Source organism: Neoalteromonas arenosi, assembly GCF_030362855.1.
GTDB classification, from domain to species: Bacteria; Pseudomonadota; Gammaproteobacteria; order Enterobacterales; family Alteromonadaceae; genus Alteromonas_E; species Alteromonas_E arenosi.
Map to the genome: position 1 here is coordinate 461,374 of NZ_JAUCBP010000007.1, position 115,343 is coordinate 576,716.

Below are 115,343 nucleotides of genomic sequence, written 5' to 3' on the forward strand. Positions count from 1 at the left end.
TTGTTCACCTCTACTTGTTGATAACCGACAGTGCCGTGCAATCGCTCTTCATAAAACCGCTCAATCCCGAGTTTACCGATATCGTGTGTGGCATCATAATTGGCTGCTTGTCCAGACGCTTCGAGTTTGTTTAAGTCGTTGCGATTAATCTTCGCAACATAACCCACCACGTGAGTAAGCGCTGAACCAAATGGATAATGCCGTGCCAGTCGAGCATTAATCGTCACGCCTGAAAATCGATGCTGATGCACTGAAAAGCGCGCCACTTCATCCTGACTTAATCGTGTTCGCAGGGCGACCGGTTTAAAGCGGCGTTGGCTCTTTAAGTTACTTTTGAAATCCTCAACTTGCTCATCACTGATGCTGATGTACTGACGCACACCAGCGATCATGGCGTCTATGTCTTCGACGTCTTCAGGGATAACATTAAGGCTAAAAACAGGAATGTTTTCGGCCAATATAACGCCGTTGCGGTCCAAAATTAACCCGCGATTCGGTGCCACCGGTAACAACTTAATACGGTTGCCGTTTGATCGTGTTTGATAGTCTTCGAATTGGTTTACCTGTAGGTTATACAGATTACTCAGTACCACTCCCATCAACACCGCAACAATCACCAGAGCGATAACTGCACGACGAGCAAACAAATTCGCTTCTGCAGTATGATCCCGAATGGTTTGACGTTTAATCGGCACGGCTATTCCCGATGATAGGGATGGTTTTGGGTAACACTCCACGCGCGATACAAGCTTTCGGCTAAAATAACGCGAACCATGGGATGCGGTAAGGTGAGGGCTGACAGTGACCAATTCTGTTCAGATGCGGCAATGCATTCGGGCGCAAGGCCTTCAGGACCGCCGATGAGTAAACTCACATCACGTCCATCGAGCTGCCACTCAGTTAAACGCTGAGCCAGTTGCGGTGTTGTCCATGGTTTACCGGTTACTTCGAGGGTAACTATGCGGTGGCCTTTACCCACAGCTTTTAGCATTAACTCACCTTCTTTTTGTAAAATGCGCGGAATGTCGGCATTTTTACCGCGCTTGCCCGGTGGGATCTCGACAATGCTTACTGTTAGGTCAGACGGAAAGCGGCGTAAATACTCTTTACAGCCTTCTGACACCCAAGATGGCATCTTGTTCCCGACGGCAACGATTTGGATCCGCATCAGCTCCAGAGCTTCTCCAATTGATAGAAATCTCGGGTCTCATCTTGCATGACATGGACAACAATATTACCCAAATCGACAAGTACCCACTCGCCAGAATCCTTGCCCTCAATACTCAGTGGTGGATTGCCAGCTGCTTTGCACGATAAACTGACATTCTCAGCGATTGAAATTACGTGGCGCTTTGAATTACCTGAGCAAATCAGTAATGTATCGGTGATCGATGATTTGCCGGCAACATCTAAGTCGATGAGATCACGGCCTTTCATATCGTCAATTTTTTCAATAACGAATTGTTTTAATTCTTCGTGGTTCAAACTGTCTCCTAAGCTAATGGCTTAATTAATATATAACTGCTGTTGTTGAATGTAGGTGAATACCTCAGGTGCTAGCCATTGCTTTGCTTGCGAGACTAAGTCTGGGTTGGCTAGCCATTCACGTAGTTGGGTAGATGATACATCCCGAAGAGGGGTTTCTGCAAAAAACACTGCACCATTGGTCATTTGATTTACAACACTTTTATCACTTTTATGATGTTTAGCTAGCCAGTCTGACAATGGTGCTGATGCTGTAGCCTGGCAATTAGGGCGCGGCAGGACAGCTATATGACAATAATCCAGCAGTCGCTGCCATTGAAACCAAGTGTCGAGTGCGAGCAAAGAATCTTCACCAATGACAAAAACAATACTGGCCGTAGGGTTGTGTTTGCGCAAATGGGCAAGGGTGTTTACGGTATAACTGGGAGTTGGTAAATCCTGCTCACATAACTCCGGTTGTAAAATTGGGTATGCCTTACAGACCAACTCAACCATTCTGATACGTTGCTCAAAAGTCGCTCCAACCACTGTTTTGTGCGGTGGTATAGGTGCAGGTAACAGGCGCACTTCGGTAAAGGCAAAGTCCTTTGCGGCTTGCAGCAGAGGTTCAATGTGGCCAATGTGCGGAGGATTGAAGGTACCACCAAATAAACCAATCACCGACGTGACTGAACTCATAAGGCAAACTGTTCTAATGGCGCAGGCAAAAACAACAAGCAAAGATGACACAGAGTGACAAAAGGCTTACTCACAAAACTTTGTTTAAATTGTAAGTCAGCGCGACTTAACTTTTGCTGGATATGGCGCAAATCATTCAGTGTGAGCCTAGACAATGCGGATTGATACAGCATTTGCTTGGATTGCCAAATACGCAGTCGTTGCCAATTGATCGACTCCCCCTTTTGCTGCAGCGTGGCCAGCTGGGTTAATAATTGCCACTCGCGTATCAGCGCCCAAATAACAATGTTTGGCTCTACACCTTCACTTTCGAGCCGATAGAGAATTTTAATTGCTCGTTGTGCATCACCACCTAATAACGCATCGACTAATTGGAAGACTGTAAACCGCGACTGATCGACCGTTGCCTTATTCACATCTTCTTTGGTCAGCGAGCGTGCGCCGTAAATCAATGCTAACTTTTCGATTTCTTGCCGAGCAGCCAATAGATTGCCTTCACATTGCTCTGCTAACAGACTGATAGCGTCAGGATCCGCACTGAGCTGATTGCGCTGCAGACACTGACTGATCCATTGTTGTAACTTGCGACCTTCTTGCGGGTAACACAAAGTGAAAAAGCCATGCGCCACGAGGTTTTTAAACCATTTTGCTGATTGCACATCTTTGCCGATTTTGGGGCCGTGAATCAAAAGCAGTAGGTCAGTGAGATCCCCAGCAGCTAATTCATTAAGAATCTTGGCACCTGCGGCACCAGGTTTACCGGTCGGAAGCTCTAACTCGATATACTGGCGGTCGGCAAAGAGCGACATCGATTGACTCGCTTCGAGCAGCTGTGACCATTCAAACTCACTATCGGCAACTAAGGTCTGGCGCTCATTAAAACCTTGGGCTACGGCAACTTCTCTCAGTGCATCTATACATTCGAGCTTTTGCTGAGGCTCATCACCAAATACCAAGACAATACTTGGCATCGCTTTATTTAATTGAGCTTTAAATCGTTCTGGGTAGACTTGCATAGCTAGTTTACGGCAACCGCGGGTACAGAGGCTTGACTAGCCATCAATCGTATAATCCGATCAGCCGCCTCAGCGCGCATTTCGTCAAGGATTAAATCGAGTTCTCGAGACTTTGCTAATACCTGATCGGGATCATCTTGATACTCACGTAAAACCTCAACGACTGCGTTTACCGGCTCTTGCCCCGGAAAAGTTAAGCGATAGTCAACGCGATAAATAAGCTCATATTCGGCGACCTGCCCCGTGCGAAAAACAGATAGCAATCGACGGTCGAGGTTTTCAGGACGCAATTCGATTATAACTGTATTGGCAATATCCGCGGGAGCGGCTGCTCGGGTATAACCAAGTTGATAGACCGGGAGTCGTTCGGCCAAAGCGCGAGCTTGTGGGTCATGCGCAGATAAACTGCGCACTTCGACAAGCTGAATATGCTCCGGAAATTGCTGTGAGCCACGTAATTGAAAGCCACAGCTGCTGATACTGAGCAGCACAACACTCAACACAAGCAACCGAGAAAACGACAACAAAAGTCTATATTTCATCATTAGTTAGCCACAATATTAACTAGCTTACCTGGCACAACAATCACTTTACGTACCGTTTTACCTGCGATGAAGTTCTGTACGTTTTCTTGTTCCATAGCCGCTTGCTTGACCGCATCTTGGTCTGCACTAGCCGCCACTGTGATCTTGGCGCGTACTTTGCCGTTAACTTGCACAATAATGAGCTTCTCATCTTCCACTAATGCTGCTTTATCAGCTTCAGGCCAGCCACTTAATTCGATTGAGCCTGAATGCCCGAGTAAGGTCCACAAGTGCTGTGCAATATGTGGAGTCACTGGATTCAACATGCGAATGGTGGCAATAACGCCCTCGGCTAAAATACTGCAATCAACAGCATCATCCACCGGCGCTTTTTGCAAGTGATTCAAAAGCTCCATTATCGCCGCTATTGCTGTATTAAACGTTTGACGGCGACCTAAGTCATCAGTGACCTTTTCAATTGTACGGTGAACTTCACGGCGCAAGTCTTTTTGCGCTTTGCTAAGACCTTTCAGCTGCTCAGCTGATAAGGCTTCAGCATTACTTAATGAATCAAGATTATCAGTGACCAAACGGAACAGGCGTTTGAGGAAACGATGCGATCCTTCCACACCTGAATCAATCCACTCAAGCGTTTGTTCAGGTGGCGCGGCAAACATCGTAAACAAGCGCACAGTATCTGCACCATAAGTGTCGATAACGTGCTGGGGATCGATGCCGTTGTTTTTTGACTTAGACATTTTTGTCATGCCGCCTGGCACGACAGGTTGGCCATCTGCTTTCAGAGTAGCCGCGGTCACCCGGCCTTTGTCATCACGGGTCAGTTCGACGTCAGCTGGTGCATACCAAGTAATTTTACCTGAGCTGTCTTCACGGTAAAATGATTCCGCTAAAACCATACCTTGGCACAGCAAGCGTTTAAATGGCTCGTCTGAATCAACCAGGCCTTCATCGCGCAACAATTTGTGGAAAAAGCGCGAGTAAAGTAAATGCAATATGGCGTGCTCGATGCCTCCAACGTATTGATCGACAGGTAACCAATAATTACTCTCACGCGGGTCTAGCATTGCATCTGACGGTGCAGAAGCGTACCGTGCATAGTACCAGCTAGATTCCATAAAAGTGTCAAACGTATCAGTCTCACGTTGAGCATTAACGCCATTGACTGTTGTTGCAGCCCAGTTTTTGTCTGCTTTAATCGGGCTGGTAACGCCGTCCATCACCACATCTTCTGGTAATTGCACGGGCAGATCGTCGGCAGCAACGGGCACTTCAGAACCATCAGGTAGATTGATCATAGGAATTGGCGCGCCCCAATAGCGCTGACGAGATACACCCCAATCGCGCAAGCGGTAATTCGTCGTACGTTGGCCTTTTTCGGCAGATTCTAATGCCGAGCAAATCGCATCAAACGCGGCTGTGAAATCCATGCCACTGTATTGCTCTGAATTGATCAATTGACCTTTTTCGGTAATCGCGGCGGAGGAGACATCAGTGATATCTGCACCTTCATTAGCAGCCACCACTTGTTTAATCGGCAAGCCGTATTTGGTCGCAAATTCCCAGTCGCGTTGGTCATGCCCAGGCACTGACATAACTGCGCCAGATCCATACTCCATTAGAACAAAGTTAGCCACCCATACTGGAACGCGTTCACCTGTTAGCGGATGAATCACTTCCAAGCCTGTCGCACAGCCTCTTTTTTCCATCGTGGCAAGTTCAGCTTCTGCTACTTTGGTGTGTTTTGCATCTTCAACAAACGCCGCAACTTCGGCATTCTGTGCAGCGGCATACTGAGCTAATGGGTGTTGAGCTGCTACGGCAACATAGGTTACGCCAAAGAGTGTATCTGGACGTGTGGTATACACCTCAATGGCATCCAGACCCGCGATTGACTCAGGTAACGCAAAACGAATATCTGCACCAACTGATTTACCTATCCAGTTGCGCTGCATCGCGACCACTTGCTCTGGCCAATCCGTTAGGCCATCAAGATCATTCAATAGGGTCTCAGCGTAATCTGTGATTTTAATAAACCACTGCGGGATTTCTTTTTGTTCAACCGTTGCGCCGCTGCGCCAGCCTTTCCCATCGATAACTTGTTCGTTGGCAAGCACTGTTTGATCTACCGGATCCCAATTGACCGTCGCCAATTTTTTATACACTAAACCCTTTTCATACAAACGGGTGAAGAACCATTGTTCCCAGCGATAGTAATCGGGCTTACAGGTGGTTACTTCACGTGACCAATCGTAACCAAAACCCAATGACCGCAGTTGCTGCTTCATGTAATCGATATTGGCGTAAGTCCATTTAGCGGGAGCCGTTTTATTATTGATTGCCGCGTTTTCAGCGGGCAGACCAAAGGCATCCCAACCCATGGGTTGTAAGACATTTTTGCCCTGCATGCGTTGATAACGACTAATTACGTCACCGATCGTGTAATTGCGCACGTGGCCCATGTGTAATTTGCCACTTGGATAGGGGAACATAGATAGGCAATAGAATTTCTCTTTGCTGTCATCGACGTCGACTTTGAAGACATCGCTTTCGTGCCATTGTTGCTGAATCTGTTGTTCTATTTGTTGGTGGTCATATTGCTTATCTGACATGCAGCTTAGGATTCCATTTGGTTTTAAAACGGCGCTCAAACGCCAAACTTCTTCAAACCGTAAAGAATACCTCAGAGTGCGCGCCAACAACAGGGCTGAATAAGGCAATTAAGAAAAAAATTAGGACAATGCACACAAGCGATTTACAGCAGTGTACACTGTATTAAAACGCCAATAAAAAAACACAATAATAAACGCCAATGAAAAAGACCCTAGTCCCAGACGCGATTCCCTACGAGCAACTTAAAGCACAGCCAAGCGAAGCGCTAATTCAACGCTTTATGGAAGATGAAAGTGCGCTACAAGCTACCTTTATTGGGCAAGCAAGGGCGCGTGAAGCCTTGCGCTTCGGGCTTGGCATTGAAGCCACAGGATACAACTTGTATGTCATGGGCGAGCAAGCGACGGGGCGTTATACCTTGGTGCACGATTACGTTGAAAAAGCGGTTAAGCATAAGATCACACCGGACGACTGGGTTTACATTAATAATTTTGATGAAGAGCGCCAGCCGTTAGCACTGCGATTGTCCGCCGGTGACAGCAAACGCTTACTAGACGATTTAGTCGCGTTAATCGACGATGTATTAGACACCTTTCCCGCAGCATTTGAAAACCCGGGTTATCAGCGCAGGAAAGCTGCAATAGCGCGTAATTTTGAGCTTAAGTACGATCACGCAATCGATGCAGTAGAGCAAATTGCCCAGTCACAAAACATTGCCTTATACGAAGATGGCGGCACTATCACTTTTTCTCCAATCGTTAATGGCAAGCCAATCAATGATGCCGAATTCAGTCAATTAGACGATGCAACGCGTGCAGGGTTTTATCAGCTGATTGATACATTGGAAGATAAATTGAGTGAGGCTCTTATTGAGCTGCCATTGTGGAAGCGCGAGCACTCAGAGCAACTGCGCGAACTCAAGCGCGCAACGGCAGAGCAGGGTATACGCCCTTTGTTGAAGAACCTTGAGCACAAATACGCGTCGCAGTTAGGTATTCTGAAACACTTACGGCAAATCAAAGCACCACTGATTGATACTGTACTTGAACTTCTCGCGATGGAAGGTAAAGACGAAAAGCCTGATGAACTGGATCGCAAATCATTTCTTGAAGAGCAGTTCTTACCCAACATTATTGTCTCCCACGATATTACTGCCGGAGCGCCAGTAATCTACGAACCGAATCCAACCCATCAGAATCTATTTGGAAAAATTGAATACAACTCGTCACAAGGCGTTGCGTATACCAATTACTCGATGATCAGACCGGGTGCGTTACACCGCGCGAATGGTGGATATTTATTGCTGGATGCAGATAAGTTGGTGCAGCAGCCTTATGTATGGGAGTCACTCAAACTGGCATTGAAGTTCTCGACATTAAAGATGGACTCGCCTCAACAAGATGTGGGAATGGTGAACTCAATTACCTTGTCGCCACAACCGATAGATCTCAATGTGAAAGTCATACTGATGGGGTCTCGCGATCTGTATTACACGTTGCAAGATTACGATGATGAGTTTGACGAGTTGTTTCGAGTATTGGTTGATTTCGACCATGAAATCAATCTGGATGAAAACAATTTGCGTGATTTTGTCGGTCGCGTACGCCATCAAGTTTTATTACTAGGTCTTGAAGGTATCAGTAGCGCTGCGATGAGTCGTTTGGTGACGTATTCAATGCGCATGGCTGAGCACCAACAAAAGCTATCCGCACGCTTTGCTGACGTAATAGAATTGCTAAAGGAAGCCAACTTTTTCGTTCAGGATAACGAAGGCTCGGTGCTTGATATCAATCATATTGAAGACGCGTTAGCAGCTAAACGGCGCAGAACTGGTCGAGTGCGTGGCGCGTTACTCGATGATATCAAAGAGGGCCATGTACTCATCGCTACGGAGGGTAAGGCAGTAGGTAAGGTCAATGGTCTAACGGTGTTGGAAATAGGCGATACCACCTTTGGCACACCGGCTAGGATCACTTCCACGGTTTATGCCGGCGCTTCCGGCGTGGTTGATATCGAGCGCGAGGTCGAACTAGGACAACCCATTCACAGTAAAGGGGTTATGCTGTTAACGGGATATTTGGGGAATAAATACGCACAGTATTTTCCATTAACACTATCGGCAAATATTGCGCTCGAACAGTCTTACGGTCACATTGACGGTGACAGTGCCTCATTGGGTGAGCTAATTGCCTTGGTTTCGGCGTTAACTGAAATTCCGGCAACACAAGAGTTGGCCATTACTGGTTCGATTAATCAATACGGTGAGGTTCAGGCGGTTGGTGGTGTAAACGAAAAAATTGAAGGGTTCTTCGACTTGTGTATGCACCGTGGTTTAACCGGTAATCAGGGGGTTATCATCCCGGCATCTAACCAAATCAACTTAATGTTAAACGACATTGTTGTGGATGCGATTAAAGCCGGGCAGTTTCATATTTATGCCGTTGAAACTGTTGACCAAGCTGTATGCTTGTTAACGGGCCGTGATGCTGGTGAGCTCAATTCTAAAGACCGTTATCCCAAAGGCAGTGTGAACTACGAAGCGGTCAATCGGCTGTACAATATTGCCAACATCGTCAATGGTGCGCCTGATTAGCCGACAAAGTGTGTTGTTTAAGTTAATAACTTCAATGACGCACTTACCCTTTAACAAGTCCGCTTGAGCGTTTCGCACTTGCATTGATATCTAACTGGGCTTCAATGTGGCAAGTTATTCATTAACTGCGGGCTATTTTATGCGACTAACGAAATTTTTACAGGTCACAAGCCTACGCAACCATTTCATTATCGGCCTTGCACTTATGTCTTTTTCGGCAAATGCAGGCTGGGAGCTCACTTGGGTTGATAGGTTCGACGGTACAGGCGTTAATTGGGATAATTGGACAGCGCAAACTCAAGCCAATTACAACAACGAAGTACAGTGCTATACAGACGATGAGTCTTCGGCACAGCGCAACTACGAAGTATCAGATGGTACGCTAAAAATCACTGCTCGACGTATGGATATTGCGTGTCCGGGGTTGGGCGGTGAACAACGCACTTGGACTTCTGGACGACTAAATAGCAAAGACAAAGCAGAGTTTCTATATGGTCGGGTTGAGGCGAGGTTGCGCTTTCTCAACCTAGAGGGAGGCTCTTGGCCAGCCTTCTGGATGTTGGAAAATCGCATCGCAGAACAGCCCTATAAAGGGGATAATGATTTTGTGAATTGGCCAAACCCGGGGGCTGGGGAGATCGATGTTTGGGAGTGGTATGGCAACTCTGGCGCAAGTTACATCACCAACTTTTTTAACGTAGCTAGCTGCGGCGGGGAGTTTCGTCCGGACTATCCTGGTGGTGTAACCGACGTTACTGAGTTTAATACCTACGCGATGGAATGGACGCCTGACAGCGTTGCTTTTTATATGAATGATACGCTGGTGGTGCAGCACGATATGTCGAACTGTTCTCAGTACGAAGAACCCATGTTTGTGCTAATTAATGTCGCGATGGGCGGCAATCTAGGTGGAAACATTGACCCAGCCTTAAACCAAGCCACTATGGAAGTGGATTACGTTGCTCACTGCACGCGCTCAACGGCTAATAGCGAGACAGGCTGTAATGAAAGCTCACCAGTATTACAAGACGCCGATGGAGATGGTGTTAGTGACAGTGTTGACCAATGTCCAAATACGCCAGCGGGGGCAACGGTTGACTTCAACGGCTGCCAGATCCAAACAGAGCCGCTTGCTGGTGCTAGTGCGCCGGTGGAGCCGGAGGAAAATGTCATTTCGCTGTACAGTGACAGTTACACCAACATCACAGGTATTGATTACAACCCCGATTGGGGGCAAGCAACCGCGGTAAGCGAAGTGGACCTCGCGGGTAACAGCGTTTTAAAGTACGAGGGCTTGAATTATCAGGGCACAGATTTTGACAGCAATCGCCAAGATGTTTCTGAATTAGATTTCTTTCATGTTGATTACTGGACTTACAACGCCGATTCTTTGCGTATTTACTTGATAAGTCCTGGACCCGTTGAAACCCCATATGATTTCGCTGTTCAGAAACAGAGTTGGCAGCGTTATAAAATACCCTTGTCACACTTCGTCAACGTTGATTTAACTAATACGTTTCAGTTGAAGGTAGAAGGCAATGGGGATGTATATCTCGACAATATATACTTTAGCGGTGAGTCGGAGAGCAATCTAGCTCCTGTGGCATCACTGAGCGCCACGCAAAACGGCAGTAGTATAAGTGAAATTGTCCCTGACAATGGCACGGTTAATGTTGCCGTATCAATTTCTGATCCTAATACGACGGATTCTCACACAGTCGCGTGGCAAGTCACAGGAGTATCAAGTTTTTCAGAGCAAGCGCTCAGCATTGCAATCGAGCCTAGTGAAATTACCGGGAGTAACGTCACGGTTACGGTAAACGTAACCGATAATGGCTCGCCAACACTAACTGCTGAAAACAGCCTCAATCTAACGGTACAGACTCAAACACCTACAACACCAGCTCCAACGACACCCGTGACACCTACACCTGATAATGACGCATCGGGTGGAAGCATAGGGGTGCTGCTGGGAGTGCTGCTGCTAGCTGTAAGTCGCAGACGCCTTTGTACTTTACGTTAATTACTTTGGTGGCATCCGCAAAGCACCATCCAAACGAATGGTTTCACCATTTAAATATGCATTTTCAACCATGTGAATGGCTAATTTAGCAAATTCTTCTGGTAGTCCTAAACGGTCAGGAAAAGGTACGTTAGCTTTTAGCGCATCTTGCACATTCTCAGGCATAGCCAGTAACATCGGTGTACCCATGATACCCGGCGCTATGGTATTGACGCGGATCCCAACTTTCGACAAATCTCTCGCCATCGGCAAACTTAAAGCGATAATGCCACCTTTACTCGCGGCATAAGCTGTTTGACCAATTTGGCCTTCATAACCAGCTACCGAAGCAGTATTTATGATTAATCCACGCTCTTGTGCTTCACCGAGTGGCGCTAGTTTAGCCATAGCAGCCGCTGCAGCGCGCGCGACGTTGAACGAGCCAATTAGATTGATATTGATGACATTGGCAAAATCGTCCAATGGCATTGGATTGCCTTCGCGATCTAAGACTCGCTTAGCCGGTGCAATTCCCGCGCAGTTGACGCACAAACGCAAGTCGCCAAAATCTTGCTCAACTTCAGCTACCGCAGCTTCAACTGCAGCGCTATCTCTCACATCGACGCGATAAAAGCGCGTTTGCTCAGTACCGAGTTCAGTCACTCGATCTGCGCCTACGTCTTCGTTCATATCGAATATGGCTACGTTCATTCCCTGCGCGCGCAGAGCAACGGCAGTGGCGTGTCCTAATCCAGAGCAACCGCCAGTAACGATTGCCGTCATTGTTGTTGTAATTTGCATAGTTCTGTCTTTTGGTAGGGTTTAGTTTTTTTAATTAGCGTTTAGGCAGCGCAATTTTATTTTCTTCACTGGGCTTGTATAGCACTAGTGTGTGTCCGATCACCTGAATTTTATGCGCTTTAGTTTCGCGCACTATAGCATCTGCAATGAGCGCCTTTTCGTCGCGATCGTCCGTCGGAATTTTTACTTTAATGAGCTCGTGATGGCTCAACGCGTTCTCAATTTCGGCTAATACGCCTTCGGTTAAGCCGTTATTGCCTAGTTGCACAATCGGTTTTTTGTCGTGTGCTAGGCCTTTTAAAAACTGTTTTTGTTTAGTGGATAAATTCATTGTACCAATTTCTTACAATTAGATGACGTATTGTCACTTGAAAAACGCTATTCTAACGCCATCTCCCATGCAATACGACATAGATTGCGTTGAAAGATTAAAAACACGTACTCCAATTAGCAATATGCGCCGACTTGGAGAACACTTTTGAACAGAATCAACGGAAATTGCGTATAAAGCGGGAAGTGCGTAAGGCTGCTCTCGCTGCTAATAGCGTATGTGTATTTGAGTTTTTTCACGGCGAAGGGATCATGGTGATCTTTCGCTAAGCAAAACGTGCGTTTGCTTTTTTAAACGCAAAAATCTGGTGGTTCAAGAGTATGACCGAAACAGGTGTATTGGGTGGCGGCCAGATATAAGGTGTAGTATTGTAAACTACTTCACATAAGATTATTGCCTTTCGGCTCAGCCTAACGAAACTTATTCAAACATCGTCAGGTCTCAGTGAAGGGAGTAATAGTGGCAACAATAAACGAGGTTTAATCCGTTGAGCGATATGGCAAAAAATTTAATTCTTTGGTTAGTAATAGCCGTAGTGTTGATGTCGGTATTTCAGAGTTTCTCACCCGGTGAATCAAACAGTACTCAGACTGACTACACGACATTCATTAACCAAGTGAATCAAGGCAATGTTCGTGAAGTTAGAATTAATAGTGATGCGCGTGAAATTCGCGGTACTCGCACAAATGGCGATACATTTATCACCTACATACCTTATTTCGACGAGCAACTAATTTCTGATCTGATCAAGCAAGACGTTAAGGTGCTCGGCGAGCCGCCTGAATCGCCGTCGTTGCTGGGTACAATTTTTATCTCGTGGTTCCCAATGTTACTCCTTATTGGCGTATGGATATTTTTTATGCGTCAAATGCAAGGCGGCGGTGGTCGCGGAGCAATGTCGTTTGGCAAGAGTAAGGCGCGCCTACTGGGTGAAGACCAAATCAAGACTACATTCGCTGATGTTGCAGGTTGTGATGAAGCGAAAGAAGATGTCGCAGAGCTAGTGGATTTCTTGCGCGACCCTTCAAAATTTCAGAAGTTGGGCGGAAAGATCCCCAAAGGCGTATTGATGGTAGGCCCTCCAGGTACGGGTAAAACCCTACTCGCAAAAGCGATAGCTGGTGAAGCGAAAGTACCATTCTTTACCATCTCAGGTTCAGACTTTGTCGAAATGTTCGTGGGCGTGGGTGCAAGCCGCGTACGTGACATGTTCGAACAGGCTAAAAAATCTGCTCCGTGCATTATTTTTATCGACGAGATTGATGCCGTTGGGCGTCAGCGTGGCGCTGGCCTCGGTGGTGGTCACGATGAACGTGAGCAAACGCTAAATCAGATGTTGGTTGAAATGGATGGGTTCGAAGGTCACGAAGGCATTATTGTTATTGCTGCGACTAACCGTCCCGATGTACTCGACCCGGCATTGTTACGTCCTGGTCGGTTCGACCGTCAGGTCGTTGTTGGCTTGCCGGACATTCGCGGTCGCGAACAGATCCTTAAAGTGCATATGCGCAAGGTGCCCATTGGCGACAATGTTGAGGCTTCAGTGATTGCCCGCGGTACACCTGGTTTCTCAGGTGCAGACTTGGCCAACTTAGTTAATGAAGCTGCTTTGTTTGCTGCCCGTTCCAACAAGCGCTTAGTGTCGATGGAAGAGTTCGACAAGGCCAAAGACAAAATCATGATGGGCTCTGAGCGTAAGTCGATGGTCATGTCTGAAGAGGAAAAGACCATGACAGCTTACCACGAAGCAGGGCACGCGATTGTTGGACGTTTGGTGCCTGAGCATGATCCGGTTTACAAGGTTTCAATAATTCCGCGCGGCAGAGCGCTGGGCGTAACCATGTACTTGCCAGAACAAGATCGTGTTAGTCATAGCAAGCAACACCTTGAAAGTATGATTTCAAGTTTGTTCGGAGGCCGTATTGCTGAGCAGCTGATTTACGGTGATGACAAAGTTACAACCGGTGCATCGAACGATATCGAGCGCGCCACCGATATTGCTCGTAAGATGGTAACGCAATGGGGGCTCTCGAATAAGATGGGGCCTATGTTGTACGCGGAAGAAGAAGGCGAAGTGTTCTTAGGTCGCAGTATGTCGAAGGCAAAACACATGTCTGATGATACGGCCCGTGCAATTGATGCGGAAATCAAGTCACTGATTGACCGCAACTACGAGCGTGCCGAGAATATCCTCAAAGAAAATATCGACGTATTACACGCAATGAAAGACGCGTTAATGAAATACGAAACTATCGACGCAAAACAAATTGACGACCTAATGGCACGTACTGACGTTCGTCCGCCGGCGGATTGGGATGCATCGAAGCAAAACGATAATGACAAGCCAAGTGGTGGCGCTGAGGTCAAACAGGACGTTAATGGTACTGACGATTCAGACGCTGCAGACGGCAAACCTGGTGATGCAACGCACTAAGTTATAAGTTTTTAATCAAAACGCCAGCCTATTGCTGGCGTTTTTTTATGCAAAAAGTTAGGTAAAACAGATGGGTTTTTCACTTACCACAATCACCTCACCACAGGTTATGGGGATTTTAAATGTCACGCCGGATTCATTTTCAGACGGCGGCGTCAATCTGACTTATGACAATGCGGTTGAATCAGCATTGCGAATGATTGAGCAGGGCGCTCACATCATTGATATTGGTGGTGAGTCTACTCGTCCCGGTGCTCAGGCCGTGAGCGAAAGTGAAGAGTTAGATCGCGTTATTCCTGTGATTGAAGCGATACGTGCACGTTCAGATGTGCCCATCTCTTTAGATACCAGTAAGACACAGGTTATGCGCGAGGGGCTTGTTGCAGGTGCGAGCATGATCAATGACGTTAATGCACTGCGCGCCGACGGCGCAATAGCCGTAGTTGCCGAGTATCAAGTACCGGTTTGTTTAATGCACATGCAAGGGCAACCTCGCACAATGCAGCAAAACCCGACGTATGTTGATGTTGTTGCTGACGTAAAGGCGTTTTTGCAAGAACGCTTACAGGCTTGTGTGAACGGTGGGATCAATAGTGCCGAGGTTGCATTAGATCCTGGGTTTGGCTTCGGCAAATCAGTGGCGCATAACTACACCTTACTGAATGCTACGCCTGAGCTCTTAGCATTAGGGCAACCGGTGCTTATCGGGATCTCTCGCAAATCTATGCTTGGCGCGGTTACCGATAAACCTGTTGAACAGCGCTTGGCGTCTAGCGTTGCAGCAGCTACAATAGCTGCCAACTTTGGTGCGCACTTGATCCGCGTTCACGATGTTGATGAGACCGTGGATGCGTTAAAAGTGGTAGCAGCAACGAAAAACTACCAATAACAAGAGAGGACACATGGGCCAACGTCAGTTTTTTGGAACCGATGGAATTCGCGGTAAGGTCGGTGAAAGTGCAATTAACCCTGAGTTTGTAACCAAACTAGGGTGGGCTGCAGGTAAAGTACTAGCCGGACAGGGAACAAATAAAGTATTAATCGGCAAGGACACCCGAATATCAGGCTACATGTTGGAATCTGCGCTTGAGGCAGGCTTGTCGGCTGCGGGCATAAATATCGGTCTATTAGGTCCAATGCCAACGCCAGCCATTGCGTATTTAACAAAAACGTTCCGCTCTGAAGCCGGTATTGTGATAAGTGCTTCGCATAACCCTTACTATGATAACGGGATTAAATTTTTCTCTGCCAATGGCTTCAAACTAGACGATTCGATTGAGCTGGCGATTGAAGAGCAAATGCAGCAGCCAATGACGTGTGTAGCGTCAGATAAGCTTGGTAAAGCCATACGGGTAAACGACGCTGCAGGTCGTTACATTGAATTCTGTAAAGGTACTTTCCCTACGGAGCTTTCACTGAAAGGCCTGAAAATCGTAGTCGATTGTGCTCATGGTGCTACTTACCATATCGCTCCCAACGTACTCAGCGAGTTGGGCGCTGACGTAATTGAAATTGGTACTGAGCCGAATGGCACGAACATCAATCACAAAGTTGGCGCTACGAGTATGAAAGCCATTGTCGATGAGGTGAAAAAGAGCAAGGCAGACTTAGGTCTTGCGCTTGACGGTGACGGCGATCGGATCATGATGGTTGACCACTTGGGCAATGTTATTGATGGCGACCAAATTATTTATATCATTGCGCGTGATGCGTTGCGTGCGGGCCGTTTATCGGGTGGCGTTGTGGGTACTCTAATGAGTAATTTAGGCCTAGAAGTCGCGTTATCGGTATTGGGTGTTCCATTCGCGCGCAGTAATGTCGGTGACCGTTATGTTATGGAGCTTTTGCATGAGAAAGGCTGGCATATTGGCGGGGAAAATTCTGGACACGTGCTTAACTTGGCGACTTCATCCACCGGTGACGGTATTATTGCTGGCCTTCAGGTGTTAACAGCTATGTTGCGCTCGCAAATGACGTTAAATGAGTTGTCGAAAGGCTTTGAAAAATATCCGCAGGTTCTACAAAACGTTCGATTTGAAAAAACCGATATTGACCCAATTACTCATAAAGATGTACTGGCAGCGGTGAAAGAAGCTGAAGTGGGCTTGGGCAAAAACGGTCGCGTATTGTTGCGCAAGAGCGGTACAGAGCCCCTGATCAGAGTCATGGTTGAATCAAATGATGACAATCTTTCAACGCAGTGGGCTAGCCATATTTCTGAGGTTGTGCAACGCGTTGCTGGTTAATATATGAACGATTGATGCGCTATTCGCTTTGCGTCGAGTGGTCACATCGATTTTTGTCGGTAAACCACTTGTATATTGTAAGTGGAATCGTTAATATCTCGCCCGCTTTTTATAGCGGCTAAAGGACTGTTAAATGACTGATGTACGTAAGCCGCTGGTAGCTGGTAATTGGAAAATGAACGGTAGCATAGCGTTACTTAATGAGTTTTCTGGTTACTTTGCTGATAAGCGAGAGTTCGATTGTGAACGTGTAATTTGTCCACCGTCTGTATTTATTAGTACAGCCAATACGCTGATGAAGCCATTGGGCTTTGCAGTTGCGGGACAAGACGTAAGTGCTCTAGATGAAGGTGCCCATACGGGCGATTTGTCAGCCACTATGATGGCAGAAGCGGGTTGCCAGTATACGATTGTTGGTCATTCTGAGCGTCGCACCGACCACAACGAGTCCAATCAGTTGATTGCTGATAAGGCAAAAGCGTTGTTGGCGGCAGGTGTTATCCCGATTTCTTGTGTTGGTGAGCCTTTAGAGGTTCGCGAGCAAGGTCAAGAGCAAGCGTTTGTTGCTGACCAGTTAAGTGCGTTATTTAGCACGGTAGATTTAAACGAGTTGGCTCAGGTGGTAATCGCTTATGAGCCAATTTGGGCGATAGGTACAGGTGTTACTGCTTCACCCGAACAGGCGCAAGATATGCATGCATTTATTCGCAGTGCAATTGCTGCCATAAGTGCCGATGCGGCTGCGCGTATACGGTTGTTGTATGGCGGTAGTGTGAAGCCAAGTAATGCGGAAGAATTGTTTTCGCAAACGGATATTGATGGTGGTTTGATTGGCGGTGCCAGTTTGAAGCCAGAGGATTTTGCAGCGATTTGTCAGGCAGCAAAGAGCTAAACTGGCAAACGCAAGAGGTTTATTAAATGTTATATCAAGTTTTAATTGTCGCATATTTACTCGTAGCATTAATGCTCATCGGATTTGTATTAATCCAACAAGGTAAAGGTGCTGATATGGGCGCTTCATTTGGTGGTGGCGGCTCTAACACTGTATTCGGTTCCAGCGGTTCTGGTAACTTTATGACGCGAACCACAGCCATTTTAGCGACGCTATTCTTTGTTATCAGCTTAACGTTAGGTGGCATGACAGCAAAAGAAGATAAGGCCGAAGACGAGTGGCAAAATCTAGAAGTACCAGTCTCTGAAGTCCCTGTCTCAGATGTCACTCCAGCTGACGATAGCGATGTGCCTGTTCAGGACACGCAGCCAGCTGAAGATGATTCAGACGTACCCAACTAGAATTAGGAAATTTGCGGAAGTGGTGGAATTGGTAGACACGCTATCTTGAGGGGGTAGTGAGCTATGCTCGTGCGGGTTCAAGTCCCGCTTTCCGCACCAAATATAAAAACCCAGCGAAAGCTGGGTTTTTTATTAATTCGACCAAGTAATGAACAAATTGGCATTGATGCCAAAGCTCCTGTATCCTTGCCGGCCTTTTTTTAATTAGCAAGTCTAATTTTCATAACAGTAGACCCAACATTTGCCAACATTTGAATCACTCGGTCTTAGCGCTCAATTAGTTGAAGCGCTCGCCAAAAATAACTACCAAACTCCGACGCCCATTCAGCATCAAGCTATACCCGGTGTATTACAAGGGCGCGATATAATGGCTGCGGCTCAAACGGGGACTGGCAAAACCGCAGCGTTTATCCTGCCCATTTTGCATCAATTACAGCAAAGCCCAGCAAAGGTTGCTCACAATCAAGCTCGCGTATTAGTTATCACACCCACACGTGAACTCGCCGCACAAATTTACGACAACACGGTTAAGTATGGTGCGAGCCTGGGTTTAAACTACAACGTCGTTTTTGGTGGCGTGAAAATCAATCCACAAATGCAAAAGCTTAGGCGTGGAACTGATATTTTAATCGCGACGCCAGGCCGTTTATTAGATTTGTACCAACAAAATGCGGTCAAATTTAATCAATTGCAGACATTAGTGTTAGATGAAGCCGATCGAATGCTCGACATGGGCTTTATTCACGATATTAAGCGCGTGTTAGCGCTGCTACCGGAAAAGCGTCAAAACTTATTGTTTTCAGCGACTTTTTCAGAAGATATACGCGAGCTTGCACAAAGTATTGTGCGCGATCCTTTACAGTTGACGGTTACTCCTCCTAACTCTGTGGTCGACAGGATTGATCAATGCTTATATCAGGTTGCAAAATCTGATAAGAATCGTTTATTAGTCAATATTATTAAGCAGCAAAAAGCTGAACAAATATTGGTGTTTTCGCGCACTAAACACGGTGCAAACCGTTTAGTGAAAATACTCGAAAGAAACGGAATTTCCGCCGCCGCAATACACGGCAACAAAAGTCAAGGCGCGCGCACCCGCGCATTGTCAGAATTTAAAGACAATACCATTAATGTGCTAGTCGCGACCGATATAGCGGCACGCGGTATTGATATTTCACAGTTACCCTGCGTTATAAATTTTGATTTACCCAACGTCGCAGAAGACTATGTGCATCGCATTGGTCGAACAGGGCGTGCGGGTAAGTCAGGTATTGCGATTTCATTGGTATGCGCTGAGGAAGAAAAGCAACTGGCAGATATCGAACGTTTAATTGGCGAGCATATCCCTCGTGAACAGATGAGCGGTTTTTCTATCGTCGATACGCTACCGATGACAAATCTTGCAAAAAAAGCCAAAAAACCGAAAAAGCCTAAAGTTAAGAAGGCGCTTGATAGTGGTAAACCAAACACTCATGCAAGAGCTCTTGGCGATCGCGCCAAAGAGGAAGGTGATAAGTTAAGGCCTAAGAAAAAACGAGTTAAACGCAGAAATAGTGGTATGAAGCAACACTAAACCCCTAATGTAAAGTTGTGTCGGCAGAGTGTAAAGTTTGAGTAAACACAGCCTTCATAGCTTGAATCACAGTGTTTCGCATCACTAAACTGCCTTCATCGACTGTATCCGATTACCTCAAGGTACACCATTATGTTGAAGGCATTGAATGTGACATCGTTGCGCTTAATTACCGCTTTATTCGCTTGCTTATTATTGTCAGCTTGCGGTGGCGGTGGCGATAGTACTAATGATAATCCACCACCAACACCGCAGCCCGTGCCTACAACACCGACACCTTCTCCAGCTCCTACTGAGGTTGGAAAGTTTGCTACACCTCAAACGACGTCGCGATTTCTGACTATGGCAACTTTCGGTCCCACGCCTAGCGATGTGGAATTGCTGACCGGTACGAGTGCCTCTGAATGGATACTTGAACAGTTCAGTCAACCCGTGACACCATTTTTATCTAGCGTACAAGACTATTACGAGATGGGAGAACCCCCAAGCGGTATGCTCGCTGACGCGTTTGATCAAGCTGCAACCACTTATACGTTTTGGCGAAATGCGGTTCACGGTGATGACCAACTGCGTCAGCGGATGGCATTTGCGTTATCGCAGATAACCGTCGTCTCTAATGGTGGCGGTGGGTTGCTAGGGATATTTCCGCAAACGTTGGGCTACTATCAGGACATATTAGCTGAGCATGCACTGGGAAATTATCGCGATTTGCTTGAAGCCATTACCTACTCACCGGCAATGGCTGAATACCTAACCTACCTTGGCAATCAAAAAGGTGATCCAACAACAGGACGAGTACCTGACGAAAATTACGCCCGTGAATTACTACAGTTATTTACGATTGGCTTGGTGGCACTTAATCCGGATGGTACCCCGATGGTAGATGCAACCGGTAATTCGATTGAGGTTTACGATAACGAAGATATTACAGAACTGGCCAAAGTCTTTACGGGGCTTGATAGTCCTAGATTAGACATGCAGCAGAATTTGGCCGCTCGTATTGCCCAAATTACCGAGGCAGTAACCCAACCATTATCCATAGACCCAGATAAGCATTCTACTGACGCCAAATCGTTTCTAAATTTTACCATTGCTGCCAATACTTCTGGTGCAGAATCAATCTCGCTCGCGCTCGATCACATCATGGCTCACCCCAACGTTGGACCTTTCATTGGGCGTCAACTGATCCAACGATTTGTCACCAGTAATCCGCGGCCGGAATACGTAGAGCGGGTAGCCAACGCATTTGACCAAGGACTTTATAAATTGCCAAATGGTATAGAGGTTGGTGACGGACGAAAAGGCGACCTTAAGGCCACAATTGCGGCAATATTGTTTGATCCAGACATAGACGAGACGATTGCATTCACCACAGATGAATTCGGTAAGGTACGCGAGCCAATATTGCGTTTGACACACTTTATGCGTGCCTTCGAAACCGATATGTCGCGACCTGAATATATCGGTCAACTCTATGATACCTCGCCATTGAGTGTGCTTGGGCAACATCCTTATCGCTCGCCATCTGTGTTTAATTTTTATCGACCCGGTTATGTTGCTTCAGGCACTTTATCAGCACAAGCGGGCCTCGTTGCACCTGAATTGCAAATTGTTAATGCATCGAGCATCCCAGGCTACATCAATTTGTTGTCTTTCGGCAGCTTTCAGGCTCAGCGTGATAGTTATGGGCAGTTGCGTCAGATATTCGCGCGCTACAATGTTGAGTTTGACGACTCTCAAGCCCAGCAAACATTCGTTGCTGACTACAGTTCAGTGTTAGAGCTTGCTGATGATTCAACTGCGCTGATTGACTACTTAGACAACTTGTTGTTGTACGGAAGTCTTAGCGATAGCACTCGACTTCAATTGATTGCGACTTTGGATGAATTCCCTCAGGACTCATTACAAGATAACGACGCTAGATTAACCCTCATTGGGTATGCCGTTTTGATGATTATGTCGTCACCTGATTACCTTGTACAACGCTAAGGAGCAACTGATGCCTTTAACTCGACGCGATTTTCTACGCTATGCTGTTTCTTCATCACTTGCTGGTGCAACGTTGCTAGGCATGCCAAGCTCGTTTACCGCACATGCTGCTCAGGCTCAAGGCTACAAAGCCTTGGTGTGTGTATTCCTATTTGGTGGCGTCGATGGTTACGACATATTGCTCCCTTATGATCACGAGTCATACAACAGTTTTGCCAATATTAGACAATCACTTTTGAATCAATACCAAGGCGCGCGCTCCAGAGAGAACCTACAGCCATTAACACCTGACAATGCGGCCCAATTTGGCAGTCGAGAATTTGCACTGCCACCGGAAATGCCAATGTTGAAGTCATTGTTCGATCAACGTCGTGCGGCAATTGTCAGCAATGTTGGGCCGCTAATCGAGCCAGTATCTGCACAGTCGTTTGCCAATCGCTCAGCTAAATTGCCACCGCGGCTGTTTTCGCACAATGATCAGCAATCAATATGGCAAGCCAGCGCCCCAGAAGGTGCTCAGTTTGGCTGGGGCGGGTTGTTTGCTGATGCAATTTTGGCCGCTGGCGCAAATACTGGCATGGGGGAATTCACGACGTTGTCGACAGCCGGTGTGGGACCCTTTCTTACCGGAAATAGTGTATCTCCGTATCAGATCTCTTTAACGGGGTCTGCTGATATCGCAGCATTACAGGGGGCTAGTGCTCAGAACGAATTCAGTGGTTTCCTTCAAGCTGCTCGGGATCGTTTTCGTGCAGAGGGTTTCAGTGCTAGCAACATACTTGCGCAGGACATTGCCACTAAATTCAGACAGGGAATAGATGCCAATACCGTGTTCGACTTAGCGAGACTGTCAGCACCTGCGTTAACGACGCCATTCCCTGCAACTTTGCTCGGTGGTCAGCTTAAAGCCGTTGCCGACACTATATCGATCCGCGATAGCCTGTCGGCTAATCGACAAATCTTTTTTGTTGGTATCGGTGGTTTTGATACGCACTCGAATCAAGCTGAGGATCTGTCAGGACTATTGTCACAACTCGATAACGGTTTAGCTGCATTTGACTCGGCAATGATTGAGCTTGGTTTATCCGAGAGCGTGACGACCTTTACCGCGTCTGATTTTGGTCGAACATTAACTGTTAATGGTGATGGCACTGATCACGGTTGGGGTGGCAATCAGATTGTAATGGGGGGGGCGGTACGTGGGGGTAACATCTTCGGCGATGTTCCGCCACTAATGCTCGGGCATGACCTAGACGCAGGCAATGGAAGATTAATCCCATCGCTTGCCGTAGAGCAGTTAGCCGCACCGCTCGGACAGTGGTGGGGATTGTCCAATAGCGACGTATTACATGCATTACCAGGCTTGAGTAACTTTGATCCAGCGGATCTTGCGTTGTTTTAAACGTAGCATTGCAAATAGTTGTCGCTTAATTTCCTTAAGTCTGTTACAGTGAGCGCGCTTTCGTAGCGTTCTATTTATTTCGATTTTTGCTTCTGCACGATGACTTCAATAAATTGCCTTGCAATCCATGTTCGACGTTTTTTTCATTAGCCATTCAAAGTAAGTAATACCCGTAAGGCAACGTCGACACACATGTGTCATATAAAAAATTTTTTGAGGATTTAGTTATGTCAAATACAACAGGCATCGTAAAGTGGTTTAATGAAGACAAAGGTTTTGGTTTTATCACGCCAACTGACGGCGGCAAAGACGTTTTCGTACACTTCCGTTCAATTCAAAGTGAAGGTTACAAAACGCTTGTAGAAGGCCAACAGGTAAACTTTACCATTGAGCAAGGTCAAAAAGGCCCACAAGCGGCCAATGTCACAGTTTAATCGTTACAGTTTTTAAAAAAACACCCGCTCATAGGCGGGTGTTTTTGTTTGTGTAGCGCCTTAAATTTGCGCATGCGAAGGGCGCCGCGATTGCGAGCGTGCGCGATTAAAATGCCTTTCAATACGACGCTTAGCGCGCTGGCAACACGCAGTAATGGACTCATATGCATCTTCGCTGGTGTCTTCAACAACCAGTGTTTTAAATTGATTGAGTTTCATTTTAATTGTGCACTGTTTGTCTATCCCACCCCGAGGTCCGTTTATATCCTTCAACGTCAGCTCTGCAACGCGAATACGCTGGCTGTATCGACTTAGCGCGAACTTCATTTTTTCATCAATAAACTTGCCTAGGGCCGGGGTTACTGAAAAATCGCGCGAATTAATTTTAATATGCATGGTTCGCTCCTGAGTTGGCGAAGTCCAAAAATCGCGTCTTTTGGTATCGCGGAGTACTTTTTTATCTATTTATTGAAAATTTATCAGCCGAAACTGAACAAAAAAATTCGTTTGTTTGTATTGATTAACATCGGAAAAAATTGAAAGCACTTAGTTAAGGGCATTGTCGGCATGGCAGAAAATATAAATTATAAGCACTTACACTACTTTTGGGTTGTCGCCAAAGAAGGGTCAATTGCCAAAGCAGCGACAAAATTACACATCACACCGCAAACTATCAGTGGCCAACTGAGCATGCTTGAAGACCGCTTGAATCAACCGCTGTTTGATCGCATTGGCCGAGGTCTGCAATTAACTGAAACCGGTCGTCTGGTATTGCGTTATGCGGATGAGATCTTTGAACTCGGTCGTGAACTCAGTGATGTTTTGCGTGGCGCCCCACAATTTGGTGCATCAGAATTTATTGTCAGTGCTGCCAGCGCAATCCCGAAAACCATTGTTTATAAAATCGTGAAGCCCGCATTGAACCTCAGCGAAGAAATTAACTTAGTGTGCAAAGAGGGGCCAATTGATGCCATTCTCGCGGATTTGGCTGTGCATGAAGTCGATATGGTGTTGACCGACACGCCTTTGTCGTCTGCGTTTAGTATTAAAGCTTACAACCATTTCTTGGGCGAGTCTGGTCTGTCTTTTTTTGCCGCGCCAGATTTGGCAAAACGATTGTCTGGCGGGTTTCCGGAATGCCTTAACCGCACACCGATGTTATTGCCGACAAAACAATATGCTATTCGACAGTTGTTTGATCGATGGATCAACGATATCGATTTGTTTCCCATGGTCAAAGGTCAATATGATGACAGCGCACTTATGAAGTCATTCGGCCAAGCGGGATTTGGCGTGTTCTTTATGCCAACTGTTATCGAACATGAAGTATGTGAGCAGTTTCAAGTAGAAGTGATAGGGCGAACAGACGAGATTAAGCAGCGATTCTATGCCGTTTCGTCCGAACGTAAAGTTACGCATCCAGCTGTTGCGGCAATTTGTGACAAAGCGCGCGATATAATCTTTAAATAGTGCGTTTGAGCATAGCCTTTGCTGTCTTTGGTCGTTATACTATGCGCCGCATTTAAAAGCGATAATAGATAAGACAAAGGAATAATAGTGAATCCTATTACTAAATCATTTGAGTATGGTCAGCATACAGTGACCATTGAAACGGGCGTAATCGCTCGTCAAGCAACAGCTGCAGTACTAGCAAGTATGGACGACACATCTGTATTAGTATCAGTTGTTGGTAAAAAAGACGCGAAAGAAGGTCAAGACTTCTTCCCGCTAACAGTTAACTATCAAGAAAAAACGTACGCAGCAGGCAAAATTCCTGGCGGTTTCTTCAAGCGTGAAGGTCGCCCTTCTGAAAACGAAACCCTTATTGCTCGTTTGATCGATCGTCCAATTCGTCCGTTGTTCCCAGAAGGGTTCAAAAACGAAGTACAAATCATCATCACTGTGGTGTCAGCTAACCCTGATATCCCAACTGATATCGTATCAATGATCGGCACGTCTGCTGCACTTGCTATCTCTGGTATCCCGTTTAACGGTCCAATTGGTGCGGCCCGCGTCGGTTATACCGATGGTCAATACGTGCTCAACACACGCGCTTCAGAGCAAGAACAGAGCGAGCTTGACCTTGTAGTTGCCGGTACACAAAGTGCGGTACTAATGGTTGAGTCAGAAGCTAACATGCTGAGTGAAGACGTAATGCTCGGCGCAGTTATGTTCGGTCACGAACAAATGCAAACTGTGATTAATGCAGTGACTGAATTTGCCGCTGAAGTTGGTACTCCAGCATGGGACTGGCAGCCAGAAGCAGAAAACACTGAACTTAAAGAAAAAGTTGCAGCGTTGGCGAAAGAGGGTATGACTGCCGCTTATCAGATCTCCGACAAAATGGAGCGCAAAGACGCCGTTACTGCAGTCACTGAGAAAGCGCTAGCAGAAATCGTTGCCGCTGACGAAGAACAAGACAGCGCTGAAGTACTTGAGTTGCTTCACGACTTAGAGAGTGAAGTTGTACGCTCACGTATTTTAGCGGGAGAGCCACGTATCGATGGCCGTAGCCCAGAGATGATTCGTGCCCTTGACGTAGCCACGGGCTTATTACCACGTACGCACGGCTCTGCTTTGTTTACACGTGGTGAAACACAGGCTCTGGTCGTAGCGACATTGGGTACAGAACGCGATGCACAGATGATTGACGAGCTAGCAGGTAAGAGCGATAGCCGCTTTATGCTGCACTACAACTTCCCACCGTTCTGTGTAGGTGAAACTGGCTTTATTGGCTCTCCCAAGCGTCGTGAAATCGGTCACGGTCGCCTTGCTAAGCGTGGTATCCAAGCGGTTATGCCAAGCGAAGAAGAATTCCCGTATGTTGTACGTGTGGTGTCTGAAATTACTGAATCTAACGGTTCATCTTCAATGGCATCAGTATGCGGTACTTCACTGGCATTGATGGATGCAGGTGTACCGATCAAGTCTTCTGTTGCGGGTATCGCAATGGGCCTAGTTAAGTCTGACGACAACTTCGTGGTATTGTCAGATATCCTCGGTGATGAAGATCACCTTGGCGATATGGACTTCAAAGTAGCGGGTACAACAAACGGTATCACTGCATTGCAAATGGACATCAAGATTGAAGGCATCACGCAAGAAATCATGCAGCAAGCTCTTAAGCAAGCGAAGGAAGCGCGCTTACACATTCTTGGTGTTATGGATGAAGCGATTTCTGGTCACCGCGAAGAAATGTCTGAGTTTGCACCGCGTATCTATACCTTGAAAATCGATCAAGACAAAATCCGCGATGTCATCGGTAAAGGCGGTGCAATGATCCGTTCTATTACCGAAGAATCTGATACTAATATCGAAATCGAAGATGACGGTACGATCAAGATCTTTGCAACTGAGCGCGCTAAAGCTGAAATCGCGATCGGTAAGATTGAGCAAGTCACTGCAGAAATCGAAGTCGGTAAGACTTACAACGGTAAAGTTACTCGTATCGTCGATTTTGGTGCATTTGTTGAAGTGCTGCCGGGTAAAGAAGGTTTGGTACACATTTCACAAATCGCACACGAGCGTGTCGCTAAAGTGGCTGATTACCTTGAAGAGGGCCAAATGGTCGACGTTAAGGTTATGGAAATCGACCGTCAAAACCGCGTGCGCTTAAGCATCAAAGAGTTGCTTGAGAAGCCGGTTAAAGAAGAAGCCGCTCCAGAAGCCGGTGCTGACGACAGCGAATAATTGAAAGCCTGACTTTCGTATATAAAGCCAGTACTTAGGTACTGGCTTTTTTGTGTCTAATCATTAAGCTTGCACTATATCTATTAGAAATCGAGGTACCTATGCAACCTGAAACTGCCACTCAAATCGAAGCCGCGGTATTTAATCGTTTATTGCGTCATCTAGATGAGAACAAAGATGTGCAAAACATCGACCTGATGATCCTCGCTGACTTCTGCCGCAATTGCTTAGCAAAGTGGTATGTAGCGGCCGCACGTGAGCATGGAGAAGAGGTCGATTATGAGCAAGCACGCGAACGCGTTTATGGAATGACCTATCCAGAATGGAAAGAAAACTATCAAGCACCTGCTACTGCTGAACAATTAGCTGCTCTTGAGAATCGACAAGCGGGTAAAGGCTGTTAGGCGGAAAAAGCCAAGCCTGGTGGTTGCTGACCAGACAGAGCTGTCGAAGACAGTAATACTTTGTTAATATTCGTTTACCGTTTCTGGTTGTCTTATAAGCTACCAACACTCATTATTAAACGTGAACATGCGTTCACATTGCCAATTCATTTAAACTAGGTAAAAGTTGGGGATATGCTACAAAATATAAAAATCTTGATCCCATTGAGCTTTCTATTGCTCAGTGGTTGTGCACAACTGCCTCAGCAACCTGCTGCGCAAATGGGCAATCTTTTATTGGTTGAACCTATTCCGGCAAATCCTCGTGCACAACTCGCGGTAGCGAGATTTAATTATATTTTAGGTCAAGCAAACATCGAAGATGGCGAACGCGCAGAGCTACTCTATCAACGCGGCATGCTTTACGACAGCTTAGGCTTATCGAGTTTAGCTCAGTTTGATTATAGTCAGGTATTGAAATTACGCCCCGACATGGCTGAGGCCTATAATTCAATCGGTATACACTACGTACAGCAACAAGACTTTAGTCAAGCCTATGATGCGTTTGACTCTTCGATCGACATTAATCCAGACTATGATTTCGCCTACCTCAATCGCGGTATTGCGCTTTACTACGGCGGTAAGCCAGAATTGGCAGTTGAAGATTTGGCAGTGTTTCAGCAACGAAAGCCAACGGACCCTTATCGAGCCATCTGGCACTTTATAGCTGCACGTGAAGTCGATGAAATCGCGGCACTGGAGCAACTTCGTGCAGCTCGTCCGGGGCTCGACCCCACATTTTGGGCCAATAATATTGTCGATTTTTACTTAGGCGATATCGATGAGAATACTTTACTGAACTCGTTGATAGTTGATATTGAAAATCGTACTGAATTGAATAACCGCGTGTGTGAAGCGTATTTTTATATTGGCAAGCACCACAGCCGTGTTGGTCAGCGAGGCAAAGCCAGTAACTACTTCAAACTTGCATTAAGCACCAATGTGTATGAGTTTGTTGAACATCGTTTTGCTCGATTAGAACTCGAACGGCTAGCTGATAGTCAAACGGGCTCGTAATTTCTGCTTATGTTATGACGGTTTCAATCTGGGCGCGTGCCGCCATTATACTGCTGTTGTGCAGTGGTATTTTCGCATCAACTTCAATGTTGATGCACAACCAAATGCCCAACGACGACATATCTCAGTATCATGCACAATTGTTTAAGCGATTTTGGCACGGTGATTTAGAAGCCCTCGCTCAATTGCGCGCATCGACACTGGCAAGTGCGGACGTTTACTGGCTGCAACAGCTGGCAGATTTAGACGACATTGATTCACTTCTAAAACTCGCGGAGCTTAGCAGTGATGAAAACGAGCGCATAGCGCTGTTAAAACGTGCTGCCAACTTGGGATCTTCACAAGGACAGTTTCTATGGGCATTGGAGCAGCGAAACCCTGAGCAGCGAATTGCATTATTTCGCCAAAGTGCAGAGCAGGGCTATTTACGAGCACAGCATGCCTTAGCAAACTGGTATTTGCTTAAAGGGAGTAAAGATAAAGCCGAACAGTGGCTTAAACTCACGGCGTCGAGTTACGCCGATGATGCTTTTGCTTTAGCAGATTACTACTGGGTTCGAGGCGATGAGAGACTAGCGGTTGAATACTTCCAACAAGCACTGTCATTGGGACATCCCCGAGCGGAAAAATTCTTGCGCGTCGCCGAGCAGGGGGCAATGCGACTATCTGAGATGAGCGACACCGTCCTCGCGTTTGAGCCTTTAGTTACCAATTCACCGGCTATCGATTGCGTCATGAATATACTGCCTATCGCACGGAGTTTGGCAAACAAAGTACAGGCTGAGCAATTTGTCGATCAGTTAAGAGCCGACCGTCGTTTAGCTCAATTGCCAATGTGTGTAAGCGATGCAGTGTGGCTTAATAGTGAAGACTTTAGTTGCAATATGGTTCGTAGCAGTGGTACTCGACGTATGCGTTGTGATGTGCATCAGCTCGCTGATTTAGTGACCGAGCAAGACGTGACCCACGTTGTTGTGTTTAACCCCGAGAATCGAGCCTACGTTGATGCAGGTGTGATGTATTTGGATTTATTAGATACGTATTCGGTGTTTGTCCATGAACTCGCGCATTTTGCGGGCTTTATAGATGAATACCCGATGTCAAAAACATTGGCCCAAGCTCACTGCGCACAGCGTACAGCACCCAATTTATTGTTTAGTGGTGATATGTTTTATGAGCCTTTGGATCGGTTAGATTATTGGTTGGGGTTGATGAGTCAAACCACGACTAACGATGCGGGAATTTATCCAGCGCGCACCTGTAATAATGTACAGCAGAAAGCCTATAAGTTAGTCAACAGCCGTACTTTTATGGAATTTCACGACACTAACAATATACCGGATATTTACCGGCGCATATGGCGTGACCAAATTGTCAAGCGCGCGCACTGGTATCCAATTGCGGTAAACATCGCGCGCTGGCATGAACGCGCCGATGACCTGCAAACTGCACAGTATTGGTACAGTTTTGCAGAAGCTCAGGCTAAGGCCGCGCCGGCACAGACGATTGATGCAGGTATTGTGGACGAAACTTATCAACCCACATCGCCGTAGCGCCGCAGATAGCAACAGGCATAACCAAAAAGTTTAAAATTGGCACCATTGAGGTCACACTCACCATCATACCAAAACCCATACTCGTCGTGCGGCGCTGTTGCAGCGCTTGTTTCATGTCAGCAAAACCGATTTTGTGATTGTCAAACGCGTAATCGCAATATTGTATCGCCATCATCCAAGCAGAAAATAAAAACCAAATAACTTGCCCTATAACGGGGAGTAGCAGAAATAAGATGAAAAAGCCGATCGCGCGAGGCAGGTAGTAACCCAACTTGGCAAATTCACGCCCTAAAGTGCGTGGAATATCCTTTACGATCGACAATAAACCCTCGTCACCGAGTGATTGTCCGGTCAAATGACGCTCTACTTTTTCTGCCAGTAAACCATTAAATGGTGCTGCGATCCAATTTGCCAAAGTGCCAAAGATAAGGGCGAAAACCAGTAGGACACTGATCACCGCTAGTGGCCACAAGATAAAGGCCAAAGCCTCTTTGAGCCAACCCAACCAATCTGGGATTAGATTAATTAACCAAGTAATACTTTCTCCAATTTGGCCAAATAAAAAATAAAATGCGGTAATAAATAGAATCAAATTGATCGCCAAGGGCACCAATACGAAGCGCTTAATCCCTTTGGTTTGGATTAAACTAAAGCCACTCATAAAGTAACTCATACCACTTTTGTTCGGGACATCTGAATGCATATTTTCTCGCTAAACTGCTAGTTCCATCACAAAGTCTACCGATAAACGTCACTGGATTAAAAGCGTAATTGTTACAAGCCGTTAGTTTTGTTACATTCGCTAGAGTTAAGCAATATACGCCACTGCGCTAAACCACGTAATTTGGCCCCTGATAACGACAATAATGCGCCTAAAACGAATTAAACTCGCTGGTTTCAAGTCATTTGTTGATGCAACATCAATCCCATTTCCCGGGGAGATGACGGCGATCGTGGGTCCTAATGGTTGCGGTAAATCCAACGTTATCGATGCTGTTCGTTGGGTGTTGGGTGAAAGTTCAGCTAAGAACTTACGCGGTGATGCCATGACTGATGTTATCTTTAACGGCTCGTCAGCGCGCAAACCAGTTTCTCAATGCAGTGTAGAACTGGTGTTCGACAATACCAGCAATCGCCTCCAAGGTGAGTTTGCCAAGTACAATGAATTAGCCGTTAAGCGCATAGTTACTCGAGACGCGCAATCAACCTACCTGTTAAATGGCACCAAATGTCGCCGGCGTGACGTCACAGATATCTTTTTGGGCACAGGGTTAGGTCCGCGCAGCTACGCCATTATTGAGCAGGGGATGATTTCCCGTCTAATCGAGTCAAAACCACAAGAACTACGTGTATTTATTGAAGAAGCCGCCGGTATTTCTAAATACAAGGAACGCCGTCGTGAAACCGAGAACCGCATCCGGCACACGCGTGAAAACCTCGAACGCTTGGCTGATGTGCGCAGTGAGTTGGGGACACAGCTCGATAAACTCCAGCGCCAAGCAGCAGCGGCGCGGCGTTACAAAGAATTAAAGGCCAAAGAGCGACGTTTAAAGGCTGAACTGGCCGCAATTCGCTGGCTTGCGCACAGTGAAAAAGTAACCGCTTTACAGCACCAAATTGATGAGGGTGAAGTACAAGTTGAAGCCTTAGTTTCACAACAGCGCGGTGATGAACGTAAATTGATCGAGCAGCGTCAACAGCAGTTTGAAAGTAAGCAGCGCTTAGACGAGTTACAACAGCAACTCTTCGATGTGAGTACTGAAATTGCACGACTCGAACAGAATCAAAAATATGTGACTGAGCGCACCGCGCAAGTAGAGCAGGAAAGCAAAGCCTTAGCGACACAGCGTGAACACGTTGAACAGCAAGTGCAAGACGCAAGTGCGGCACTAGAGGAAGCGTTGGCTGCACGCGAGGCTTTAGCGCCAGAATTAGCGATCTGCCAAGAGCAATTGCTCGAAGCAAGTCAACAGCGCGAGGATGCCGAATTAGCACTGACTGATTTTGCCCGACAGTTTAGGCAACAAGAACAAGACTATATGCAGCTCAAAAGCCAATCACAGTCTTGTCATAGCCAAATTCAATCAACGATGAGTATGCAACTGCGCACGCAGCAGCGACTGTCAGAAATTGAGATGGAACTCACTCAAGAAGGCAGTGATCAGTTGCACGAGCAATTAGCTACACTGCAGGAACAATTACTGATTGCGGAACAGCAATTAGATGAGGCGAAGGATAGTTACCAACAACGCCAAGATGAGCTTGTACAACAAAATGCGATCCGTCAGCAGTATCAACAAGCGGTAAATGAAGCGCTGCAAAATGTACAACGATTATCGGCTGAACATGCCGCACTTGAGGCGCTACAGCACTCAGAAACTGCAACTGAAGACGAATCGCTACTCAAATTGTCACAATTGTGGCAGGTACTCGATATTGAGCAAGGTTATGAAGGACTTTTTGACCTGGCTATTGCGCAATTACAAAATGCTTATGTCGTTTCTAACGAAGAATCTATCCAACCGCAATGGTCAGAACAACAGGGCCTGCAGCTGTTATTGCGCGATCAATGGAGCACTAACAAAGTGCCGGGCACACTTGCGAGTCTTTGTGTCAACGCGAGTGTCCCTAACATTTTAAATACTATCTACTTCGCCGAGAATGAAGCTCAATTAAAAAAATTGCGCTCTGAGCTACAACCTGGTGCGAGTTTAGTCACTTTCAATGGTGTCGAGTATATGCTGGACTCGATGAAATTTGGGGTGGCTAAGCAGCAAGGAAAGGCTGTCCGCGCCGCAAGAGCTGTCGAACTCACTGAACAAATTGCACTGGGCGAAGAAGGTTTTGAACAAGCCCAACAGGCTTTGGCGGAGGTTGATGAAACAATCGCGCGGCTACAACAACAACTCAATGATGCCGATCAGCAAAAACAGCACACGCAACAAGCGCATTATCAGCTGCAAAACAAAGTCGGCATGTTAGAGCTGCAAATGGAACAATCCGAAGCGCGCCGGCATAAACTGCTCAATGATCAGCAAGAGCAACAGACATTACTGAGTAAAGAGCAAACCCAGCTTGAAGAATTGTCTGCGCGCGTTGAAGCCATTGAGGAGCAATTACTCGAATTTGAATCGCAACAGCTGCACTACGAGGAGAGGCGAGAAGCGTTCGAGCGCACATTGGCAACGAGCAGAGCCAGCGTTGAAGCCTTGACTCAGCAAAAGCATCAACACGATTTAAATATGCAACAGTTGCAGGGGCAGGTGGGTACTCTGCAACAACGTCGAGAAAGTCATAAAAGTTTATTTACGGACCTCAATCAGCGCCTTGCAAAACTACATAACGAACTAAATGAATTGCGCTCACCACAATCTGATTCCGCCGAGCGTGTCGCTGAGTTATTGGCTAAACGGGAAGAAATCAGCCTATTACGTGACCAACAAGCTGACCAACTGGCAGACGTAGAGCGCGTGATCAACGATGCGCAAAAAGATTCGCAAGGGCTGACCGAGCGACTACAACAGCGCCGGTCACAGCTCGAGAGCCTAAAGCTCGAAGCTCAAGGCTATCAAGTGCGTGCAACAGCGGTGTTAGAACAGCTAGAAGAGGCTGACCAAAACCTTAAAACGACACTTGAAGGTTTACCAGATGACACCGAAGACCAAGCCTGGCAACAAGAGTTAGAGAAAACTACCAACTCCATAAGCCGTTTAGGTGCGGTCAATCTTGCAGCGGTTGATGAGTTTGAAGTGCAATCTGAACGCAAACAACATTTAGATGCCCAGTACGATGATTTAAATGCGGCTTTGGAAACCTTAGAAGAAGCGATTCGAAAAATTGATAAAGAGACCAAAACGCGCTTTAGACACACATTCGACCAAGTGAATGGTGACCTAAAACAATTGTTTCCGAAAGTTTTCGGCGGCGGTAGTGCCTATCTCGATCTGACAGATGACGACTTGCTCGAGACTGGGGTTACTATTATGGCCCGGCCACCGGGCAAGAAAAATAGTACGATTCATCTCTTGAGTGGTGGAGAAAAAGCCCTAACCGCATTATCATTAGTGTTTGCAATATTTAGATTGAATCCTGCGCCGTTTTGTTTGCTAGATGAAGTTGACGCGCCATTGGACGATGCCAACGTAGAGCGCTTTTGCCGGTTGGTATCTGAGATGTCGCAAACGGTACAGTTTATTTATATCACCCATAATAAAATTGCGATGGAAATGGCTGAACACCTTACTGGTGTGACCATGGCAGAACCCGGTGTGTCACGTATGGTCGCTGTCGATGTAGAAGAAGCTGTAGCTATCGCAAATTCATAATAAAGGGCGAGATCTGATGGAAGACTTACGCTTTGCGCTATTAGTTATTGGAGGCTGTGCGATTGTAGCTATTCTCGCGCATGGTCTTTGGAGTTTGCGGAAGAATAACGCCACTCCTAAACCGCGGGTTGAACCGCAACAAGACTTTACACCCACTCGCGAGACGGAAGGTTTCGACGAATACGGTATTGGTGAGGTACGCGTAGTAAGCCGGCAGCCATCGGGAGATGACGATACGAACCAAGTATCGAGCGATGAGTGTGTAGTGGTTGATACGCTGGAAGCGCAGTTTGATGTCGACGAGGGCTTAAAGACCTCGCCAGAATCTGTAGCGACCGTATATCCAGACAACTCAGAAGAACCCTCAGAAGACACCATTCAAGGTGAGCCCAAAGTTAGCCTGAATGATATTCCTAGTACCGGTGAAATCGGCAGTGAAAGCACCGTTACTGCGGGTACGGATAGTACTCCTACCCAAGTCGAAGTTGAATCAGAACCTGAGCCAGCCCCGCCGAAACTCTATGCCTCAGTCGTGAGTAACCCAAAGCCCAAAATGTATCAGGCTCGCGAAGACACTAAACCGACTGTTGAAAGCAAAAGTGAAAGTATCCCTGAACCCCCGCCGTTTTTGCTCAACCCTGATCAGGTGACAAGCAGCGATACATCATCTCCAGTTGACACTGAGACAACTACGCCAAATGAAGTCGACGATTTCAGCCTTGACCAAGCGCCAATCGACGCAGAGCTTCAAACAACGCCGGTAAAAGCAGAGGTTGCTGCAGATGTTAAAGTGACAGAAAGCAAAAAAGCGCCGACGAAAAAGCGTTCGCGTTCAATTTTACGCAAGCGTATAGAGCCGACTCTGGGTGAAGATCAGATGCGTATGTCATTCGATGAGGAAACACCCGTTGAAAGCACACAAGCTGCGCCTGAATCGCCTGCTGCGCAAGATGCACCAGAGCAAGAAGTGCTAGTGTTAAACGTGCGAGCACCGCAGGATCAAGAGATCCAAGGAGCCGCATTACTACCCATGCTGCTTACCCTTGGTTTTAAGTTCGGTGACCAAGACATTTTCCATCGTCACGTTAATAGCAATGGTAAAGGGCCGGTGTTGTTTAGCTTGGCAAATATGTTCAAGCCGGGCGTTTTTGATATTGATAATCTAGAAAACTTTACCACGCAGGGTGTGTCGTTATTCATGATATTGCCGATAGAGGGTGATCCTCATCAGGTGTTTAACATGATGCACAATGCTGCGCGTAAACTAGCCGAAGAGTTTTCTGGTCAGATCCTTGATGGACGTCGCAGTGTGTTGACTAAACAGGGCCTGCAGCAATACGTTGAAAAGATCCGTGAGTTTGAGCGACGTCGCATGATCGCTCGTCATTAAAAAGTATCCAATGAGCCAAATAGATCCCCAAGTCATCGCTCGCAAAGAGCAGCTTCACAACATTTTAAATGAACACAACTATCAGTATTACGTACTCGACGATCCAACCATACCGGATAGCGAGTACGATCGCTTGTTACGGGAGCTACAGGCATTAGAACAGCAGTTCCCAGCATTAATTAGCCCAGACTCGCCAACGCAGCGCGTCGGGGCTGCGCCGTTGAGTGCTTTTACTCAGATAACTCATGAGTTGCCAATGTTATCGCTGGATAATGCCTTTGACGATGATGAGTTAAGCGCATTTGTCAAACGCGTTAAAGACCGATTGGGTTATACGCAGCCATTAACCTTTTCATGCGAGCCGAAACTCGATGGCCTTGCTGTGAGCATCTTGTATGAAGACGGGCGTCTTGTCCGCGCTGCGACCCGCGGTGATGGCATGGTGGGTGAAGATATAACCAGTAATGTGCGTACCATTAATAACGTACCATTGAAATTACGTGGAAATAATTATCCGGCGCGACTCGAAGTCAGGGGCGAAGTATTTATGCCTAAAGCTGGTTTCAATGCGCTAAATGAAGCGCAAAAAGCCGCCGGATCTAAAGCATTTGCCAATCCTCGAAATGCCGCTGCGGGAAGTTTGAGACAACTTGACCCGCGCATTACCGCCAAGCGCCCACTGAAATTTTTTGCCTACTCTCTAGGTGTATTTGATGATAGTACGGGAGTTATGGCCAACACCCATCGCCAGCGTTTATTGCAGTTGGCTGACTGGGGCCTACCCATCAATGTGTTATTGGATCTCGGTGAAGATGCTCAAGGGTGTATTGACTACTACACCAAGCTCAGTGAAATGCGAGATGACCTTGACTATGAAATCGACGGAATTGTTTACAAGGTTGACGATATCGAACTACAGCAGCGCTTGGGGTTTGTGTCTCGGGCACCGCGCTGGGCGATCGCACGGAAGTTTCCCGCTCAAGAAGAAAGTACACGATTACTGGATGTGGAGTTTCAAGTTGGGCGAACAGGGGCGATAACACCTGTCGCAAGACTTGAGCCCGTGTATGTCGGCGGTGTGACAGTTTCAAATGCTACTCTGCACAACGGCGATGAAATTACTCGACTCGGCGTTATGATCGGTGATCGCGTGGTTATACGACGCGCTGGTGATGTGATTCCGCAAGTGGTCTCGGTGATCGTGGACCAACGGCCTGATGACGCCCGTAAAATTGAGTTTCCCAACCAATGTCCTGTGTGTGATTCTCAGGTTGAGAAGCTCGAAACAGAGGCTGTAGCTCGCTGCACGGCAGGTTTATTCTGCGCTGCTCAGCGCAAAGAGGCTCTAAAGCACTTTGCATCACGCAAGGCTTTTAATATCGATGGATTGGGCGATAAATTAGTTGAGCAGTTGGTTGATGCGGGTTTAGTAAAAACTCCGGCGGACTTCTTTAAACTCACGGTTGCTGATCTTATCAGCCTAGAGCGCATGGCTGAGAAATCAGCCAGTAATTTAGTGTCTGCCTTGGAAAATGCGACGTCAACAACACTAGCCAAGTTCCTTTATGCGCTCGGGATCCGTGAAGTAGGCGAGGCGACCGCAGCCAACTTGGCCAGTCACTTTGGTGAGTTGGACAAAATTCTTACCGCCACTGCAGAGCAGCTTATAGAAGTCGAGGATATTGGCGGGGTAGTCGCCGAACACATTGTTAACTTTTGTCGTGAGCCACACAACATTGAGGTAATAAAGGATTTGTTGGCGCAGGGGGTTAACTGGCCAAAAATCGAGGTTCAAGATCGCGATAGTTTGCCTTTAAATGGCAAAACCTGCGTGATCACCGGGACTTTAGCTGCCATGGGACGAGATGAGGCGAAACAGAAATTAATGGCGCTAGGCGCAAAAGTCGCTGGTAGCGTTTCGGCGAAAACAGACTTTTTGGTCGCCGGTGAAAAAGCGGGTTCTAAATTGACTAAAGCTGAAAAGCTCGGTGTTGAGGTTTGGAACGAAGCACGACTACTTGAATTTTTAAGCGCTCAAGAAGCTTGACGATTGCGCTGCCGAGTCTGCCACGATTTTACTACTGACCAGCGCCACAGATAATTAAGGCCATAATAGCCAAGGATCCCAGCGATCACGGAACAAATCGCACACCCTAATAGAAATGCGGGGCCAATCGTCGATAGGCTATTGGCTACCCATTCCCAACTCAACTCAAACGCAAACTCGCTCATATCCGTCCCTAGTACAGTACTTCCTACTTTATATGCACCGTAGAATATCGGCGGCATAGTGAATGGATTAGTAACCCAAACAGTCGCGATTGACAATGGCAGGTTCACGCGCGCAGGAATGGCTAAAGCCGCGGCAAAAATCATCTGGAATGGCACTGGCCAAAACGCAAAAAACAAGCCGATGCCAAATGCACCACATGCCGAACGTCGATTTAGATGCCATAAGTTGGGGTCGTGCAATAGCTTGCCAAAGATCGCCATATACCGATTCTCAACCACAGATTTGTGATCGGGCAGTAGTCGTCGAATAAACTTTTTAGGCATTGGAGCTTAGCTTCCTCTCACTGATTACACACGGATGCGGTCTTTACTATGGACATAAATACTAAGTATTCAACACCAACAATCATTACAGCGGTGCTTGTATTTATTTCGTCCATTTGGTGGCCACACTTACCAGACATACCTGTATTGGTTTGGATCCTTGTCTTTGTATGGCTCTTCAGGCGACACCTTCCTCCCAAATTGAAGGTCACAGTCGGTAACTTTTTACTGGCTACGATTATAGGTGTTTTCTGCGCAGCGAGTGTAGGACATTGGTATGATACTTGGCAACTGTCTGACGATAAATTTCAGCAAGATGTAATAATTCAGGGACAGGTAACCAAATCTTCGCAGCAATCGGGTAGACAGCGCTTGCAGATCGACGTCGTTCAGATTGATGCAGATGTCTTTATCCGACCGCGGACAATCCTCTTATCACTTTACGATAGTGACAGGGTGATCACTCGAAATGCCCATGCTGAACTTACAGTGCGTTTGAAACGGCCTAGAGGACTTGCAAATCCAGTAGGGTTTGATTACGCCCGTTGGTTACTGGCTAACAACATTGTCGCGACCGGTTATGTACGACAGATTCTTGCGCTAGGCCCAGCCAAACCACCATCGCTTCGACAAAGATTAATCGAACAAATAAGCACACTACCTTTGGAGAATACTCGTTTCATTTTGGCGTTAAGTGTAGGCGAACGTTCAGCCATGACCGACCAAGACTGGCGGTTTTTACAGGTGACTGGATTGGCCCATTTATTCGCTATCTCAGGGTTGCATCTAAGCGTCGTATGTATGCTCGTGCTGCTATTTTTGTCTCGTTTCACGCAATTAACGGCTGCTAAAGCGCTTTGCTTTCGTGGTCAGGGGTTAAATCAGCAAAAAGCATTGCAGCCTTTGCTAAACTTGCTCTGCGTAGTCTTTTGTTGTGGTTACGCGTACCTTTCTGGGTGGCAATTACCAGTGCTGAGAGCGTTTATTGCAGTTGTCATTCTACTATCGTTAATCGCTTTACGGTTTAATTTAGCGTCGCGACATATTTTAGTCTGTTTATTTGTACTTATCTTGATGTTTTCACCCTTGAGTATTTACGGAATGAGTTTGTGGCTGAGCTTTTCTGCGGTACTTATTATCGCAGTTTACAATTGGCGTTTCAGGCACTATCACGGTCAATCTTGGTATTTAAAAATCTCGCGATTATTTCATTTCCAAATTTTTATAACCGTGCTTATGCTGCCTTTGGTTATCAGTTATTTCGATACGATTTCACTGGTATCAGTGCCGGCTAATTTGCTATTCGTGCCAATCATTACACTTATCGTAGTACCGCTGTGTATTTTTGCGATCATTAGTATGTTGGTAATGCCCCCAGCAACAGCGATGTTATTTAAAGTAATTGACCTGGTATTAGGGTATTTAGTGCAAATCATGACTTGGTTGGCAGAGCTACCCTATGCAGCCGTAACCAGTATTTCGATTAGCACAAGTCAATTGTGTCTGCTGGCAGTAGCGTTGCTGTTATTGATATTGCCTCCTTCAAGGTTACAGAATTTATTTCTTGGTAGCTTATGTGCGCCTTTGTTACTCGCAGTGTCGACGCGCTTTGTAGTAACTGAATCCCACGACTGGCAAGTGCATGTGTTTGATGCGGGTCAGGGCACTGCTATTGCTGTTATTGCCGGTCAGCGAGCTATAGTAATTGATACCGGGCCCGAGTTTGAGGGCGGCATAAGTATCGCGCAGCAAGTGATACTGCCGTTCTTACGCGCACAAAAGATTACGCAAATTGATCATTTATTCGTCAGCCACTATGACAACGATCATGCTGGCGGCATACATACACTGCGTAACAATATTGAAGTGGCGCACTTTATTGGTCCTGAATTGTGTCGGCGCGGTGATCACCTGATGTGGCAAGCGTTAGAGATAGAGGTACTTTGGCCCACAAAAGCGTGGCTACAGCAGCCACATCAGACAGACAACAACCGTAGCTGTGTGTTGCGGATCGCTGATCGACACCGATCGGTCCTGTTCAGTGGTGACATTGAACGGGAGGCCGAAGTCGCTTTGGTCCGACTGGCCAATCAACAGCAACAGTCGCTTGACGCCGATATTTTAATTGCGCCGCATCACGGTAGCAATACCAGTTCGAGCTGGGGGTTTATCAATGCTGTTCAGGCTAAACATGTCGTATTCAGTACTGGGTTTGGCAATCGATTTAACTTTCCGCAACCTGATGTCGTTGTGCGTTATCAACACTGGCAACCTCAGTTTTGGAATACCGCAGAGCACGGTTATATCCGCTTTACCATAGATAGAGCCGAGTCTGCCCCTATCGAGATAGTCACCATGCGCGGCGACCTAAAGCGACGTTGGTTTGATTAAGTATCAGGAAAAGCTAGGGTTTCACTGGATTTCTGCGTACAATTCTGCATAACCATTAAGAACAATAAACAGGTTAATGAGTAACACTGCCGAAAAGCCGCGTTCAAACGTCAGACGATTCTTGGGTTATTTGAAAGATTTCAAATTACCGTTTTTCATTGCGATCATTGGAATGGTAGGTTATTCCGGTGTCGACACTTTTGTTTTCTTTCACTTACAACCCATTATTGATGAGAGTTTAGGGGCGCAAAACTACGATTATTTGCGTATTGCCGCCTATCTTATTGTGCCAATTTTCATTGTCCGTGGACTGTTCAACTTTATGGGGGGCTATACCTTAGCGTGGATCAGTACCCAAGTTGTGATGCGGATGCGCCAGCAACTATTCGATAAATACATTCATTTGCCCGTGAGCTTTCACGACCAACAATCGGTAGGCAATCTGATTTCAAAAGTTACCTACGATACTGAACAAGTAGCCAATGCAGCGGGACGCGCACTATTGATATTGGTGCGGGAAGGCGCGTTAGTGTTAGGGCTTTTGGGGTCGATGTTCTATTACTCTTGGCAGCTATCGTCAATTTTCTTGCTTATCGCGCCAGTAGTTGCGGTTATCGTGTCTTATGTTAGCAAGCGGTTCCGCGCAGTGAGTCGAAATATTCAACAGGCGATGGGAAGTCTGACAACCGCTGTGGAACAAGCGGTTAAAGGACATAAAGTCGTACTAATGTTTGGTGGTCAGAAAATCGAACAAGACCGCTTTAAAGACAAAAATAATAACAATCGTCAACAAAATATGAAACTGACCACAACGCAGATCTTAAGCGTTTCGATGATCCAAGTGATCGCTTCGATCGCGCTAGCAGTGGTGCTGTTCTTGGCGAGTATTCCCGGGATGATCGCCGATTTAACCCCCGGTGTGTTTGTTGCTGTTGTGGTGTACATGGTCATGCTGCTCAAACCGTTGAAGCAGTTAACCACCGTAAACAACGAGTTCCAACGCGGAATGGCCGCGTGTACCAGTATTTTCGAACTGCTTGACAAGCAAGAAGAGAAAAATCAAGGTGCTTACAAAGTCGAGCGTGCGGCTGGTTCAATTCAATTTAATGATGTGACGTTTACCTATCCTGAACAGACAAAACCGGCACTAAACAATATCAACTTAGCCATAGCGCCTGGAGAAACCATCGCATTAGTAGGGCGCTCAGGGAGCGGGAAATCGACGCTGTCGAGCCTGCTAACGCGCTTTTACACACCTCAGGAAGGACAAGTGCAACTGGATGGTCATGACCTCGCAGAATACGAGTTAAAATCTCTGCGCCGTCAGTTCGCCTTAGTGTCACAACAAGTGACTTTGTTTAATGACACGGTCGCCAACAATATTGCTTATGGTGCGCGCCGGGATGTCAGCCGTGAAGAAATTATTCGGGCGGCGAAAATTGCCCACGTTGACGAATTCGTAAATAAGTTAGCTGATGGCTATGACACGTTAGTGGGTGAAAATGGTTTGATGCTGTCGGGCGGCCAACGTCAACGCCTTGCGATTGCCCGTGCAGTGCTTGTCGATGCACCGGTATTAATATTAGATGAAGCTACATCTGCATTGGACACCGAAAGCGAAAAACTGATTCAAGATGCCTTGGAGCAACTCCAGCAAAAATGTACTAGCGTTGTCGTTGCACACCGCTTGTCGACGATTGAGAACGCCGACAAAATTGTCGTTATTGACGAAGGACGGATTGTCGAGCAGGGAACACATGAAGCGTTGCTGGAAAACAATGGGGCGTATGCTCAGTTGTATCAATTGCAGTTTGGTGCAGAAGGGCAATAATGAGCTTCCAGCAACGCCTTGAATGCGCTTGGTATGGCACAGATCGTTGGGTGTATATCTTTGCCCCGCTGACTTTGTTGTTTGCATTGATCAGTGGCGTACGTCGCTGGGCTTATCAAGCGGGTATCTTAAAATCCTCCAAACCGCCCGTTCCGGTCATAGTGGTTGGCAACATTAGTGTCGGCGGAAACGGTAAGACTCCTGTGGTGTTAGCGATTGCCGAATATCTTACCGCTCAAGGTTTTCAGGTGGGGGTTTTAAGTCGCGGCTATGGTGGTACGCAAACCCAATTCCCTTATTTGTTGAAACCCGACGATCAACCGGCTTTGGTTGGCGATGAGCCAGCGCTACTTGCACGACGGTTAGCGACTCCAGTGGTGATAGATCCGCGACGTGCTCGAGGTGCAAATCATTTATATGAGCTTGGTTGCGACGTCATCGTCTGTGACGATGGCCTACAGCACTATGCACTTGGGCGAGATATTGAGTGGATCGTCATGGATGAACGGCAATTAGGCAATGGTTTACTATTACCTATGGGGCCTTTACGTGAGGGCCCAGCAAGACTTAAGAGGGTCAATGGCATTGTACTCAACGGTGATTTTACATGTGCATACTCAGGTAAGGCGAGTCATTCGATGACGCTTGCCGCTGATAGTTTTGTCAATGTGGCAGATAGTAGTAAGGTGATTGCGGTTGACCAATTCATAACACGCTATAATAACGTTGATGCAATTTGTGCGATCGGCAATCCCAGACGCTTTTACACAACATTAGAACGAGTAGGCGTTACGATTGCGGAGCGCAAGAGCTTTGCCGATCATCACCAATATGTCGAAGGCGATATTCCCCAGCATACTGTGGTCATGACAGAGAAAGACGCAGTTAAGTGTCATTCGTTCGCCCATCAAGGTTGTTGGTACTTGCGCGTGAATGCGCAGTTACCCGAAGAATTTTACACAACACTGCTCGCGCAAGTGCGAGAAGTTGAATAATCACGCTAAGAGAAATTCAAATGGCATTTGATAAAAAGCTACTAGAAGTCGTTGCATGTCCATTATGCAAAGGTAAATTGGTCTATCAAGCGGAAGAGCAACAGTTGATCTGTCGTTTTGACCGTTTGGCATTTCCTATCCGAGAAAACATTCCGGTGTTAATCGAGTCTGAAGCTGCGAGTTTAACCTTAGACGAAATCGAAGCGTTGAGCCATGATTAATACGCCAGATTATGTGGTCGTAATCCCAGCCCGCTATGCATCGTCGCGTTTTCCCGGTAAGCCCTTAGCGCTAATTCAAGGTTTACCCATGATCCAGCACGTCTATCAGCGCGCAATCGAGGCGCAAGCTGCACGCGCTGTAGTTGCCACTGATGATAAACGCATTGCCGAGGTCGTTGAGGGCTTTGGCGGAGAGGTTTGCTTCACCAGAGCCGATCATCAATCAGGAACAGAGCGCATTGCTGAAGTGGTTGCAACCCTTGGTTTAGATAACCGCCAAATTGTGGTTAACGTGCAAGGTGACGAACCCTTTATTCCCGCTGAAAATATTCGCCAAGTTGCACTTAACTTGGCACAACGTGAATCATTCGCCATGGCAACATTGGCAACGCCACTGGATGAGGTTACGGACGTAAACAATCCAAATGCGGTAAAAGTCGTAACAGATAAGCAAGGCAAAGCGCTGTATTTCAGTCGAGCGACGATACCTTTTGATCGGGATGGTCACGCTAATCAAGATATGCGCCGAACAATGTCGACAATGCTGCGACATATTGGAATTTACGCTTATCGGGCTGAATATATTTTGCGCTACGTCGCCTATGAACCGAGTGCACTTGAGATGATTGAGTCGTTAGAACAGTTGCGGGCCTTGTACTACGGTGACGATATTCACGTAGAGCGAGCGATGGCCCCGCCACCTGTTGGAATCGATACACCAGAAGATTTAGCGCGTTTAAATGCGCAACTCAAATAAGGAGTCAGACAATGAATGTAGTTATCACCGGCGCAAATCGAGGTATTGGTTTAGCCCTAGTTAAGGCGTATGTGGCGCGCGGTGTTACGGTCTATGCAGTGTGTCGACGTACATCTGATGAGCTAAAGCAAACCAACGCTCACGTAATTGAAGGCGTAGATATGCTAGAAGCTGATGCATTGCCGAAAAGTTTAGCAGCTTTGCAAAACGTTACTATTGACCTGCTTATCAACAATGCTGGAGTGCTTGAACGAGAATCCCTAAATGATTGGAGTCCAGCGACGATTGAACAACAATTTAAAGTCAATGCACTTGCGCCGCTATTGGTAACGCAATGTTTGTTACCGGCTATGGCCGCGGATAGTAAAGTGGCGATGATCACTTCGAGAATGGGCTCTATGGCAGACAATGGCTCGGGTGGCTACTACGGATATCGCATGTCAAAGGCGGCACTTAATGCTGCTGGCGTATCAATGGCTAAAGATTTAGCTGGTAAAGGTATCGCTGTGGCGTTGCTACACCCTGGATTTGTGCAAACCGAAATGGTTGGTTTTGGTGGCGATATTGATGCCGCTACCTCCGCACAGCGCCTGCAGCAACGCATTGACGAGTTAACGCTCGCTAACAGTGGACAATTCTGGCACAGCAATGGCGAGTCGCTGCCATGGTAAGTCTTGGCGATTTGACAAAGTGTACATTTCTAGCAACGTGTGTTTTGGTCTTTAGTTGCGCTGCGAGCGCTGCATGGCGAGACAGTGTTTCATTGCCCTACAAAGTCCAAGAAATCTATCCCGCTCAGCATCAACATTATTTGGTCGTTGCCGGAGGGTTGAGCCCAGACGTGTCAGAGCGCCAAATCGATGTATCACACCGGGTAATTGCGTTCGATTTAAACACGCAGCAATGGCTGGAATGGCCAGTATTACCAACACCTCGACATCATCCGCATTTGCTAAGTGCCAATGGTAAATTGTATGCAATCGGCGGTTTTACAGTAAATCAACGCGGCGCTTGGCAAAATGATACGGCGGTTTTAGTGCTATCAGATAGCACCGAAGCAACCCATCAATGGCAGACAATTGCGCAAATGCCTGAGCCATTATCAGAGACATTGAGTACGCTGTATGACGGTAAAATTCATATCGTTACCGGCCGCTCGCCGATTGATGCAAATACTAACGGTCAGTGGCGTGATCACAGCGATTCTGCAGCGCATTGGATTTTTGATTTAGCGTCACAGACATGGAGCGCCGGTGAGCCTGCACCCACGGCTCGCAACAGCGCCTGCGGTGCGCGCAATGGTGATGATTGGCATACCATCGCTGGTCGCACAGTGAATGGCGGTAACACGGCCGTGCATGAGGTTTATAACTTGCAAACGGGTACATGGCGCACACTGGCTCCGTTACCTGACGCGCAGGGCGGTTTAGCTTGCGCCACAGTCGGCGATAAAATCTATGTATTTGGCGGTGAATACTTTAACGACGGTGGCGGCGTGTACGATACGGTATGGATGTTCGATTTAACTACCGGTGAATGGCAAAGCGTCGATAAAATGCCACTTCCCAGACATGGACTTGGCGCCCTTACCGTGGGTAGTGACATCTATGTTATCGGTGGTGCAGCGCAAGCCGGCGGTAATGAAACCTCAGCGCGCATGAGTATTTATACACCGACACAATAAAGCGCTGCTTTCAATGCGCCTTTGTTACTCGGCTTGTTCATCCTCACCCTTATCCTCATCGTCAACTAACACAGCCCAACAATCGTGCTGGTCGGTATGAATAATTTGTGCCCATACACGTTCGCCCGGTTGTAAGTGGTGAACATCATTTAAATGTACCACACCGTCAATCTCTGGCGCGTCGGCATAACATCGACCTACGGCGCCTTCAGCATCGACACTGTCAATCACGATCTGATACTCGTTGCCGATACGTTGTTGCAAGCGCGCGGCACTTATCTCACTCTGAACCGCCATAAAACGCTCTAAGCGCTGCTGTTTGATTTCTTCCGGTACTGGATCGGGCAAGTCATTGGCCTTAGCACCGTCAACTGCCGAGTAGGGGAAGCAGCCAACGCGATCCAATTGTGCTTCAACTAGGAAATCGAGTAGCTCTTGAAACTCTTCTTCTGTTTCTCCTGGGAAACCGACAATAAAGGTGGAACGAATGATGAGCTCAGGGCATTGTTCACGCCACTTTTTAATCCGCTCGATCGTGCGGTCGGCGCTGCCAGGGCGTTTCATCAAGCGCAATATGCGTTTATTGGCGTGCTGAAACGGGATATCCAAGTAGGGCAAGATCTTACCTTCGGCCATCAATGGAATTAAGTCGTCAACATGCGGGTAGGGATAGACATAGTGCAATCGCACCCACATATCCATCTCACCAAGCTTTTCGCACAACTGTTGCATGTGACTCTTAACCGGCATGCCATTCCAAAAGCCAGTGCGATGCTTTACATCAACCCCATAGGCACTGGTGTCTTGCGAAATTACCAAAAGCTCATTGACACCAGCGGCTTTTAAACGCTGGGCTTCGTCTAAAATTTCACCGACTGGTCGGCTTACCAGATCGCCGCGCATCGACGGAATAATGCAAAAGGTGCAGCGATGGTTACAACCTTCGGAGATCTTCAAGTAGGCGAAATGGCGCGGCGTTAATTTAATCCCATGGTCTGGGACTATGTGAATAAATGGGTCGTGCACAGGCTTGGGTAAATGCTCATGTACTTGTTCGACGACCGTTTCATAGGCATGTGGGCCTGTGATCGCAAGCACATTAGGGTGTACTTCACGTATTTCGTCTTCTTTGATGCCTAAACAACCCGTTACAATTACCTTGCCATTTTCAGCTAATGCTTCACCGATGGTATCAAGCGATTCCTGCACGGCTGCATCAATAAAGCCACAGGTATTTACGATGACTAAATCGGCATCGTTATAGGTGGGAACTACGTCATATCCCTCAGTGCGCAATTGGGTCAAAATGCGTTCGGAGTCAACTAGGTTTTTCGGGCAGCCAAGGGAGATAAAACCAATACGCGAGCCATTTGCAGTACTGTTTTGCGTTTGCGCTTGTTCTGCCAGCACTTGTTTAGGCGTCTCAAGCGTTGTGGTCGCCTTGGGGTTTACGATTTCTACAGTCATAAAAATAAGGAATTATTCAGGATTATGCGTATTATACGCGTTTAGTCGCTTGAGACCCAACTCAGAGAAGGAAAATGTCGAAAAATTCAGGTTCATTTAGCGGTTTAGAGTTTCCTCTCCACTGTTATGGAGAGGATGGTCGGGTAAAACCGCCGATACTGCTGTACTTGACGGCGTTTTGGCTGTGTAAGGCCCTTTTATTGACGTTGATTTCTGTTTCAATGCGCGAAAATACTACAGCCTTGTTGACGGTGTTTTATCCTGATGTGAATGAATGGTATTGGCATCTGGTGCCGGCGTTACCCGGTTTGGTAGTCGCATTATTTGTCAGTTTCAATGCTACGCTGCGAGAACGTCAAGTTGGCGATTGGTTAAACTGGGTGAAACCGCTACTGCTTTTCGGGCTGTTTGGTCAAATGGCCCTGCAAGTAAAAACCATTATTAGTTTGCAAGGGCAATTTAGTTGGACGTTATCGGTGTCACTGCTCATTAGCATTATCGCGACGCTTTATATTTGGCGCAGTCGCCGCATTAATGCATTTGTGCGTGATGCGCGAGATGACTAATTACTGCGTGCTATTGCTAACGGCTTGATCAAAATAGGCACGTACGCTTACCGTACTGTCGTTAACAAGGCGTTCGTAACAAATCCCCGCAAACGCAAATGTACGACCATTGTACTCCAGCAATACATAAGGTGCTTGCGGATCGGATGTGTCATAACGCCATTGGCCACCCACGGTTTGTTTAAACACTTCACCTAGGTAGGCACCGTAAATATTACACAACGTGAAAACGGCTTGGTCTTCTAAGGCGTTGTCTTGATACTTATCTAAAAAACTCAGCAACACATCATCTACTTTTGCGATACTGCTGACGCTGCCGTCGAGCTCAATACCAAACTCGTTTTGGGTGCTTATACGCGCATTTTCGGCGCTGTCGCGCATTAACTCATTCAGTTCTTGTTGTTCCATGAGTAGCTTAACCTTATGATTTTTTTTTAGCTCTTATATAACTCGGCTTGATAATAGCAATGAAGCGAGCAACTGGCTACCTGGGCCGAGGTTATCCGGTGCGGGGATCACTAAGTAAGAGGTTAATTCGCGAAACGAGCTTCCATCAATATGTAATCGCACCAGTTTTTCAGTGCTCAAATATGCTTCAACCTCGTGCTCGGGTAGCCAGCAAAATCCAATGCCGCGCTGAAGTAAACCAATCGCTGAGTGAAATTGATCAACCGTCCAGCGCAATTCAGATTTCAGCCAACCTTGGCGCTCAATAGGCGTTGCCGCGGTATCTTTAATAACCAACTGCAACTCTTGCTGAAGTGCATTTGGGTCAATGGGTTGTGCAATTTTTGCCAGTGGATGGGTTGGGGAGCACACGGCAACAAATTTTACTTTGCCAATAGGTTCACCCAAAAAGCCTTTCGGTACACTGTGCGTGATAACTACATCCGCTGACTTTTCCATAATGACTTCCTCGGTACCGGTAAGCACCGTATCTAGTACGCGAATTCTACTACCCCGTGATTCGGGTAGAAAGTTTTGTAAGACATCAAAGAGTCGTTCGCGAGGGTACGCCAAGTCAACGGCTAAATTGATTTCCGGCTCCCATTCCTGCTGAATGTTAATCGCCAAAGCTTCAAGATCTTCAACGTTTTGCGTGATATAGCGCGATCGCCGTAGCATCACTTCACCCGCTTGAGTTAAATAAGCTTTGCGTCCTCGCACTTCGAGTAGTTCAACACCCAATTGATGTTGTAGCTTGGCTACAGCGTGATTTAACGACGACTGACTTTTGTTTAAGTGTTCAGCTGCATGGGCGTAGCCACCACAGTCGACCACGGCTTGCAAAATTCGCCATTGCTCTAAGGTTGTCTTATGTCGATACATCGCAAAGGGCTTATTCGAGTTACTTATGCCAATAAGCCAAGACTATGCCAGTTGTATGAGATTGTCACATCAAAGATGACAATATCGTCATCTGAAAATGTGACCAAAAACAAGATTTAACGCGTACACACATCAACACTTACGCATTGTTTTATTATGAAATATTACTCGACTTTACCTTTGACTGCTGTCGTCGCTTTTAGCCTTATGACAATGTTAGTCCATTTCGGTGTGCTCCCACCGGGCTTGAGCTTGCTCGATCAGATCCAAGGACAAATGGATGATTATTTTTATCTGCTTATTATGATCATCATCTTGCTCGAGTCGATTGTGTATGTCGGTTTTTACTTTCCCGGTCAGTTTTTCGCAGTGGTATTAGTCATTACTTCGCAGCCCACCATGACTGATGTAATAGCGTTGACTTTTGCCATGGTACTGGCTGCAACGCTCGGCTCACTAATCAACTACAGTATTGGGCGAGCCAACTCAGACAAGTTCAACGACAAGAGTCCAACGAAGTTAAAGCACTTGTTGTTAGCGATGATCCACATGAATTCGTTAGCATTTTTTATGCTTGCACAAGGGGCAAACCACAGGCCCATGCGTGTGGTGTGGCTAGCAGGTTTACTGAACTTACCCTATTATCTCGCACTTATAGCCGCAACTGCGTTTATGAGTGAAGAGGTTATGCAAATTGCAGAAAACTCAGTGTTGGTCTTCTCATTGTTAGCGGCATGGTTAATTGTTGCGGTTACCTTGGATGTGCGTAAACATCGCAGTAGTCAACCCGCAGCGGCTCAACAAGCTACTGATACCATCGTCGATTAGATTTTATCCAAAAAGCGTTCAATGCCGCGAGCTGCGGCAATCATGCCGAAGGTCGCTGTTACCATCGTGCTCGCGCCAAAGCCGGACGAGCAATCTAGTCGTGTGCTGCCATCCATCACCGATTTTTGATGTGCAACACTGCCATCGGGTTGCGGATAGCGCAGCTGCTCAGTGGAATAAACACACTCCACGCCAAAGCGACGCTTGGGATTTTTACTGAAGTTGTAGAAGCGGCGAAGCTCAGACCGAAGCTTTGCGGCCAATGGGTCTTGGATAGTTTTAGCCAAGTCTCCAGAGGTAATTTGGCGAGGATCGATTTGACCACCTGCGCCACCGACGGTAATCACCGTAATTTTGTTGCGTTTGCAGTAAGCAATGATTGCTGCTTTGGCCTGAATACTATCAGTGGCATCAATCACCACATCAAAATCGTTGCTCAAATATTCATTAACTGTCTCTTTGGTAACGAAATCTTCAATGCTAATGACTTCACATTTGGGCGAAATAGCCGTAATTCGCGCAGCCATTTCGTCGACTTTTGCGTTGCCTACTGTAGCGGATGTTGCGTGAATTTGGCGGTTGATATTGGTGGTACAAATATCATCCAGGTCGATAATGGTAATTTTCCCAATGCCACTACGCGCCAGTGCCTCGGCGCTCCAACTGCCTACGCCACCAATACCTATAACACAAAAATGCGCGCCACTCAGTGTGGCCAATTGGCGTTCACCATACAATCGGGCGATACCGCCGAAACGTTGCTTTTCAGTCATAGGTTTCCTATTAGTGCTAATGCGCGAACTCAGGTAATATCGGGACTATAAAAAGAAAGTCAACAAACCTGAACATGAATAAACACTATGATTATATCGTGATTGGCGCTGGTATCGTAGGGGCTGCAACTGCTCAGCGACTGTCGCAGCAATACCCGCAAGCGAAAATAGCCATAGTTGAAAAAGAAACGGCTGCGGCGCAACATCAAACCGGCCGCAATTCAGGGGTGATCCACGCCGGTGTTTACTACAAAGCTGGCAGTCTAAAGGCGCAGTATTGCCGTGAAGGGCTAGAAAAGACCATTGAATTTTGTCAGCGCTTTAACATTCCGTACCGACAGTGTGGCAAGCTCATTGTGGCCACATCAAACAACGAATTGGAACGCCAACAGACATTGTTTGAGCAATGTCATGCCAATGATCTGCAGCCGACGTGGTTGAATCAGCAACAAATAAAACAGCACGCACCGGCAATAAACGGTTTACAAGCGATTTGGGTCAAACATTCAGGGATCACTGACTATCCCGCTATCACTCGCCAGCTATTGGCGCTTGCTGAGCAACAGGGAAGTGAGGTGATTTACTCGGCACCGGTCAGTGTAATCGATGAAGCGCAAGATCGCGTAACTGTTGAAATCGGCGGAGCGTCGCCTTGCACGTTACACGCTGAATGCGTTATTAACTGCGCAGGCATGTATGCCGACAGACTGATCCAAAGCGCGGGGCATTCAATCGATTATGCTTTGCTGCCTTTTCGCGGCGAATATTATCGCCTGGCGGCTCGTCACGACAATATTGTGCAACAACTTATCTATCCCGTTCCTGATCCTGAGTTGCCATTTTTAGGCGTGCACTTAACGCCAATGATTGGTGGTTATCAAACAGTGGGCCCCAATGCAGTTCTAGCGTTAGGACGAGAAGCGTACAGTAAATCCCAAGTGAGCCTGACGGATTGTCACGACATGCTGACATTTAAGGGCACGGCGCCATTACTCAAACGTTATTTTACTGCGGGTATGGCTGAAGTTCGCGATTCATTGTTCAAAACTGGCTACTTAAAGCGTATTCAGCGCTATTGCACACACATAAAAGCCCAAGATTTATTGCCGTATCGAGCAGGTATAAGGGCGCAGGCAGTCAATGCCGATGGTACGTTGGAGCACGATTTTGTGTTTGTGCGCACGGAACGTTGTTTACACGTGGGGAATGCGCCATCGCCAGCGGCTACATCCGCACTGCCAATTGCCGCAGCCATTGTTGCTAAGCTCGCCTAGATAGTTCTAAATAATCGAATGAAACGTGCTATTTTACGCGCTTTTATTCTTATTTATCGTAACTATACTAACTGCAATTCATCTTCAAGAGGACATTCTCATGGGACTATTAGTCGATGGTAAATGGCAAGATAAGTGGTATGACACCAGTTCAACGGGCGGTAAGTTCAAACGCCAAGACTCGCAGTTTCGTTCAGAGATAAGCGCTGATGACGAGGTTTATCAACCGGAGTCAGGCCGTTATCATTTATATGTATCTCTGGCGTGTCCTTGGGCACATCGCACGTTGATTTTTCGCAAGTTGAAGAAACTAGAAGAGCATATCAGTGTGTCTGTAGTGTCACCGGAGATGCTTGAACACGGCTGGACGTTTGAATCTTTTCCGGGGGCCACAGAGGACCATCTGTTTGGTGCCAAATATATGCACGAAATCTACACGCGGATGCAGGCTGATATTACTACGCGTGTGACTGTACCCGTTTTATGGGACAAAAAGACCAATACAATTGTCAACAATGAGTCAGCGGAGATCATTCGCATCTTAAATACAGCGTTTAATGACTTAACCGGTGATGATCAAGACTTCTATCCTGAGCACTTGCGCGCGGAAATTGATGATATCAATGCGTTCGTTTATGACAACATCAACAACGGTGTATACAAAGCGGGTTTTGCAACGCAACAAGATGCCTATGAAGAGGCTGTTACAGCATTGTTTGACGCTTTGGATAAAGTTGAACAACGGTTGACGAGTCAGCGTTATTTGGTGGGCGAACAGATCACAGAAGCAGACTGGCGCTTATTTACCACGTTAGTAAGGTTTGACACGGTATACGTCGGTCATTTCAAGTGTAATTTAAAACGCATTGTCGATTACCCGGCAATATGGGGTTACTTACGCGACCTATATAGCGTTGCTGGAGTGGCTGAAACTGTGAATCAACAGCACATCAAGCACCACTACTACTACAGTCACGATATGATCAACCCGACACGAGTGGTACCTAAAGGACCTGAGATTGACTTTACTACGCCCCACAACCGAGGAGCGTTGAAATGACAACTGCAACCGTAGCTAAAACGGTACGCGGCATAGCAACGCAAGATGGTGCGGGAGTGAAACTCTCGCGCATTATCGGTCAGCGCGATTTACAAAATTTAGACCCATTTTTGATGTTGGATGAGTTTGGTTCGGCAAGTGCACAGGACTATTTACCCGGTTTTCCATCTCATCCGCATCGCGGATTTCAAACGGTAACCTACATGTTACAAGGTAAGATGCGCCATCGTGATTCGGTGGGCAATGACGGTGTCATTGAGAGCGGTGGTATCCAGTGGATGAATGCTGGTAGGGGCATTATCCATGAAGAAATGCCAGAGCAGCAAGAGGGCGTGCTACGCGGATTCCAATTGTGGGTCAATTTACCGGCAAAAGACAAGATGTCAGCGCCCAACTACCAAGATATCCCAGCTTCTGAAGTCACAGTGTTTGATGTAACCGATAATACTGAAGTGCGATTGTTAAGTGGTGAGTTTTTAGAGCACAGTGGTCCGGTAAAACCGTTAGCCGGTGATAATCCAACACCTCTGTTTACCGATTTTTGCAGTTATCAACCGGATTCGCTTGAACTAGTCTTACAGTCGGATATGCAATATTTTATCTATGTATACGAAGGTCGCTTAGTTGTAGGCAGTGAAGTTGTAGATAAAGGTGAGCTTGCGGTATTGAGTCGCGATGATGCACTGCGGTTGGAGACACAAGTAGCAAATACTCGTTGGCTATTGATCGGCGGGAAACCGCTGAATGAGCCCATCGTGCAATACGGGCCTTTTGTAATGAATACTGAAGCTGAGATACATCAAGCGCTACAAGATTATCAGCAGAATCGATTAACTACGGTTTAATAATCCGCGAGACTTGCCGTCTTTTTGGGGTTTTCGTTCAGTTTCATAAGGTCAAACGGGTTGTAAGGATTGATTAAACGCAACAGGTTCAATACCATTGACGCGTTTTGCAAATACTTATAGGAAATTCTATGCAACCCGTCGTCCTTGCTGGTGGTTCTGGTAGCCGTTTGTGGCCTAAATCTCGTGTCGCTTTACCCAAACAGTTTCTGTCGTTAACGTCAAACAACAGTATGTTACAAGACACTTTGACGCGTCTAGATGGAACCAAGGCAGCGTCTCCAATCGTTATATGTAACGATGCCCATCGATTTTTGGTTGCCGAACAGTTGCGTCAACAAGACTGCCAGCACGGCGGTATTATCCTAGAGCCAGTAGGCCGTAATACTGCACCCGCAATAGCGTTAGCGGCATTGCATGCGATGAAGTCAGACCCAGAAGCGGTATTGTTGGTATTGGCCGCAGACCACTTGATTCAAGATCAGAACGCGTTTCACGCGGCCATTGAGAAAGCCTACGCATTAGCATTGCAAGGGCGATTGGTGACCTTTGGTATCGTGCCAGATCAACCGCATACCGGTTATGGCTATATTAAATCCGGTGACGCATTAGATACTGGGTTTAATGTATCTGAGTTTGTTGAAAAGCCGGATCTTGCCACAGCGACTGAGTACGTTAAGTCAGGGCAATATTTCTGGAACAGCGGTATGTTTATGTTCAAAGCGGCGACCTACATTGCTGAGCTAGCGAAATTTGCGCCGGAAATTCTCGATGTCTGTGAGAAAGCCATAGCAACCGAAACGCCTGATTTAGATTTTATCCGCGTGGATGCTGATATTTTCAGCCAATCGCCGGATGACTCGATTGATTACGCGGTAATGGAAAAAACAGAGCTGGCGGCAATGGTGAGTCTGGATGCCGGTTGGAGTGATGTCGGTAGTTGGTCGTCGCTGTGGGAAACAGCCGCCAACAAAGACGAAAACGGCAACGCAACAGTTGGGGATGTTTTACTTACTGATGTCAACAATAGCTATATCAACGCTGAAGAGCGATTGGTTGCTGCTGTAGGCGTGGATGACTTGGTTATCGTCGAGACTAAAGACGCGGTATTGGTAGCGAATAAGTCAAAAGTTCAAGATATAAAAACCATCGTTTCGCAGCTCAAACAGCAAAAGCGACCTGAGTTTGAATTCCATCGTGAAGTTTATCGCCCGTGGGGTAAGTATGACTCAATTGACAACGGCGAACGCTTCCAAGTAAAACGCATCACGGTTAAGCCAGGAGAGAAACTGTCGGTGCAAATGCACCATCACCGCGCTGAACATTGGATTGTTGTCTCGGGTACGGCTAATGTCACGATTGATGAGACCGTCACCATGTTGACTGAGAATCAATCGATTTATATTCCAATAGGCGCAGTGCACGCGTTGGAAAATCCTGGGAAAATTCCCTTGGAGCTTATTGAGGTTCAATCGGGTTCATACCTGGGGGAAGATGATATCGTGCGATTCTCTGACCGCTACGGTCGTGCACCAGAGGCGAAAAAATAAATGACTAAAGCCATTACCTGTTTTAAAGCTTATGATATTCGCGGCAAACTCGTTGAACAGTTAGATGAGAATATCGCCTATCGCATTGGTAAGGCGCTGGTTGAAACATTGGCCGCAAAAACGATTGTTGTTGGCTCTGATGTGCGTCTAACGTCAGCGCCGCTGAAACAAGCACTTGCGGCTGGAGCCATTGATGCCGGAGCAACGGTTACTGATATCGGTATGGTTGGTACTGAAGAGATTTATTTTGCCACTAAAGACTTAGGTGTCGATGCGGGTATTGAAGTGACAGCTAGCCACAATCCGATTGATTACAATGGCATGAAAATCGTCAAGGCTGGCTCAGTACCTATCAGTGGTGATACCGGTTTGCATGATATTCAGCGCTTGGCTGAATCTTACGATGATGCTGAAATCCAAGCTAATTTGGCTCAATACGCAGCGGCTGGCTATCCTGTTGCCAGTGAAAGTGAGTTTATCTCTGGTGTTGCTTTAGTGACTGAGTCGGCACTGGCAGCTAGTGGTCAATACAGTCAAGAAAATCATCGCAGAGTCTATGTTGAGCATGTCTGTAGCTATGTTGATATCAACAACCTTAATGGTCAAAAGCTGGTCGTTAATGCCGGTAACGGTGCAGCAGGACCAGCGCTTGATGCTATTGCTAACTATATGCAAGAAAAAGGCGTTCAAATCGAGTTCGTCCGTGTTCACCACGAGCCTGATGGTACTTTTCCAAATGGTATACCCAATCCCTTGTTACCCGAGAGTCGCGACGATACCGCGTCAGTCGTTAAACAGACGGGTGCAAACATGGGCATCGCCTGGGACGGCGACTTTGATCGCTGCTTCTTATTTGATGAGAACGGTGACTTCATCGAGGGCTACTACATTGTCGGCTTGCTAGCAGAAGCCTTTTTGACCAAACACAGCAACGCTAAAATAATTTATGACCCGCGTGTCTACTGGAACACCGAAGCGGTCGTTGAGGCGGCTAATGGTCAGCCAATTAAGAGTAAAACTGGCCATGCGTTTATCAAAGAACGGATGCGCAAAGAAGATGCTGTTTATGGCGGCGAAATGAGTGCGCACCATTACTTTCGTGATTTTGCTTATTGTGATTCAGGAATGATCCCTTGGTTATTAGTCGCAGAACTGATTGCGACAAAAGGTCAACCGCTGTCAACAATGGTTAGCGACCGGATTGCAGCGTTTCCATCGTCGGGTGAAATTAACAGCTTATTGAAAGACGCTGATGCAGCCCTGGCGCGCGTGGTTGATCATTATCAATCGAGTGCTACCGTGCTTGACGATACCGACGGTGTGGGTATGGAATTTGGCAACTGGCGGTTCAATTTACGTAAATCAAATACCGAGCCGGTGATACGTTTAAACGTTGAATCAAAAGGCGACATCGCCTTGATGGAAGAGAAAACGGCCGAGCTACTGGCGCTTATCCGAGCCTAAAAAACAGTCAGCATAAAAAACGGCCTAGCTCCTTCGAGATAGGCCGTTTTTTTTTGCAAATTCGCCTAGCTTAACCCGACCATAACAACGTGGCTGGTGACCACTAAAGTCGTTAGAATAACGCGCATTCTCGTGTACTCAATAATTTGCGCCGGCGCCATTTGTAGCGTGAATTTGTCATAAATCAAGACTGCAACATATGCCAGACTTAACACGCCTAGTGTGCGTGCGTCGGCAAACAATATGAGTGCTAGCCAAGCCACAATACTGGGAAGCATTGCCACATAAAGTTGATGTGAGAATTTCGGATCTGTTATCGCTACGTACCAATGGATACCGCCGAAAAACGACAAAATAATCGCTGAGTATTGGGTGAAAAAAGCAAAGGCTTGTGGATAGCTAAGAATGTCCATAAGTACCGCGACAGGGATCGCGAAAAAAGGGATTAAGCCCAGATAGCCCAACAGAGCTGCATGTTTTGGCATAGTCTCTCCGAAACAAAAAAGCGCCTACATGAGGCGCTAGATTATACAGTGCAATATAAGCTAATGCTTATTTTTTGATTGGTTTGTACTCACGACGCGCTTCACCTGTATAAAGCTGGCGTGGACGACCAATTTTTTGTCCTGGTTGAGATAGCATCTCATGCCAGTGTGAAATCCAGCCAACCGTTCTTGAAAGTGCGAAAATACACGTGAACATGTTAGTTGGAATACCAATAGCTTTAAGTACGATACCTGAATAGAAATCAACGTTCGGGAACAATTTCTTCTCTGCAAAGTATTCATCACTTAGGGCGATGCGCTCGAGCTCCATTGCTACATCGAGTAATGGATCGTCGATTTTAAGCTCACTAAGTACTTCGTGGCAGCTTTCACGCATTACAGTTGCGCGAGGGTCGTGGTTTTTGTAGACACGGTGACCGAAGCCCATTAAGCGGAACGGGTCAGCTTTGTCTTTCGCACGTGCAATAAACTCTGGGATGCGGTCAACAGTACCGATTTCTTCCAACATGTTTAAGCATGCTTCATTCGCACCGCCGTGAGCAGGGCCCCACAATGAAGCCACACCGGCAGCGATACATGCGTAAGGGTTTGCACCAGAAGAACCGGCCAAGCGAACAGTTGACGTCGACGCGTTTTGTTCGTGGTCGGCATGAAGCGTGAAGATACGATCCATCGCGCGTTCAACAGCCGGAGATATTTTGTATTCTTCAGCTGGTACAGAGAACATCATGTTCAAAAAGTTAGCTGCGTAGCTCAGGTCATTGCGCGGATATACAAACGGTTGACCGATGTTGTACTTGTAACACATCGCAACCAGGGTTGGCATTTTCGCAATTAGGCGATGGGCGCTGCGAATGCGCTGTTCTGGGTTGTTAACGTCTAAATCGCTGTGGTAAAAAGACGATAGAGCACCCACAGTACCGCACAACATTGCCATCGGGTGGGCATCGTTGCGGAAACCGTGGAAGAACATGTTCAACTGGTCGTGAACCATGGTATGACGCGTTATCGTTTCTTTAAATTCGGCGTACTGCTCAGATGTTGGCGCATCGCCGTGAAGCAACATATAACAAACTTCGAGGTAGTCTGCGTCGCGAGCGAGTGATTCAATGTCGAATCCTCGGTGAAGCAACTCACCTTTCGCACCGTCAATAAATGTGATTGCCGATTCGCACGACCCAGTGGCCATGAAACCCGGATCAAATGTGAAATAGCCAGCAGAACCTAGTGCTCTTACGTCGATTACGTCGTGTCCAGCGGTACCGCTTAGGATTGGCAATTCAACTTCTTTATCACCGGCTTTTAAAATGGCTTTCTGATCGGCCATGTATGCTCTCCTCAGACTGATTCATTTGAACGCTTGGGGCCAAAAAAGCCGCAAAGCGAGGGAAAAGTGGCGCTATTTGTACTGATAAAGTGGCGTTATGTCAATTTTAATGCATATTTGCTCAATAAATATTCTAGATTGTTCCGCGTTATAATCCAGTATTTCGTAGTACCCCGAGTAACCTTACGACTAAAGTCTTAAAATAGAACAAAAAATTGTATTTATAGTAGCTGGTAGATATACTCTGAGGGTCTTGCCACGACCGCATACGTAGGTTGTAAACCAAGACATAAAATATTCACAAACAGTTAACATCTCAAGGGATGAGGCTTTTAACACATATAACAAACACGCAATCAGGACACACATGAAGACGTGTTAACTACGGACCTTACAGGCTTACAAATTGTGAAAAAACAAAGACCAGTAAATTTAGATTTAAATACAATTAAATTTCCTCCGTCTGCAATCACTTCAATCCTCCACCGGGTAACAGGTGTTGCAATGTTTTTTGCATTATTATTTGTAATCTGGGCGTGGGCTGTTTCACTCGGCTCGGCTGACGATTTCAAATACGTGCAATCATTAATGGAAGGCGTCATTGGCAAAATTATCGCCATTGGTACTTTATCCGCACTCACTTACCACATCCTTGGTGGCATCCGCCACGGCATTATGGATTTGGGCTATTGGGAAGAACTTGAATCAGGTAACACCAGCGCCAAGGTTACTATTGGTTTATGGGTTGTCTTAACTGTCGTTATGGGAGTTGTATTATGGTAACTAACCAAGCTTCAATTAAACGCGACGGTGTTCAAGATTACGTCTCACTGCGTGCGACCGCTGTCATTATTGCTTTGTACAGCTTTTATATGGCGTGGTTCTTTATTAGCACCGACGCTATTACTTATGAAGTCTGGCAAGGACTTTTCTCTACAATAACAATGAAAGTAGCTACCTTAGCGACGTTGGTGTCGATCATGATCCACGTACGCATTGGTCTCTGGCAAGTTCTAACCGACTATGTCAAACCCGCAAGATTGCGCGCTGTTCTGCAATACGTGCTAAACCTTATTGCCTTCGCTTACGTAGCGGTTGGTATATTCGTTTTATGGGGAGTGTAGTATGAGTGTAGCTATTCACGAATATGATGCAGTGGTCATCGGTGCCGGCGGTGCTGGCATGCGAGCGGCGCTGCAGATTTCACAAAGCGGCAAGTCCTGTGCGCTTTTATCAAAAGTATTTCCAACCCGTTCTCACACTGTGTCTGCGCAGGGTGGTATTACGGTAGCACTGGGCAATTCTCACGAAGATAACTGGGAATGGCACATGTACGACACTGTAAAAGGCTCTGATTATATCGGTGACCAAGAAGCGATTGAGTATATGTGTAAGACCGGTCCAGAAGCGATCATTGAAATGGAAAACATGGGTTTACCATTCTCGCGCTTCGAAAACGGTAAAGTTTACCAACGTCCATTTGGTGGTCAGTCGAAGAATTTCGGTGGCGAGCAAGCGGCACGTACTGCAGCAGCAGCTGACCGCACTGGTCACGCATTGTTGCACTTGTTGTATCAGCAAAATGTCAAAAACAAAACTAAGGTATTCAGCGAATGGTATGCCTTGGATTTGGTTAAAAACCAAGACGGTGATGTCGTTGGTTGTACGGCAATCGATATTGAAACTGGCGAAGTCGTTTACTTTAAAAGTAAAGCCGTTGTACTAGCCACAGGTGGTGCAGGGCGTATTTATGCCTCTACAACTAATGCGCACATCAACACGGGTGACGGCGTTGGTATGGCATTGCGCGCAGGTGCGCCAGTTCAAGATATGGAAATGTGGCAATTCCACCCGACCGGTATCGCCGGTGCTGGAACCTTGGTAACTGAAGGTTGCCGTGGTGAAGGTGGTTACTTGCTCAATAAAGACGGCGAACGCTTCATGGAGCGCTACGCACCAAATGCTAAAGACTTAGCCGGTCGTGACGTTGTTGCGCGTTCAATGATGACTGAGATCCGCGAAGGTCGCGGGTGTGAAGGCCCTTGGGGTACACACATTAAATTGAAACTCGATCACTTAGGTAAAGACGTACTTGAGTCACGCTTGCCTGGTATCTTAGAGCTCTCTCGTACCTTTGCTCACGTTGATCCAGTTAAAGAGCCAATCCCGGTAATCCCAACTTGTCACTATATGATGGGTGGTATTCCGACCAATGTTGACGGTCAAGTGATCAAGATCGATGAAAATGGCAACGAGTCACCAATGACGGGCTTATTTGCATGTGGTGAAATCGCCTGTGTATCTGTACACGGTGCAAACCGCTTAGGTGGTAACTCACTCCTTGATCTCGTCGTATTTGGTCGAGCAACTGGCCTTCACTTAGGTGAGAAAATCGACGAAATCGCGCCAACTCGCGAAGCGTCTACAACAGATGTTGAAGAAGCGTTGGCACGTTTTAATCGTTGGGAAAACTCTGAAAAGGGCAAAGGCGAAGATCCAGTCCAAATCAAAAAAGACATGCAAGAATGCATGCAGCTTAACTTCTCGGTATTCCGTGAAGGTGAAGCAATGGCCCAAGGCCTTAAAGAACTTGCAGAAATCCGTGAACGCCTCAAAAATGCGCGCTTGGATGACAAGAGCAGCGATTTCAACACCATGCGTATTGAGTGTTTAGAGCTCGATAACTTGATGGAAACCGCGTACAGCACCGCAGTTGCTGCGAACTTTAGAACTGAGAGCCGTGGCGCTCACAGTCGATTCGATTATACCGAGAGGGATGATGAGAATTGGTTGTGCCACAGTGTTTATATTCCGGGTTCTGAAACAATGATAAAACGTGACGTAAACATGGCGCCGAAGCTTCGCGAAGCCTTCCCGCCAAAAGTACGTTCGTATTAATTGGGGTGACTTTAGATGCAATTATCATTTTCTGTATATCGTTATAATCCTGATGTGGACAATGCGCCACACATGCAAGACTATACGCTCGAAGTCGAAGAAGGGCAGGACATGATGGTTCTGGATGCTCTTATCGCGTTGAAAGAACAAGACCCATCATTGTCTTTTCGTCGTTCTTGCCGTGAAGGTGTTTGTGGCTCTGATGGCATGAATATGAACGGTAAAAATGGCCTCGCGTGTATCACACCATTGTCGGCTTTAGGCAAAGGTAAAATCACTGTTCGTCCACTACCTGGATTGCCAGTTGTGCGTGACTTAGTGGTTGATATGACACAGTTCTATACTCAATACGAGAAGATCAAGCCGTTCTTAATCAACGATGGCAAACAGCCACCTGCGCGTGAGCATTTGCAATCGCCGGAAGAGCGCGCCAAACTTGACGGATTGTACGAGTGTATTTTGTGTGCATGTTGTTCAACGTCGTGCCCATCGTTCTGGTGGAACCCTGATAAGTTCATCGGACCTGCGGGCTTGTTACATGCCTATCGCTTCTTAATTGATAGTCGCGATACTGCTACAGACGAACGTTTGAATGAGTTAGACGACGCATTTAGCGTATTCAGATGCCACGGCATCATGAACTGCGTAAGCGTGTGTCCAAAAGGATTAAACCCGACTAAAGCAATCGGCCATATTAAGTCGATGCTGTTACAACGGGCTGTTTAGTAATACTTTCTGCTACTGCGAAGTAACAGATTGGCAAGTATTAAATGGCCATCCGTAAGGATGGCTATTTTGTTATAAAATTTAATAAAACCTGTAATTATTATTCACTTACAAAGGTAAGGCATAACAATGCAAGAAAGCGTGATGCAAGCGTGGTGGGCTTCGTCCCATTTTGCCGGTGGCAACACAGCGTATGTTGAAGAGATGTACGAGGCTTACCTGGAAGATCCGCAAAGTGTAGCTGACGAATGGAAGCAAATCTTTGATGGGTTGCCCAAAGTTGATGGTGTCGAGTTAGATACCAATCACTCTCAAATCCGAGACCAATTTCGAACTCTCGCGGCCATGGGGCCGGCGGCAAAGGTCGTTTCTGCGCCAGCTGCTGCCAGTGGTAGTGACGAAAAACAAGTTCGAGTCCTGCAACTGATTAATGCTTATCGATTCCGTGGGCATCAGCATGCGAATCTCGACCCCTTATCGCTGTGGAAACAGCCGCGAGTTCGCGATCTAGAACTCTCGCATCACAGCTTATCGGAAAGTGACTTCGACACGGTGTTCAACGTCGGCTCGTATGCGATTGGCAAAGAGTCTATGACTCTCGGTGAATTGTACAAATCGCTCAACCGAACCTACTGTGGTTCGATTGGTGCAGAGTACATGCATATAACCGACACTGAGCAGAAACGTTGGTTGCAGCAAAAGATTGAATCTGTGCAAGCCAAGCCAGAGATCACGCGTGAGCAGAAAGTGTCGATTCTAAAGGGCTTGGTTGCCGCTGATGGCATGGAAAAGTACCTTGGCGCTAAATTCCCAGGCGCAAAACGGTTTTCGCTTGAAGGTGGTGATAGCTTAATTCCAATGCTTAAGGGGTTGATCACTGAAGCAGGTGCCGCAGGCACTAAAGAAGTGGTCATTGGAATGGCGCACCGCGGTCGCTTAAACGTTCTGGTAAACGTGCTCGGTAAGAACCCTTCAGTATTGTTTGATGAGTTTTCGGGCAAGCACGATGATTCACTTGGTGCGGGTGACGTTAAATATCATGCGGGCTTCTCGTCTGATTTCGCCACACCAGGTGGTAACGTACACTTAGCGCTAGCATTTAACCCATCTCACCTTGAAATCGTTAACCCAGTTGTCATGGGGTCGGTACGCGCGCGTTTGGAGCGCCGTGACAGCATGGATGGGGCTGCGGTACTACCAGTAACTATTCACGGTGATTCAGCGATTGCTGGCCAAGGTGTGGTACAAGAAACCTTCAACATGTCACAAACCCGCGGTTTTGCTGTGGGTGGCACGGTTCGTATCGTAGTCAACAACCAAGTTGGGTTTACTACATCGAAGACAGAAGATACGCGCTCTACGCAGTACTGTACTGATATCGCGAAAATGGTACAGGCGCCGATTTTCCACGTTAATTCAGACGACCCTGAAGCGGTGTTGTTTGTGACAAAACTTGCGCTGGAATATCGCAACAAGTTTAAGCGCGACGTGATGATCGATTTAGTGTGTTACCGTCGTCATGGCCACAACGAAGCTGACGAGCCAAATGCTACGCAGCCGTTGATGTACCAGAAAATTAAGAAACACCCAGTTCCGCGTCAAATTTACGCGGACCAACTCGCCGCTGAAGGCACGTTAAAAGAGCACGAAGCGAGCAAGTTAATCGACGAGTATCGCGCGGCGCTTGACCACGGAGCTTGTGTGGTTGAAGAGTGGCGGCCAATGACAGAGCATTCAGTAGATTGGCGCCCATACTTGGGCCATGACTGGACAGTGCCATACGAGCACGCGATAGCCAAAGATAAGTTAGTTGAATTGGCCCATCGCTTGGTTGATATCCCTGAAGACGTCAAATTGCAATCGCGCGTTAATAAGCTGTATCAAGATCGCAAATCGATGGCCAACGGTGAGAAAATGCTCGACTGGGGTATGGCTGAAAATCTTGCCTACGCAACCATTGTCGATGCAGGCACTGATATCCGTATCACTGGGCAAGACTCTGGTCGCGGTACTTTCTTTCATCGCCATGCGGTATTGCACAATCAAAAAGATGCGTCGACATACATGCCGTTGAAAAATATCCGTGAAGGCCAGGGCGCGATTGATATTTACGATTCAGTATTGTCTGAAGAAGCGGTTATGGCGTTTGAGTATGGCTATGCCACTGCAGAGCCGGGTTGTTTGACCATTTGGGAAGCGCAATTCGGTGACTTCGCCAACGGTGCGCAAGTGGTGTTTGACCAGTTCTTGTCTTCTGGTGAAGCAAAATGGGGTCGATTGTGTGGCCTGACAGTATTGCTACCGCATGGTTATGAGGGGCAAGGTCCTGAGCACAGTTCTGCGCGTCTAGAACGCTTCTTGCAATCATGTGCTGATCACAACTGGCAGGTTTGTATTCCGTCGACACCCGCACAGGTGTTTAACATGTTGCGCAGACAGTCAATCCGACCGATGCGTAAGCCGTTAATCGTAATGTCACCTAAGTCACTACTGCGCCATCCTTTGGCCGTATCGAGCTTAGACGAACTCAGCGATGGTGTGTTCCACAACGTCATCGGTGAGCAAGATGACTTAAACGCGAAGAAAGTTAAACGCGTGGTACTGTGTTCCGGCAAAGTGTATTACGATCTGCTTGAACAACGTCGCAAGAATGAACAAACAGATGTTGCGCTTGTTCGCCTTGAGCAACTTTATCCATTCCCAGCCGAGGAGTGTGAAAAAGTATTGGCACCTTACAAACACGTCAAAGACTGGGTTTGGTGTCAGGAAGAGCCGCAAAATCAGGGCGCATGGTATTCAAGCCAGCACCATTTCTGGCAGGTCATCCCAGATGGCGCCAAATTACGTTATGCCGGTCGCGATGCATCAGCCTCGCCAGCGGTAGGTTATGTTTCAGTTCACAACCAACAACAAAAAGCCTTGGTTGATGACGCACTCACTATTAAGTAAAGGAACCAACAATGACAATCGAAATAAAAGTTCCAGTTTTACCGGAATCGGTTGCCGACGCGACGATTGCTACCTGGCATGTTAAGGCTGGTGAATCAGTAAAACGCGACCAAAACCTCGTAGATATCGAAACAGATAAAGTGGTTTTGGAAGTCGTAGCGCCTGAAGACGGTGTTCTCGGCGAGATCTTAAATGAAGAGGGTGCGACAGTACTTGGTGAGCAAGTTATTGCGAAACTTGAGCAAGGCGGCAGCGCTGAGAAAGCAGCACCTGCTAAAAGCGAAACTAAAGAAGCGCCGAAAGCTGATGCTGGCGGTGCTTCAGTAGATATCAAAGTACCAGTACTGCCTGAATCTGTTGCCGATGCAACGATTGCAGCTTGGCACGTTAAAGCGGGCGAAGCCGTTAGTCGCGACCAAAACTTGGTAGATATCGAAACGGATAAAGTCGTGTTAGAAGTTGTTGCGCCAAATGACGGTGTTTTGTCTGAAGTACTTGCTGATGAAGGTGCAACCGTGCTTGCCGAAGAAGTCATTGCTAAGTTTACTGAAGGCGCAAGTACAGGCGCAGCTTCTGCTCCGGCACCAACTGCGACTGAGAGTGATGAAAGTGATAACGATGCTCTCAGCCCTTCTGTTCGTCGCTTATTGGCTGAAAAAGGCGTTGATCCTGCGAAGATCAAAGGCACAGGTAAAGGTGGTCGCATTACTAAAGAAGACGTTGAGCAGCACCTGAAGTCTGGTGGTTCAGCACCAGGTCCGGCTGCATCTGCTGCAGCGCCAGAAGTGGCAGCAGTGGCGGGTGAGCGCACTGAGAAGCGTGTACCGATGACACGTTTGCGCAAAACTATTGCTAATCGTCTTCTCGAAGCGAAAAACTCAACAGCCATGTTGACCACGTTTAACGAAGTTAACATGAAACCCATTATGGACTTGCGCAAGCAGTACCAAGAAAGCTTCGAAAAGCGTCACGGTATCCGTTTGGGCTTTATGTCGTTCTATGTGAAAGCGGTTACTGAGGCACTTAAACGCTACCCAGAAGTCAATGCTTCTATTGATGGTGACGACATCGTTTATCATAACTACTTTGATATCTCGATTGCCGTTTCAACGCCGCGTGGTCTAGTAACGCCAGTGCTTAAAGACACTGACATGCTTGGCATGGCGGGGGTTGAAAAAGGCATTAAAGAGTTAGCGCTTAAAGGGCGTGACGGTAAATTGTCAATGGCCGAATTACAAGGCGGTAACTTTACTATCACCAATGGTGGTGTGTTCGGTTCGTTAATGTCTACACCGATCATCAATCCTCCACAAAGCGCAATTTTGGGGATGCACAAAATCCAAGATCGTCCAATGGCTGTAAATGGCAAAGTGGAAATCTTGCCTATGATGTATCTGGCACTTTCTTACGACCACCGTATTATCGATGGTAAAGAATCGGTTGGATTCCTAGTTACAGTTAAGGAAATGCTCGAAGATCCAACACGTCTATTATTGGATGTGTAAGACTTTAGTATAAATCTTGACCTGATAGGTGATAGTTTTAGCTATCACCTGTCACTATGCTCACATTTTTACTATAATGCGGGCGCTTTAAAATAGGTCGCTGTGAGCGACTTTTCTATCAATAAAAATCGGAAAGAAACACCATGAATTTGCATGAATACCAAGGTAAGCAGCTATTCAAAGAATACGGTTTACCTGTTTCTGAAGGGTACGCAGCGGATACGCCTCAAGGGGCAGTAGAAGCGGCGGACCGCATTGGCGGCTCTGAGTGGGTTGTTAAGTGTCAAGTACACGCTGGTGGCCGCGGTAAAGCGGGCGGCGTAAAACTAGTTAAAAGTAAAGACGAAATTCGTGCTTTTGCAGAGCAGTGGTTAGGAAAGAACTTAGTCACTTTCCAAACTGACGAAAACGGTCAGCCTGTTAGCAAAATTTTGGTGGAGTCGTGCACTGATATCGACAACGAATTGTACTTAGGTGCAGTTGTTGACCGCACCACACGTCGCGTTGTGTTTATGGCATCTACCGAAGGTGGTGTTGAAATTGAAACGGTTGCTGAAGAAACGCCTGAGAAAATTTTGAAGGCGGAAATCGATCCAATCGTAGGCCCTCAACCTTACCAAGCGCGCGAAATGGCGTTTAAATTGGGGTTGAAAGGCGTACAGATTAAACAGTTTACGCAAATCTTCTTAGGTCTTGCGAAAATGTTCGAAGAGCTTGATGTAGCACTTATCGAAATCAACCCACTAGTGATCAAAGACGATGGCAACTTGCATTGTCTTGACGCGAAAGTCGGTATCGATAGCAATGCATTATACCGTCAGCCTAAAGTTAAAGAAATGCACGATCCCTCGCAAGAAGACGCGCGTGAAGCCCATGCAGCTCAATGGGAGCTAAACTACGTAGCGCTAGACGGTAACGTAGGTTGCATGGTAAACGGTGCGGGCCTTGCGATGGGTACTATGGACATCGTTAACCTACACGGTGGCCAGCCGGCTAACTTCCTCGATGTTGGTGGCGGCGCGACCAAAGAGCGTGTTGCTGAAGCATTTAAAATCATCTTGTCAGATGACAACGTAAAAGCCGTATTAGTAAACATCTTCGGTGGTATCGTACGTTGTGACATGATTGCTGAAGGTATCATTGGCGCAGTCAAAGAAGTTGGTGTTGAAGTACCAGTTGTTGTGCGTCTTGAAGGTACAAATGCTGAATTGGGTCGCGAAGTACTTGCGAGCTCAGATCTAGACATCATCGCTGCTGAGTCGCTAACAGACGCTGCTCAGAAAGTTGTTGCTGCAGCGGAGGGCAAATAATGTCAGTTTTAATTAATAAAGATACTAAAGTTATCTGCCAAGGTTTCACTGGTGGACAGGGTACGTTTCACTCTGAGCAAGCCATTGCATATGGCACGCAAATGGTTGGTGGTGTTACACCAGGTAAAGGTGGTACTGAGCACTTAGGTCTGCCTGTATTTAATACAGTACGCGAAGCAGTAGAAGCAACTGGTGCAACAGCAACAGTTATCTACGTACCAGCACCATTCTGTAAAGATTCAATTGTTGAAGCTGCAGACGCAGGTATTGAGTTAATCGTATGTATCACTGAAGGCATTCCAACGCTTGATATGCTTTATGTGAAAGAATACGTTGAGTCAAAAGGCGTGCGTATGATTGGTCCTAACTGTCCAGGCGTTATCACTCCGGGTGAATGTAAGATCGGTATCATGCCTGGTCATATCCACAAGCCAGGTAAAGTTGGTATCGTGTCGCGTTCAGGTACATTGACTTACGAAGCGGTTAAACAAACGACTGACGAAGGCTTTGGTCAATCTACGTGTGTTGGTATTGGTGGTGATCCTATTCCAGGTTCAAACTTTATCGACGTACTACAGTTGTTCCAAGATGACCCACAAACTGAAGCGATCGTTATGATCGGTGAAATTGGTGGTACTGCAGAAGAAGAAGCTGCGGCATTCATCAAGGAGAATGTAACTAAGCCAGTCGTATCTTACATTGCAGGTGTTACTGCACCTCCAGGTAAGCGTATGGGTCACGCTGGTGCAATTATCGCTGGCGGTAAGGGTACTGCAGATGAGAAATTTGCTGCATTAGAAGCGGCAGGCGTTAAAACGGTTCGTTCACTTGCTGACATCGGTGCAGCTCTGCGCGAAGCCACGGGTTGGTAACCAACCTAAGAATGTTAAAAAGCCCGCTCAATGCGGGCTTTTTTGTGGGCGCTATGGAATGTTTAGCGTCGCAATGACCCCAATGCATAATTGTGTCACATCGGCTTTTTGTGCAGTAAATGTTAACAAAAATCGTATGAATACGTATGCAAAACGGCGCATTCAAATATCTAAGGATGTGATTAAATTTTAATTAAAACATGCACTTATGAAATTTATGTTAACAGGCTGTAAAAAGTTACATTTTGAATACGTATGCATGTTATTGAGCTATTAACAACTTGTCCCTACCATCGACGCTGAATTAAAACAGGCCTAGTGTATCTGTACGCACATTTGCGAGGCACAACACATAAGGTCGATTCACACACAGGAACGGGACACCTATGAAGCAATTCAAACCAAATCTAATCAAAGCGGCTTTATTGTCGAGCGGCTTTGCTTTCACGTCAGGCCATGCGCTTGCGCAACAAGAAGCGCCAGCCGCTGACGAAGCCGATTACGAAGTTATTCAAGTATCGGGTATTCGCGGTAGTTTACAACGCGCTCAAGCGATTAAGATGGATAATACATCTATCGTTGAAGCACTTTCTGCTGAAGACATTGGTAAATTACCAGATACCAGTATCGCTGAATCACTTGCGCGTTTACCTGGTCTTGCTGGTGAGCGTCGTGACGGTCGTACGTCTGGTCTATCGATTCGTGGTTTTAACGAAAACTACATCGGTACGTCACTAAACGGTCGCGAATTGCTAGGTATGGGTGACAACCGTGGTGTTGAATTTGACTTATATCCTTCTGAAATCGTTGCTAACGTGCTGGTTTACAAAACGCCAGATGCGTCATTAATGGCACAAGGTATCGGTGGTACTGTTGATTTGCAGACTATCAATCCTCTTGGTAAAGAGCGCACGATTACGTTTAACGGTTTGATAGAGCAAAACGGTAAAGATTCAGCAAACCCTGACTTTGACGATCAAGGTCACCGCTTCGCACTTAACTTTGTCGATAGTTTTGCTGACGATACAATTGGTGTAGCACTTACTATCGCATCTATGGAATCGCCAAGCCAAGAGGAGCAATTCCGTGGTTGGGGTTACACTAATGCAAACCCGGATCGCGCAGCAGCCGGCGTGACAGTGCCAGAAGGCACACAAATTTTAGGCGGTCATGACTCTTTCGTTCGCTCTGCAATGATGGAGCGTGACTCGATAGCAGCCGTTGTAGAGTGGGCTCCAAGTGATGACCTAACAGTTAAGTTGGACGCTCTATACATCGACTTTAAAGAAGACAAAGTATTCCGTGGCCTTGAAGAAGGTGGTGCCGAGTGGGGAACACAAAACTACACTATCGAAGAAGTTCAAAATGGCTTGGTTACTCGTGGTACTTTTGCTGACTTCTTCTCGGTAATCCGCAACGATGCAGAAAGCAAAGAAGCAGAGCTTACAACACTGGGTCTTAATGTAGAGTACGCCATCGATGACAACTGGGTAGCGACTTTTGATTTCTCTACAGGTGATGTTGAAAAGACTATCACGAACATTGAGAGTTATTCTGGTGTAGGTCGTGCTGGTACTGACGGTCGTCCGTCTATTGCTCGCTCTTGGACTATGACTCCTCAAGGCGCCGTGTACAGTGACCATCCAACACTGCCAACGCTTGATTACACAGATCCAAGCCTTATTCGATTAGCCGGTCCTCAGGCATGGGGCAACCCTTTATTCGGTAGTGATTCACAGGACGGTTTCGTAAACCAACCAATTTTTGATGAGTCACTGGATACATTCCGTGCGGAAATTCAAGGCTATCTTGATTATGGTGTGATTTCTGGCGTTGAAGCTGGTGTAGTTTACTCAGACCGCAGCAAGTCAAAAATTAACAATGGTGCTTACCTGACCGCGCCTGAATACCCTGGAGATGGTCCTATTCCTTCTGTATTGGGTGTGGCAGATCTTGGCTTTATCGGTATCAATGGTGTACTAGCGTACGATTCACTCGGCTTATTCAACAGTGGTTACTACACGGCTAATGATGCGGCATTGGTACAGAATGATCGTTTTGGCGATACTTATAAAGTTGAAGAAGAACTGCTGACGTTCTACACCAAATTCGATTTGGAAGCGGACTTAGGCGATACGTATTTACGTGGTAATTTTGGCATCCAAGTTATCGACGTTGACCAAAGCAGTAGCGGTTTCAGCACTACCTCAAATGCGCAAGGTTTCACCGAAGCTGCACCAGTGGACGGTGGCGCTAGTTACACTAGCGTATTACCAAGCTTAAACTTAAGCTTAGAAGTAGCGGAAAATCAATATATTCGCACGGCGCTGGCACGTGTTGAAAGCCGCCCACGTATGGACGATATGCGTCCTAACGCACAGGTTTCTTTCGCATTTAATGATAACCAAATTACCAACCCGAACCCTGAAAACGGTCCTTGGAGTGGTAGCGCAGGTAACCCTAACTTACGTCCATTGGCGGCTAACCAGTTTGACTTAAGCTATGAAAATTACTTCGCCGATAGTGGTTTCTTTGCTGTTGCTTTCTTCTTGAAAGACTTGCGCAATTGGCACCGTGATTCAAGCTTGCTGGCTGACTTTGAAGCTGTGTATATTCCAGGCTTCCACCAAGGCTCAGAAGGTCAACTTCCTGCGACTTTCCAAGGTTTAGTTAGTGCCAAAGAAGATGGACTAACGGGTACGGTACAAGGTTGGGAAATTCAAGCTAGCGTGCCATTTGACGTATTCCACGATAGCTTAGAAGGCTTCGGTATGTTTGCTAGCGCAACATTTATGAATGGTCACTTGGACGATGGTACTCGCGTGCCAGGGCTATCTGATGAAGGTTATCAGCTAACCGCATTCTATGAAAAGGCTGGCTTCGAGTTCCGTGTATCAGGTCGTAAACGTTCAGATTTTACTACCGAAACACGTGGTTTGAGTTTGTCTTTGGTAGAAACTGTTGACCAAGGCGGTGAGCTTTGGGATGCGCAGATTGCTTATGACTTTAGCGAGTCGGGTATCGAGATGCTTGAAGGTTTACGTGTAACGCTTCAAGGTCAAAACTTGACCGATGAAGACACTACACAAACCAATGCTGATGCACGTGAAGTTACTCGTTATCAGTCATTTGGTCGTAACTTCCTGTTGGGCTTCAACTATACTTTCTAGTTAAGTCATTAAGTGCGACGCTAGGTTAAACTAGCGTTGCAGTTTTTCTGGGATTTTTATAAAACCACTGGGCTAGCTCTATGTGGTTTTTTTTTAAATTATGCAAAATACAATTAAAAAAGTAGTGGTTCTCGGCGGAGGTACAGCGGGTTGGTTATCTGCGGCGTTGTTGCAGAAGATTATTGGCCCAAGTATCAGTATTGAATTGGTTGAGTCAGAAGATATCGGTATTGTTGGCGTAGGTGAAGCAACGATACCGCCGATCCGCCACGTAAACCAAGTGCTGGGCATACCAGAGCATGAGTTTCTCAAACAAACGAAAGCAACTGCTAAATTAGCAATCCGGTTTGAAGGTTGGCTTCGAGAAGGTGAAAGTTACTATCATACCTTTGGTGCGCCGGGCAAAAGTATGGCATTTTGCCACTTCCACCACTTTTGGCAGCGAGCACGATCTCTGGGACATAACTCTGATCTATGGTCTTATGATCTCAACTATCTGGCCGCAGAGGCGGGTAAGTTTGCACCTATAAACAGTAAAGACTCTATCATTGAACTGCCTTTTGCCTATCATTTTGATGCGGCCTTGTACGCTCGCTATTTGCGTTCAATCAGTGAGCAGCTGGGAGTGACGCGAACAGAGGGTATTGTTGAGCAGGTACAGACGCATGAGGATGGCTCTATTCAATCTTTGCAGCTCAAAGACGGTAAAGTAATCGAGGGAGACTTCTTTATCGATTGTTCCGGCTTCCGCGCTTTGTTGATTCAGCAGAAGCTCGGTGTGGGTTACGACGACTGGAGCCATTTATTGCCTTGTGATAGTGCGATAGCCGTGCCATCAGAAAGACATGAAAAGACCGCGCCATTTACCCGTTCAATTGCGCGCCCAGCAGGTTGGCAATGGCGTATTCCGCTGCAGCATCGCAATGGCAATGGACATGTGTTCTGTAGTCGTTATATGTCTGAAGATGAAGCCACGCATACTTTGATGTCCAACCTCGACACTCAGCCGATAGGTGAACCTCGTACGGTTAAATTCACGACCGGCAGACGCCGTAAACAGTGGCACAAGAATGTAGTGGCTGTAGGATTATCGAGTGGCTTCTTAGAACCATTAGAATCAACTAGTATTCACCTTATTCAGTCGGCAATTACGCGCTTAGCACAGTACTTCCCGCACGATGGGGTAAAGTCCGCAGCTGTCGCTGAATACAATCAACAGTCGGAAACGGAGTATCTGCAAATTCGCGATTTTCTTATTTTGCACTACATTGCCAATGAACGAAAAGGTATGCGGTTTTGGGACGATATTCGCGAGTTACAAGTACCAAGCTCACTGACACACAAAATGGCATTGTTCGAACAAACGGGTAAGCTCGATCGCGAGGGAAATGATTTGTTCTTGGAAAGCTCTTGGTTACAAGTGTTATTGGGACAGGGTGTTGAACCTAAAGACTACCATCCAATCGCCAATGGCATGTCAAAAGAGCAGTTGATTCAGATGCTTGAGTCGATCCAAAAGGTCAAGCAAGAGCCCATTGCGAAATTGCCTACCCATGATGATTATATCAATGGCATGTGTGCTCGCTAGTTGAGGATTGACGTTGTGCGTAAAGTAGTAATTCTAGGTGGCGGCACAGCAGGTTGGATGGCTGCGAATTTGATGGCTACTCTGCTACCTAAAGAAGCCATTCAAGTTACCCTAATTGAGTCACCGGATATTGGTATTATTGGTGTGGGTGAGGGCTCAACCCCTACTTTAAAACGCTTCTTCACCTTGTGTGACATCGCTGAATCAGAGTGGATGCCTGCGTGCAACGCGACTTACAAAGTTAATATCCGTTTTGCCGGTTGGAGTCCTCAATCAGGCATAGAGAGTTATAGCCACCCCTTTATTTCACAGGTAGATACATTTACTGAGCGCGCGTTTGAAGTCAATTGTCATACGCGGCGCTTGGGGTTAAACACCCACACTAAACCCGAAGATTTTTTGCTTAATGGGGTACTTGCGCAGCAGCAAAAGGGGCCCATTACACCAGAGAGTTTTCCGTTTCGCATGGAGTATGGGTATCACTTCGACAGCTATTTACTGGGTGCTTTTCTGCGCGATAAAGCAAAGAGCAAGGGCATTGGGCACGTAGAAGGCGAAGTGGTTGATGTTCAGCGCCACAACAATGGTGATATCGCCACGCTTAAACTCAAAGGTGGCCAAACTATTAGCGCAGACTTTTTCATCGATTGTACTGGCTTTGCAGCAGTGTTAATTCAAAAAACGTTGAATGTGCCGTTTCAGTCTTTTGCTAATAATCTATTTAATAATGCCGCAGTGGTCATTCCAACGTCTGCCCAAGCAATACCGGCAGTAGAAACACGCGCAACCGCGCTAAGCCATGGATGGTACTGGCAGATCCCGCTGCAAAATCGCACCGGTAATGGTTATGTCTACAGTGATTTATTTGTCACTGCTGATGATGCTGAGAAGGAACTTCGGACTACCCTGGGCGTCGCTGATGATGTAGAGGCGCGTCACCTTAAAATGCGAGTGGGGCAGTTACAACAACATTGGGCCCACAACTGTTTAGGGTTAGGTTTGTCACAAGGGTTTATTGAGCCACTAGAGGCTACCGCATTGCACCTGGTTCAAGTGTGTATTGAGATGTTTATCGACAAGTGGCAAACCGGTAACTTTACTGCTCAGCATCGCGATGTCTTTAATCAACAAATGAGTAAACGTTTTGAACACGTTCGCGATTATATCGTTGCGCACTACAAATTAAATACACGCAACGACTCTGAATATTGGCGAGCTAACCGAGAGAACAACCAGTTTTCCGATTCTCTTGGACATATTCTCAATGCGTGGTTCACCAAGCAAGATCTGCGACAAGAAATTGAGCGTCAACAATTAGAAAGCCATTTTGGCTCGGTATCCTGGCATTGCTTATTATCAGGGTATGGTGCATACCCAAAACTGGCGGCTGAACAGCCGGGTAAGGGGGACTTGTACCATGAACAGGGGATTGAAACATTCCTCCAAGGTTGTGCACTCAATTTCCAACCTCACGCCCAGAATTTACAACAACTTGTTCACCGAATAATGTAAACAAAATGTAAATTAAAGTTTGGGTTTTGCATTGATATATGACAAACCGCTCATTTACCGTTCTGGTTCAATCTGAATCCCATAGTTGAAATTTATTGCAATATATCAATGAGTTAATTGGGATTTGTTGATTACCCCAGATGTAAAGTAAAAGTTAATAAATTTAATTGAATACGTATGCAGATCGTTGTAGGGCGCGGGCTGTGGGCGTACCATGAGGTGATTATTAAAATAAGGTGAAATTTTATCTGGCGCTGCTAAATAAACCATCACTTTTTTAACAACTTCAACGGGACAACACATGCAAAAATTCAAACCCAGTTTGATAACAGCTGCACTGGTAGCCAGTGGCTTGGCATTTGCCAGCTCGCCACTGTACGCGCAAGAAGCTGAGACCCCCGATACACCGGAGGACGAAATTGAACGCATTGAGGTACGAGGATTTAGTACAAGCTTAATCCAATCACTCAATCAAAAGCGTTTCGGCGATACCGTTTCTGAGCAATTGTCGGCGGATGACTTGGGCGGTCTGCCCGACGTGTCCATGGCTGATGCACTGACGCGACTTCCCGGTATTTCCGCAGTGAGAACCGGTGGTCAGGCTGCAGAAATCAACATTCGTGGTTTATCGGGTGGCTTTGTATTCTCAACTTTGAACGGTCGCGAGCAGGTTTCTACCAGTGGAACTCGTTCAATTGAGTTTGATCAATACCCTTCAGAATTGATTAACTCTGCAGCGGTCTACAAGTCGCCGAAAGCATCGCTCATCGAAGGTGGTGTGGCAGGTACCGTTGAGTTGCGCACAGCAAGTCCCTTATCAAACGACGAAGATCATACATTCAATGTGAATGTACGTGGTATGTTTAACGATCGCGCTGATGAGGTTCCTGACGGTGAAGAGTTCGGTCATCGCTTAAGCTTCTCTTACCAAGGTAAGTTTATGGATGACACCTTAGGTGTTGCGTTGGGTTACGCACGTTTGTATCAGCCGAGCACAGCAGTGCAGTTTATCGGTCTTGCCTACAACGACGTAACTGACGTTGATGGCGTATACACCAATGCCGAGTGTGCAGATGAAGCAATTGCACCGAACTGTGAATTGATCAGTGAAGGTTTTGAAATGCAACACAAAGGCGGGGAAGAAACCCGTGACGGCTATGTTGCTGCAATTGAGTGGGCGCCCGTTGATAACTTTACTTTAAAAGCGGACGCGTTTATCAGTAAATTCGATTCAGAAGCATTTGCGCGTGGTTTCCGGGTCAAGCTGGGCGGATTGGCAACATCAATCACCAATCCTGTTGTGGTTAATCGCAGTGTAATAGGCGGAACCTTCACTCGCACGGCTGATAGTTTTACCCGCGTTGAACTAGTGAACGATGATAACCAAGACTTTGACCAAGTAGAAAGCTACGGTATTAATGGTGATTGGGATATCAATGACGACTGGTCAATGCAATTTGATATTTCACTGTCTAAAGCTGAAAGTGATTTCCGCAATGGTCTGTTGTGGTCTTTGGTAGGCGAAGATGCCAATGTAGCTAGTCCGCGCTTTGATGAAAACATTTCGATTTCATATTTACTCAACGGCCTAGACTTGCCAGACGTCGCATTCAACCAAACCGGTTTGTTTACCGATATCGACCGCGTTATGGTGAGTAAGTACGGTATTTATCCTTTCCAAAATGAAGACGAGTTAGATGCGTATCGCTTGGATTTCCAATATGCGTTGGATTTAGGCATTTTCTCAAGCCTTGAGTTTGGTGCGCGTTATTCGGACCGCGAGTACAGCAATGACCGTTCGGTATTTGAGTATGGTAATGATGGCGCGTTCTCAGCTAGTCAGCCACCGTTGCGCTTAACGCAAGATATGGTTGAAGTTGTTAATTGGGCGGGGGACTTCAGTTACTTCCCGAGTTATCTATCTATTGACCTGAACTCGGCATTGAATGCATGGTTCCCATCAGGTGTACCACAACCCGTCCAAACCTGGGGCCCAGGCGCTGCTGGCGTAATTAACGGTCCGGGTACTGGACCTTCGACGGCATGGTCAGTACAAGAAAGCGGTGATGTTTTTGAAACTGTTAATTCAGCGTATTTCATGGCAAACATCGATACCGAAATCGGCGATTTACCGGTTACCGGTAATATCGGTGTGCGTTATGTAAGTACGAAACAATCTGCGACAACATTACAACGTGCTACGAGCTTTATCGACGATCCTGAAACAGGTGTTTCTATTGAAGTCAGTGATCCGACAAAAGGTGCACAAAACATTACCGATGATGCGGGTCTGATTAACAACTTCTATCGCCCAGACATCATTTCACATGAATACTCGGATTTATTGCCTAGTATCAACTTGAACTTCTCATTAACCGATAATTCGCAATTGCGTGTTGCTGCGGCGAAAGTAATGGCGCGTCCTGATATTGATCGTTTAGCAGCTAATGCATCGACCAATGTTGAGCAAATTTCAGCAATTCAGGATCGTGATAGCGGCGAGATTATCTTGTCAAAACAGTTTGCTGAAGTGACAGGTTCTGCGCGTAACAGCCCGTTCCTAGAACCTTTCTATGCGAATCAATTTGATATTTCTTACGAGTATTACTTTGAAGAGACAGACGGTGCATTTATAGCTGCTTTGTTCTACAAAGACATTGAATCGTTTATTCAAAATGTCGCCATTGATCCCTATGACTTCGAAGCCAATGGCATTATCGTGCCAGACGAGGTTCAAGTACCGGTCTTCCTAGAACCTGAATTTACAGGGCAAACTCCTGAGCTGGCGCGCGACGCCAACGGTGACCCAATATTCGTTACCGTTCCAACCGAAAATGGTGCCTACAATACGGCTATCAATAATGCGGAAGGCGGTTATATTCGCGGTCTAGAATTGGCTTATACGCAAATCTACAGCATGTTACCCGGCATGTGGTCTGGCTTAGGTTTAAGTGCTAGCTACTCATACACTGAGAGTGAAATTCAGCTTGCAACCGGTAACGGAGTATTTTCTAGTCGCTTACCGGGTCTATCAGAAAACGTTGCACAGTTAACAGTATTCTGGGAGTACGAAGGGTTTGAAACGCGTTTAAGCGGACGTTTCCGTGATGAGTTCGTTTCTGAACAGGTGGCAGTAAACGACCAAACTGTAAACTTCGACTCAGAGCTCGTTGTTGACTATCAAGCGTCTTATGAAATTAATGACAACATGAGCGTGCTATTCCAGATCAACAACTTAACAGATGAGCCAACCCGCAGTTATTTCAGCTCGCAAGAGCAAACCGGCACCATCCAGTTCTTCGGAACGCAGTACTTCTTGGGGCTTACGTATTCATTATGATGACTAAAAATAAATTATTACGTAGTAATACGATCCCAAAATTTAGAATAACATTGGAGCATTTACCTATGTTTAATCGTTCACGTGCATTAGGTCTAATGATCTTAATGCTCTCTGCACTTGTTTTGTCAGGTTGTGGTGGTTCCGACATAGAAAGTGGAACCAACAATCTACTGACCTGTGACGCACCCAATGTGCCAGATGAAACTGGCTCAACTTGTGTGCCACCTCCTCCGATTCAATGCACGCCTCCCACAGTACCTAATGAGGCTAACGATGCGTGTGTAGTTGGCGCAGACCCAACATTGCCAGATCCGGTATTCTTCCCAGCTGATGACCAAGCGGTTTTATATTATAACCGTGCGGCAGCAGGGGCTACGAATACCTCTGATGCTGATTACGATGGCTGGCGTTTGCATACTTGGAGTAACGACGCTTGTGATGCTTATGCCGACCCTGATACGGAATGGGCCAATGGTCGAATCCACGACGGTGTTGATCCTAATTACGGCGCCTACTGGATTCTGGATTTGAAACCAGGTTATGCAGGCACGGCGGGTTCTTGCCATAACTTTATCGTACACATTGGTACTGATGATGCGGGTAAAGACCCAGGTCCTGACCAAAAAGGCCCGCTTGACCAAGACGATGCTCGTTTTGCGCGGATGAACTTCGTGTTAACCGGTGAAACAACGGTATTTGAATTCCCAATTATCTCTTTGGGTGAGCAGCCAGTTGAAATCGACGGTATGGGGGCGCACTGGTTAGATGCGAACACTATTGTTTCAGCTATAGACATGGATGGCATCGAGTCAATGAAGCTGCATTACTCCGCCGCTGCAGACTTAGAAGCAACGCTGGAAGATGGTTTAAACGGTACTGTAATCGACCTTGAAATGGTAACGCTAACTGACGAGCAGGCTGCTATTGCACCCCATCTTGCCGGTTTCCCTGCATTCCAAGGTGACTGGACAGCAGATGACGCCAAAGCAGTGATGAAAACCCAAGTTGCGTTGGCAGGTTATGATGCCGAAGGCAAGCTAATTGCTGCGACGGGTGTGCAACTCGCCAATGGTCTCGATCAGGTTTATACTACAGGTGAAGACGACGCGAACGAAGCTGTGTTGGGTGGCGTTTACACCGAGGCAGGCGGTATCACTGCCGCCGTGTGGGCACCGACTGCACGTAACGTTCGTTTACTGTCTTACAATGACAATAAGACGCTTGCCGCCGCTTACAACATGACTGAAAACCCAGCGTCTGGTGTATGGAGTTACGAAGGTGACATGTCACTGGATCGCACGTTGTACCGCTATGAAGTCACGGTTTACCATCCAGTAACCGGTCAAATTGAAATACTTGAAGTTACAGACCCGTATTCAGTATCACTGTCTACCAACGGCCGTTTCTCACGCTTTGTTAACTTAAATGACGAAGATTTGAAGCCAGAGGGCTGGGATAGCCACGAAATTCCTGTTGTTGCGAATCCTGAAGATATCGTTATATACGAAGGTCATATCCGTGACTTTAGTGTTCGTGATGAGAGCGTTTCAGAAGCAAACCGTGGTAAGTACTTAGCATTTACCGAAGACGGTAGTGTGCCGGTAGAATATTTACGTGGTATGGCAGAAGCCGGCGTTACTCACTTCCATATGTTGCCTGCTAATGATATTGCGACTATTGAAGAAGATGTTAGTCGTACGGTTGATTTCAGCAGCACAGTGGGTGAGCTTTGTATCCTAAATCGCGACGCTAGCGTATGTGAAGAAGCGGATTCTTCAATGACGCTGGGCGACTTATACGCGAGTTACGATCCAATCCAAGAGCCCACTAAGGCACAGCAATTACTAAGTGATATGCGCGGTTTTGACCAGTTTAACTGGGGCTACGATCCGCATCATTTCAATGCGCCTGAGGGTAGCTATGCTTCAAGCCCAGAAGGTGTAGAGCGTATTATCGAAATGCGTGCGATGAACCAAGCACTACACGGTTTGGGTCTGCGCGTTGCACTGGACGTGGTATATAACCACACCAATGCATCTGGCGTGTTCTCAAAATCAGTACTTGATAAAGTGGTTCCTGGCTACTATCACCGTTACGAAGTGGACTCAGGTTCAATTGTTCGTGAAACATGCTGTGACGACACTGAGCCTCGCAATGTGATGTTCGAAAAGTTCATGGAAGATTCTTTGGTGCTATGGACAGAACAGTATAAGTTTGACTCATTCCGTTTCGACATCATGAGCCAAGCGAGTAAAGACACTATGGTTCGTTTACGTGATGCGGTTCAAGCGATTGACCCAGATAATTATTTCTATGGTGAAGGTTGGACGCGTATTGATCGTGGCTACGAGCAAGCGAATCAGTTGAATATGGCAGGTACAGAAATCGGTACCTTTAACGACCGTATTCGCGAAGCGATTCGCCAAGGTCAATTCTTCAATGAAGAAGACGAAGGTGCAGCGCTTGATGCCCAAGATCGCATTAAGTCAGCGCTTGCCGGTACATTGTCTGACTACGTACTTGAAACCTCAGGTGGTGTGGCCACAACGACTAGCTCGCTTGGTGGTTATGCGCAAGATCCGGCTGACATTATCAACTATGTATCGAAGCACGATAACGAAACACTATGGGATCAATTCAACTACACCTTGCCACAAGATTTAACCCTTGAAGAGCGAGTAAGAGCCCAGAACATCGGTATTGGCTTGCCATTGATGGCACAAGGTATCCCATTCTTACAAATGGGTGGCGATATGTTGCGTTCGAAGTCGATGGATCGCAACACATTCGACGCAGGTGATTGGTTCAACTATGTTGATTTCACCATGACTACCAATAACTGGAATGTTGGTTTGCCGTTAGCGCAAGACAACCAAGGTCGTTGGGATGAAATGGCAACATTTATCTATTCGCCAGAGCGTGCGGCAACAATGACTGAAATAGAGTTCGCTTCAGAAGTCTTTAAAGAGTTGTTGCAGATCCGCAGTAATAGTCCACTGTTCCGTTTAACTGATGCACAAGACATTATCAATCGCTTAGGCTTCCACAATATCGGCAGCCGTCAGCAAGCTGGTCTTATCTTGATGAGTCTTGATGATGGTATTACACCAGATAGCGATGTAGTGCTTGAAGATATTGATGCGAACTACGACGCGATTGTTGTAGCGGTTAACTCTGGTACTGAAGACAAGTCGATTCGTGTCAATACTGCGACTGGATTCGAATTGCATATGATGCAAATGAGTTCAATCGACCCAATTGTGCGCAATGCGTCTTTTGAAGAAGGTGTTGGTGACGACGAGGGTAATGGCTTGTTCAATGTACCTGCGATGACCATCGCGGTATTTGTTAAACCTCAAATGGGTGATCAAGGCTATGGCCTATCAGCCTATGCGACTTCTGGTGCACCAGATATCGTACCATTCGGCGATACAGTAGTTTACCTGCGCGGTGGCATGAATGGTTGGGGAACTGATGACCCAATGGCATACAAAGGCGATGGTATCTACAGTGTGGAAGTTAACTTAACAGCCGGTGAAGAAGTGCAATTTAAAGTGGCTTCTGATGATTGGTCAGCAGTTAACCTTGGCGCTCCAGATGGGGAGCCTACTGGCGTAACTGAAGATGAAGCTAAAGTTGTTGCAACCAGTAACAACAACCTAGTATTCACCGCTGATACAACGACTAGCTACAAGTTCAGTTTAGATGCGTCTGACACTGACGAGATCCTACTGACGGTCAGTAAAGCCGACCCATTCTTCGACAACCCAGTGTACTTGCGTGGTGGTATGAATGGTTGGGGTACCGACAACCCATTCACTTTCCAAGGTGATGGCTTGTATACCGTAGCCATTGACATGGATGCGGGTACCTATGACTTCAAAGTCGCTACTGATGATTGGTCGACGGTTAACTTAGGTGCGGTAAGCGCCGATGAAGCGGACCGCCGTGTCGAACTAGAGCAAGCCGCTCAGTTGGCACCAACAAATGACAATTTGTTTATCGAGATTGTGGATGCTGAATCTTATGTGTTCGCTTGGGATAACGCAGCAGCTGACAATCCACTACTACGCGTATTCAAGGAAGAGTTCCTAGGAAGTGTTCCAGTGTATGTACGTGGTGGTATGAACGGCTGGGGTACTGACGATGAGTTAGTCTACCAAGGTGACGGCATATACTCTGTAGATATCACATTGAGCGCGGGTACAGTCGAATTTAAAGTCGCTTCAGATGACTGGTCAACGGTGAACTTAGGTGCACCTGATGGTCAACCCTCAGATGTTAGTATTGGTACCGCATTCTTAATGGCGACCAGTAATAACAACATGCGCATCGAAACGGAAGCTGCAACGTTCCGCTTCGAGGTCACCGGGCCTGTCAGAGGAGCACCAGCGGTTACTGTCACACAACAGTAGTGGTGCATCTCTAAGTAAGAATTAAAAAGGGGCTGAAAAGCCCCTTTTTATTGCTCATATAATTAAACGCATGATGATGTCAAAACGAGCATTGTTCTGGCCGGTCGTGACTAATTTCTTTGCGTTGGAATTAGTATTAAATCTTGTTGCGGTGGAATCAAATACTCTGCGCCCTCGGCGGTGATAACCACCATCTCTTCGACGGAAATTGTTTTCGGACTACCGTCGGGTAAAAACCAACTGTAAAAACCATCAAACGCAAAGGTCATGCCTTCAGCGAGCGTTTTTTGTGAAGCCGGGCGTACACTAACGGCTTTTGAGCCACCTAAATTAGGCCCAGTATCATGCGCTTCATAGCCCACCGGATGACCCGTACTCCACATGACGGGGAGTGAGCCAGTAGCTTCCATTACTGTGCGTTGTGCAGCATCAACATCTACGCCTTTGACGCCGGGCTGCATGGCCTGATAAGCCGCCTCTCGTCCTTGTTTAGCACTATTCCAGTAGTACAAAATATCTTCAGGAACTTTAGTTTCATTCGCGGGTAACACATACGCAAAACGTTGAATATCAGTGACCCAGCGATCCCATAAACGGATACCAAAGTCAGTTTGGATAACATCTCCAGCGGTAATTATGCGATTAGTTGCATGAGAATGTCCGCGATCAGTGCCTGAATTTACATTGGGGTTTTGGTCTGGAGCCCAAGCGTCAGTCACTCCCGCTTGTTGCATTTTCTGTTTCAAAAACGCAGCGACATCAGCATCGGTGGTCTCACCAGGAACAACTTGCTGATAAGCTTCAATTTGCCATGCTGCAGTGAGTTTTGCGGCGTAGCGCATGATATCGACTTCTTGCGGTAGCTTAATTGATAACCATTCGTACACCAAGGTGTCAGATGATATCAGTCGAGGCGCATATTTGGGGCCAACTGCAGCGATTAGCTGCCTATACTGCGAAAAACTCAAGCCATCCGCTTGGGCATTACTATCTGAGATATTAATGGCGATAGCTTTGAAATCGTGTTTGGCAATAAATGCAGCGGCGCTTTGTATTGCCGATCCGGCACGTGGTATAGATTCAACATTGTCGAGTAAACCTAATTCTGCTAATGCAGTTGACTCACCAGAGGGTGAAAATGCAATTGAACGAAATTGCTCTTGAGCAAAATAAAACATAAAGACCGCTGTTTGCCCAGCATTTTCACAACCCACATGATCGGCCAGAGGGTCGTTGTTGTTTTCGCGACAAACGATCAACCATGCATCAATATCAGCTCTTTGCATTGCGTTGGGAAGCAGATCGGCAATTCGCTGTTTACGAATTTCTGGCCAAGGCGAGGGGGCTTTGAAGTCATAGGGTGCGGCACTTAAACTGCACTGATAACCGCCACATATAACGGCCAAACTCATTAGCATTACGGGTTTTAACATAGGTATCCTTAACTTAGTTAAATACAATGGCTGCCATATTGTTGATCTTACTGGGCTCTAACCAACGAGTAACAAGCATTAAATCATTTTGCTGATCAATAACGATGAAGTTACCGCCAAATCCAGCAGCATAAAAGAGGTTTTCGTTGTCAACGTCTGGCCATTTGCGTGGGCCTTGATTGACCCACCACATTAGGCCGTAACTGGCATGGGCTGCTGAAGGGGTTGTCGCCGTTTTGATCCACTCAGGAGCGATGATTTGCTCTGATTGCCATTTTCCATCACGGGTAAATAGTAAGCCAAATCGCGCCTGATCCAGCGTGGAAATAAATACGCCAGCTCCCGAGTGACCACCACCCGTTACACTATTCATTTTGAGGCCATCAACATTAACCCAGGCATCGTCATAGCCAAACCAACGCCATGTAGGTGAAGCGCCAATCGGATCCATAATGTGTTGCTTTAATACTTGAGGCAATGGCTGGCGAAATACCTGTAATAATGAATAGGCCAACACATTAACGCGAACATCGTTGTATTCCATCACGGTGCCGGGTTCACGCAGTTCACGGAATTGCCAATCGTCTAAATCGCCTTCACGAGGGGGGCGATCTGCCCAATCTTTGATGCCAAAAAGTTCACCTTGCCAATCAGACGTTTGTTCGAGTAAATGACGCCAGGTAATTTTGCTGTTGTGTCGCCCCGCGAATGTCCCGTCCCAAACTGACCCAGCCACTGGGTCGTCGATATTGTTAATATGCTGATGTTGTGCAGCAAGCCCAGCAACGGTGGATAAGTAACTCTTGGTTACACTAAAGGTCATATCAACGCGTTCGAGATCGCCCCATTCCGCAATGATATAACCATTTTTAACAATCATACCGGCTGGTCCACCGCGTTTTTTTGTAGGGCCTTTTATTTCATGAAAGGGCTCGTGGCTAAAGCCTTTCAGGATTGCAATCCGTAGATCTACATCACCGGAATATTCATTCGCCATTGCAAAATCGATAGCGCGTTGGGCTTTATCAGCTGAGTATTGTTGTGATTCTGGCGACATTCGTTGCCATTCAGCAGGCGCGGGAAAGTAGTGTTCTGATGCCTGAGTCGCACCAAGACATAGAGAAACTAACAATACTGATGCACATACAATAAAAGATTTCATAACTGACCTTAGGCGTTTTACCAAACAGTGCTATACGCACTGCACGAGTTATTGATTAAATAAAGTTATCATCACGACTAAAACTATTCACTTTAATTTACTGCGAATTGGATTATTGTTGCGCTATCCATAACGGATATTTGTTACTGATCATGGCGAGAAAACCACACAAATTACGCAACCATTTTGATGACGACTACGAGGATGAAGACGATTTCGGTCGAGGTAGAAAGAAATCGTCAAAACGTTCTGAGTTCCATCGACAACACAAACGTCAACAGAGCCACCACGAGCAGACTGACACTGCGTACTAAGCACATCGGACTCTTGTTTAAGGGCAATTGAATAAATTGCCCTTGTCACTGACCAGTATTCTGAGGATACTGGCATTACCTTAATTTTTATGAATCTTTAAAAGTGGATATACGATTTTATTCGACTTTTTTAGAAGTGAGTGAAACACGTCATTTTGGTAAAGCCGCCGAAAAATTGTTTATTACACAAGCGGCTGTTAGTGCGCGAATTCGCTCATTAGAAGAGTTTTACGCCACGCCGCTATTTACCCGTGACAGGAATCATATTCAATTGACTTTGGCAGGTGAGAAATTATTGCCATTTGCCAAACAATTAGTTGCTACTTTGCAGCAAAGCAAACAATACCTTAAAACGCATACAAAGGCACGGCTGCGCATCGCGACGACAGAAATGTCAGATACCTTGTTGGCAAAAGGTATCTACGAATTCGCTGTATCTCATCACAATCAATGTTCGATTAAATCAGATGTGCTTGGCAGTGAACTGATATCGCGGTATCTGCATGACAGTATCATTGATATCGGTTTCACTACCGTACCTGTTAAATCCGACGAGATAGTGAGCCACTGCGTATTCACTTCACCGTTGGCGCTGTACTCGGCTGAGAGTGGTGATAGCCAGCCGGCGATAAATGTGCGCGTGAGATACCCATTAAAGTGCGATGAGAGCTTGCAGCAACAATTTACATTTGCTGATGAGCCAGCGGTAGAGACAGGGAACTTACAGCATGCGGCACAGTTAGCCACAACACTGCAAACTGGTGTTATATTGCCAGTGTTATGGGCTCAACATGCCAAACATGTAGCACTACATCATCAAGCAGATGCGACTGGTGAGCCAATAGCGGTTTATGCTTGTCATCTTAAACAGTGCAGTAATGAATGGGTTGCGCGGTGCATTACCGCCATGAGCAGCAAGATGAGTGCCTGGATTAGTTAAGGAGTGGTCAATACGTACTCAAGTTCAGGGTCGACAATCAGTCGGCCACTCATGGCCTCTCTACCAAGTAGCATTAGGTAGGTCATTTCAGAACGATCAGTGAGGGTAAGTTGGATCGGCCAACGCATTTCCGCCAATACAATATCGGTTTTAATCACATAACGCCGCTCTCGAGTCGCCGTTGAACTCTTTATTTGCTTTACAGCCTTCACTTTAGCTTCGCGCCGTACGATTTGATCGACGTCGTGAATATTGGGATGAATATCAAAACTCACCCAGTTTTCCCCATCGCGCTCAAATTCTTCAATATTATCAACGTGTAATGAAGAAGTGGCCGCGCCGGTGTCAACGCGAATATTGAGGTTTTCAATTGCCAATTCAGGTAAATTACACAGCTCTAATGCCCCAACCAAATGTTTGTTTGTCACAGTCTTTTTCTCCGTTACATAACGATGGTGGGTTCGCCGACGTTTAACTCGTCGTGCAAACGCTCCACATGTTCAGCTACATCATCAGGTTTTGAGAAGTAGGCGACGTGATACATAGCTTCACCCTCTTGTGCGAGTGGAATGTTTTGTTTACCGATAACTATGCCTTCTGCGGGACTGGTAACCTTGGCTAATTCTTCGCCATAGGGGTTGGCAATTATGGCAAGCGTATCGCCTTTATCAACGTGATCACCTAATTGTGCTACGTGGGTCACAAAACCACTGTCACTGGCGCGCACCCAGCCACTTTGACGCGCTACAAAAGGGTCGATCACCTTACCGGTGGACTTGCGTTTATTCAGCATACCGATATGACGCATCACGTTTATGATGCCTTTAACGCCGGCGCGGATCGAGAACTCATCATAGCGTAACGCTTGTCCGGCTTCATACAACAAAACCTTAACGTCTTCATCGGCGGCAGCTTGGCGTAATGAACCATCGCGAATATCGGCATTGAGCATAACTGGCAGCCCAAAGGCCTTAGACAATTCGAAGGTCTCTTCATCGTCTAGATTTGCTCGCACTTGCGGTAAATTACTGCGATGAATTGCTCCGGTATGCAGGTCGATACCGTAATTGCATTTACTGACTATTTCTTTGAGAAACAGGTTCGCAATCCGACCGGCCAAAGAGCCTTTACGACTGCCAGGAAAACTGCGATTTAAGTCTCGTCGATCGGGTAAATAGCGACTTTGGTTAAGCACCCCAAAAACATTAACAATGGGAACAGCGATAAGCGTACCGCGCAATGATTTGATCGAGCGGGATTTGAGTAAGCGGTTGACGATTTCTATGCCATTTAGCTCATCACCATGAATTGCTGCGCTGACAAATAATGTCGGTCCTGGTCGCTTACCCCGCTGAACGTGCACTGGAATACCCATGTGCGTGTCGGTATACAAGGGCGGTAGCGTTAACTCAAGACGCTTAGTTTCCCCCGGTTTTATTGTTTGACCGGCGATGATCAAATCGGTCATCGTTAGCCTTGACCTCGTGTTTTGGTACTGGTTTTTTTCGTTGCCATTGATTCTAGGTGGGTAATGATCATCCCAGCCACATCTTTCCCTGTTGCAGACTCGATCCCCTCAAGGCCCGGCGAGCTATTGACTTCCATCACTACAGGACCACTATTGGAGCGAAGAATATCAACGCCCGCCATGTTTAAGCCCATGGTCTTTGCGGCATCTACTGCCGTTTTGCGTTCAGCAGGGGAGAGTCTGACAATGCTAGCTGAGCCACCGCGGTGAAGATTAGAACGAAATTCACCCGGGGCCGCCTGGCGTTTCATCGCCGCAATGACTTTACCACCTACCACTAGGCAGCGAATATCCGCGCCCCCGGCTTCTTTGATATACTCTTGGACTAAGATGTTAGCACCGATACCCATAAAGGCCTCGATGATAGCTTCAGCAGCTTTTGCTGTATCAGCGAGTACCACGCCAATGCCTTGTGTACCCTCTAAAAGCTTAATCACGACTGGAGCGCCACCGACGTTTTTAATTAAGTCATCAATTCTATCCGGATGATTAGCGAATCCCGTTCGAGGCATGCCAATGCCTTTACGCGAGAGTAATTGTAGTGAGCGCAACTTGTCCCGGGAGCGGCTAATCGCTACAGACTCGTTAATAGAGTATGTGCCCATCATTTCGAATTGCCTTACGACCGATGTGCCATAGAAAGTCACCGATGCTCCGATGCGTGGAATAACGGCATCAAATTTGGGTAACGCTTTACCTTTATAGCGCACAGATGGTTTGGCGCGTGTGATGTCCATATAGCAATGCATGGTGTCGATAACTTCGACTTCATGACCTTTTGCTCGACCTGCTTCCACGAGACGTCGTGTAGAATAAAGTTTTGGATTTCGAGATAGAACCGCGATGCGCATAGTATTAAATCCGTTAGTTATATTGGCGGAGTGTAGCAGTTAAATTAACCTTTTGCCTAATTATAAAAGGCTCAATATAACTCATTGATACATAGCCAATATTTAATTTGTTACTGCAGTGATTGTGGATTCACTTAAGTCCGATAATACGTTGATTCATTCGTTCCAGTTGAGGGCTTACATCGCCCGCACGCTGTGCTCGGCGAATGTAATACAACGCCTCGGAGAATCGATTTTGATTGTATAGTTGTTCCGCAACTTGGCCATTGACTATTGGATCATGGGGTAGTGCATCCGCTAAGATTTGCAGCGTTTTAATATACATATTGTGCTCATTTTGAGCTTTATAGCGTTCAGCGGATAAACGCATCATCGTCAGCCAATCAATTTCCTTGGCAAAAAACTGTCGACCTAAATTTTGTTGCCAATCTTGTGGTTGGGGGAGGCGCACGGCCTGTGGCTCATCGGTAAAAGGATAATCTGACATTAAGGTCAAAACCCCTGCAAATCCATAATATTCCTCTGCGGGAAGCACTAAACGGCGCTGCCATGCGGTATTGGGATCAAAATTGCGCCAAGGCTTAAACAATGCGCTTTCGCGCAGTTGATCATAAAACGCATTGGCGATCACAAAGTATCCTGGCACATTGGGATGTAAATGCTCCAGCATCAAATTGCGACCAGTAATGCCTGCAGGACTGCGAGCAGCAAACTCGGCCTCGCTATCTACCAAATACACACCCGTTTGTTTGGCCAGGTTTTTAATCACATTATTAATTTCTGTCGGTGCTCTAAAGCGCAGGAGATCATGCTCTTTGGCAAGTACAAAATGTCGTTTGGCAATAAGCTCCGAGCCTAATGCCAGTGCTTTTTGCGCTAACGTAAAATGAAGGTCAGCACTGTTATGGCTTTGCCACTCATTCGATAAAGCGCTAATGGTGTGTTTCGAAGATTGCGCTAGCGCGCGCGTAAATTCATCAGGAACTGCCAGGCTCTTAAAGGGGGCTTGATGTTGTAAATTACTCGCTACTGTCGATATAAACACAGGGACTCCAGCGTTATGATAGCGCTCAATCAATTCGGACATGTTGCGTTTGAATTGTTCAATACCTGCATTAAAACGCGCCGAATTACGTGCTATTGTTTTGTGTCGGGCGACTTGCGACATTACAGTGCGACGATTCTCGGGTTCAACATCTGATTCTTTTGGGTTGCGAAACGCAGAAACGGCAGCTTGTATTGCTTGATAAAGCGCTAAATCATCCAACCATAAGACTGCTCTGGTCATCGTGTAATTAGACGCGATAGAGTAATTTGAACCAACTCCCATAATGCCAAGAAACTCATTGTGGCCAGCGTAAATTAATACAGCATCGGGTTGTTGGGCGATAATTTCGTCGGCAAGGTCAAGCAACGTAAATGAATTAACTGCGGATAAGGCGGTATTTATTACTTCTACTTGGTGACCGGGTAGCGTAGGTTTAAGTCGACTATCGAGCATTGCGGCTAGGGATGTACCTAAGCCATATGGATAGCCGGCAGCGGTCGAGCCGCCCTGAACAACTAAACGCAAGCTATCCTGAGGTTTCTCGTTGAGAAAAAAGTTCGCCTCCAGGGTTACACGCGGTGCATTCGTTTTGTCATTAAAATAGCGATTGATGATGTCAGGCCTAGGCAGCAGATAACTCTGATGTGTTGGGTTTGTAATAAATAACGGCGGATGACCACCAAAACCCACCAAGCGTAAGACGAACTCAAGCAACACAATTAAAAGTACGGGTAGTAGAAGAAGAATTACTCTAAATAGCCAAAGCTTGTTGGGTGATGTTTTCATTTGATCACTCTTGGTTGACTAACTTTAAATAGCGCTGGGCTTGCTGATTGTCGGGATCTTGCGAGAGTACGGTGCGCAATTGCTCCTTTGCGCGGTCGCGCTGGGACAACAAATAGTACACCTGTGCACGGTGCAATCGATAAATGATCTCTTGGGGCGCTAAATCTGTCGCTTGGCGAGCGTAGTATTGCGCCAAACTTAATTGATTGGTTTGGCGATAAAGCTGAGCTGCAACGTTGGCTGCTTGGTGGTTAGTTGCTAGCGCATCGGCGAGCAGAGCGGCTACGTCAGCAGCGAGGTCAGGGCGCTGCAAGCGTTGAAATAGGGTCAGTAGTTCTTGTTGTTGGCTCAACCAATCAGTGCCATTAAAACGCGCTTGTGCAAATGCCTGAGCCTGATTTTCTGGGGGAGATAGTGCAAACCCTTGCGGTGTTTTATTGAAGGGGTAGTCGGCAGTTAATTGGGCAATTTTGTAATCGGCGTAGTAGTGGTCAACGTCGTTAAGCGGTACTTGTTGCCAAAGCTGCTCCTTGTCTAGATCCTGATGAGCCAGAACTCCCTGCTGCTGCAAAGCGGTCAAAAAGCCATAGGCCATAAGAAAATAACCGCGGGACGTTGGGTGTAAGTGTTCGAGCATATGTTCATTGCCGATGATGCCGTCTGTGCTGTCACTGCGAAACAATTGATCAAAATCGACGAGCGTCGCCTGATGTTCGTCGCTAAGACGCGCGATGATTGGATTAAAGTGACTTGGGGCACGAAAACGCAATAAATCTAAATCGCGAGCTTGGCTAAACGCCTGTTGTGCTTCGTCGTGTTGATTGGCTGCTAAAAGTTCGGTGCCGCGCGCAAAATAGTAACGGGCAGATCGTTCGGGATCTGGACTTATCGGCTCACTTTCAAAAGGGGGTTGATGCTTTTCGTTGGAGACTAAATTGCCGATAAATACGGGGATACCGTGTTGGCTCAAACTGGAGAGCACGGCACCTAAATTGGACTCAAATTGTTCCAACCCAGCGTTAAATAAGTCTGAATCCAACGCGATATTGCGCTCCTTGGCAACCGTTGCCATAACTGTTCGACCATCTAAATTAGCGTCTATTTTTGGTCTGGCAATTAGCAATGATTGAAGCAACTGAACGAGCCGAAAATGGCGTGTTTTGAGGTAGATTAAGTTAGCATAGTGACCGCCAGCACCAGCGTAAACACTCCCGACTCCCATAATGCCTAAATATTCATTGTGCCCAGCATAAATCAGCACTGCGTCTGGATTGAGCGCGATTACCTCTTCGACAAAATCGCGTAACGCGTAACTATTAACACTGGCCATGGCAACCGAAATCACCTCAATATTCTGTTCCGGATATAGGCTTTTCAATTGATGCTGTAAAAGTCCACTGGGCGCACCGAAACGACCGTAAGGAAACCCCGCTGCAGATGACCCACCCATTAAAATTATTCGCTTAGTAGTAGCGGGTTTTTCGCGACTAAACAAAAATGTATCTGGGGCTACATTAGGCGCCAATTCGGGCTGATGAAAATAGCGGTGGACGATATTGGGGTTGGGTTGAACGAATGCTGAATTTATTTCACTGGGTACAAACAATGGAATGTCTTTACCGAAGCCCACGATCCGCAAAATGCCCTCAATCAAGAGTAAGATGATCGCAGGGATCAGTAGCATAATTACGTAATAAACAGGTTTATTTTGAGTCGTCTTAGGCGACACGTTTTGCTCTCGGTTGGGCGTTATTTGCGTTAGAGTAATCGGGTCAGGATTGAATAACAATACTTGTTAGTACATCATGATCAGAATTCGTAGTGCATAAAATTATAATTAAAATGACGTATATTTTAGGGATTTCAGCTTACTATCACGATAGCGCTGCGTGTGTTGTTGTGGATGGTGAAATCGTTGCTGCTGCACAAGAAGAGCGATTTACGCGTGTGAAGCACGATCCGCGTTTCCCCACAGCCGCAATTGAATATTGTCTTAATGAAGCCGACGTCAAGCTAACCGATCTCGATGGCATTGTGTTTTATGATAAACCGCTGCTTAAATTTGAGCGTCTGTTAGAAACCTATCTTGCTAATGCGCCGAAGGGGTTCTTAAGCTTTGCTCGCTCAATGCCAATTTGGCTGAAAGAAAAACTCTACTTAAAAAGTGTACTGCGCCGCGAACTTCGTGCGATAGCTGCGAACCAATCCCCAGAGATTGAAAAGCCCAATAAAATTGCTCTACCGCAATTACTCTTTACCGAGCATCATCAGAGCCATGCGGCTTCGGCGTTTTATCCGAGTCCTTTTGCAGATGCCGCTGTTGTGTGTCTTGATGGTGTAGGCGAATGGGCAACGAGTAGTGTGTGGCATGGCCAAGAAGCAAAGCTGACCGCTCTTAGTGAAATTCACTTTCCACACTCGTTGGGATTGTTGTATTCCGCATTCACTTATTACTGTGGCTTTCGCGTTAACGCTGGTGAATACAAGTTAATGGGATTGGCGCCATACGGAGAGCCACGTTACGTCGATTTGATTTACGAGCATCTGATTGACGTAAAACCAGATGGCAGCTTTCGCCTCAATATGCGCTATTTCGATTATGCCGTCGGCAGTGTAATGACCAACAAACGATTTGCCGCATTGTTCGGCGGACCAGCATTGCCTGCCGATGATACGCCTGAGCAGCGGCACTTTGACCTTGCCCGTTCGATTCAAGTGGTGACCGAAGAAGTCGTGGTCAAGATTGCTAAATACGCTAAACAGCTTACCGGTAGCAACAATCTCTGCCTTGCAGGTGGTGTGGCATTGAATTGTGTAGCGAATGCTAAGATTCTTGCCGAGGCTGGATTTGAAAATGTCTGGATCCAGCCCGCCTCCGGTGATGCTGGCGGCGCATTAGGATCAGCTTTGCAGGTGTGGTACGGCTACTTTGAGAATAACCGAGAAAACGCGAGCGATCAGATGCAAGGCGCATACCTAGGCCCTCAATACAGCGATACAGACATTCAACAAGCGATCGATAACAAGCAAGTAGTGGCGAAACAGTTAGCCAGAGACGACTTACTCACCGAAGTAGCAGCTTGGTTGACCCAGGACAATGTAGTGGGCTGGTTTCAAGGCCGAATGGAATTTGGACCTCGCGCATTGGGCAATCGAACTATTTTGGGCGATGCACGCAGCACTAGCATGCAACGAAAAATGAATATCGCGATCAAGCAGCGCGAGTCTTTTCGGCCTTTTGCTCCTATCGTTAAGCTCGATAAGGTTAGTGAGTATTTCGAATTCAACGGGCCAAGCCCCTATATGCTGCTTACCGCTGATGTTAATCCGACTCTTAAATGTGAAACCGATGATGATGTTGAAGGGTTAGACCGGGTGAACCAAGTACGTTCTTCATTACCCGCGATAACTCATATTGATTACTCAGCGCGATTGCAGACGGTCGCGCAAGAAACGAATCCAACGTTGTATGCATTGCTCGATGCGTTTGAACAACTCACCCAAGTGCCGGTATTAATCAATACGTCATTTAATGTGCGTGGCGAGCCTCCTGTGTGTTCACCCGAAGATGCAATTCGTTGTTTCTTGGCAACCGACATGGATTACTTGGTAATGGGACAGTGGGTGTTGGATAAACGCGAGCAAAGTGACAGCGCAATCGCATTGGCTAAATCAGTGACTTTCGAGAAGGATTAATCCGTGTTAAGTAAACTTAAATCCATTATGTTACCGATGGCTGATCCGAGCGATTCATCAGCATTGCGTCAGTTTGCGGTGCAAATGAGCGTTGCTTTCCCGCTGTTTTTCGCACTCTTATTACCTTGGATATTTGATCATGCAATGCCTTATTGGCCATTTTTAGTAAGTGTAGCATTGCTAACTGGTGGCTTTGTGATTCCGCGCATTTTGTATCCTATGTATGTCGTATGGATGATTATTGCCAGTGTGTTAGGTTGGTTAAACACTCAGCTAATATTAGGCTTGGCATTTTTCATATTAATTTTACCGCTAGGGTTAGTATTGAGACTATTTAACAAGCTTGGCTATTCGAGCAAAATCAATAAGAATGTGTCGAGTTATTGGATTACGCGCCAAAACCCACCGCGCAAAGAAAATTTGAAGGAGCCATTTTAAATGGTTGAGTTTTTACAAGATTTATGGGCATTTTTACGTGTTCGCAAGAAAATGTGGCTGCTGCCGATTGTTATTATTTTAGCGCTATTGGGTGGTATTGTTATCGCTACACAACAGTCATCTTTGGCCGCGTTTATTTACACCTTGTTCTAAGTTCGTAGCATTTCGGCCTGCCTGAGGCGGGCCTTCCTTTCGATCATTAGCAATTGAATGTGTGTTACATACGTATGCACATTGAGTTAACAATTCATTAACGGGTATCCTTGCGACATTATAGTTGCCCAAGGAACCGCAATGCGCTTATTCAGTTCTGAGTCTTTATCATTACCTTCATTCACAGCAATTGCTGGAATCGCTACACTATCGTTAGGTTTAGGCATCGCCTGTACACCAGCGATACCGCCAGAAGCTACCCAGCCTAGCGAGGAAAAAATGCAGACCGAGAGCTCAACTGGGCAAGGCAAACCTGTGGTTTATCAGGTTTTCACCCGTTTATTCGGTAATACCAATGAAACCAATATGCCATGGGGCACGATTGAAACAAACGGTGTCGGCAAGTTCAGTGATTTTGATGCAGCCGCACTAGAAGGCATTAAAGCATTGGGTACTACACATGTCTGGTATACCGGTGTACCGCATCATGCTGTCATCAATGATTACACCGCTTATGGCATTTCGCTAGACGATCCGGATGTGGTAAAAGGACGCGCAGGTTCACCATACGCGGTGAAAGACTATTACAACGTTAATCCTGACTTAGCGGATGATCCTGCCAATCGTTTAGCCGAATTTGAAGCGCTAATTACGCGTACTCACGAGCACGGTATGAAAGTACTTATCGACATAGTGCCTAACCATGTTGCTCGACGTTATGAGTCGCTATCTGCGCCGGAAGGGGTGAGTGACTTTGGCGCCAACGATGACACCAGCGTTGAGTATGCACGCGACAACAATTTTTATTACGTGGTCGGTCAGGATTTTCAGGTACCAGAATCTCCGAATGGATATTTACCGTTAGGTGGTGAGCCACACCCACTAGCAGATGGCCAGTTTAGCGAATCGCCAGCAAAGTGGACGGGGAATGGTGCGCGCGCGGCTCAGCCTGATGCTAATGACTGGTATGAGACGGTGAAAGTCAATTACGGTGTGCGCCCTGATGGCAGCTATGATTTCCCAACGCTTCCAGCAGAATATGCAGAACTGGGTTACGAACAGCATTATGCGTTTTGGCAAGACAAAGACCTGCCGGACAGCTGGTACAAATTTCACGATATCGTGCACTACTGGTTAGACAAAGGCGTTGATGGTTTCCGCTATGACATGGCTGAGATGGTACCGGTTGAATTTTGGTCGTTCTTAAACAGTTCTATCAAGATGAAAAATCCGGAAGCGTTTTTGCTTGCTGAGGTTTACCAGCCGCACTTGTATCGCGATTATTTGCACCTTGGCAAAATGGACTACCTGTACGATAAAGTAGAGTTTTATGACACGCTTAAAGCGGTTATCCAAGGTCATGGCGATACCGCTGATCTGGTTAAGATCCAAGCGCGATTAGCAGATATCGAACAGCATATGCTGCACTTCCTCGAAAATCATGACGAGCAGCGTATCGCAAGTCCCGACTTTGCCGGTAGCGCAGAGAAGGGGAAACCCATGTTAGTGGCTTCGGCGTTGATTAGTCGTTCGCCGACCATGTTGTATTTTGGCCAAGACGTAGGGGAAGACGGTAGCGAAGAAACCGGTTTCGGAGACCCAACTCGTACCACCATCTTTGATTACGCGGGCGTGCCTGCTCATCAGCGCTGGATGAACGGTGGTCAATTCGATGGGGGGCTGCTGACCGATCAAGAAAAAACGTTACGCGAGTTTTATATCAAAGTAATGAATATTTCTGCTAACTCTTCAGCGATGCAAGGTGATTATCGCAGTCTCCATGCTGAAAACCTTCAGGTAGGTTCAGATTACGATAGCAAAACATTGGCATTCGCACGATGGAGTGGTGAAGAGGCCTTAGTTGTAGTGAGTCAATTTACAGAAACTGCAAAAGGTTTTGATCTGCAGATACCAGCCGAATTGGTGACTCAGTGGCAACTAGGTGCGGGCGATCATCAGATTATTGAGCGTTTAACTGACACTCCAGCGGTAATAAGGGTTAGTGCTGACGGTTCTGCACACATCGCCACACAACTGGCACCTTTAGGTTCAGCCGTTTATGCAATTAAGTAATAGCTGAATACCAACTTCTAGGATTTGTGTCGATGAAATATACATTAGCTTTAGTTACAAAGAGGCTCTCTTTGGTTAGAAATTGCGGTCGTTTCGCATTTGCATTGTTCTTTAGTTTAAGCGTTTGGCAGATAAATGCTGCTGAAGTCACCGGCGTTTCGCATGATGACGGCTTACTGACTCTGCAAACGAGTGAAGGCAAAGTAGATATTCAGGCCTTGACCAGCCGTTCGGTCAGTGTGTGGTATCAACCTGAAGGCGTAAAGCAATTGCCGTCTTTCGCGGTAGATCCAAATCTGGCGCTTGATGTAAGCGCAAAACTCGTCAAAGTGGATACCGGTTGGCAGTTTGAACTGCCGGGTTTAACCGTTGCTATACAAGCGCAGCCACTTAAATTAAGTTACTGGCGCGATGGTGAAGAACTCGTCAGTGAAGAAGTTGGATTGTTTCATCAAGAAACCATTCGCGGCTTCCGCTTTGCACTCGACGAAGACGAACAAATTATGGGGGGCGGTCAACGTGTGTTAGGCATGGATCGGCGTGGTCATCGACTGCCGCTATACAATCGCGCTCACTATGGTTACACCACTGAATCCTCGCAGATGTATTACGGCTTACCGGCAATCATGTCATCCCAACGCTACGCAATTATTTTTGATAATAGCGCTAGTGGTTTCCTCGACATTGGTCATACCGAGAGTGATGTATTACAGTTTGAAGCCGTAGGCGGTCGCACCGCTTACATTGTCGTTGCGGGCGAGGGCTTTAGCGACTTGGTCAGTCACACGGTGACAGCAACGGGCAAACAACCACTTCCACCGCGCTGGGCACTGGGTAATTTTGCCTCGCGTTTTGGTTATCGCACGGAACAAGAAACCCGTGACACTATTGATGCGTTTATCGAGCAAGATATTCCAGTCGATGCAGTAGTACTCGATTTGTATTGGTTTGGGCCAGACATCAAAGGTCATATGGGTAATTTAAATTGGGACCGCAACGCTTGGCCAGAGCCAGAAAAAATGATTGCGGATTTGCGCGCTAAAGGTGTTAAAACGGTCGTGATCACTGAGCCATTTATTTTGACGTCTTCGTCTCAGTGGCAAAGTGCCGTCGATAATCGCGCTCTTGCGACTAACTTTGCGGGGGAACCGCGACGTTTCGATTTTTACTTTGGCAACACTGGCTTAGTCGATGTGTTTGCACCACAGGCCCAAGAATGGTTTTGGCAGTATTACGAAAAACTTGCAGAGCAAGGCGTTGCTGGCTGGTGGGGCGATCTTGGTGAACCAGAAGTTCATCCTGGTGACAGTTTACACAGCTTAAATGATATGACCGTTACGGGTGACGAAGTACATAATGCTTACGGTCATCAGTGGGCCAAGATGGTCTATGAGCGTCAGCTGGCGTTGGCGCCTGAGAAAAGACCATTTGTGATGATGCGCGCTGGTTTTGCCGGCACTCAGCGTTATGGCATGATCCCCTGGACAGGTGATGTAAGCCGCGAGTGGGGCGGTTTGAAACCACAAGTTGAGCTTGCGCTGCAAATGAGTTTATTCGGTTTGGCATACACGCATTCTGATTTGGGGGGCTTTGCTGGAGGCGAAACTTTTGACGCCGAACTGTACACGCGATGGTTACAATTTGGTACGTTCTCACCGGTATTTCGTCCACATGCGCAAGAGCACATTGCACCAGAGCCAGTATTTCACGCTGATCCAGTAAAAAGTACTGCGCGAGATTACATTCAACTGCGCTATCGTTTGATGCCATATATTTATTCATTAGCTTATGAAAATAGTATGACGGGCGTGCCGTTTATGCGGCCGCTGTTTATGCACCACAGCGATGCCAAACTGACCAATACCGATAGCTATTTGTTCGGGGAATCCTTTTTGGTTACACCCATAACAGAGAAAGGTCAGGTACAAGCCGATGTTGACTTACCCGCTGGCACTTGGTTTAACTTCTGGACTAATGACAAAGTTATGGGTGGCGAGACAGTTACAATTCCCGCGCCGTTAGAACAGTTGCCAGTCTTGGTAAAAGCCGGCTCATTTGTCCCAATGGTCGATGCGGTGATGTCACTGGATAAGTACTCAACAGCGACTCTGGATATGCATTACTACGCCGATACGAGTGTGGCGAATAGTCAATTTACGGTCTATGACGACGACGGTGAAAGCGCCAACTCTTTAACGGATAATCAGTTTGAAGCATTGAGTTTTACTGCTCAGCACACAAGCACATTGCAATTGAGCGTGGCTCGTTCTGGTGATTTTGCCAACCGACCGCAAACACGTGTTATTAATTGGAATATTCACGGGCTTACGGAAAAACCAGGTACCGTGAAAATTGGCGACACTGTTTACGCCATTGGTTCTTCTGAAAATGTGCATTGGAACGATGCAACAAATACACTAGAGGTTAAGAGTTCGCTGCACAATCAGTTAGTGATCAACGTCGAGTGATCACTAAACACACCAACCAAACGAGCAATATGCGCGCTTATTGCCTCGTTTGGTTGAGTTGCTGTTTCGCTACTCAGCGCTTTACTAAAGTGATGATAGCCTGCCAATAAACAATACCAAGATATTGCGGGGTAGTATTGGGCGATGTTTTGGCGATTGATCTCGGCAGTTAAATCGCCACCTTGCCGCCAAACGTGAAGTAATTGCTCGAGGGACGCTGAACGCGTTGTATTGCTTGTATTAGCCCGCCAGTACTCAGTATCCACGCGATTACTGACTTGATAATGACAGACTATGTAATCACGGATCCCATCAATTCGCGCATTGATGATTTGATTGTATTGGGTGCGATGTTCAGCGGTGTAATTACCAGCGGTAAATGCGCTGATAAACTGCTCAATAGTCTCTTGCACTATGTGCAAAGCAGTGGCTTCTAGAGGTTCAATAAATCCTTGTGATAAGCCTACAGCAACGCAATTCCCCACCCAGGTTTGCGCTACGCGCCCAACTTTCATCTGCAAGTGTTTGGCTTGCACTTCACTGTCGAGCAATCCCAAGTGGGTGCGTAACTCTGTTTCAGCTTCATCGGCCGAGCAGAAGTCGCGGCTGTAAACATAGCCATTACCGGCGCGGTTACGCAGTGGGATGTGCCATGCCCATCCACAATCCAAGGCTGTCGCTTGTGTTTGCGCGAGTGGGGCAGTAGCAACAGGGGTCGGTATCGCCACTGCCGCGTTGTTAAATAAATTGTCGTCAAACGCAATAAATGGCGTTTGCAAATGGGTTTGACTCAATAGACTGCGAAAACCGCTACAATCAAAAAAGTAATCAGCCTTCAGACGCTGGCCATCTTCAAGTTGAATAGCATGAATGGCTGGGTTCGGCTCACACTCTACCTTTGCAACCGTTCCCTGAATATGCTCAACACCCCTTGTTACCGCGAGGTCGCGAATGAACTGCCCCAACAAGTGCGAATCAAAATGATAGGCATAATTCAGCGGTAGCGGTGGGTTGCCAGGCGCAACTAACGGGCCTTTACCGGCTTCACTCAATTGTGCAGTGAGAAAGTAACTATCGGGATCGCAATGCAATGTTTGACCTTGCTGACGTTGGTGGCAATTAACTAAAAATTCACCGGCCGTCTGTCTGTCTGTTGGCGACGGAAAAGGGTGGAAATAGCTATTTTTACTAAAACCTTTAGTCCATTGGTTGAAGCGAATGCCGTTCTTGTACGTGGCGTTACAGGCTTTCATCCACGTAATTTCCTCTATTCCCAGCGTAGCAAAAAACGTTCTAAGCTGCGGTGTAGAGCCTTCACCAACGCCAATGATACCGATATCGGGAGATTCCACTAAGCACACACTGAACAACTGCTTGTCCATGTGGTGATTGAGCAGTGCTGCGGTCATCCACCCAGCGGTGCCGCCGCCCAACACTAAGAGTTTTAGTTTCGCCTGCAACAGAATTTCTCAGTTGTTTTTTTCAACTAGTGTGCAATGAATCAGCATATCTGACAAGTTGCTCAATCTCGCCGCATCCCAATAGATTTAAGTGAATACGTATGCAGGTGAATAGTATTTTACAGGCCAAGCCGATAGACTGCATGTTAACGTGATGTTAACTATACGCGCGCGTTATTATACCAACAAAGCGCACATTCTGTGGTTAATCTGCAATACAATTATTAAGGAACTCTGGGATTTATGAGTCAAGTTAAACAACCGCAATTAAGCTTCTGGCAGATCTGGAATGTCAGTTTTGGCTTTCTTGGTGTGCAATTCGGATTTGCATTGCAAAACGCTAACGTTAGCCGGATCCTCACGGATTTAGGTGCTGATCTCCACTCGTTAAGCTATTTTTGGCTCGTCGCGCCTATTATGGGCTTGATCGTTCAACCTTTTGTTGGTGCAGCTTCGGATCGTACATGGAATAGATTGGGACGTCGTCGTCCATATATCCTAGCCGGTGCTATTGCGGCCGCGATTGGTATGTTTTTGATGCCTAATGCTTCATTGTTCGTCGCCTTTATGGCACCGATGATTTTTGGGGCGATCATGTTGGCCCTTATGGACGCGTCGTTTAATGTGTGCTTCCAACCATTCCGCGCATTAGTATCCGATATGGTGCCAGAAGAGCAGCGCAATAGTGGCTATTCGATTCAATCCTTACTGATCAATATTGGCGCGGTTGTTGGTTCAATATTACCGTTTTTATTAACCAATATTGTTGGCCTAGACAATACAGCTGCGGATGGCAAAGTTGCACCTTCAGTGATTTGGGCGTTCTACATTGGCGCAACCGTCTTATTGGGAACGGTACTATGGACCGTGTTCCGAACAAAGGAATACCAACCAAAAGACTACTATGCCTATAAGGGCATGGATCCAGTTATCGTCGAGCAAGAGCTGGCAGTCAAAAAGCCGATGACCGAGAGACTCGTAGGCTTCTTCAAGCTGATGAAAGATATGCCAGACACCATGAAGCAATTGGCAGTTGTACAGTTTTTTGCTTGGTTTGCGTTTTTTGCCATGTGGGTATACACCACGCCTGCAGTAACACAACATATTTGGGGACTTGACCCCAAGTGGTGGGATTCCAGTTACTTGAGTTCCTTAGATGCGATACCTGAATTTGTGAAGGTAGCTAAAGGTACGGCAGGTGATTGGGTAGGCATTATGTTTGCTGCGTATTCATTATTCGCTGCTGTTTTCTCAGTGTTCTTGGCGAAGCTCGCAAACAAATTAGGTCGTAAGTTGGTCTTTGGGGCTAGTTTAGCGCTGGGGGGGCTTAGTTATGTCAGCTTCTTATTTTTCCAAGACCTTACGCCGACTCACGTCGATCTGTTGATCACGCAAATTGAAATACCAGCAGGTGCGCTGCATCTGTTGTTCCCAATGATCGGCGTTGGTATCGCCTGGGCTGCCGTCCTGGCAATGCCTTATGCAATATTAGCTGGAGCATTACCTGCGGATAAAACCGGTGTATACATGGGGATCTTCAATTTCACCATTGCAGGGCCACAGATCGTCTCTGGTATTGTAGGTGGTAGTATTGTCAGTTTGGTATTTGATAATCATGCCAAGTACATGATCGTCCTAGCCGGTGTTTGTATGTTTATTGCTGCGCTGTCAGTCTACTTTGTTCAAGATAGCGAAGAACAGTAACTCAGCGCTTCAAAAGAGAAAAGCCAGCGAACGCTGGCTTTTTCTGTGCCTTATTTTTGACTTGACTGACGCACTATTAATTCTGCTGGCATCAAGTAATCTGTGACTTTTTCATTGTTGATAAGTCGCAACAAGTTGCTGACGAGTAATTCACCGGCTTTCTTAGTATTCTGTTGCACAGTGGTGAGAGTAGGTGTAGTGAAGGCTGAGATAGGAATGTTGTCGTATCCGCCAACTAAAATATCGTTAGGAACACCTAATCCGTGTTTTTTTAGACACTTTATTGCGCCAACCGCAATCAAGTCACTGGCACATACGATAGCATCTGGGCGCTGACCTGAATCCAAGATCTTTTGCGTGGCATCAAATCCTGCATCTTCTGTCGATACGGCATTGTACTGGACAGCGGTGTCAGGTAATAAACCCGCACTGGCTAGAGTATCGATATGCCCTTGGAAGCGCGCCATAAACTCTGGGGCGCGTTGACCCGCAGTTCCGATGAAAGCAAAGGTTTTGGCCCCTTGGTCAATCAAGTGCTGGGTGACTAATTGACCCCCTTGATAATTGTCACAGCCGATGGAAATACCGGGATACTCTGCATCATGTGCGCCCCAACGCACAAAATGAGTGCCTTGTTCTTGCAATTGGGTTAGTTTGTCACGGTAATCGAGATAATCGCCATAGCCTAATAAAATTAATCCGTCGGCTTTGTTGGTATCTTCATATTCTGCATGCCAATCGCCATTCATGTTCTGAAATGAAACCAGCAAGTCATAGTTCATGCTAGCGCATGCCCGAGTAATGCTGCCAAGCATTGACATGAAGAAAGGATTGATTAATGAATCATCCGGCGACGGATCTTCGAATAACAGTAGAGCGATAGTCGAGCTGCGTTGCTTGCGCAAGTTACTCGCATTCTTATCCACTTTATAATTCATTTCGCGCGCAATGCGCTGCACGCGTTCACGCGTTTCTTTATTCACCAGTGGACTGTTACTCAGTGCCCTCGACACAGTGGACTGAGATACGCCAGCCATATGAGCGATATCAAATGAGGTGGCTTTGTCTTTGATTGCCAAAATAGGTGCCTATACTTCAAAGCTTTACCATTTTATACAACAGCACGGATCGACAGCGCAATGACTTTGATAGAAATGTTATAATTCGCTGTCGTAAAAAAAGCGCGGTGGTATACTGCTCGCAATATTTACCATTGTTGCTTAATTGAGGATTATTTGAATGGCCGAGACTGAACATCGTCCGACCAATTTTGTTCGTCAAATTATTGATAAAGACTTGCAATCTGGACTGCATAATTCGATTAAAACCCGCTTTCCACCTGAGCCTAATGGCTTTTTACACATCGGCCATGCAAAGTCGATCTGTCTAAATTTTGGGTTGGCGAATGATTACCAGGGTACGTGCAACTTAAGATTTGATGATACCAATCCTGAAAAAGAGAACATTGATTACGTCAATGCAATAAAAGCAGACGTAAATTGGCTTGGGTTTACTTGGGATGGCGACGAGCGTTATTCATCAGATTACTTCGAGCAATTGTACGGGTATGCGTTAGAGCTAATCGATAAAGGTCTGGCGTATGTGGATTTCTCGACCCAAGAGCAAATGCGCGAAATGCGCGGGACACTCAAAGAGCCGGGCACCAATAGTCCATATCGCGACACTCCAATTGCAGAAAACCACAAGCTGTTTGAGGCCATGCGCGCAGGCGAGTATAAGGAAGGTGAGTGCTGTTTACGCGCCAAGATCGACATGACATCGCCGTTCATGTGTATGCGTGATCCTGTGTTATATCGGATTAAGTTTGCCCATCACCACCAAACCGGTGATCAATGGTGCATTTATCCAATGTACGATTTTACCCATTGTATTTCCGATGCCTTGGAGCACATTACCCATTCATTGTGTACGCTGGAGTTTCAGGATAACCGTCGTTTGTACGACTGGGTGATAGAGAATATTAGTGCGCCAGCAGTGCCGCGCCAGTATGAGTTCTCGCGTTTAAACTTAGAATATACAGTGTTGAGTAAGCGCAAGTTAATTCAACTTGTCGACGAACACCACGTTGCAGGGTGGGATGATCCGCGTATGCCAACTATTGCAGGCTTAAAGCGCCGCGGATATACACCTGCATCTATTCGAGAGTTTTGTTTGCGCATTGGTGTGACGAAAATGGATAACCTTGTAGAGATGGGCATGCTTGAAGCCTGTATACGCGATGACTTAAATGTTAACGCACCGCGCGCAATGGCCGTGCTTGATCCAATAAAGGTGGTGATTGAAAATTACCCCGTGGACCAGAGTGAAACATTAGTTGCACCGAACCATCCGAATGATGAAAGTAAGGGTAATCGCGAGATTTCATTTTCTCGAGAGGTATGGATTGAAGCTGATGATTTCCGGGAGCAAGCCAATAAGAAGTTTAAACGCTTGGTATTGGGTAAAGAGGTACGCTTACGAAACTCATATGTGATCAAAGCTGAGCGTTTTGAGCAAGATCAAGACGGCAAGGTAACGACCGTCTACTGTAGCTATGATGCGGAAACACTTGGCAAAGATCCAGCCGATGGCCGCAAAGTTAAAGGTGTTATTCACTGGGTGGATGCCGCCAGCGGTGTTCCTGCGCAGATCAATTTATACGATCGTTTATTTAACGTACCGAATCCTGCCGGCGCAGAAGATTTTGTCAGTACCATTAACCCGAATTCACTCCAGGTGGTTAATGGCATTGTTGAAGCGTCATTGACTAACGCTGAAACGGGTGTTGCCTACCAATTTGAGCGAACTGGGTATTTTTGTGCAGATCCAGATTCTTCTGCAGAGCAACTGATCTTCAATCGGACGGTTGGCCTTCGTGACACATGGGGGCGAACTGAAGGCGCTTGATATAAATAGTATTAAAAAGCCCTGCTTAGCAGGGCTTTTTTTATTTAGGTTGGCACTCAAATAAATGCCCGGTGTGCTCAATACTGTCATCCGACATTAAGTAACAATAAGTGGGCATTATATCTTCGGGCGTCCTCAGTTGAGCCTTGTCTTCTGCAGGAAACGCTGATGCGCGCATTGCGGTTCGAGTACCACCTGGGTTCACGCAGTTAAATCGGATATTCTGCGCATCGTATTCAGCGGCTAAAACTTCAGTCATACCCTCAGTAGCAAATTTAGATACGCTGTATGTCCCCCAAAACTTCCGACCTTCGCGACCGACGGTAGACGTAGTTGTTATAACTGATGCGGAGCCTGGAGATTTCTCCAATGCCGGTAATACGCCCTGTATCAGCATAAATGAGGCATTGACGTTTACCTGCATAATGTCTTGCCACTCGTCTTGTTTAATTTGTGAAAAAGGGCAAAGCATTCCCAGAATACTCGCATTTAAAACGAGGCCATCTAAGTGACCAAACTGATCGATGATAGTGTTGCCCATGTCTTTATAATGTTGGGCGGAGGCACCTTTTAGATCGAGTGGCACTATTGCAGGTTCCGGATAACCTGCATCAACAATTGCGTCATAGGTATTTTCGAGTTTGCTGACAGTGCGGCCCAGTAAAATACAAGTTGCACCTAATTTGGCATAGGTTAGTGCCACAGCACGGCCAATTCCATCACCGGCTCCCGTAATCAAAATGACTTTGTTTTCAAGCGATTGTGGTTTTGCTGCATATTGGTTAGCAACGTATAGATTGCGAGTAAACGATTGGGTTTTTAGCATGGTAAACAAATTCACCTATATATTTAGAATTAGGGCAAATACAAAGGTCGCTAATGATAAACGAAAACAAAACGGGATATGACAATATTTCGTTTCACAACGATCATTTGCGATTTTTTTGTTCACTATACTTACAAAGTATTAACAAACCTTTGCATTGTTGCTACAAAGCCCATAATATTAGGAAAACACAACTGGTCTTACTTGTTTAAAAATTGTTCGTATATGTGAACAGTGCCGCGTTCAAGTACGCACAGTCTCTAGCCATGAACAAGAATAACAATAGAATTGTAGGGAGTAGAAATGAGAAAACTATTGATCAGCAGCAGCATTGCTATGGCGTTGGGCTTGGCAGGCTGCGGTGGTGGCGAAACTATCGCCGACATCGAAGCTGAAATTCCGGTGGAACCACCCAAGTCACGTATTTTATTTGATCCGGGTGCAGGTCAACTAAATGTTCCTAACGATCTATTGATGCTGCCTGGAGATGACGGGTTCTTCGATTACACCTTAAATATCCCTGTGGCTGACCCTACAGATTTCGGTGACCCTTCAAACGCACTAAACGTGCTAGACGGTTGGTCAACCAGTCATCCATTTGTCATTGACGTTGTAACCCCTCCAGGGGTTGGTCTTGACGAGTCAACACTTGCCGCCGGAATACGTATTTTTGAAGCAACCTTAGGATTGGATCAAAGCGACCCTGACTGTGCACAAATTCGAGTGCCAAGTGCCGGCTGTAAAATCGGTGACGAATTAGTATTTGGTCAAGATTTCGTGCTATCTCTGGCTGATTCAGACACAATTACCGTCGTTCCATTGACGCCATTTAAAGCCGGAACAGGGCATGTTTTGGTTATGACAAAAGCGTTGATGGACACTGCTGGAAATCCTGTAGAAGGTTCAACTACGTGGGATCTCGTTAAACAAGATCCTGAGGTTTTGCCACTAGCGTCTGAATCTCAGCTTAGTCTACAAAATCTCATCAACTCACACATCCTAGCCCTACAAACAGCAGGCTTGACACGTGACGAACTGACATATGTGTCAGCGTTCACAACCCAGTCTACGGTTTCGACTATGGCTACGCTTAAGCAAGTGATGATTGCTGAATTCGCGGCACGAGCGGGCGAAGGTGATCCGAATGCAGGCGAGGCTCTTCCCCGTATTATTGCAACTGATGCAACGGGTCCACAAAACGTAATGGAAACGTTGGGTTTAGTCGGCGCAGAGACAGTTGCTGGGGCAGTGCAATTTGGCATTAGCCAGTTGCCACCTGAAGCGGCTCCACTCATTCCACTGATTGAAGCCACTGACTTTTCACCACTACAAACCTGTGATGGCTTATTTGGTACTGTCGGCGGTCAATTAGCACCGCTTTGGGGTTCAGTGAACGAATTTGCAGTAGGTGTGGCGACGGGGATTTTAGGTCAAGCTGGACCTTTTTGTGCGGCGACCCGCATGGAAGGCACCATTGCCTTGCCTTATTACTTAGCTATTCCTACGGCTGAAAACCCGTTGGCACCAATTAATGATTTCTGGGAAGCTGCATGTGATAGCGGTATCGTTTTAGCTGGCGCGCCAGCAGCAGTGTTAGGTGCATCAACCCCAGGGCCAAACAATGAGTTGTGTCAAGCGGTAGGTCTCGCCGATTTGCGTTTCAATGGCGAAAAACTCGACCCAGCACGTAACATTACTAAGTTTAACCCTATCCCACAGCCCAAAGGTGGCAATATGGGGGCGGAGATCTTAGATGTTCAGGTAACAGTGCCTAACCCAACATTGGCTGCAGCGCTTGGTTTCCCAATTGAGAAGCCTGAGTCTGGTTGGCCAGTGGTTATTTTGGCACATGGTATTACGTCTAAGAAAGAGGACATGCTAGCGATCACGGGTACCTTGTCACTGGCTGGTTTTGCAACCGTTGCGATTGACCAACCACTTCACGGTAGCCGTGGTTTCGACCTAACCGGCGATGGTAATGATGAGTTGAACGCGACTACAGTGTCGGCGACGGTTTATATGAACCTTGCAAGCTTGCCAACTGCACGTGATAACCTGCGTCAGTCAGTATCAGACTTGCTTGGCTTACGCCTTGGCCTAAATGCATTTATTGACACCTCAGAGGGGCAGTTAGGTGACTTAGATGCAACTAACGTTTCAGTTATGGGTGTGTCACTTGGTGCGATCACTGGTGGTAACTTCGCCGCAGTCGCTAATACTTCACTTGGCAATCCGCTAATCGATGCGATGTTTGCTATCGAGGCAGCATCACTTGAATCTCCAGGTGGTGGTTTAGCATCATTCTTGCTTGAAAGTGGTGCGTTTGGTGGTTTGATCAAAGGCTTACTATTGAGTCAAGCATCAACAGATTTCCAAGGTTTACTCGTGCAACTCTATGGCACAACTGACGTGACAGAGGCTCAACTTCGGGGTGCCGTTGATGCGTTCGAGGCAAATGCGACAGCGGAGCAGCTTGCAGCTGTAAACGCAGTATTCGCTGAGTTTGCTTTTGCTGCACAAACCGTATTGGACGCAGGTGATCCCATCAACTTTGGTCAACTACTTGGCTCAAACACACCGGTCCACATGATGACAGTTGTAGGTGACGGTGGTGAAGTCAACTTACCTGACCAAGTCATTCCAGTAACAACAGCCTTGCCACTGGCGGGTCAGCTGCCTCTTGCGCGGGTCATTGGCTTAGAGCAGGTTGTTAGTGATACTACCGGTGATCCAGCCAATGGTATCGTGTTGTTCTCAGAAGGTGCTCACGCATCAAGCTTGAGTCCGGCGGCAAGTCCAGCGGCAACTACTGAGATGCAGTTGCAAGTTGCTGCATTCGTAGCGAGTGCGGGTATGTTTATTGATATTACCAACGAAGCAGTAATTTCAAACTAATCCACCTCACAACAACATCAAAAAGGCCGATAGTTTTACCGGCCTTTTTTTTCGCCAAGTGTTTATAAGGCTCGAATCAATCAGTACATATAAGTGTTAATTATTTGTAAATAAAATGTGTCATTGATATACAAGAAAGTGACAGAAAAATTAAGCATGGAGCTTACAATAATGAATAACGCTTTTTTTAAGCCTCTGAAAATAGGCATGATAGCAGCATCAATAACGGGTTTGATGGCATGTGGAAGTGATAATAATGACTTTTCAAATGTTGACAATCCACCGCCACTAACACCCGCGCCCGTAACACCCACACCACCGGCTCCTGTACCTAACTTTGACGACGATGGCGTGTTAGACGCTAACATTCGTTGGACGACATATGGTGTGCCACACGTAACCGCTGATAACTTAGAAAGTATGGCCTATGGGGTGGGTTATGCCTTCGCTCGCGATAATATCTGTGTTTTGGCCGATCAAGTCGTGCGCTATAATTCTGAGCGGGCAAAATACTTAGGCCCAGATCTAGTGCCGGGCTCAGGTGATTCCGCTCATTTAATTAATGATTTTGGTTTTTTGACCCTCGGGATTCGTGAACAAGCTGAGCAAGGCTATGCTGGGTTGTCTGCAAACACCAGAGCCATGCTGTCGGGATACACTCAAGGTTATAATCGCTACCTTGCTGATACGGGGGTCACAAACATAGATGGTCGCTGTGCCAACCAACCCTGGGTGCAACCAATTGATAGTTTGGATTTGTTAACGTATTCGCTAGGTGTCTCTCTCTTGCCAGGTGCAGCCAATTTTCTCGGCGCAATGTTTGTAGCAGCGCCTCCAGGTGAGAGTTTTTTACCATTCCCTGTAGACAATGCGCGATCAATAGATTTTAAAATTGCACCTGACGTAGAACTACCAGAGGTCAATGGTTTTGATCTCGGTTCTAATGGTTGGGGGCTCGGGAGTGACGTGACGGAAAACGGGCAGGGGACATTATTGGCCAATCCACATTTCCCTCACACTGGAGCACTGCGATTCTGGCAGTTACACACCACCATACCCGGTCATCTCGATGTTATAGGCGGTTCGCTAATGGGATTACCGGGTGCAGTAAATATCGGATTTAATGAGCATGTAGCCTGGACTCATACTTTCTCTACAGCAGAGCACTTTGTGGTTTATCAACTTATGTTGGATGAAAATGATCCGACCCAGCAAACGCATATGGTTGACGGCAGCCGCCGTTTGATAACGGGTAAGCAAATTGAAATTGATGTCGCGGTAGGGCCCGGACAGACAATTCGTTTGGGTAAAATGAGTTACAGCACAAATTACGGTCCGATTATCGTAGTACCCGGTAATTTTGAATGGGGGCCAGGCGGCAATGCGTTCGCTATAAAAGACGTGAACCTACCAAACTTCGATGTTATTGATCATTGGCTAGCGATGAATTTGTCCACTTCGATGGATGAGTTTAAACAGGCGTTTATGGATTACGATGGCGTTATCTTTAATAACACCATGGCAACGTCTGCAGATGGTCAGGTGTTTTATATTGATGACTCAACCGTACCGCGGTTAACCGATGTTGCAATCAATGAACTTACAACCAATCCATTGTTGATCGGTATTCGCCAGCAAGCGGGTTTTACAGTACTGCCGGGCTTTATATCTGCGTTTGATTTTGAACGGCCAGTACCGTTTGAAGAGGCGCCGCAGTATTCTGGTACTGATTATGTACAAAATTCAAATGATAGTTTCTGGTTAACGAACCTTGAAAGTCCGATTACCGGCGTGTCGCCACTATATGGTCAAGTTGGCAATCAGCAGTCACTTCGGTCGCGTATGGCGCATGTACTGTTGAACGACGAGCGGGGTGCCGACAATCTGTTCTCTGCTGACGAAGTGGTAAACGCTTTGCTTGGTAACCGCAACTATCTCGGCGAGGCGGTACTAGATGACCTAATTACCTATTGTGAGCAGCGTGGTACCAACCCGGTTCAGGTCGATGGTGAATTTGTTACGCTCACTGACGCCTGCACAGCACTAGGATTATGGGACGGTACGATGAATCTTGGTAGTGCAGGAGCACCATTATTTAGAGAGTTTGCCTTCCAGTTCAATCGCGCACCACAGTGGGACGTAGCCTTTAACCCGGAGGATCCAGTCAACACGCCTAGTGGATTGTCTGATAATCTCACAACGCTTGAACATTTAGCCAGAGCCGTACGTGTTATGGAGTCAGCTGGCATAGCGTTAGATGCAACTCTTGGCGAAGTTCAGTTTGTTGAGCGCAGCACTGTGGCAGGAGCGCCTTCAGGTAATCGAATTCCGTGGGCAGGTGCACATAATGTGGAAGGTGGCTTTAACGTATTTGATACGCGTATAAGTGATCCTACCTTACTGCCGCGTCACAGTTATCCTACAGTAAATGCTTCTACCCGAATGAGTGCCGAGGGGCAGGGGTATCATATCAACTATGGCAGTAGCTGGATGATTGTGATGAACTTCACAGATAACGGGCCAGAGGGTCACGGGATCTTGACGTATTCACAAAGCTCAAACCGCGATAGTGACCACTTTTTGGATCAAACTTTACTGTATTCACAGCAACCTCAACTGCGTCCAATGCTTTTCACCGACGAAGCAATCGAAGCAAATAAAATCATGGAGTTAAATCTGTCTTCACAGTAGAATTCAATCCGTGAAGTCAATCCAACAAAGGGCCGCTATGGTCCTTTGTTGTTTTTCAAGCTGTGTGACATCAGAAACAAATGCACAGCTTAGTTATGCAAAGACTTAGAGGTTAATTTGGAATTTTTATATGAATATGGCGTTTTCTTCGCCAAAGCAGTAACAATCGTTGTCGCCATTATTGTGATTATTGCCAGTATTGCAGCACAGGCAGCGAAGCAAAAACCCGGCAAAGGCCACCTCTCAATCAATTCAAAGTCGGAAAGCCTGGATGAACTCAGCCGCTACGCCCAAGAAACATTGTTGAGTAAAGATCAATTAAAAGCGCACAAAAAAGCAGAGAAAAAAGCGCTGAAAGAGCGTGAAAAGGCGGCTGAGGAAAAAGCGAATCTATTCGTTTTGGACTTTAAAGGGTCGATGGATGCGCATGAAGTTGAAGGGTTGCGCGAAGAGATTACGGCAATTCTTACCGTTGCGACGGATAAGGATGAAGTGTTAGTAAAAGTAGAAAGTGGTGGCGGTGTTGTACATGGGTACGGATTGGCCGCATCACAGCTACAACGTATTAAGGACAAGGGCATAAAGCTAACTATTGCGGTTGATAAAGTAGCCGCAAGCGGTGGTTATATGATGGCTTGTGTGGCCGATATAATTATTGCCAGTCGTTTTGCGATTATTGGCTCGATTGGGGTTATCGCGCAGCTGCCGAATTTCAATAAGATCCTAAAGAAAAACGATATTGATTTTGAGCAGCACACTGCAGGTGAATACAAGCGCACGTTAACCATGTTTGGTGAAAACAATGATGCTGGCCGAGAGAAGTTTCGCGAAGAGCTAGAGGATGTGCATGTTATGTTTAAAGAATTCGTGCAACGTCATCGCCCAGAGCTCGATATTAATAAAGTAGCAACCGGCGAATACTGGTACGGAGAACGCGCGCTCGATCTAGGATTGATAGATACTATTCAAACGTCAGATGACTTCGTTCTGGAAGCTAATAAGAGCCATAAGGTTTACACGGTTAGCTACGAAACTAAAAAGACGATGGCCGAGAAATTGGGCTTTGGTTTTGCCAGTGCCGTTGAACGTACTTTTATGCGTATCTGGGAGCGCTCTCAGTCTTTGTTTAAATGAGTAAATCTACCAAGACACGAATTCTAGCATCCGCTGAGACCCTGTTCGCGGAACAGGGTTTTACCCACACTTCAATGCGAATGATAACGCGACATGCGAATGTCAATCTGGCCGCCGTTAATTACCATTTTGGCAATAAGAAAAACCTCATACAAGCCGTATTTAAAGAGTACTTTGAACACACTATACCAACTGCACAAGAGTATTTGGCGGTGCTCGAATCCGCGCCACAGGTAACCGTTGATGCGGTTATTAATTGTATTGTTGAGCCATTACTCCACTTAGAAAAGCTGAAGCCGAACGGGGCCGCGCTGTTTATTCAGTTATTGGGTCATGGTTACACAGATGCTCAAGGCCACCTCCGCGGTTTTATTATGGGCAATTACGGCGATACGATTCAGCGTCTAATGACACTATTTAAAACTAGCTTGCCACATATCAGTGATGTGGATTTGTTCTGGCGCTTACACTTTGCGCTAGGTAGTTTCGTATTTTCAATGTCATCAAGTTCTGCGTTGGCGGATATTGCACAAGCCGACTTTCAACAATCCGTAGAGTTAAAAGAATTAACTCAACAGCTCGCGCAGTTTGTGACAGCCGGCATTAAACAAGGCTAAATCTCTTCAAATTGAATAGATATTCATTTAATGTCTTGTGTCGATACCGGATTTTCTATATTCCGTTGGTGTGAGGCCAGTACAGCTTTTAAACGCTTTGTAGAAACTAGAGCGGGCATTGAACCCGACCGCGAGCGCGATATCGAGCACTGACTTATTGCTTGTCAAAAGCTGTTGCTTTGCATCATTGATTCGCGCTTCGTTAATTAAATCAAAAAATGTCGTGTGTAAATGTTGGCTGAGTGTTTGTGATATATATTGACTCGGTACGTCAATGTGTTTGGCAAGCTGCGCCAAATGTAGACCTGCGACAAGGTGTACTCTATCTATTTCAATTGCCGTGTTTAGCTTGTTGGCAATGCGCTTAATATCTTCGTCATTTAACGCAGACCGCGAGTAGGTCTCTTTTGCAGTAGGTTGTAAGTCAGATTCATCCTTATCGGCCTCAAACATTTCAACAAAGCCTGGTTGTTGGCGCAAGCCAAATATCCCCACGGTAATGGTAACGGCTAAATACAGCGCCATCAGGCCAGCAGGGGATAGACCAACATGGATAAAACGCTCTTCAAAAAGCAATACAAGTAATGCGTACAACCACAATACAACAAAGGCCCCCGCAACAAAGTTTACCCATGCCAGTGTTTTACCATCATC

General features: G+C 46.6%; 88 protein-coding genes and 1 tRNA gene (2 of these 89 only partly in view). 60 read left to right on the top strand and 29 right to left on the bottom strand.

The genetic code is table 11. The features are described from left to right. The 7 genes in view from mrdA to leuS are tightly spaced (at most 21 nt apart) and all read right to left on the bottom strand, a layout consistent with a single transcriptional unit that may run on beyond the window. Window positions 1-695, bottom strand: the 5' portion of a protein-coding gene (gene mrdA / locus QTP81_RS08480) for a penicillin-binding protein 2 (protein WP_289364921.1). The gene continues 1,210 nt to the left of window position 1, outside the view; 695 of the gene's 1,905 nt are visible here — the first part of the coding sequence; the start codon lies at window positions 693-695; its stop codon lies beyond the left edge, outside the window. A gap of 2 nt (window positions 696-697) precedes the next feature. Next, complete coding sequence (gene rlmH / locus QTP81_RS08485) at window positions 698-1,168, bottom strand: 23S rRNA (pseudouridine(1915)-N(3))-methyltransferase RlmH (protein ID WP_289364922.1); 471 nt, start codon at window positions 1,166-1,168, stop codon at window positions 698-700. Further along, window positions 1,168-1,485: a ribosome silencing factor gene (gene rsfS, locus QTP81_RS08490; RefSeq protein WP_289364923.1), complete on the bottom strand. Its 318-nt coding sequence runs from the start codon at window positions 1,483-1,485 to the stop codon at window positions 1,168-1,170. The genes rlmH and rsfS overlap by 1 nt, the downstream gene beginning before the upstream one ends. 21 nt (window positions 1,486-1,506) lie before the next feature. After that, complete coding sequence (gene nadD / locus QTP81_RS08495; protein ID WP_289364924.1) at window positions 1,507-2,163, bottom strand: nicotinate-nucleotide adenylyltransferase; 657 nt, start codon at window positions 2,161-2,163, stop codon at window positions 1,507-1,509. Next, window positions 2,160-3,179 (bottom strand): DNA polymerase III subunit delta, encoded by a 1,020-nt coding sequence (gene holA, locus QTP81_RS08500; RefSeq protein WP_289364925.1) that lies wholly within the window; start codon window positions 3,177-3,179, stop codon window positions 2,160-2,162. Before holA ends, nadD begins: the two co-directional genes overlap by 4 nt. 2 nt (window positions 3,180-3,181) lie before the next feature. Then, window positions 3,182-3,724, bottom strand: a complete 543-nt coding sequence (locus tag QTP81_RS08505) for an LPS-assembly lipoprotein LptE (protein ID WP_289364926.1) — start codon at window positions 3,722-3,724, stop codon at window positions 3,182-3,184. Next, window positions 3,724-6,333 (bottom strand): leucine--tRNA ligase, encoded by a 2,610-nt coding sequence (leuS, locus tag QTP81_RS08510; RefSeq protein WP_289364927.1) that lies wholly within the window; start codon window positions 6,331-6,333, stop codon window positions 3,724-3,726. Before leuS ends, QTP81_RS08505 begins: the two co-directional genes overlap by 1 nt. 200 nt (window positions 6,334-6,533) lie before the next feature. On the opposite strand from leuS, the gene QTP81_RS08515 reads away from it, so the two are divergent. Together QTP81_RS08515 and QTP81_RS08520 are read left to right on the top strand one after the other, a co-directional pair. Continuing rightward, window positions 6,534-8,927, top strand: a complete 2,394-nt coding sequence (locus QTP81_RS08515) for a Lon protease family protein (RefSeq protein ID WP_289364928.1) — start codon at window positions 6,534-6,536, stop codon at window positions 8,925-8,927. Window positions 8,928-9,066: 139 nt separating this feature from the next. After that, the gene (locus QTP81_RS08520) at window positions 9,067-10,950 is read left to right on the top strand and encodes a family 16 glycosylhydrolase (protein WP_289364929.1); all 1,884 of its coding nucleotides are present in this window, start codon (window positions 9,067-9,069) and stop codon (window positions 10,948-10,950) included. Here QTP81_RS08520 and QTP81_RS08525 read toward each other — a convergent pair whose 3' ends face one another. Together QTP81_RS08525 and yhbY are read right to left on the bottom strand one after the other, a co-directional pair. Beyond that, complete coding sequence (locus QTP81_RS08525; RefSeq protein ID WP_289364930.1) at window positions 10,951-11,730, bottom strand: SDR family NAD(P)-dependent oxidoreductase; 780 nt, start codon at window positions 11,728-11,730, stop codon at window positions 10,951-10,953. Window positions 11,731-11,764: 34 nt separating this feature from the next. Further along, window positions 11,765-12,061, bottom strand: a complete 297-nt coding sequence (gene yhbY, locus QTP81_RS08530; protein ID WP_289364931.1) for a ribosome assembly RNA-binding protein YhbY — start codon at window positions 12,059-12,061, stop codon at window positions 11,765-11,767. Between the two features lie 487 nt (window positions 12,062-12,548). Between yhbY and ftsH the strand changes: the two genes are divergently transcribed. From ftsH to cspE, 10 genes are all read left to right on the top strand, one after another. After that, window positions 12,549-14,495: an ATP-dependent zinc metalloprotease FtsH gene (gene ftsH / locus QTP81_RS08535; RefSeq protein ID WP_289364932.1), complete on the top strand. Its 1,947-nt coding sequence runs from the start codon at window positions 12,549-12,551 to the stop codon at window positions 14,493-14,495. A 70-nt stretch (window positions 14,496-14,565) separates the two neighbouring features. Next, complete coding sequence (gene folP, locus QTP81_RS08540; RefSeq protein WP_289364933.1) at window positions 14,566-15,384, top strand: dihydropteroate synthase; 819 nt, start codon at window positions 14,566-14,568, stop codon at window positions 15,382-15,384. Window positions 15,385-15,397: 13 nt separating this feature from the next. Next, window positions 15,398-16,741 (top strand): phosphoglucosamine mutase, encoded by a 1,344-nt coding sequence (gene glmM, locus QTP81_RS08545; RefSeq protein WP_289364934.1) that lies wholly within the window; start codon window positions 15,398-15,400, stop codon window positions 16,739-16,741. A 133-nt stretch (window positions 16,742-16,874) separates the two neighbouring features. After that, on the top strand, window positions 16,875-17,633 hold the full coding sequence (tpiA, locus tag QTP81_RS08550; RefSeq protein ID WP_289364935.1) for a triose-phosphate isomerase: 759 nt from the start codon (window positions 16,875-16,877) through the stop codon (window positions 17,631-17,633). 26 nt (window positions 17,634-17,659) lie between these two features. Then, window positions 17,660-18,034 carry a preprotein translocase subunit SecG gene (gene secG / locus QTP81_RS08555; RefSeq protein ID WP_289364936.1) on the top strand — a complete coding sequence of 125 codons (375 nt, stop codon included), beginning with the start codon at window positions 17,660-17,662 and terminating at the stop codon, window positions 18,032-18,034. Window positions 18,035-18,047: 13 nt separating this feature from the next. Continuing rightward, window positions 18,048-18,133, top strand: a tRNA-Leu gene (locus QTP81_RS08560). Between the two features lie 142 nt (window positions 18,134-18,275). After that, window positions 18,276-19,607 carry a DEAD/DEAH box helicase gene (locus QTP81_RS08565; protein ID WP_289364937.1) on the top strand — a complete coding sequence of 444 codons (1,332 nt, stop codon included), beginning with the start codon at window positions 18,276-18,278 and terminating at the stop codon, window positions 19,605-19,607. A gap of 132 nt (window positions 19,608-19,739) precedes the next feature. Continuing rightward, a complete protein-coding gene (locus QTP81_RS08570; protein WP_289364938.1) occupies window positions 19,740-21,596 on the top strand; it encodes a DUF1800 domain-containing protein in 1,857 nt (618 codons plus the stop codon). 10 nt (window positions 21,597-21,606) lie between these two features. Beyond that, window positions 21,607-22,998 (top strand): DUF1501 domain-containing protein, encoded by a 1,392-nt coding sequence (locus tag QTP81_RS08575; protein WP_289364939.1) that lies wholly within the window; start codon window positions 21,607-21,609, stop codon window positions 22,996-22,998. A 227-nt stretch (window positions 22,999-23,225) separates the two neighbouring features. Next, window positions 23,226-23,432, top strand: coding sequence for a transcription antiterminator/RNA stability regulator CspE (gene cspE / locus QTP81_RS08580; RefSeq protein ID WP_289364940.1), 207 nt, complete (start codon window positions 23,226-23,228; stop codon window positions 23,430-23,432). Window positions 23,433-23,492: 60 nt separating this feature from the next. On the opposite strand, the gene QTP81_RS08585 is transcribed toward cspE, so the two are convergent. Beyond that, a complete protein-coding gene (locus QTP81_RS08585) occupies window positions 23,493-23,828 on the bottom strand; it encodes an HPF/RaiA family ribosome-associated protein (protein ID WP_289364941.1) in 336 nt (111 codons plus the stop codon). Window positions 23,829-23,999: 171 nt separating this feature from the next. On the opposite strand from QTP81_RS08585, the gene nhaR reads away from it, so the two are divergent. From nhaR to QTP81_RS08610, 5 genes are all read left to right on the top strand, one after another. Continuing rightward, the gene (nhaR, locus tag QTP81_RS08590) at window positions 24,000-24,902 is read left to right on the top strand and encodes a transcriptional activator NhaR (RefSeq protein ID WP_289364942.1); all 903 of its coding nucleotides are present in this window, start codon (window positions 24,000-24,002) and stop codon (window positions 24,900-24,902) included. An 87-nt stretch (window positions 24,903-24,989) separates the two neighbouring features. Beyond that, a complete protein-coding gene (gene pnp / locus QTP81_RS08595) occupies window positions 24,990-27,122 on the top strand; it encodes a polyribonucleotide nucleotidyltransferase (RefSeq protein ID WP_289364943.1) in 2,133 nt (710 codons plus the stop codon). 101 nt (window positions 27,123-27,223) lie between these two features. Continuing rightward, window positions 27,224-27,526 (top strand): DUF1244 domain-containing protein, encoded by a 303-nt coding sequence (locus QTP81_RS08600; protein WP_289364944.1) that lies wholly within the window; start codon window positions 27,224-27,226, stop codon window positions 27,524-27,526. Window positions 27,527-27,700: 174 nt separating this feature from the next. Next, window positions 27,701-28,582 (top strand): lipoprotein NlpI, encoded by an 882-nt coding sequence (nlpI, locus tag QTP81_RS08605; RefSeq protein ID WP_289364945.1) that lies wholly within the window; start codon window positions 27,701-27,703, stop codon window positions 28,580-28,582. A 14-nt stretch (window positions 28,583-28,596) separates the two neighbouring features. Next, window positions 28,597-30,135: a tetratricopeptide repeat protein gene (locus QTP81_RS08610; RefSeq protein ID WP_289364946.1), complete on the top strand. Its 1,539-nt coding sequence runs from the start codon at window positions 28,597-28,599 to the stop codon at window positions 30,133-30,135. Here QTP81_RS08610 and cysZ read toward each other — a convergent pair. After that, complete coding sequence (gene cysZ / locus QTP81_RS08615) at window positions 30,065-30,811, bottom strand: sulfate transporter CysZ (protein WP_289365621.1); 747 nt, start codon at window positions 30,809-30,811, stop codon at window positions 30,065-30,067. The two genes, QTP81_RS08610 and cysZ, sit on opposite strands and share 71 nt — an antisense overlap. Before the next feature lie 193 nt (window positions 30,812-31,004). Here cysZ and smc point away from each other — a divergent pair, with 193 nt between their 5' ends. The 3 genes from smc to ligA are packed head-to-tail and all read left to right on the top strand — an operon-like array spanning window position 31,005 to window position 37,900. Continuing rightward, window positions 31,005-34,463, top strand: coding sequence for a chromosome segregation protein SMC (gene smc, locus QTP81_RS08620; RefSeq protein WP_289364947.1), 3,459 nt, complete (start codon window positions 31,005-31,007; stop codon window positions 34,461-34,463). A gap of 16 nt (window positions 34,464-34,479) precedes the next feature. Continuing rightward, entirely contained in the window at window positions 34,480-35,853 is a 1,374-nt protein-coding gene (gene zipA / locus QTP81_RS08625) for a cell division protein ZipA (RefSeq protein WP_289364948.1), read from the top strand. Between the two features lie 10 nt (window positions 35,854-35,863). Then, on the top strand, window positions 35,864-37,900 hold the full coding sequence (gene ligA, locus QTP81_RS08630; protein WP_289364949.1) for an NAD-dependent DNA ligase LigA: 2,037 nt from the start codon (window positions 35,864-35,866) through the stop codon (window positions 37,898-37,900). Here the strand turns inward: ligA and QTP81_RS08635 are convergent. After that, window positions 37,888-38,409 carry a DUF2062 domain-containing protein gene (locus QTP81_RS08635; protein ID WP_289364950.1) on the bottom strand — a complete coding sequence of 174 codons (522 nt, stop codon included), beginning with the start codon at window positions 38,407-38,409 and terminating at the stop codon, window positions 37,888-37,890. The two genes, ligA and QTP81_RS08635, sit on opposite strands and share 13 nt — an antisense overlap. 48 nt (window positions 38,410-38,457) lie before the next feature. Between QTP81_RS08635 and QTP81_RS08640 the strand changes: the two genes are divergently transcribed. From QTP81_RS08640 to QTP81_RS08670, 7 genes are all read left to right on the top strand, one after another. Continuing rightward, on the top strand, window positions 38,458-40,800 hold the full coding sequence (locus QTP81_RS08640; RefSeq protein WP_289364951.1) for a DNA internalization-related competence protein ComEC/Rec2: 2,343 nt from the start codon (window positions 38,458-38,460) through the stop codon (window positions 40,798-40,800). A gap of 76 nt (window positions 40,801-40,876) precedes the next feature. Continuing rightward, on the top strand, window positions 40,877-42,631 hold the full coding sequence (msbA, locus tag QTP81_RS08645; RefSeq protein ID WP_289364952.1) for a lipid A export permease/ATP-binding protein MsbA: 1,755 nt from the start codon (window positions 40,877-40,879) through the stop codon (window positions 42,629-42,631). Further along, window positions 42,631-43,626 carry a tetraacyldisaccharide 4'-kinase gene (lpxK, locus tag QTP81_RS08650; RefSeq protein WP_289364953.1) on the top strand — a complete coding sequence of 332 codons (996 nt, stop codon included), beginning with the start codon at window positions 42,631-42,633 and terminating at the stop codon, window positions 43,624-43,626. Before msbA ends, lpxK begins: the two co-directional genes overlap by 1 nt. A gap of 20 nt (window positions 43,627-43,646) precedes the next feature. Then, window positions 43,647-43,847, top strand: coding sequence for a Trm112 family protein (locus QTP81_RS08655; RefSeq protein WP_289364954.1), 201 nt, complete (start codon window positions 43,647-43,649; stop codon window positions 43,845-43,847). Next, window positions 43,840-44,604: a 3-deoxy-manno-octulosonate cytidylyltransferase gene (gene kdsB / locus QTP81_RS08660; RefSeq protein WP_289364955.1), complete on the top strand. Its 765-nt coding sequence runs from the start codon at window positions 43,840-43,842 to the stop codon at window positions 44,602-44,604. Before QTP81_RS08655 ends, kdsB begins: the two co-directional genes overlap by 8 nt. 11 nt (window positions 44,605-44,615) lie before the next feature. Next, on the top strand, window positions 44,616-45,275 hold the full coding sequence (locus tag QTP81_RS08665) for an SDR family oxidoreductase (protein ID WP_289364956.1): 660 nt from the start codon (window positions 44,616-44,618) through the stop codon (window positions 45,273-45,275). A gap of 92 nt (window positions 45,276-45,367) precedes the next feature. Next, a complete protein-coding gene (locus QTP81_RS08670; RefSeq protein ID WP_289364957.1) occupies window positions 45,368-46,288 on the top strand; it encodes a Kelch repeat-containing protein in 921 nt (306 codons plus the stop codon). Window positions 46,289-46,312: 24 nt separating this feature from the next. Here QTP81_RS08670 and rimO read toward each other — a convergent pair whose 3' ends face one another. Continuing rightward, window positions 46,313-47,755, bottom strand: coding sequence for a 30S ribosomal protein S12 methylthiotransferase RimO (gene rimO, locus QTP81_RS08675; RefSeq protein ID WP_289364958.1), 1,443 nt, complete (start codon window positions 47,753-47,755; stop codon window positions 46,313-46,315). A 74-nt stretch (window positions 47,756-47,829) separates the two neighbouring features. Between rimO and QTP81_RS08680 the strand changes: the two genes are divergently transcribed. Beyond that, a complete protein-coding gene (locus tag QTP81_RS08680) occupies window positions 47,830-48,321 on the top strand; it encodes a DUF2919 family protein (protein WP_289364959.1) in 492 nt (163 codons plus the stop codon). Here QTP81_RS08680 and QTP81_RS08685 read toward each other — a convergent pair whose 3' ends face one another. Beyond that, entirely contained in the window at window positions 48,322-48,729 is a 408-nt protein-coding gene (locus QTP81_RS08685; RefSeq protein WP_289364960.1) for a hypothetical protein, read from the bottom strand. Between the two features lie 33 nt (window positions 48,730-48,762). Beyond that, window positions 48,763-49,650, bottom strand: coding sequence for a LysR family transcriptional regulator (locus QTP81_RS08690; RefSeq protein WP_289364961.1), 888 nt, complete (start codon window positions 49,648-49,650; stop codon window positions 48,763-48,765). A gap of 156 nt (window positions 49,651-49,806) precedes the next feature. On the opposite strand from QTP81_RS08690, the gene QTP81_RS08695 reads away from it, so the two are divergent. Beyond that, window positions 49,807-50,478 (top strand): hypothetical protein, encoded by a 672-nt coding sequence (locus QTP81_RS08695; protein ID WP_289364962.1) that lies wholly within the window; start codon window positions 49,807-49,809, stop codon window positions 50,476-50,478. Here the strand turns inward: QTP81_RS08695 and tcdA are convergent. After that, window positions 50,475-51,251 carry a tRNA cyclic N6-threonylcarbamoyladenosine(37) synthase TcdA gene (gene tcdA, locus QTP81_RS08700; protein ID WP_289364963.1) on the bottom strand — a complete coding sequence of 259 codons (777 nt, stop codon included), beginning with the start codon at window positions 51,249-51,251 and terminating at the stop codon, window positions 50,475-50,477. The two genes, QTP81_RS08695 and tcdA, sit on opposite strands and share 4 nt — an antisense overlap. Before the next feature lie 74 nt (window positions 51,252-51,325). On the opposite strand from tcdA, the gene lhgO reads away from it, so the two are divergent. The 5 genes from lhgO (at window position 51,326) to QTP81_RS08725 (ending at window position 57,444) form a co-directional block, all read left to right on the top strand. After that, window positions 51,326-52,525 carry an L-2-hydroxyglutarate oxidase gene (gene lhgO / locus QTP81_RS08705; RefSeq protein ID WP_289364964.1) on the top strand — a complete coding sequence of 400 codons (1,200 nt, stop codon included), beginning with the start codon at window positions 51,326-51,328 and terminating at the stop codon, window positions 52,523-52,525. A gap of 100 nt (window positions 52,526-52,625) precedes the next feature. After that, window positions 52,626-53,585 carry a glutathione S-transferase family protein gene (locus QTP81_RS08710; protein WP_289364965.1) on the top strand — a complete coding sequence of 320 codons (960 nt, stop codon included), beginning with the start codon at window positions 52,626-52,628 and terminating at the stop codon, window positions 53,583-53,585. Next, window positions 53,582-54,430 carry a pirin family protein gene (locus QTP81_RS08715; RefSeq protein ID WP_289364966.1) on the top strand — a complete coding sequence of 283 codons (849 nt, stop codon included), beginning with the start codon at window positions 53,582-53,584 and terminating at the stop codon, window positions 54,428-54,430. The genes QTP81_RS08710 and QTP81_RS08715 overlap by 4 nt, the downstream gene beginning before the upstream one ends. A gap of 131 nt (window positions 54,431-54,561) precedes the next feature. Beyond that, a complete protein-coding gene (locus tag QTP81_RS08720) occupies window positions 54,562-55,980 on the top strand; it encodes a mannose-1-phosphate guanylyltransferase/mannose-6-phosphate isomerase (protein WP_289364967.1) in 1,419 nt (472 codons plus the stop codon). After that, a complete protein-coding gene (locus QTP81_RS08725) occupies window positions 55,981-57,444 on the top strand; it encodes a phosphohexomutase domain-containing protein (RefSeq protein WP_289364968.1) in 1,464 nt (487 codons plus the stop codon). It abuts the gene before it with no gap. Window positions 57,445-57,509: 65 nt separating this feature from the next. Here the strand turns inward: QTP81_RS08725 and QTP81_RS08730 are convergent, their stop codons facing one another. Together QTP81_RS08730 and QTP81_RS08735 are read right to left on the bottom strand one after the other, a co-directional pair. Beyond that, window positions 57,510-57,929, bottom strand: a complete 420-nt coding sequence (locus tag QTP81_RS08730; protein WP_289364969.1) for a DUF3429 domain-containing protein — start codon at window positions 57,927-57,929, stop codon at window positions 57,510-57,512. A 67-nt stretch (window positions 57,930-57,996) separates the two neighbouring features. Further along, window positions 57,997-59,277 (bottom strand): citrate synthase, encoded by a 1,281-nt coding sequence (locus QTP81_RS08735; protein ID WP_289364970.1) that lies wholly within the window; start codon window positions 59,275-59,277, stop codon window positions 57,997-57,999. A gap of 408 nt (window positions 59,278-59,685) precedes the next feature. On the opposite strand from QTP81_RS08735, the gene sdhC reads away from it, so the two are divergent. From sdhC to QTP81_RS08800, 13 genes are all read left to right on the top strand, one after another. After that, complete coding sequence (sdhC, locus tag QTP81_RS08740; RefSeq protein ID WP_289364971.1) at window positions 59,686-60,060, top strand: succinate dehydrogenase, cytochrome b556 subunit; 375 nt, start codon at window positions 59,686-59,688, stop codon at window positions 60,058-60,060. Continuing rightward, the gene (sdhD, locus tag QTP81_RS08745) at window positions 60,054-60,401 is read left to right on the top strand and encodes a succinate dehydrogenase, hydrophobic membrane anchor protein (RefSeq protein WP_289364972.1); all 348 of its coding nucleotides are present in this window, start codon (window positions 60,054-60,056) and stop codon (window positions 60,399-60,401) included. The genes sdhC and sdhD overlap by 7 nt, the downstream gene beginning before the upstream one ends. 1 nt (window position 60,402) lies before the next feature. After that, window positions 60,403-62,175, top strand: coding sequence for a succinate dehydrogenase flavoprotein subunit (gene sdhA / locus QTP81_RS08750; RefSeq protein WP_289364973.1), 1,773 nt, complete (start codon window positions 60,403-60,405; stop codon window positions 62,173-62,175). A 15-nt stretch (window positions 62,176-62,190) separates the two neighbouring features. Continuing rightward, window positions 62,191-62,901, top strand: a complete 711-nt coding sequence (locus tag QTP81_RS08755; protein WP_289364974.1) for a succinate dehydrogenase iron-sulfur subunit — start codon at window positions 62,191-62,193, stop codon at window positions 62,899-62,901. A gap of 129 nt (window positions 62,902-63,030) precedes the next feature. After that, entirely contained in the window at window positions 63,031-65,850 is a 2,820-nt protein-coding gene (locus tag QTP81_RS08760; RefSeq protein ID WP_289364975.1) for a 2-oxoglutarate dehydrogenase E1 component, read from the top strand. Window positions 65,851-65,861: 11 nt separating this feature from the next. After that, complete coding sequence (gene odhB, locus QTP81_RS08765; protein ID WP_289364976.1) at window positions 65,862-67,355, top strand: 2-oxoglutarate dehydrogenase complex dihydrolipoyllysine-residue succinyltransferase; 1,494 nt, start codon at window positions 65,862-65,864, stop codon at window positions 67,353-67,355. A gap of 143 nt (window positions 67,356-67,498) precedes the next feature. Further along, complete coding sequence (gene sucC / locus QTP81_RS08770) at window positions 67,499-68,665, top strand: ADP-forming succinate--CoA ligase subunit beta (protein WP_289364977.1); 1,167 nt, start codon at window positions 67,499-67,501, stop codon at window positions 68,663-68,665. Continuing rightward, a complete protein-coding gene (gene sucD / locus QTP81_RS08775) occupies window positions 68,665-69,537 on the top strand; it encodes a succinate--CoA ligase subunit alpha (RefSeq protein WP_289364978.1) in 873 nt (290 codons plus the stop codon). Before sucC ends, sucD begins: the two co-directional genes overlap by 1 nt. Window positions 69,538-69,923: 386 nt before the next feature. Continuing rightward, on the top strand, window positions 69,924-72,707 hold the full coding sequence (locus QTP81_RS08780; protein WP_289364979.1) for a TonB-dependent receptor: 2,784 nt from the start codon (window positions 69,924-69,926) through the stop codon (window positions 72,705-72,707). A gap of 100 nt (window positions 72,708-72,807) precedes the next feature. Then, window positions 72,808-74,295, top strand: coding sequence for a tryptophan halogenase family protein (locus QTP81_RS08785; protein WP_289364980.1), 1,488 nt, complete (start codon window positions 72,808-72,810; stop codon window positions 74,293-74,295). 15 nt (window positions 74,296-74,310) lie between these two features. Continuing rightward, complete coding sequence (locus QTP81_RS08790; protein ID WP_289364981.1) at window positions 74,311-75,807, top strand: tryptophan halogenase family protein; 1,497 nt, start codon at window positions 74,311-74,313, stop codon at window positions 75,805-75,807. A 301-nt stretch (window positions 75,808-76,108) separates the two neighbouring features. After that, entirely contained in the window at window positions 76,109-79,147 is a 3,039-nt protein-coding gene (locus QTP81_RS08795; protein WP_289364982.1) for a TonB-dependent receptor, read from the top strand. A 68-nt stretch (window positions 79,148-79,215) separates the two neighbouring features. Next, entirely contained in the window at window positions 79,216-83,565 is a 4,350-nt protein-coding gene (locus QTP81_RS08800) for an alpha-1,6-glucosidase domain-containing protein (protein WP_289364983.1), read from the top strand. Between the two features lie 110 nt (window positions 83,566-83,675). Here the strand turns inward: QTP81_RS08800 and QTP81_RS08805 are convergent, their stop codons facing one another. Both QTP81_RS08805 and QTP81_RS08810 read right to left on the bottom strand, forming a co-directional pair. Beyond that, complete coding sequence (locus tag QTP81_RS08805; protein ID WP_289364984.1) at window positions 83,676-84,998, bottom strand: M24 family metallopeptidase; 1,323 nt, start codon at window positions 84,996-84,998, stop codon at window positions 83,676-83,678. A 13-nt stretch (window positions 84,999-85,011) separates the two neighbouring features. Beyond that, window positions 85,012-86,160, bottom strand: a complete 1,149-nt coding sequence (locus QTP81_RS08810; protein WP_289364986.1) for a serine hydrolase domain-containing protein — start codon at window positions 86,158-86,160, stop codon at window positions 85,012-85,014. Between the two features lie 152 nt (window positions 86,161-86,312). Between QTP81_RS08810 and QTP81_RS08815 the strand changes: the two genes are divergently transcribed. Beyond that, entirely contained in the window at window positions 86,313-86,474 is a 162-nt protein-coding gene (locus QTP81_RS08815; RefSeq protein ID WP_289364987.1) for a hypothetical protein, read from the top strand. A gap of 103 nt (window positions 86,475-86,577) precedes the next feature. Next, window positions 86,578-87,414 carry a LysR family transcriptional regulator gene (locus tag QTP81_RS08820; protein ID WP_289364988.1) on the top strand — a complete coding sequence of 279 codons (837 nt, stop codon included), beginning with the start codon at window positions 86,578-86,580 and terminating at the stop codon, window positions 87,412-87,414. On the opposite strand, the gene QTP81_RS08825 is transcribed toward QTP81_RS08820, so the two are convergent. From QTP81_RS08825 to QTP81_RS08845, 5 genes are all read right to left on the bottom strand, one after another. Further along, window positions 87,411-87,842, bottom strand: coding sequence for an ATP-dependent zinc protease family protein (locus QTP81_RS08825; RefSeq protein ID WP_289364989.1), 432 nt, complete (start codon window positions 87,840-87,842; stop codon window positions 87,411-87,413). The two genes, QTP81_RS08820 and QTP81_RS08825, sit on opposite strands and share 4 nt — an antisense overlap. A 14-nt stretch (window positions 87,843-87,856) precedes the next feature. Continuing rightward, window positions 87,857-88,882: a succinylglutamate desuccinylase/aspartoacylase family protein gene (locus QTP81_RS08830; RefSeq protein ID WP_289364990.1), complete on the bottom strand. Its 1,026-nt coding sequence runs from the start codon at window positions 88,880-88,882 to the stop codon at window positions 87,857-87,859. Window positions 88,883-88,884: 2 nt separating this feature from the next. Beyond that, window positions 88,885-89,793: a 30S ribosomal protein S6--L-glutamate ligase gene (rimK, locus tag QTP81_RS08835; protein WP_289364991.1), complete on the bottom strand. Its 909-nt coding sequence runs from the start codon at window positions 89,791-89,793 to the stop codon at window positions 88,885-88,887. Window positions 89,794-89,923: 130 nt separating this feature from the next. Continuing rightward, window positions 89,924-91,627 (bottom strand): SGNH/GDSL hydrolase family protein, encoded by a 1,704-nt coding sequence (locus QTP81_RS08840; RefSeq protein WP_289364992.1) that lies wholly within the window; start codon window positions 91,625-91,627, stop codon window positions 89,924-89,926. A 4-nt stretch (window positions 91,628-91,631) separates the two neighbouring features. Next, window positions 91,632-93,356 carry a hypothetical protein gene (locus tag QTP81_RS08845; RefSeq protein ID WP_289364993.1) on the bottom strand — a complete coding sequence of 575 codons (1,725 nt, stop codon included), beginning with the start codon at window positions 93,354-93,356 and terminating at the stop codon, window positions 91,632-91,634. 92 nt (window positions 93,357-93,448) lie between these two features. On the opposite strand from QTP81_RS08845, the gene QTP81_RS08850 reads away from it, so the two are divergent. The 5 genes from QTP81_RS08850 to QTP81_RS08870 all read left to right on the top strand — a co-directional run bounded on the left by QTP81_RS08850 (window position 93,449) and on the right by QTP81_RS08870 (window position 100,455). Beyond that, the gene (locus QTP81_RS08850; protein WP_353059722.1) at window positions 93,449-95,323 is read left to right on the top strand and encodes a carbamoyltransferase family protein; all 1,875 of its coding nucleotides are present in this window, start codon (window positions 93,449-93,451) and stop codon (window positions 95,321-95,323) included. 3 nt (window positions 95,324-95,326) lie between these two features. Continuing rightward, entirely contained in the window at window positions 95,327-95,761 is a 435-nt protein-coding gene (locus tag QTP81_RS08855) for an SxtJ family membrane protein (RefSeq protein WP_289364994.1), read from the top strand. Continuing rightward, window positions 95,762-95,914: a DUF5989 family protein gene (locus QTP81_RS08860; RefSeq protein ID WP_289364995.1), complete on the top strand. Its 153-nt coding sequence runs from the start codon at window positions 95,762-95,764 to the stop codon at window positions 95,912-95,914. 141 nt (window positions 95,915-96,055) lie between these two features. Further along, a complete protein-coding gene (locus QTP81_RS08865; protein ID WP_289364996.1) occupies window positions 96,056-97,987 on the top strand; it encodes an alpha-amylase family glycosyl hydrolase in 1,932 nt (643 codons plus the stop codon). A 32-nt stretch (window positions 97,988-98,019) separates the two neighbouring features. Further along, window positions 98,020-100,455: a glycoside hydrolase family 31 protein gene (locus tag QTP81_RS08870; protein ID WP_289364997.1), complete on the top strand. Its 2,436-nt coding sequence runs from the start codon at window positions 98,020-98,022 to the stop codon at window positions 100,453-100,455. Here the strand turns inward: QTP81_RS08870 and QTP81_RS08875 are convergent. Continuing rightward, a complete protein-coding gene (locus tag QTP81_RS08875) occupies window positions 100,431-101,915 on the bottom strand; it encodes a tryptophan halogenase family protein (RefSeq protein WP_289364998.1) in 1,485 nt (494 codons plus the stop codon). The genes QTP81_RS08870 and QTP81_RS08875 overlap by 25 nt on opposite strands. Window positions 101,916-102,158: 243 nt before the next feature. On the opposite strand from QTP81_RS08875, the gene QTP81_RS08880 reads away from it, so the two are divergent. Next, the gene (locus QTP81_RS08880; protein WP_289364999.1) at window positions 102,159-103,619 is read left to right on the top strand and encodes an MFS transporter; all 1,461 of its coding nucleotides are present in this window, start codon (window positions 102,159-102,161) and stop codon (window positions 103,617-103,619) included. 50 nt (window positions 103,620-103,669) lie between these two features. Here the strand turns inward: QTP81_RS08880 and QTP81_RS08885 are convergent, their stop codons facing one another. After that, window positions 103,670-104,692: a LacI family DNA-binding transcriptional regulator gene (locus QTP81_RS08885; protein ID WP_289365623.1), complete on the bottom strand. Its 1,023-nt coding sequence runs from the start codon at window positions 104,690-104,692 to the stop codon at window positions 103,670-103,672. Between the two features lie 166 nt (window positions 104,693-104,858). Between QTP81_RS08885 and glnS the strand changes: the two genes are divergently transcribed. Continuing rightward, window positions 104,859-106,526 carry a glutamine--tRNA ligase gene (glnS, locus tag QTP81_RS08890; protein ID WP_289365000.1) on the top strand — a complete coding sequence of 556 codons (1,668 nt, stop codon included), beginning with the start codon at window positions 104,859-104,861 and terminating at the stop codon, window positions 106,524-106,526. Window positions 106,527-106,566: 40 nt separating this feature from the next. Here glnS and QTP81_RS08895 read toward each other — a convergent pair whose 3' ends face one another. Continuing rightward, on the bottom strand, window positions 106,567-107,352 hold the full coding sequence (locus QTP81_RS08895; protein ID WP_289365001.1) for a YciK family oxidoreductase: 786 nt from the start codon (window positions 107,350-107,352) through the stop codon (window positions 106,567-106,569). Window positions 107,353-107,655: 303 nt separating this feature from the next. On the opposite strand from QTP81_RS08895, the gene QTP81_RS08900 reads away from it, so the two are divergent. The 4 genes from QTP81_RS08900 (at window position 107,656) to QTP81_RS08915 (ending at window position 114,689) form a co-directional block, all read left to right on the top strand. Then, entirely contained in the window at window positions 107,656-110,247 is a 2,592-nt protein-coding gene (locus tag QTP81_RS08900; RefSeq protein ID WP_289365002.1) for a VolA/Pla-1 family phospholipase, read from the top strand. A gap of 171 nt (window positions 110,248-110,418) precedes the next feature. Next, window positions 110,419-112,938 carry an acylase gene (locus QTP81_RS08905; RefSeq protein ID WP_289365003.1) on the top strand — a complete coding sequence of 840 codons (2,520 nt, stop codon included), beginning with the start codon at window positions 110,419-110,421 and terminating at the stop codon, window positions 112,936-112,938. A gap of 117 nt (window positions 112,939-113,055) precedes the next feature. Further along, window positions 113,056-114,072 carry a protease SohB gene (gene sohB / locus QTP81_RS08910; protein ID WP_289365004.1) on the top strand — a complete coding sequence of 339 codons (1,017 nt, stop codon included), beginning with the start codon at window positions 113,056-113,058 and terminating at the stop codon, window positions 114,070-114,072. After that, on the top strand, window positions 114,069-114,689 hold the full coding sequence (locus tag QTP81_RS08915; RefSeq protein WP_289365005.1) for a TetR/AcrR family transcriptional regulator: 621 nt from the start codon (window positions 114,069-114,071) through the stop codon (window positions 114,687-114,689). The genes sohB and QTP81_RS08915 overlap by 4 nt, the downstream gene beginning before the upstream one ends. Before the next feature lie 27 nt (window positions 114,690-114,716). Here QTP81_RS08915 and QTP81_RS08920 read toward each other — a convergent pair whose 3' ends face one another. Continuing rightward, a protein-coding gene (locus QTP81_RS08920) for a helix-turn-helix transcriptional regulator (RefSeq protein ID WP_289365006.1) crosses the window boundary here: on the bottom strand, window positions 114,717-115,343 show its 3' portion. It continues 528 nt past the right edge of the window; 627 of the gene's 1,155 nt are visible here — the last part of the coding sequence; the start codon falls outside the window, past its right edge; its stop codon occupies window positions 114,717-114,719.

Bases quoted from the DNA above. Each gene is read 5' to 3' on its own strand.
- lpxK (WP_289364953.1), top strand. From the start codon at position 42,631: ATGAGCTTCCAGCAACGCCTTGAATGCGCTTGGTATGGCACAGATCGT.
- leuS (WP_289364927.1), bottom strand. From the start codon at position 6,333: ATGTCAGATAAGCAATATGACCACCAACAAATAGAACAACAGATTCAG.
- QTP81_RS08570 (WP_289364938.1), top strand. From the start codon at position 19,740: ATGTTGAAGGCATTGAATGTGACATCGTTGCGCTTAATTACCGCTTTA.
- rimO (WP_289364958.1), bottom strand. From the start codon at position 47,755: ATGACTGTAGAAATCGTAAACCCCAAGGCGACCACAACGCTTGAGACG.
- QTP81_RS08695 (WP_289364962.1), top strand. From the start codon at position 49,807: ATGAAATATTACTCGACTTTACCTTTGACTGCTGTCGTCGCTTTTAGC.
- QTP81_RS08895 (WP_289365001.1), bottom strand. From the start codon at position 107,352: ATGCTAAAAACCCAATCGTTTACTCGCAATCTATACGTTGCTAACCAA.
- QTP81_RS08690 (WP_289364961.1), bottom strand. From the start codon at position 49,650: ATGTATCGACATAAGACAACCTTAGAGCAATGGCGAATTTTGCAAGCC.
- rlmH (WP_289364922.1), bottom strand. From the start codon at position 1,168: ATGCGGATCCAAATCGTTGCCGTCGGGAACAAGATGCCATCTTGGGTG.
- QTP81_RS08730 (WP_289364969.1), bottom strand. From the start codon at position 57,929: ATGCCAAAACATGCAGCTCTGTTGGGCTATCTGGGCTTAATCCCTTTT.
- kdsB (WP_289364955.1), top strand. From the start codon at position 43,840: ATGATTAATACGCCAGATTATGTGGTCGTAATCCCAGCCCGCTATGCA.
- nhaR (WP_289364942.1), top strand. From the start codon at position 24,000: ATGGCAGAAAATATAAATTATAAGCACTTACACTACTTTTGGGTTGTC.
- QTP81_RS08800 (WP_289364983.1), top strand. From the start codon at position 79,216: ATGTTTAATCGTTCACGTGCATTAGGTCTAATGATCTTAATGCTCTCT.
- QTP81_RS08600 (WP_289364944.1), top strand. From the start codon at position 27,224: ATGCAACCTGAAACTGCCACTCAAATCGAAGCCGCGGTATTTAATCGT.
- QTP81_RS08735 (WP_289364970.1), bottom strand. From the start codon at position 59,277: ATGGCCGATCAGAAAGCCATTTTAAAAGCCGGTGATAAAGAAGTTGAA.
- nadD (WP_289364924.1), bottom strand. From the start codon at position 2,163: ATGAGTTCAGTCACGTCGGTGATTGGTTTATTTGGTGGTACCTTCAAT.
- folP (WP_289364933.1), top strand. From the start codon at position 14,566: ATGGGTTTTTCACTTACCACAATCACCTCACCACAGGTTATGGGGATT.
- QTP81_RS08640 (WP_289364951.1), top strand. From the start codon at position 38,458: ATGGACATAAATACTAAGTATTCAACACCAACAATCATTACAGCGGTG.
- QTP81_RS08710 (WP_289364965.1), top strand. From the start codon at position 52,626: ATGGGACTATTAGTCGATGGTAAATGGCAAGATAAGTGGTATGACACC.
- QTP81_RS08860 (WP_289364995.1), top strand. From the start codon at position 95,762: ATGGTTGAGTTTTTACAAGATTTATGGGCATTTTTACGTGTTCGCAAG.
- QTP81_RS08505 (WP_289364926.1), bottom strand. From the start codon at position 3,724: ATGATGAAATATAGACTTTTGTTGTCGTTTTCTCGGTTGCTTGTGTTG.
- zipA (WP_289364948.1), top strand. From the start codon at position 34,480: ATGGAAGACTTACGCTTTGCGCTATTAGTTATTGGAGGCTGTGCGATT.
- holA (WP_289364925.1), bottom strand. From the start codon at position 3,179: ATGCAAGTCTACCCAGAACGATTTAAAGCTCAATTAAATAAAGCGATG.
- QTP81_RS08865 (WP_289364996.1), top strand. From the start codon at position 96,056: ATGCGCTTATTCAGTTCTGAGTCTTTATCATTACCTTCATTCACAGCA.
- yhbY (WP_289364931.1), bottom strand. From the start codon at position 12,061: ATGAATTTATCCACTAAACAAAAACAGTTTTTAAAAGGCCTAGCACAC.
- QTP81_RS08900 (WP_289365002.1), top strand. From the start codon at position 107,656: ATGAGAAAACTATTGATCAGCAGCAGCATTGCTATGGCGTTGGGCTTG.
- odhB (WP_289364976.1), top strand. From the start codon at position 65,862: ATGACAATCGAAATAAAAGTTCCAGTTTTACCGGAATCGGTTGCCGAC.
- QTP81_RS08830 (WP_289364990.1), bottom strand. From the start codon at position 88,882: ATGACCGATTTGATCATCGCCGGTCAAACAATAAAACCGGGGGAAACT.
- sdhA (WP_289364973.1), top strand. From the start codon at position 60,403: ATGAGTGTAGCTATTCACGAATATGATGCAGTGGTCATCGGTGCCGGC.
- cysZ (WP_289365621.1), bottom strand. From the start codon at position 30,811: ATGAGTTACTTTATGAGTGGCTTTAGTTTAATCCAAACCAAAGGGATT.
- smc (WP_289364947.1), top strand. From the start codon at position 31,005: ATGCGCCTAAAACGAATTAAACTCGCTGGTTTCAAGTCATTTGTTGAT.
- QTP81_RS08655 (WP_289364954.1), top strand. From the start codon at position 43,647: ATGGCATTTGATAAAAAGCTACTAGAAGTCGTTGCATGTCCATTATGC.
- QTP81_RS08785 (WP_289364980.1), top strand. From the start codon at position 72,808: ATGCAAAATACAATTAAAAAAGTAGTGGTTCTCGGCGGAGGTACAGCG.
- QTP81_RS08610 (WP_289364946.1), top strand. From the start codon at position 28,597: ATGACGGTTTCAATCTGGGCGCGTGCCGCCATTATACTGCTGTTGTGC.
- sucC (WP_289364977.1), top strand. From the start codon at position 67,499: ATGAATTTGCATGAATACCAAGGTAAGCAGCTATTCAAAGAATACGGT.
- QTP81_RS08755 (WP_289364974.1), top strand. From the start codon at position 62,191: ATGCAATTATCATTTTCTGTATATCGTTATAATCCTGATGTGGACAAT.
- sdhD (WP_289364972.1), top strand. From the start codon at position 60,054: ATGGTAACTAACCAAGCTTCAATTAAACGCGACGGTGTTCAAGATTAC.
- ligA (WP_289364949.1), top strand. From the start codon at position 35,864: ATGAGCCAAATAGATCCCCAAGTCATCGCTCGCAAAGAGCAGCTTCAC.
- QTP81_RS08665 (WP_289364956.1), top strand. From the start codon at position 44,616: ATGAATGTAGTTATCACCGGCGCAAATCGAGGTATTGGTTTAGCCCTA.
- QTP81_RS08525 (WP_289364930.1), bottom strand. From the start codon at position 11,730: ATGCAAATTACAACAACAATGACGGCAATCGTTACTGGCGGTTGCTCT.
- tcdA (WP_289364963.1), bottom strand. From the start codon at position 51,251: ATGACTGAAAAGCAACGTTTCGGCGGTATCGCCCGATTGTATGGTGAA.
- QTP81_RS08840 (WP_289364992.1), bottom strand. From the start codon at position 91,627: ATGAAAACATCACCCAACAAGCTTTGGCTATTTAGAGTAATTCTTCTT.
- secG (WP_289364936.1), top strand. From the start codon at position 17,660: ATGTTATATCAAGTTTTAATTGTCGCATATTTACTCGTAGCATTAATG.
- QTP81_RS08905 (WP_289365003.1), top strand. From the start codon at position 110,419: ATGAATAACGCTTTTTTTAAGCCTCTGAAAATAGGCATGATAGCAGCA.
- rimK (WP_289364991.1), bottom strand. From the start codon at position 89,793: ATGCGCATCGCGGTTCTATCTCGAAATCCAAAACTTTATTCTACACGA.
- sucD (WP_289364978.1), top strand. From the start codon at position 68,665: ATGTCAGTTTTAATTAATAAAGATACTAAAGTTATCTGCCAAGGTTTC.
- nlpI (WP_289364945.1), top strand. From the start codon at position 27,701: ATGCTACAAAATATAAAAATCTTGATCCCATTGAGCTTTCTATTGCTC.
- QTP81_RS08685 (WP_289364960.1), bottom strand. From the start codon at position 48,729: ATGGAACAACAAGAACTGAATGAGTTAATGCGCGACAGCGCCGAAAAT.
- QTP81_RS08725 (WP_289364968.1), top strand. From the start codon at position 55,981: ATGACTAAAGCCATTACCTGTTTTAAAGCTTATGATATTCGCGGCAAA.
- glnS (WP_289365000.1), top strand. From the start codon at position 104,859: ATGGCCGAGACTGAACATCGTCCGACCAATTTTGTTCGTCAAATTATT.
- tpiA (WP_289364935.1), top strand. From the start codon at position 16,875: ATGACTGATGTACGTAAGCCGCTGGTAGCTGGTAATTGGAAAATGAAC.
- msbA (WP_289364952.1), top strand. From the start codon at position 40,877: ATGAGTAACACTGCCGAAAAGCCGCGTTCAAACGTCAGACGATTCTTG.
- QTP81_RS08585 (WP_289364941.1), bottom strand. From the start codon at position 23,828: ATGCATATTAAAATTAATTCGCGCGATTTTTCAGTAACCCCGGCCCTA.
- QTP81_RS08815 (WP_289364987.1), top strand. From the start codon at position 86,313: ATGGCGAGAAAACCACACAAATTACGCAACCATTTTGATGACGACTAC.
- QTP81_RS08805 (WP_289364984.1), bottom strand. From the start codon at position 84,998: ATGTTAAAACCCGTAATGCTAATGAGTTTGGCCGTTATATGTGGCGGT.
- lhgO (WP_289364964.1), top strand. From the start codon at position 51,326: ATGAATAAACACTATGATTATATCGTGATTGGCGCTGGTATCGTAGGG.
- QTP81_RS08880 (WP_289364999.1), top strand. From the start codon at position 102,159: ATGAGTCAAGTTAAACAACCGCAATTAAGCTTCTGGCAGATCTGGAAT.
- QTP81_RS08635 (WP_289364950.1), bottom strand. From the start codon at position 38,409: ATGCCTAAAAAGTTTATTCGACGACTACTGCCCGATCACAAATCTGTG.
- QTP81_RS08520 (WP_289364929.1), top strand. From the start codon at position 9,067: ATGCGACTAACGAAATTTTTACAGGTCACAAGCCTACGCAACCATTTC.
- QTP81_RS08515 (WP_289364928.1), top strand. From the start codon at position 6,534: ATGAAAAAGACCCTAGTCCCAGACGCGATTCCCTACGAGCAACTTAAA.
- QTP81_RS08715 (WP_289364966.1), top strand. From the start codon at position 53,582: ATGACAACTGCAACCGTAGCTAAAACGGTACGCGGCATAGCAACGCAA.
- QTP81_RS08870 (WP_289364997.1), top strand. From the start codon at position 98,020: ATGAAATATACATTAGCTTTAGTTACAAAGAGGCTCTCTTTGGTTAGA.
- cspE (WP_289364940.1), top strand. From the start codon at position 23,226: ATGTCAAATACAACAGGCATCGTAAAGTGGTTTAATGAAGACAAAGGT.
- QTP81_RS08760 (WP_289364975.1), top strand. From the start codon at position 63,031: ATGCAAGAAAGCGTGATGCAAGCGTGGTGGGCTTCGTCCCATTTTGCC.
- QTP81_RS08810 (WP_289364986.1), bottom strand. From the start codon at position 86,160: ATGAAATCTTTTATTGTATGTGCATCAGTATTGTTAGTTTCTCTATGT.
- QTP81_RS08795 (WP_289364982.1), top strand. From the start codon at position 76,109: ATGCAAAAATTCAAACCCAGTTTGATAACAGCTGCACTGGTAGCCAGT.
- QTP81_RS08575 (WP_289364939.1), top strand. From the start codon at position 21,607: ATGCCTTTAACTCGACGCGATTTTCTACGCTATGCTGTTTCTTCATCA.
- QTP81_RS08780 (WP_289364979.1), top strand. From the start codon at position 69,924: ATGAAGCAATTCAAACCAAATCTAATCAAAGCGGCTTTATTGTCGAGC.
- glmM (WP_289364934.1), top strand. From the start codon at position 15,398: ATGGGCCAACGTCAGTTTTTTGGAACCGATGGAATTCGCGGTAAGGTC.
- QTP81_RS08720 (WP_289364967.1), top strand. From the start codon at position 54,562: ATGCAACCCGTCGTCCTTGCTGGTGGTTCTGGTAGCCGTTTGTGGCCT.
- QTP81_RS08915 (WP_289365005.1), top strand. From the start codon at position 114,069: ATGAGTAAATCTACCAAGACACGAATTCTAGCATCCGCTGAGACCCTG.
- QTP81_RS08680 (WP_289364959.1), top strand. From the start codon at position 47,830: ATGTCGAAAAATTCAGGTTCATTTAGCGGTTTAGAGTTTCCTCTCCAC.